The sequence below is a fragment of the Bacteroidota bacterium genome (genome assembly GCA_039821555.1).
Classification (GTDB): Bacteria; Bacteroidota; Rhodothermia; order Rhodothermales; family Rubricoccaceae; genus JBCBEX01.
Genome location: JBCBNX010000014.1, coordinates 1 through 88,800, shown reverse-complemented (window position 1 = coordinate 88,800; position 88,800 = coordinate 1). Strand labels below are relative to the sequence as shown.

The window sequence follows — 88,800 nt, the reverse complement described above, 5'->3', positions numbered from 1 at the left end:
CACTGGCATGTCTCAAGCACTGGCATGTCTCAAGCACTGGCATGTCTCAAGCACTGGCATGTCTCAAGCACTGGCATGTCTCAAGCACTGGCATGCTGTCGCCGGGCAGCTTAGCCTCGGTCGGCTGCGCAGATTTAGCGCAGGAGTGCCCTGCCGTCATCGTACTTTGCCCCTGTTTCCCTCGTATGTCAAGCTCGACTAACCCGCCCGCCATGGGTGACGGCCAGAACAGTGTAGCGCCCACGCCAAGCACGCCTGCAGGCGACGCTGCCGTGCCTCAGCACGCCCCACCGCCCCCGGCCAGCGAAGGCAGCCAGAATATCGACCGTATCCGCGATATCCTGTTCGGCAACCAGATGGAGGCCTACGAGGCGCGCTTCCTCCGCTTAGAGGAACGCCTGGCTGGCGAGATGGACACGCTGCGGGCCGAACTGCGGCGCCGCTTCGACAGCCTGGAGACGTTCGTGAAGGACGAGGTCACGAGCCTCGGCCAACGCCTCACCGAGGAGCACGGCGCTCGCTCCGAAGGCGACGAGGCCCTCGCCGAGCTGCTGCGCAGCAAGAACGACGCACTCACGAAGCGCGTCGCGGAGTACCGCGAGGCCGCCGCCGCCGCCGAACGCGACCTCCGGCAGCAGTTGCTGGAGCAGGCCACCCGTGCCGCCGACGACCTGCGCGATCAGACGGAGCAAACGCAGCGCGCGCTCCAGCAGCACGTCACGGATCTCAGCAGCCGCAAGACCGACCGTGCCGCGCTGGCCACCCTCTTCTCGGAGTTGGCCTTCCGCATCAGCGGCACCGACGAATAGACGCGCCCCGACTTCGTAAAGGACATACCCGGCTGGCCTGCGTTTCGCACGCCTGATGCGGAGCCGGAGGTGCTCCTCAGGGCAGCCCCGGTTTCGTTTATTGAGGCTCCCGCGCTCATTGAGGCCTCCGCGCTCTGCACACCTCCGCTATGCCCTCGGACGTCGCGCCCACTGACGTACCCTCGCCTGCGCAGGCGGCCTCGGCTGCCGCGCCGCCCGCGGGTGCGTCTCCCCGAGCGCGCGCGCCGCTGCCTGCCGACCGTGCGCGGCTACGCGAGCTTCGGCAGCTGCTGCTCGGCGAGGACCAGGCGGCCTTCCTCGACCGCTGGCGCCAGTTCGCTGAGGAGAAGGTAGACGCAGACCTCCTCTCCAACGTGCTGCCCGACGCCGTGCGCCTCCGCAGCCGCCTCGATGCCGAGCGGGGCGACTCCGCCCTCGGCGACGCGCTCGCACCGGCCATCGAGGAGGGCATCCAAGCCTCGGTGGCACGCAACCCGCAGCCGCTCGTCGACGCCATCTTTCCGATCATCGGCCCGGCGATCCGACGCGCGATCCAGCAGGCGCTGGCCTCGTCGCTGCAGTCGGTCAACCAAGCCGTCGAGTACGGGCTGACGTGGCGCGGGCTGCGCTGGCGCCTTGAAGCGTGGCGCAGCGGGCTGTCCATCGGCGAGGTGGCGCTGCGGGACACGCTCCGCTACCGCGTCGAGCAGGTGTTCTTGATCCACACCGAGACGAGCCTGCTGCTCCGCCACGCTGCCCTGCCCGGCCTCGCCGACGCCGGGGACAATGCCGACCTCGTGTCGGGCATGCTCTCGGCGGTGCAGACCTTCGTGCGCGACTCGTTCCACGTGGACGACACCGAGGCCCTCGACGCGCTCCAGATGGGCGACCTCACGGTGTGGCTCGTGCCCGGACCGGAGGCCGTCCTCGCCGCCGTGATCCGGGGCACGCCGCCGCAGGAGCTGCGCCTGCTCCTCGCCGAGGGCATCGAGACGCTGCACCGCCGCCACGCGCGCGACCTCGCCGCGTTCAATGGCAACGTGGACCCGTTCGAGGCCGCCGATCCGGTGCTCTATGACCTGCTCGTGGAGCAACGCAAGCAGGCCGCGAGCGTCTCGCCGATGGCGTGGGTCCTGCTCGCCCTGCTCGCCCTCCTGCTCGGCTGGTGGGGGTGGACGACGTTCGACCGCATGCAGCGGTGGCAGACCACCCTCGCTGACCTCGACGCACTCGCGGGGCTCGACGTGATCACCGAGGAGCGCACGTGGGGCGCCTACCGACTCGTCGGCCTCCGCGATCCGGACGCGCCGCTCCCCGACTCCATCCTCGCCCTTCACGGCTTCGCCGACGAGGGGCGCGCCGACAGCCTCGATGCCAACGCCGTGCGGATGCGCTGGCTGCCCTACCAGTCCGACGCGCCGTCCATCGTGGCCGCGCGTGCTGCTCGCATGCTCGACGCGCCGTCGTCCGTCGCGTTTACCATGCGAGGCGACACGCTCGTCGGCGCAGGAACCGCCGCACGTCCCTGGATCGCCAGCCTTCCCGAGGCGCTCCGTTTCGTCCCCAACGTGCGCGCGCTCGACGTGGGCGGCGTGCAGACCCGCACGGCCGCCGCCGCTCTTCCCGTCGAGGCCACCTCGCTCCGCTTCGCCACCGACGACGCCTTGGCCCCCGGGCAGGACGCTGCCCTCGATGCCCTCGTCGCCGACGTGCGAGCGCTCGCTGAGGCCACCGTGGACGACGCGCAACCCATCGTGCTCTCGATCATCGGGCACACCGACGGGACGGGCAGCGCGGCGCGCAACCAGCGCCTCAGCATCCGCCGCGCCGCCGTCGTCCGCGACGCCCTTGCGCCAGTCCTCTCGGAAGCAGGCTTGAGCGACCGGGTCGCCCTGCGCCTCGTCGCCGCCCGCGATGCGTTCCGGCTGGAGGAGGGCGCGTCGCTGCCGAGCCGCCGCGTCACGTTCGAGGTGGAGACGGCACCCGTGACCGAGACCTAGGAACCTCTGAGGGATCCCGCCCACGCCTCCCGCGTGTGACCGCCCTGCGCCCGCTTAACACTGTACACCTCCCCCCATGTCTACTGCGACCCCTACCCTCAACGGCACCGGCCACGCCGCGACCATCCCCGGCTCCGACGCCGACTTCTACGCCCTCGAACTGCTCCTCAGCGACGAGGAGCGCGCCGTCGTGGACCGCGTACGGGCGTTCATGGAAGCGCAGGTCGTCCCCGTCATCAACGACCACTGGATGCGAGCGTCGTTCCCACACGACCTGCTCCCGGCGTTCGCCGAGACGGGCATCTTCGGGCTGCCCTACCAGGGCTACGGCTGCCTGGGCGGCTCCAAGATTCTGAACGGGCTGGTCGAGCGGACGATCTCGGAGTACGACCCCTCGATGGGCACCTTCTTCGGCGTCCAGAGCGGCCTCGCGATGGGCTCGATCTACCTCCTCGGCTCCGACGCCCAGAAGGAGCGCTGGCTGCCCGCGATGCAGCGGCTGGAGAAGATCGGCTCGTTCGGGCTGACCGAGCCCGAGGTCGGCAGTGCGATCTCGCGCGAGATGGGCACGACCGCCCGCCGCGACGGCAACACGTGGGTCCTCAACGGCCAGAAGAAGTGGATCGGCAACGGCACCTTCGCCGACGTGAACATCGTCTGGGCGCGCGACGAGGCCGACAACCAGATCAAGGGCTTCCTCGTCGGGGGCGACGCGCCGGGCTTTTCGGCGGAGAAGATGGAAAACAAGATGGCGCTGCGCGTCGTCCAGAACGCCGTCCTCACGATGGACGACTGCCGCATCCCGGCGGACGCGAAGCTCGAAGGCGCGAACAGCTTCCGCGACACCGCGCGCGTGCTCAAGATGACGCGCGTGGGCGTCGCCTGGCAGGCCGTCGGCTGCGCGGCCGGGGCCTACAAGCTGGCGCTCGACTACGCGAAGCAGCGCCACCAGTTTGGCCGCCCCATCGCCGGCTTCCAGCTCGTCCAGGACCTCCTCGTGCGGATGCTCGGCAACGTGACTGCCGCAGGCTGCCTCGCGATGCGTCTGACGGAGCTTCAAGAGGCGGGGCTGATGAGCAACGAGCAGGCGTCGCTCGCGAAGGCGTTCTGCACCGTCAAGTGCCGCGAGACGGTCGGCTGGGCGCGCGAACTCCTCGGCGGCAACGGCATCCTGCTGGAGCACCACGTCGGCCGCTTCGTCGCCGACTGCGAGGCGATCTACTCCTACGAGGGCACGCGCGAGATCAACAGCCTCATCGTCGGCCGCGCCATCACCGGCGAGAGTGCGTTTGTTTAGGGGACGTGGAAGGTGGAAGGTTCAAGGTGCGCCCTCGCCGACCTTTTCACCTTCAACATTCCACCTTGCACGTCACGCGGCCGGGTTCATCCGCCAGAGGGCGAGGTTGAGCGCGGCGGCGTAGGTCACCCAGAGCAGATACGGAACGAGGAGCGCGCCCGCAAGCGGCTTCATCGCCCAGAACAGCCCCATCGTGAGCGCGATGGCGAGCCACAGCCCGACGATGTCGAGGAAGGCGAGGCCCATGTCGTGCCGTCCGAAGAAGAGCCACGACCACGCCGCGTTGAGCACGAGTTGCAGGCCGTAGACCGTGAACGCCTTGCTGGCGCTGCCGAAGCCGACCTCGCGCCAGACAAGCCAGCCCGACACGGCGATCAGCAGATAGAGAATCGACCAGGCGACCGGGAAGAGCCAGTTCGGCGGCGTCCACGCGGGCTTGTCGAGCGCCGCATACCACGCGCCGGGCTCGAAGCGGGAGCCGGTCGCGGCTACCACCGCAACGGCGGCGATGAAGCCAAGGAGGACGAGGAGGTCGCGCATGGGAGCTAGGGGTTGTCGCGGGACGTGCGCTCGCTGACGAGCATGATCACTTCGTAGGTGTACCAGACCATGTTCAGTGCGGCACCGAGAACAACGAGGGGTGGTGTCTTCAACATCGTCCACCAACAAAGCGCGGTGGACGTTACCAAGATCACGGCCCCCACCGCTCCGCGCCCGCGCCGCACTCGGGAAATCTGTGCAATCAGCAGGCGCGAGCACAGCACGGAGCCCGCCGCTGCAAGCGTGGCAAGGTAGAGCATGGCAGCTCAGTCGAGCAGCGCGTCCAGGCGGTCGCCGCGGAGCGCCACGCCATCGACGAGCGCCTCGGTGAGCGTGCCGTCGTCGGCGAAGCGGCAGGCGGCGGTCCCCTCCTGCGGCTGGTTGCGCGTGTTGATGACTTCGTAGCCGAAGACCACGCTGCCGTCCTCAATCTGCAGGGTCCCGTCGAGGACGGAGACGGCGTTGGGCAGGCCGTGGTAGTGCTGCGCCACGTCGGCACAGGTCGCCACGAGCGGATCTGTCGGGGCTTGGCAGCCAAGCCACAGGAGCGGAAGGAGCGCGAACGAGAACAGAAGCCGTGTCCGGCTCCCCCTATTTGACACGCCTGAACGGCGGTCAAACTGTCCCCCTCGCGAGCGAGGGGGACAGCTTCGGGACCCTTCACGGGGAGCGGAGCGGGGGGAGCCGTCCCAATAGAAGGCGTGAGGGTAGTGCATAACAGTCAGAGCGAGCGGAGGAGATCGACGAGTGCCTGCACGGCGGGGCGGTCGTCCGGGAGCGCATCGCGCCAGGCCAGCGCGGGGCCGCCCGGCGGATTGAGCGCGAGGCGGTGCGTCAAGCTACCACCAGCCTCGGGCAACGCCGCCTTCCAATCGACCGCCGCGACGGCGTCGGCGAGCGCCGTGCGTTCGGCATCGGTGAAGACACGGCGGGCGGCTCCGTGTGTGACGTAGCTGCCGCGAAACACCTCCACCGTGCCATCGACGAAGACCTCGGCGGACGCGCTGTAGTCGTACTCGCCCTGCACAACATAGCGGAGATGCATGGCCCTCAAGCCACCACGCGGTTGGCGATTTCGACCAGGTTGCCGTCGGGGTCGCGCACGTAGACCGAGCGGATCGGCCCCGTCGCGCCCGTCCGATGCACCGGCCCCTCGATCACGGCGATGCTGAGACGCGCCAGCCGCTCGGCCACCGTCTCGACCGGCACGCTCGTCAGAAAGCACAGGTCGGCCGAGCCGGGCGTCGGCGCGGCGGCTTTCGGCTCGAACTCGTGCCCGGCACGATGGAGGTTGATCTTCTGCGACCCGAAGTGCAACGCCTTTCGGCCCTCCCCAAACGTGACGACCTCCATGCCGAGCGCCTCCGCGTAGAAGGCGATCGCCGCGTCGAGATCGCGTACGGTGAGGACGAGGTGATCGAAGCTATCGATCATGGATAGTGGATCAGATCAGGCGCCCACACGCTCGGCAGGCCGCACGACTACCGTGCCGGTCGCGGTGCGGCCATTGACTTCGGGCTCGTACATCAACTCGGCCTGCGCGGGCGGGTGAACGAACGTGCCGGGCGTGGTCGCGCGGGCGAGGTAGGTGTAGGTGTGCTCGCCGCGCCGGAGGTAGTCGGCGAAGAGCAGCACGCGGTCGTCGCGCAGTTCGGTGTGGTTGAACGAGCCCCACCACTGCCCCGAGCCGGTCTGCTGCTGCGCGAGCACGCCCGACGTTTGGAACGCGGGGTTGAGCGCTTCGAGGCCCGCCGGGAGCGCGTCGTCCACGACGACGTAGTTGCGCGTCGCCGGGCTCGTGAGCCGCAGCGTCACGCGGACGAGTTGGCCCGCGTCGAGCGTAAGCGTGCCGCTGCTCGTGGTCACGGCATTGCCGACCGCGTTACCGGAGCCGTCGAGGCGCTGGATGGTGCGCTGGACGGCGAGGCCCCGATTGGCGGCCTCGACGGGCGCGCTGGTGTAGGTCTCGGCGAGGAGCGAGTAGTACGCCCGCCCGGTCCCATCCACGGTCACCTCGATGGGCAACGCCTCGCCCGACGGCATCGCGGTCGGATCGACGGTGGCCTCCTCGGCCGTGAGCGAGCGGCCCCGGAACGAAGCATTCAGCACCTCGCGCCCGGCAAGCTGGACGGTGGCAGTGAAGTTCGGATCGGTCGTCTCGAAGGCGGCCTGGTAGGCGCGCAGCGCGTCGAGGACGGCAGCGTTCTCCTGCGTGCTCGCCCAGTGGCCGGTCGTGCGCGAGCGGATGAGATACTGCACCATCCGCTCGGTCAGCTGCCGCACATCGCTCGACGGGCCCCCAACCGATGTGGGTGCCTCGATGAGCGCGGTCATGCCGAAGGCGGTCGAGCGGACGTCGGACGAGAAGATCCAGCCCCACGCGTCGCCGGTCTGGGCGGCAAGGTAGGCGGTCGTACCCTCGGTCGTCGTGCGGCCCCGCAGCCCGTCCGCGAGCGGCTGGGCGTAGCCGTTGAGCGAGCCACGACCCGCGAGCGCGATGGTGCGGAGGAGGTGACTCTGAAGTTCCGCGCTCGGCGTGGCGGTCGGCTGCGTGTACCGCTCGGCCAAGGCTTGCACCTCCGCTTCGAGGACGCGGTCGTGGCGGGCGAGCGCGTAGAGCATCAGCGCGCGCGACGTGTCCCAGACATCGCGGGTGTAGTAGTCGGGCTGCAGGCTGCTGTCTTTGACGAGCGTGGCGAGCGCGTCTACGGCCTCGCGGGTGAGCGGCTGCGGCACGTCGAAGCCTGCTGCCTCGGCCTCGGCGAGGGCGAGCACGGCGTAGGCGGTGGCGTACGGGCTCACGAAGCGCCCGCCCTTCCAGAGCGCGAACCCGCGTCCCATCCAGTAGGCATCGAGGCTGCCGAGCCACTCGTTCACGACACTCGCCCTATCGCCGTCGAGCGCGTCGAGGTCAAACAAGTCGAGCAGGTCGTCGGCGACGAGGAGCGGGCGGATGCGGCTGGTGCGCTGTTCGAGGCAGCCGTAGGGGTACTGGAAGAGGTAGCGCGTCGCACCGTCCAGGCCCACCATCGCCGTGGAGGCCACGCGGACCTCGACCTGCCCGACGCCGGGCACGCGGTCCGACGGCAGCACGAGCGCTTCACGCGCCGCGTCTGCTGTCGAGGCGAAGGTCGCGGAGGCCTCCTTCGTCACGGGCAGCGCGATGTCGAGCGGTACTTCCAGGCCATCGCGCTCGCTGCCGAGTTCGGCGGTGAAGCGGAGGTTTGCGGTCCCGAGTTGTTCGATGTCCCAGGCGAAGCGCACCTCGCGCGTCTCGCCCTTCGCGAGCGTCACCGTGCGCCGGGCCTCGCCGTCGAGCGCGATGCCGTCGGCGCGGGCGGTCACGACGGCCGGACCGGCCTGCCCCGTGCGGTTCGTGACGAGGACGCCCGCCTCGAACGTGTCACCCAAGCGCGCGAACCGCGGCAGCGCCGGTTGCAGCACGAGCGGCTTCGTCACCACGATGTCGGTCTGGCCCTGGCCGAAGCGGTGGTCGCGCGTCAGCCCGACGGCCATCAGCCGGAACGTGGTCAGGTTCTCGGGCAACTCGAACGTCACCGTCGCGCGGCCACTCCCGTCGGTACGGATCGCGGGGGCCCAGTGGGCGAGCGGGCGGAAGTCGGAGCGCAGCAGCCGGTCGGCATCCTCGCCGCCGCCGCCGCCCTCGTCCTCTTCCTTCTCGCCAAAGTCGCGCTGCTCGACGAGGTTGGCGAGCGTCTCGCTCGTCGTCACGCCGAGCGCGCGCGGGCCGTAGAACGTCTGGAACGGGTCTGGCATCGCGTAGCCGATGAGGTTGAGCACGCCCGCGTCGGCGGCAGCGAACGCGATCTCGCCCTCGACGCCGCGCCCGCCGTCGTCCGTGAGCCGGAGATCGACGGTGACGGATCCGCCCGGCTCGTACGTCTCGCTGCCCGGCTCGACTTCAACGGTGAGGTGACGGCCCTGCGCGCTGACGGGGAGGTTGACGTAGCCAATCTTGAAGCTCGGCGCGCCGAGGTCCTCGCCCGCCGATGGCTGCGCGGTGCGGCCCGAGAGCAGGATCACGCTCACGAAGGCGTTCGGGAGGTGCTGCTCGCCGAGCGGCACCTCGATCTGCGGCGCACTGCCCTCGACTTCGACCACGCGGCTCGAAATGATGCCTTCGCGCTCGACCGTCACGAGAGCGGTTGCCTGCTCATACGGCGACGGCACTAGGATGCGCGCCGTCTCGCCCGGCGCGTAGCTCTTCTTATCGGCGACGAGTTCGAGGTGGTCATCGTCGGAGCGCTCCCAGGCGACATAGCCCGCGCCGGTGGCATAGAAGTAGGCCTCCGTCTTGATGACGTTGCCGCGCACGTCGTAGCCGGTCGCCCGGACGATGTAGCTGCCGCCGAGGCGTACCGGCATCCGCAGCCGCACGGCCCGTCCGGCCTCCGTCTCGACGGTCCGGCTGCCGACGACCTCCTCGGTGCGCTCGGAGCGCCAGCGCAGCCGCCCGTCGCCGCCGACCTCGCGGACGGAGTTCCACTGCTGCCGGATGAGTTCAACGGTGAGGTTCTCCGCGCCCACAGGCGCGCCGTTCGGATCGACGGTCGCGACATCGAGCGCCATCACCTGATCGCGGCTCAGGTCGAGGAACGTCGTCTCGGGCTTGAGGCCGATGTAGAAGAGGCCCGGGTGCAACGTGACGGTCGTCTGGTCGGACTGCTCCTGGCGGCTCGGGTCAGTGACGGTCGCCGAGAACTGGAGCGAGGCGGGCGCGCCGCGCTCGTTGCCGGGGAGCGGGACGCGGAGTTGCTTCGTGCCGTCGGCGGTGAGGACGGTGTCGCCCTGGGCGAGCGTCTCGTAGAGGCTGTAATAGCCGCGCGCGATGCCGAAGCGGTAGGCGTCGTAGCCGGGCGGGGTGTAGCGGCCGTTCTGCTGGACGAGGCGGTAGCGGAGCGCCTGCCCGCCCATCGCCGCGCCGAAGAGGTAGCGGCCCGTGACGGTGCCTTCGAAGAAGTCGCCCGCGACGAAGGCACGCGCGGCGGGGACGGCGTCCACGGCGAAGGTAGCCGCGCGGAAGGCGTCGACGCGAAAGGTGCCCTGGGCGAGGTCGCCCGTCTGCCATGACTCGCGCTCCTCGGCCTCGTCGTCGTCGGCGCGGACGACGCGCACCTGGTAGACGCCGAGGCTGGCGTCGGTCGGCGCGAGGTAGGTGAGGTCGAAGCTGCCGTAGGCGCTCGGCTGCAGGCGGCGGTCCACCACGACCTCGTCGCGCGAATCGGTGACGAGCACGCGCACGCTGTCGGTGTAGGTCACCCAGTCGCCGTCGGTGCGGCCGCGCAGGATGCCCTTGAGGTGCGCTGTCTCGCCCGCGCGGTAGAGCCCACGGTCGGAGAACACCGTCCCAGCGTAGGTCAGCGGCTCGGGGCTCCAGTCCAGGTCGATGTCGAAGCGGTAGGGCTCGATGCCGTCGTCGAAGCGGCTTGACGTGAAGGCGACCTGCCCCTCGTGCTCGACGAAGGCATACTGCACGGGCGTCTCCCAGCGCTCGCGCTTCTCCAGCCCGAGCGCGGCCCACCCTGGCGACTCCGCGATGCCGCGCGCGTTCGAGGTGCCCTGCCAGAGCTCGGTGCCCGCGTCGTCGTAGACCGTGACAGCCGCGCCCTCGACAGGCTGCGCGTCGGCGAGCGTGGTGACGAAGAAGAGGTTTTGGTGCGGCGAGAACTTCGCCGTCAGCCCGAGGGTGGTCACCTGTGCGAGCGCGACGCGGACGCGCTCGTTGCCCTCCTGCTGATAGCGGAGGTGGACACCGACCAAGCCGCCGTTCTCCCCGTCCAGCAGCGAATCGAGGGCGAGCGGGACGTAGGTCGGGCGGTTGCGGTCAATGGCGAGCGGCACGCGGCGGCTCGCGGCGACGGGCTCGGGGGCCTCGTAGTCCTCGGGGAAAGGGCCGTACCAGTGGCGGTCGTCGTAGGCGGGCAGCTTGCGGATCAGGTCGGCGGGCGTGAAGCGCTCGAAGCCCACGTTCACGGCGTCGATGTTGGTCACGCGCAGCGGCACCGCGCGCTCGCGGTCGGCCTCGATGACGAGGAGGCCGGTCGGCATGCGTAGCGTCGGCGTGAGCGCAGCCGTGCGGAAGGCGGTGGTGCGGGTCGTGATCGTCTGGCCGAACACGTCGGTTAGCCCCTCGCCGAGCGTGAGGGTGTAGCGCGTCTCCGGGTCGAGCGGGAGGCGCAGGCTGTGCTCGGTGCTCTCGACCGCGTCGCGCGCCTCGATGCCCGCTGGCAGCTCGATGGCGGGGCTGAACGACAGCGCCTGCCGCAGCGCCTCAAAGCGGACGGGCGTGGAGAACGAGAGCCGGATCGCGCGGTCAGGCGCGACCGGTCCTGTGCTGCGACCATACCCCTGCCGCACTCTCTCCAGTTCGAAATCGCCATACGTGCGGAAGCCAAACTCGGTGGCCTCTGCGGTGCCGAGCGTACCGACAGCAGCGGGCATCTCGGGCGAGGTTCGCACGCGGTAGGCGGCCCCCTTCGCCAAGTCCGAGTTCGGCGAAACGACCACCGACGAGTCGCCCGCCTGCTCGACGCGCACGTTGAGGGAGGTGCTGCCCTCGCGCCGCAGTTCGATGAAGCGCCGCACGCGGTCGGCCTCGACGGGGAGGCTGAAGAACAAACGGATCGGCGCGCCCGGGTCCGCGAACTGCGCGCCGCGCGACGGCTCGGAGGCCACGAGCACCGGGCGCGGCGTCTCGAACGTCCAGGTGTACGGGTTCGCGAGCGCGTCCTCCTCCACGCTTGTGAGCCCTGCAGCGAGTGTCGCGGTGTAGTTCGTCGCCGGGACGAGGCTGTCGGGCTGGAAGACGAGCGTCTGCGTGCCCTGCCAGCGGAGCGCGCCCGCCACCGGCCCGTCCGGCCCGCGCAGCGTGAGCGCATCGGCCGCAGGCTCCGGCGTGCGCCCGAGTGGTACCATCGGGCGGCTGAACGTGACCGAGATCGCTTGGTTGGGCGCCTGCCCCGCCATCGCGCCGAAGGGCGATGCGCTCAGCACGCGCAGCGGTCCCTCCAGCGTCGGCACGAAGCCCGTCACCCCCGCGGGCGTCTCCAGCGCGACCAACTCTGAGGCGAACGAGACGGGCGCGTCGGGGTCGTCTGCCGAGCCGTCGCCGCACCCTGCCAGCAGCGCAGCAAGCACGAGGGTCGTCAGGAGGGCGAGCGGGGGAGCAAAGCGCAGCATGGCACGGCGGGGCTAGTGGGGCGTCGCCTGCAAGAAACGATAGCGCCCCCTATGCCCAACAGTCTCACGCCGGTTTTGCTGCATTGCCACGCGCTACCGCGCAACGTGGGAGGAGCGGGCCTATGCCCAGGTCGACCAATTTCGCCTAGAGCACGAGCGCATCGTGGAGCACAGGGACAACGCCGAGCCCGTGCCTTCGCTCGAGGAGACCGTCAACAGCGGGTAGTTTTAGGGCACGAGTGCTTCAAGCGGGCTGCGGACGCCCAGGTGGTGCTGGTTGAGGACGTGGGTATAGATCTGCGTCGTGCGGACGCTCTTGTGGCCGAGCAACTCTTGGACAGTGCGGAGGTCGTAGCCTGCCTCGATGAGGTGCGTCGCAAACGAGTGACGGAAGGTGTGGCTCGTGACGCGTTTGGAGAGCGCCGCCGCGTGCGTAGCGAGGGCGATCGCCTTTTGCACCGACGAGGGCGAGCGGTAGTGCCGGTGGGTTCGGCGTGCCTCGGGCGAACGAGCGCGCCGGGCTGAGGGAAAGACGTACTGCCACCGCCAGTCGAGTGGAGCGTTGGGGTATTTCCGGGCGAGCGCCGTGGGCAGTTCGACGGCCCCATAGCCTTCGGCGAGGTCGCGATTGTGGCGAGCGCGGACGCGCCGCAGGTGGCGTTGGAGAGGGAGGGCAACAGGGGGTGGAAGCAGGGTCACGCGGTCCTTCGCTCCCTTGCCGTCCCGAACAAGGAGCTGGTGCTGGCCGAAGTCGAGGTCTTTGACCCGGAGGCGGAGCGCTTCGTGGAGCCGAAGGCCGGACCCGTAGAGGAGCGATACGATGAGGTGGTCGACCCCGGAGAGGGCGCCGAGCACGGACCGCACCTCGGCGCGGGTCAGCACGACCGGGAGACGTTTGGGGCGCTTGGCCCGCTGAAACGGGCCGATGTCACCGAGTGGCTGGTTTAAGACTCGGCGGTAGAGAAACACGAGGGCGTTGAGCGCCTGGTTCTGCGTGCTGGCGGCAACCTGCCTGTTAGTGGCGAGGTGTTCGAGATACTGCCGTACGTGGGCGCCGGTGAGCGAACGCGGGTGGCAAGTGCCGTGGAAGAGGACGTACCGCTTAATCCATCCGACGTAGGCCTTCTCGGTGGCGCGGCTCAGGTGGCGGGTGCGGCAGACTAGGCGAACTTGCTGAAGGAGTTTCGGCTTTTGCGCAGACACGGTGGTGCGTATTATCGAGAATAGAACGATAACCTAGGGGCCGTCATGGAGCGTTTAAGCGCTAGAAACGGCGGTGTCCCCTAGACACCATTCCACCTTTGCGCATAACCCCTGTGCGCGCTATGCCGAATGCGCTCGGCATAGTGAGATGTTAGGCAGCGCTTGAGGCTTGCTTGCCCAAGTGCTTTAGAACTATGAACTTACATCAAGAATTCAACGAGGAAATCCTGGCATGGGTCGAGTCAGTCGGTGGTGGATACATCTGGGAACCCGAAGTATTCGCCGTTACGTTGCTAGGGGTCGACCTCTCGGAATACGGTCACTCCAAACTTCTGGGGCTCGAGGGTGTCCGGCAGATTGCGGTAGATGTTGGGTCGCTTCCGGTTTCCGCTTTGAATAGCCTGTCAAGGATTCCAGGGCTCAGCTCTCTAGTTTTGCGCGGGGGCTCGCTCAGCGTTGAAGACGTTGAATCGCTTGGTGCCGGTGGAGCAAAGATTGAGCTTATTGATAGGTGAAATCAGCCTAGGACTCTTAGAGTGTCGGGCAGCATTCAGGGCGCGGCCTAACAGTTGGATGCAGCTGACCGTCAAGCATAAAGTGCCAGTTGCTCGGCGTGCCCGCGCGGCAGCTGATCCAAGTTGTTACGGCGTAGGTGCTACCTCCCATCTGGTCGAAAGCCGCATCGTAGAGCACAGGGACAACGCCGAGCCCATGGCACTACCTGAGGAGATGTTCAACCGTGGAACGTTGTGAGTAGACCGCTGCCGTGTGCTCGGGGTGGCTTCGGACGCTTCGGTCTACAGCCGTGTCCTCCTCGCCGGTGGGGGACAGCCCGAGTGCTCTCGGCTCCCTATGTCGCCAACGCTTCGAAGGCGTCGGCCGCGAAGCCCGCGCCAGCCTCGGTGTAGAAGTTGTAGATGTGATCGACGCCGGCGGCCTGGAGGGCGTCGCGGTCTTCGCCGTACTTCACGATGGCGGCGATCCGGCCTCCGTAGCCCAGGCTGCTCAGCTTCTCCGCCGCAAAGAGGTTCTCCTCCAACTGCGGCATCGCCAGCATTACCAGGTGGACCGCGCTTTGGTCGAGCTGCAGGCGGTCCCAGAAGTCGGAGTCGAGGGCGCTGGCCTGAATGGCGGCGCGGCCGTGCTCCTGCTGCTGAGCCACGGTGCTGCCGTCCATGTCGAGGCCCAGCACGCGCTCCTGGCTGTGCCCCTGCAGGTAGTCGTAGGCCCCGCTCCCGACGCGTCCCATTCCGAACACCAGCACCGTGGCGTCGCCGATGACGACCTCTTCCTCTTCAGGCAGCCGCGTGGGGCGCTGGAAGCGGTTGAGCCATGCGTGGATCCGGTCGTAGAGGGCGTGGGCCGTCAGATTGATAGGCGCCGCCAGTACAAACGACAGCGCCAGCGCCAGCGCTATCGTGAGCAGCCACGCCTCGGCGACCCACCCCGCCGACACCGCCACCACAGCGATGATGAGCCCGAACTCGCTGTAGTTCGACAGGCTCAGCGTGGCGAGGAACGAACTCCGGCTCCGCAGGCGAAACCGCGTAAACAGATCGAAGAACAGCAGCGACTTCACGGGCACCAACACGACCAGCAGCACGGCGACCAAGACGGCCTCGGCCGTGGGGATGCCGTTGAGTCCGATGCTGATAAAGAAGCCGACGAGGAAGAAGTCCTTGAAGCCCAACAGCCTCTCCGCTAGCTCGCGGGCCTTGGCGTCGCCAGCCAACATCGCGCCTACGATCAGCGCCCCCAGATCGCCCTTGATGCCGACCAGTTCGAAGCCTTCGTAGCTCCCCACCGCGAGGGCTAGCCCAAACAGGATGAGCAGTTCCTCGTGGCCGGTCCGGTGCAGAATGCGGAGCAGCACCCAGCGCAGCGGCACCAGCGCCCCCAGCAACAGCAGCGCCCAGAGCGTCGGGGTCTTGCCGGCAGACACCGCCAGAAACACCACCGCTATGAGGTCCTGGATGATCAGGATGCCGATGGCGGCCTGCCCATAGATGGTGCCCATCTCGCCCTTGTCCTCCAGTACCTTGACCGCGAACACGGTGCTCGAATAGCTCAGCGCAAAGCCGAGCAGAAGCGCCGTACTGATGGTGAAGTCACCCAGCAGCGAGAGCCCCGGCAGCACCACCGAGAGCCCAAAGAGCGCCAGCCCGATCAAGACGGTCACCAGCCCCATATGGACAACGCCCACGCCCCACACGTGCGGGCGCAGCAACCCCCGGATGCGCAGCTTCAGCCCGATGGTGAACAGCAGCAGCGTCACCCCGAGGTCGGCAAACTGCTGGATGATGGGTCCGTTGGCAACGCCCACCGTGTACAGCAGAAAGCCCGTCACCAGGTAGCCGATCAGCGGGGGGAGGTGCATCAGGCGGGCCACGAAGCCCAACCCGAACGCCGCGCAGATCCATAGGAGTTCGATCATAGGCGGAGCAGCGAGCAGACGAGGCGGGGCATGGCACGGCGACGTTGTTGGGCGTCGCCCGCAAGAAACGCCAGCGCCCCCATGCCCAACAGTCTCGCCCTGGTTTTACTGCGGTGCCGCCGAGTACCACGACGTAGGTTCATCGAGAAGACGGGCTCTGCCCTGTTCGCTAAGCTGCTCACCCATGCCCATGCGGTTGATCTCCCTCCTGCTCGCTCTGCTCACCTTCTCCGGTGCCTTTGCCCAAGACGCAGAGCCCCAGACGGCAGAGCCCCAGACGGCAGAGCCCCAGACGGCAGAGCCCCAGACGGCAGAGCCCCAGACGGCAGCGCGTCCAACGGTCGGGCTCGTGCTCTCGGGCGGCTCGGCGAAGGGCATCGCCCACATCGGCGCGATCCGTGTGCTCGAAGACGCGGGCATCCCCGTGGACGTGGTGGCGGGCACCAGCATGGGCGCTGTCGTGGGCAGCCTCTATGCGATTGGCTACACACCGGATGTGATGGAGGCCATCGTGACCTCGCGCGACTGGACGGGGCTCTTCACCGACGCCGTCGACCGCCGTGATACGGGGCTCGGCCGCCGCCTTAGCGAGGGGCGTACGGTGCTCGCGCTGCCCATCGAGGACGGCGCCGTGGCGCTGCCGACGGGGCTGGTCGCGGGCCAGCGCATCCTGGCGCTGCTGCAGCGGCTCACGTGGCCCGTCGCCACCGAGCGCGACTTCCGGGCGTTCCCGCGCCCCTTCGCCACGGTGGTCGTGGATGCTGAAACGGGCGATGGTGTTCGGCTGGATGCGGGCTCGCTGCCGCTAGCCGTGCGCGGCTCGATGTCGCTGCCCACGCTCTTCGAGCCTGTCGAGATCGGCCGGCAGCGCTACATCGACGGCGGCTTCGCGCGCAACCTCCCCGCCGAGGACGCCGAGGCGCTCGGGGCCGACGTGCTCGTTTGCGTGGACGTCTCCGCCGCCGACACGACCGCTGCCGCGGAGACGACGTTCCTCGACATCCTCGTGGACGCCGCGTTCTACGCCGCCGACCGCGAGCTCGTCGCCCAGCGCGCGCGCTGCGACCTCACCATCGATCCGGACGTGAACGGGCTCTCGTCGTTCGACTTCGACGCTGGGGCGGAGTGGATCGCGCGTGGCGCCGCCGCCGCCGAGGCGCAGCGTCCGGTGCTGGAGGCCCTCGCGGCGCGGCTCGGCAACCCAGAGCCTCGACGGCCGCCGCCGCCCGAGGTGGCGCCGCGCCGCATCGAGGAGGTCGTCGTGCAAGGCGTCACCGGCGTGGAGGCGCGGGTGCTGCGCCGGGGCCTGGAGGAGACGCTCGGCCGCAGCCTCGTCGGCCCCGACGACCTCGACCAAGCCATCGCGCAGCTCTACGCCACCGGGTTCTTCCAACTCATCACCTACCAGCTCGACGAGTACCAGCTCGACGAGGCCGCGAACGGCGGCGTGGTGCTCACCATCGACGCGCGGCCGAAGAACCGCGACCGGCTGGGCTTTGGCTTCCGCTTCGACACCGAGTACGGGGCCGCGCTGCTCTTCGAGCTGACGCTGCGCAACCGGCTCTTCTTTGGCAGCGTGACCCAGATGGAAGTACGCCTCGGCGAGCAGACGCAGCTCCAGGCGCGCTACCTCGCTGGCTTCGGCAGCCGCGTACCGTGGACGGTGACTGGACTGGGCAGCTACCTCCGGCTCCCCCTCAACTTCTTCGCGGGCAGCGACCGGGCCATTGCGGCGGGCACAGGACAGTTGCTCAGCGCGGGCGTGTACACGGGCCCCACGCTGTTCGGGGACGTGCTGACGGGCGTGGGTCCGACGCTGACCTACGTGCGCAGTTCGCCGAGCATCGGCGTGGATTCGCTGGAGGCGACGGCGGAGGCCTACCTGTCGCTCTCGGGCTTCGCGCTCACCGACACGCGCGACCGCCCCGACTATGCCCGGCGCGGCGCGCTCGCGTTCGCCACCGCGGACTGGGCGCCGGGCGTCGGGGCCACCTTCCGGCGCGTCGCGGTGAGCGGCGAGGCTGCGGTGGCGCTCTCGCCACAGGTGTCGCTGGTGGGGCGCGGGGCGGTCGTGCAAGCCTGGGGCACGCCGACGGACGACCAGCGCGTCTACCTCGGCGGCATCGAGGTAACGAGTCTGCTGCCTGGGCGCTTCTACCCGCTCTACGGGGCACAGGACCAGGAATTAGCGGGCGAGGACGCTGTGATCGGCGCCGTGGGCGTGCAGGTGGAGGTCCCGCGCGGCGTGCTCCTGCGGGGGCTCTTCGACGCAGGCTGGACCGGCGACCGGATCGTCATCGGGGGGAACGACTACCGCCTCGGCTACGCGGTGTCGGCCGGGGTGCTCACGCTCGCCGGGCCCGCCGAACTCGTGCTCGCTGGCGAGGCGTTCGAAGGCCGCCCTCGCCTCTTCTTCCGCTTCGGGCGCGTGTTCTGACGTTGGGGACTCGGTATGCACGCGAGAGGCAATCTGTTGCCCCCACGTGCACACCGTCTTGCGTCTGTGCTTCGCCTATTCACCGGGCGTGAGCACGCGGATGTCGTAGGCGCCGACCTCCTCGGTGCCATAGGTCGTCACGTCGATCTGCCACTGGCCGCCGTCGCCGCTGAGCGGGCCGACGCGGGAGAGCCGGTAGCCGCCGCCATCGCCGTAGTCGTCGTTGCGCCACATCTCGCCGCTCGGGCCGACGACGCGGAGGTAGCCGTCGAAGCCGAGCGCGCGGAGCTCGACGTAGAACTGCCCCGAGGCGGGCGCGGTGACGGTCATCGAGTCGAAGTACTCGCCCTTGATCGACTGCTTGTCGGCGGGGTCGAGGCGGCCGCTGATCTCCTCGGCGACCACGAAGGCCGTCGTCGTGACATCGACCGTGTAGTCGCCCGTGGACTCGGCGGCGTACGACGTAGCCCAGATGGTATAGGTGCCCGTCATCGGCGCGGCGAACTCGATCTGGGAGACCGACGTGCCCTCGAAGTCGTCGTTGTAGTACTCCTCGTCGGTCGGGCCGTAGACGATCAGGTAGGTGTCGAAGGCCGAGGATTCCATGCGAACGCGGACCTCGTCGTCGGCCTCGGCCTCGAAGGTGTACGTCTCGTAGTAGGCGTCGTTTTCGCGGGTGTCGTCGGTGTCGTCGAGGGAGCCGGAGAAGTCCTGCGCGGCGGCCGGGAGGGCCAGCGCGAGCGCGAGGAGGAAGAGCAGGAAGCGATGCATCACAGGCGGGTCGTTGGTTGGTTGGGGAGCTCGAAAGCTACGCGCGGCGTCGGGGGGAACGCGTGGAGCCGCCCTTATCGCGCATGTCGCTGGGAGAACGGCTCACCGACGCCGCTCAGAGCCCGGCGGCTTCCACCGGCGTCGGGGCATCGACCACGGTGAACGCGACAGGGCGGCTGCGCAGGCGCTGCCCGTCGGCCGTGACGGCGCGCAGTTCGAGCGTGTGGCGCCCCGGCACGAGCGGCCATTCTGCTCCAGTGCGTCCTGAACCATGCTGGGGGCCGGGTACGGCCTCACCGTTGAGCCACCACGTCACGTCGAGCAGGCCTTCCGCGACGGCGGCGCGGAGCGCGAGGCGCTGGTAGTCCCGCCGCAGCACCGGGTCGAGGGCGAACACGGCGCCGTCCTCGGGAAACTGCACGCGGAGGCGGTCCGAGAAGCGTAGCGTGTCGGGTGCGGCGGCTACGTCGGCGCGGCTCACGGACGGCGGTAGCGGCAGGTCGTGCGCCGCCATCCAGGCGTGGTACTCCGGCGGGTGGACAACGAACAGGCGCGCCTCAACGGCGTCGGCTGGCGTCTCGGCATCTGCCAAGAGTCCGGTCCGCGCATCGATTTGGAGTTGGCGATGGACGGTACAGGTGTCGGTGGGCACCGTACCCTCCAGGAACACCTCACGGCGGGCAGCCGGGCAGAACGGCCCGGGGAGGAGGCCGCTCGTCGGGCAGATCATGGCCTCGGCGAGGCCATCGGGCCGCACGAAGTCGCCGCCCCCCCTTCCGTGAGCGCCGAGCGCTTCGAACGCGGCGCTCAGAAGCGGGGCCGCGCCCGAGACGCCGCTCACCCAGCGCATCGGCGTGCCGTCGAAGTTGCCCGCCCACACCGCGACGGTGTGTGTGGGCGAGTAGCCGACCGCCCAGTTGTCGCGGTAGTCCTTCGACGTGCCCGTCTTGACCGCGACCGGGAACGCCACCTCCAGCGCCGAGCCGCGCCCGAAGCCGGGTGCCCGCGCCGCTGGATCGCGGAGGATGTCGGTGACGAGGTAGGCCACGTCGGCCGAGATAGGCCCGGGCTCGAACGACGGAGCCGAGGCATGCAGCGTGTCGCCGTCCGCGGTGACCGCGTAGGCAACCGGCCGCACTGTGGGGCGCGGGCCGCCGTTCGCCAGCCCGGCGTAGGCCTGCGCGAGTTCGAGCAGCGACACCTCGCCGTTGCCGAGCGTGAGCCCGACGCCGTAGTGGCTCGCGTCGCGCGTGAGCGAGGTCAGCCCCGCGCGGCGGTAGGTCGTGAGTACGCTCGCGGGCCCGAGTTCGTGCGCGAGCCGGACGGCGGGCACGTTGTAGGACGACGCCAGCGCCTCGCGCAGCGGGACCGGGCCGTGGTACTGCCGGTCGTAGTTCTCCGGCACGAACGCCCCGCCTGCCTCCGCGATCTCCAGTTCGATGTCGGCGAGGATCGAGGCCGGGGTGTAGCGCCGCGTGGCGAGCGCCTGCGCATACGTGAACGGCTTGACGGCGCTGCCCGGCTGGCGGCGCATCCGCACGCCGTCGTTCTGCCCGAGCGCGGCGTCGTTCCAGAAGTCGGCGCTCCCGAGGTAGGCGAGCACGCGCCCCGTCCGGTTCTCTAGCACGACGAGCGCCGCGTTACCCACCTGGAAGTCGGCGAGCCGGTCCACGTGCGCCCGTGCGACGGCTTCGAGGTGCACCTGGAGGTCGGCGTCTAGGGTGGTGCGGATTTCAGCCATGCTCGGCTCCCCCCGTTCGACGCGCCTGGACGGCGGTCGAACTGTCCCCTTCACGCGTGAGGGGGACAGCCCCGCGACTCCTCGCAGAGGAGCGGGGCGGGGGGCGGCGACAGCGCGTACAAAGTGCGGCGCCAGGAACGCGGCACGTTGGGGGGCGAGGTCGAGCGCAACGGCCTCGGCGCGGGTGCGTTCTTCTGGGGTGATCGCGCCGGTGGCTTCCATCGCGGCGAGGACGCGCTGCTGGCGGGCGCGGGCCGCGTCGGGGTAGCGGAACGGGTCATAGCCGCTCGGGCGTTGCGGCAGGCCGACGAGCAGCGCTGCCTCGGGCAGCGTGAGGGACGGGGCAGGCTTGCCGAGGTAGGTCTGCGATGCCGCCTCGATCCCGAAGGCGTTACGGCCGAAAGGCGCGCGCTCCAACCACAGCGCCAAGACCTCGTCCTTGCTGAGGTGTGCATCAAGGCGCAGCGCGAGGTGCGCCTCGGCGAGCTTGCCGAAAAAGCCCGTCGACGTTGGCCCGCCATCGGCGCGGAGGAAGCTCGCGACCTGCATCGGGATCGTCGAGGCTCCGCTCACCACGTGGCCCGCGCGGAGGTTGTCCCGGACGGCCCGCGCGACGGCCCGGAGGTCGATGCCCAGGTGGTCGTAGAAGCGCCGGTCCTCCGTCGCCACGAGCGCCGCGATGACAAAAGGTGGCAGCGCACCTGGCTGAGTCGGATCGAGCGTCACGGGCTGCCCGCGTCCGTCAGGCCGGATCTCCTGCAGCAGCGTCCCCGCGCGGTCGGTCACGCGCACGCTCACCACCTCGCCCCGCGCCAGCAGCCCCCTTGAAGGCGGCACGGCCAGCGACGCTGCGAAGAGCAGCGCAGCGACGGCAAGAACGAGAATGAGACGACGACGGCGCACCAGCGGGTGTGGGTGTGTGGGTGTGTGGGAAAGTAGGGCACGTATTCCCTCGATCTCGCCCCCTTGTCATCCAGAGCGAGCACCGCGAGCCGAGGGATCTGCGGGCCAGCTTCCAGGCTGTGCTTGCAACGCCGAGGTAGACAGAGATCCCCCGCCCCCCGACTGCGCGGGGACATGCTTCGCGAGGGCAAGCTCTTCGACTTCGGTCCTACGGACCTCCGCTCAGGATGACAAACCAGACTAATCCCACCGGTTGAAAATGACGTCTCCGAGCCTGTCGGGCTTCCAGTACCGGAATTCCTGCAACTCGGCTTTGCCCAGGTGTACCAGATGCTCCGCCGAGGGACGAGTGTTTAGCAGTTCGGCGGACAGGATGGTATACGGGTGGTAGCGCGTTAACGCGGCTGCAAGTTCAGGGCAGTCCAGGAATTCTGGGGGGCCGCCTAGCGGGTAGCGATCAGAGTAGGGGGCGAATCCGACGAAGGAGGCTTGGACGTTGCAAAGCACAGACAGACGACGGTCTCTGTCGAGTTCAACGAGACCTACGTGGAAGTTGTGGACGCCACCTTCGTACGCGTTGACGCTTCGTAACACGCGTCCGCCGAGTTCGCGTAGGGCGATGTGACAGGCTTGGCGGAACACCTTCACACCTTCGGGTCTGCCCAAGCTGCATCACTCGGGTCTACCGGGGGTGGGTCACGGTAGAACCAAAACCCCGTCACGCCTTTGGGAAGCTGGAAGTCAGTCATCGTGCTTCAATCCTATGGTCCCCGAAGCTACCTTCTCGACGCTCGTAGCTTCACCCACCCACGCGTCGTCCCATGTCTCAAGCCTCCGCGCAGCGCTTCACCACCCGCTGGGGGCTGCTGCTGAGCGTCCTCGGCATCGCCGTCGGGACGGGCAACATCTGGCGGTTTCCGCGCATCGCGGCGGCCAACGGCGGCGAGACGGGCGCGGGCGCGTTCCTCGTGGCGTGGGTGTCGTTCCTACTGCTGTGGAGCATCCCGCTCATCATCGCGGAGTACGCCCTCGGCCAGACGGGGCGCAAGGGCGTGATCGGAAGCTTCGCGAAGGTCGCTGGACCGAAGTTCGCCTGGATGGGCGCGTTCGTGAGCTTCGTCGCGACGGCGATCATGTTCTACTACGCCGTCGTGGCGGGGTGGTGCGTCTACTACACCGGTGCAATGCTGACGTCCGACCTGCCGCTCTCGCTCGAATCGGCGCAGGCGTCGTGGGACGGCTTCCAGACGTCGGGCCTGCCGGTGCTCTTCCACGGCGTCGCGGTGCTCATCGGCGCGGCGGCGTGCTGGTGGGGCGTCTCGTCGATCGAGCGGGCCAACAAGGTGCTCGTCCCGACGCTGCTCGTGATCGTGGTGATCGCCGTCGTCCGCGCGCTCACGCTCGACGGCGCAGGGGCGGGGCTCGCCTACCTCTTCACGTTCGACCCGAGTGACCTCGCCAACCCGACCCTGTGGCTCGAAGCGCTCACGCAGAACGCCTGGGACACGGGCGCGGGCTGGGGGCTGATCCTGACCTACGCCGCCTATATGAAGAAGGAGCACGGCGTCGTCCGCAACGCCGTCCTCACGGGCGTTGGCAACAACACCGTCTCGCTCCTCGCCGCGACGATGATCTTCGGGACCGTCTTCGCCGTCCTCGGCGGGCAGGGCATGAACAACGGCGAGATCCTCGACGTGATGCGCACGAGCGGCCCGGCGGGCACGGGCCTGACCTTCATCTGGATGCCGCAGCTCTTCGCCGCGATGCCAGCGGGCAAACTGTTCGCCGTCGGCTTCTTCCTAGCGCTCGCCTTCGCGGCGACGAGTTCGCTGATCTCGATGATCGAGCTCGCCGTGCGCAACTGCGTGGACCTCGGGCTGCCGCGCCCGAAGGCCGTCCTCGGCGTGGCGGGCGTGGGCTTCGTGCTGGGCGTGCCGAGCGCGCTCAACCTGACGTTCTTCGCCAACCAGGACTTCGTGTGGGGCGTCGCGCTGATGCTCTCGGGCGCGTTCGTGGCGTTCGCCGCGGTGCGCTACGGCCCCGACCGCCTGCGCTCCGAACTGGCGGTCCCGTCCGACTGGCGCATCCCCGGCGTGTGGAGCTTGATGATGCGTTATGTCGTGCCCCTGCAGGCCGTCGTGCTGCTCGGCTGGTGGCTCTGGCAAGCCGCAACGGCCTACTCGGACAACTGGCTCAACCCGCTCGAACCCTACAGCGCGATGACGTGCCTGCTCCAGTGGGGCGTCGTGCTCGCGGTGTTCATCGCCGCCAACCGCTGGCTCGCGCGGCGGAGCCTGGGGGTAGGCACCGGGGGTTGACCCTCGTGCTGGTGGCGGCTCCCCCCGTTTTTGGCGACGGTCGCTGCGCTCCCAATCACCAAAAACTGTCCCCCTCACGCGTGAGGGGGACAGCTTGACCGCCGTCCAGGCGTGTCAAGCGCGGGGAGTCGTCTCGGCACCGCAGCCTGAGAGTCTGGCGGACGCGAGGCGGCCTCGTGCCGTTATCATGGCAGGCTGCTCACACCTCCCCTCCTGCCATGTCCGACGCGTCCACGCCCTCCATCGACCTCGACGACTTCTTGAGCGCGGCCAAAGCGTCGGGCGGGGCCGAGCGCGCCAACGCGCAGACGTTCCTCGGCGACCTCGCCGTGGTGCTCGGCGTGGAGCGGCCCCACCTCGCCACGGGCGACGTGCGCGCGGACGCCTACGTCTTCGAGCGGCCGGTGACGTTCCGCGACGGGAAGCAGTCGAAGGGCTTCATCGACCTCTACAAGCGCGGCAGCTTCGTCCTGGAGACGAAGCAGGGCGCGGACCAGAAGCGCTCGGCGTCGGGGCGCAAGCTGCGCCAGGGGCACGGCAAGCGCGGGACGCGGGCGTGGGAGCAGACGATGTACGCCGCGCGCAACCAGGCCGAGGGCTACGCCCGCAACCTCGAAGCCGCCGAGCCGCCGCCGCCCTTCGTCGTCGTGTGCGACGTGGGCTTCTGCATCGACCTCTACGCCGACTTCTCGGGCACGGGCCGCCTCTACCGCCCCTTCCCCGACGCGGCCTCGAATCGCATCCCACTCGACCGGCTCCGCGACGAGGCCACGCGCACGCTCCTCGCGACTGTATTCGAGGACCCGCTGGCGCTCGACCCGGCGCGACGGCAGGCGCGGGTGACGGTGGCGCTCGCCGACCAACTCGCGGCGTTGGCGACCTCGCTCCGCGACACAACCGACGCCGACGGCAACGCAATGGACGCCGAGGCGGTGGCAGGCTTCCTGAGCCGCTGCCTCTTCGCCATGTTCGCCGAAGACGCGGGGCTGATCCCCGCGGGCACGTTCACGCGCCTCCTCGACGCCTACGCGGGCGACCTCGACCACCTCCCGCACGCCCTCGCCGACTTCTTTTCGAAGATGGACGCGGGCGGCTACGTCGGCGAGGTGCGCGAGCGGGTCCGGCAGTTCAACGGCAGCCTCTTCAAGGACACCCGCGCGCCACGCCTCGACGCGGCGCAGCGGGCCGCCCTCCTCGACGCCGCGCGCTCGGACTGGTCGGACGTGGAGCCGTCGATCTTCGGGACGCTCTTGGAGCGGGCGCTCGACCCGGCGGAGCGGCACAAGCTGGGCGCGCACTTCACGCCGCGCGCCTATGTCGAACGCCTCGTAGGCCCGACGATTCTGGAGCCGCTGCGGGCGGAGTGGGACGGCGCGCGGGCGGCAGCCACGCGGCTCATCGAGCAGGCGGAGGCGGCGACGAACGCGAGCACCCGCACCAAACGCCGCAACGAGGCGCGGGCCGTGCTGGCGGGCTTCCTGAGCCGCCTCGCGACGGTGCGCGTCCTCGACCCGGCGTGCGGCAGCGGCAACTTCCTCTACGTGACGTTCGCCGGGCTGAAGGCGCTCGAAGACGAGGCCCGCCGCGCCGCCGAGCAACTCGTGGGCGAGGCCGCAGGCGAGGGCTTTGGCGTGACGCCCCGCCAGATGCGCGGCCTGGAGGTGAACGCCCGCGCCGCCGCCATCGCCGACCTCGTGCTCTGGATCGGCTACCTCCAGTGGCACCGCGCCCGCTACGGCGCCAGCCAGCCGCTCCCGGAGCCCGTCCTGGAAGGCTACGGCCAGGTCGAGCACCGCGACGCGGTGTTGACCGAGGACGGCACCCCCGCGCCCAAACAAGCTGCATGGCCCGACGCCGACTTCATCGTCGGCAACCCGCCGTTTCTCGGGGCCAGCCGCATGCGCGAGGCGCTGGGCGACGCCTACACCGAACGCCTCCGCGCGGCCTACCCCGCCGTGCCCGACTCGGCGGACTTCGTGATGTTCTGGTGGCACCGCGCCGCCGAGGCCGTCCGGCGCGGCGAGGCGCAGCGCTTCGGCCTGGTGACGACGAACTCGCTTCCGCAGACCTTCAACCGCCGCGTCGTGGAGCGGCACCTCGCGGGCGCGGACGTGGGGGCGAATCCCGGCGCGGACGGGCTGTTCGACGGCGCGTGCGAGGCCCCTGCGCTGGCGCTAGCGTTCGCGGTGCCGGACCACCCGTGGGTGGACTCCGCTGACGCCGCCGACGTGCGCGTGGCGATGACGACGGGCGCGCGGGCCGACGCCTTCGACGCCGAGGCCGGACGGCTGGCCGTAGTGACGGACGAGCGCGACGAGGACGGCGACGGTATCGCAGACATTGACATTTTCGAGTACCTCGGTGCGCTCAATGCCGATTTGACTGTTGGAGCAGACGTATCGAAAGCAGAGCCTTTGAACTCGAAAAGCGGACTGTGTAGTCGCGGCTTAGAGCTAGGCGGATCGGGATTTATCGTCACTCGCGAGGAGGCCAAGCAACTCGGATATGGAACCGTACCCGAAGTCGAGACCGTCATCCGACCCTATCGCAATGGGCGCGATCTGACTCAGACTGCGCGTGGCGTGTTCGTCATTGATCTATTTGGTTTGACCGATAGCGAGGCCCGCGAACGCTTCCCGACGGTCTATGAGCACGTATTGCGCGAAGTCAAGCCTGTGCGTGAAACCAATCGCAGCAAGACTCTGCGTGAAAACTGGTGGTTGCATCGTCGGCTTAGAGAAGACCTACGAGTTACGATGAGTGATCTCGACAGGTTTATCGTCACCCCGGAGACTGCAAAGCATCGCTTTTTCGTATTTCTGGAAGGCGACGTCGCACCCGACAACGCATTGCTAGCGATTGCTCTGGACGACGGCTTTCACCTCGGTATCCTGTCGAGCGCCGTCCATGTCGAGTGGGCGCTCGCAGCAGGCGGCAAGCTCGGGATTGGAAACGATCCACGGTATTTCAAGAGAAAGTGCTTTGAGCCGTTTCCCTTCCCCACGGCGACGGACGAGCAAAAGAAAAGAATCAGGCACCTCGGCGAGGCCATCGACGCGCACCGCAAGCGTCAACAGGAAACGCACCCGGACCTCGGCCTGACGGACCTCTACAACGCCGTCGAGGCGCTGCGCGCGGGCCGCAACCTCACCCCCAAGGAGCAAACCGCCGCCGACCACGGCCTCGCCCACACGCTCCTCGACCTCCACCGCCAGCTCGACCGCGCCGTGCTCGCCGCCTACGGCTGGAGCGACCTCGCTGGAGGACAGGGTGCCGAGGCCCCGTCGTTCCGCGCCGCCGTGCTGGACCGCCTCGTGGCGCTCAACGCCGCCCGCCGCGCCGAGGAGGCCGCCGGGACCGTGCGCTACCTCCGCCCCGCGTTCCAGGCCCCCGACGCCGCGCAGACCGGCCTCGCCCTCGAAACCCCGCCCGCGCCCGCCGAGGACGCCGCGCCCGCCGTCCGCCCGTGGCCCGACGCGCTCGCCGCGCAGATGGTGGCCGTGCGCCAGGCTGTCGCCGCCGGGGCCAGCACGCCCGCCGCCGTCGCCGCGCGGTTCGCGAGCCTCACACCCCGCCCCGCCGCCGAGGTGCTGGACGCGCTGGCCGAGTTGGGCCTCGTGCAGCACGCCGACGGGGCGTACGCGGTCTGAGGTGCTGGGGCGGCTCCCCCCGCTTGACGCGCGCGCTGTTGAGAGTCAGGGGCGGCGGTCAAGCTGTCCCCCTCACGTGTGAGGGGGACAGTCTGAGGAGCGGAGCGAACGAACGTGAGCGGAGGCGACGCAAGACGGGGGGAGCCGTGCAGGACGGCGGGAGCCGGACTGCCGCGAACGCTACGTGTCAGCCTCGAACGCTGCTCGGATATGCTCCCGTCCCCGGAGGCACGCCCGCCCGGGCCAGCCCTGGCACCTGAGCCGCTCCCGCAATTTGCTGGGTCGGCTCCCCCCGTTTTGGCTGACAGTCGCTTCGCTCCTGCGTCATCCCAAACTGTCCCCCTCACCCGTGAGGGGGACAGTCCGAGGAGCGCAGCGAACGAACGTGAGCGGAGGCGACGCAGGACGGGGGGAGCCGGACCGCCGCGATCCTAGACGGCGCGCGCAGAGCCCAACCCGATGCCTTACACCGATGGGGCATACGCGGCGTGAGGTCGGGAGTCGGCCAGGCTTCGTGCTGGGGCGGCTCCCCCCGTTTCGCTCCCCCTGAAGGGTCGCGAAACTGTCCCCCTCAAACGTGAGGGGGACCGTCCGAGGAGCGCAGCGAACGAACGTGAGCGGAGACGACGCAGGACGGGGGGAGCCGCACCGCTGAGAATGCTACGTCTCCTCCCGAAACGCCGCGTGGATCGCGTCCAGCACCGCGTCTGGGTTCTCGAACACCGTGCGGTTCTCGAAGCGAAGCACGCGCACGCCAGCCATTGCCAGAGCGTGGTCGCGGAGCGCGTCGCGTGCTTGGCCTTCCGACGTGAAGTGCGGGGCCCCGTCGAGTTCGATGGCGAGGCGTTCGGCGGGGCAGTAGAAGTCCACGACGTACGCGCCGAGGCCGTGCTGCCGTCGGAAGCGCCGCCTGGCGAGTTGGCGGTTCTTGAGCGCGCCCCACAGCGTTGCCTCGGCGGTGGTGCCGTGGGTGCGGAGGTGGCGGCGGACTGGAGTTTGGGCGGAGCGGCGACGCATGGGGGGCGTCAGACACCGGCGCGGCGCGGACGTAACCTCGGGGCGGGCTGGCTCCCCCTGTTTTGGTTGACGGTCGCTGCGCTCCCAACTCAACCAAAACTGTCCCCCTCACCCGTGAGGGGGACAGCTTGACCGCCGTCCAGGCGTGTCAAGCAGGGGGAGCCGCACCGGCACGATAGCAGCGCTCACGGCACGTACTTGTACCCCACGCCGTGCACGGTCAGCAGATGCCGAGGGCGCGCGGGGTCGGGTTCGAGCTTCTGGCGGAGCTTCAGGATGAAGTTGTCCACGGTGCGCGTCGTCGGGAGGTCGTCGCCGTCGTAGCCCCAGACGTCAGTGAGGAGTTGGTCGCGCGAGATCGGCTCGGAGGGGCGCGTGTGGAAGTAGCGCAGCACCTCGAACTCCAGGTGCGTGAGCGTGGCGGGCTCGTCGTCGAGCGTGGCCTCGTAGGTGTGGAAGTCGACGTGCAGCCGCCCGACCGTAGCCTGGTCGCTGGCCTCGGCGGGCGCGCCGCGGCGGAGGACGGCCTTCACGCGGGCGAGCAGTTCGCGGAGGCTGAACGGCTTCACCACGTAGTCGTCGGCACCGTACTCCAGCCCGCGCACCTTGTCGAGCTCTTGGCCCTTGGCGGTGAGCATGATGATGGGCGTCGTGACCCCTTCGGCGCGGGCGGTGCGGCACACGTCGAAGCCCGAGCGGACGGGCATCATCACGTCGAGGAGGCAGAGATCGTAGCGCTTCTCGCGAAGGGCCGCGAGGCCGCCCTCGCCGTCGTTGGCGGTGTCCACGTCGTAGCCCTCGAACTCGAGGTTGTCGCGCAGCCCGTCGCGCATGGCCGGCTCGTCTTCGACGATGAGGATGTGGGGCATGAGGGTCAGAAGTCGATTCCTCAGGTCTAGCTCAGCTCCTCGTCTGTGTCATGCTGGACTCGGTTCAGCATCTCAACGAGCGTGGCTAGATCCTGAATCAAGTTCAGGATGACAGGAAAGCAGGAAGGGAGATGGATCAGGCAGGTTGAGCACTCGCCACCGGCAGCAGTAACCGGAAGCGGGCGCCGTCGCCAGGGGCGCTGTGGAGGTCGATGCGGCCGCCGTGCGCCTCGGCGATGCGAGCCACGAGCGCGAGGCCGAGGCCCGTGCCCTTCGTCTCGTGGACGAGGTCGTCGCGGGCGTCGTCGCCCACGCGGAAGAACGGCTCGAAGACCTGGCGCTGGTGCGTAGCGGCGATGCCGGGGCCCTCGTCCTCGACCTCCACGTAGGCCTGCGCCTTCCGGGTACCGTTGCGGTGAATGCCCGTGCGGACGGCGACGCGACGCGCGTCGGGGTGCGGCCGAGAGTATTTCAACGCGTTATCCACAAGGTTGACAAGCGCTTCGGTCAGCGCCTCCGCGTCGGCCTCCACGGTGGGCAGGTTGTTGACAAAGGTCGTTTCGATGGTGAAGCCGTCGCGCTCGGCGGGCAGCGCGAACCGCGCCACCACGTCGCGGGCGAGGCCGTTGAGGTCCGTCGGCGCGAGGTCGAAGCGCTCGCGGCCCGCCTCGATGCGGGAAAAGTTGAGCAGCGTGTCGATGAGCCGGCTCAGGCGCTCGCTCTCGCGGGCGATCACGCCGAGGTACTCCGGCCGCCGCCTGTCCGGCACGCGGCCCGCTTCGAGCGTCTCGGCATACATCCGGATGAGCGCCAGCGGCGTGCGCAGCTCGTGCGACACGTTCGAAACCAAGCGGGCACGCACACGGGCGAGTTCGATCTCCTGCTCGACGCTCCGGTAGGCAAACACGGCCGCGCCGAGCAGCAGCACGCCGAGCAGCCCGATCACGATGAGGTTGCGCCGGAACCGCCGCTGCAGCGAATCGCCGATGCTCTCGCCGGGCACGCCGATGCCGAGCGTGTGCGCCGGGAGGATCCACAGCGCCTTCCGGGCGAGGTCAGGGACGGCACTCGCGTCGGCCTCGATGGCGGGGGGCGCGTCGGGGCGCGGGTCGGGCGCCGCCTCGGTGCGGTAGACGACGGCGCCGCTGGTGTCGGCCACGCTGAGCGCGAACGCGCCGCGGCTCACCGTGGCCATCTTACGGCCGAGTACTTCCTGGATGAACGTCGGCACGTCGAGGACGAACCCGGCGATGTGGGGGGGCGCCCCCCAGGCCGCCGCCTCGTCCGTGGCCGCGCCGTCGAGCGGCGTGTCGGTGACGAAGGTGAGCGCGATGCGGTCCATCCGCGCCGTGCCCGCGTCCGTCCAGAGCGTCTGCGGCGCGAGTTGCCGATAGCCGACGCGGTAGCGCCCGAGGAGCTGGCGCACGAAGGCGGCGTCCAGCGGCGGCGGCGGGGCCACGGCCGTGTCGCTCTCGACCACCGAGAGGGTGCGCCGCAGCGTCGTGTCCGCGACAAACGCACCAACGATGGCGTTCTCCCGGGCGAGCGCGCTGTCGAGCGCGGCCTGGATCGGCTGGCCGTCGCGGCGCGCCTGCTGGAACCCGTCCGCGAGGTCGCGCGCCCAGCCGTCGGTGTTGTCGAAGGCGTACTGGTTCACCGAGAACAGCAGCGCGTCGAGCTGCTGCGTGTAGATCGACTCCAGGAGCTCCTCGTTGGCGCTGAGCGCGTTGGCCTCATAGGCCACGTAGCCGAGCGTCGGCACGAGCACCAGCGCCAGCAGGATCAGCCCGATGCGGTGATGCGCACGCACGCTTCCGAGGGACGAACAACAAGGGGAGAAGGACGAACGGGCCGCGCGTCGGCGTACCGTGAATGCAACGCGGCAGTATACGCGGCGCTAGCTTTCGGGGTGTCACCGCGCGTCACGAGCGGCGTCAACGTTTGTCAACGATGCGTGCGGCGGTGTTGCCGTGCTCTCACTGCCTCCTTTGCGTCTCCGCTCGCCCCTCGCCTTTTTCCATCGCCACTCTCTATGTCTCCGCTGCTGCGCCGCCTGTTTCTCTTCAGCCTGTTCCTTGCGTTCGGGTCACTGGCGCTGATAATCGTCGACCTAGCGCTCGGCGTGCAGGTGCCGGTGGTGCGGCGGTATCTGCCCTATGGCCTCGCCGTCGGCATGCTCGTCATGCTCACCGTCTACGTCGGCCACTTCGGCAAGCCCGACGACCCCCGCAAGCGCGGCGAGGCGACCGATGACGATACAACCCGGGACGAGGACGGGGCGACGCCCGACGACGCGACCCGAGACGCATGATGAGGGCGAAACCACAGCGGACTTCTCACTTCCCACTTCGCCCTTCTGACCTTTCCCATGCGCCTCGCTGACCGCGTCCGCTACCTGATGGAGCGCCTGCTCGTGCGCGGCGTGCCCTACCGGCTGCTGCTGGTGGCTGGCATCCTCGTTGGGATCGCCGTGGGGGGCGGCGTGCTCGCGTTCGCCATCGGCGCGTTCGACTCGCTCGGCGAGGCCGTCTGGTGGGCGTTCCTCCACCTCTCCGACCCCGGCTACCTCGGCGACGACGAGGGCGCGGCCCTCCGCACCATCGCGACCGTGGTGACGCTGCTGGGCTACGTGTTCTTCGTGGGCGCACTCGTGGCCGTGATGACGCAGTGGCTCAACGAGACGATCCGCGACCTGGAACGCGGCCTCACGCCCATCGCCGACGAGGACCACCTGCTGGTGCTCGGCTGGACGAGCCGCACGCCGGTGATCGTGGAGGAGCTGCTGCGCGCCGAGGAGCGGGTGAAGCGGTTCCTCGCCCGCCGCGGCGCACGGCGCTTCCGCATCGTGGTGCTGGCCGAGCAGGTCGACATGGGGCTGCTCGACACGCTGCGAACGCGCGCAGGCGAGCACTGGGACGAGCACCGGGTCATCCTACGCGCGGGCTCGCCGCTGGTCTACGACCACCTTGAACGCGCCGCCTTCCGCCGGGCCTCGGCGGTGATCCTGCCGGGGGCTGCCTACCCCACGGCCTCGGACGACGACACCGACGAGCGCATCGTGAAAACGCTCGCGCTCATCGGGCACTACCTCCACGCCGCGCCTGGCCGGTCCGAGCCCCCGGCGCTCATCGCCGAGGTGTTCGACAAGCGCAGCCTCGGCCTCGCCGCCCGCGTCTACACCGGCGACCGCCGGATGGTCGTCAGCGACGCCGTGAGCGGGCAACTCGTGGCCCAGGCCCTCCTGCAGCCCGGCCTCGCGCAGGTGTTCAGCTGCTCACGTTCGGGGCCACGAGCGAGGTCTACATCGTCGAGCACGCCGAGGCTGTGGGGATGCGCTTCGGCGAGGTGCAGGCGCGCTTCCCGAAGGCCGCCGTGCTGGGCCTCGTGCGCCCCAACGCAGCGACGGCGAACGCAGCAATGGCAAACGTCGTGACGGCAGCGGAGGGGTTCACGCCGCTACTCGCGCCGCCCACCGAGACGCGTGTGGAGCCCGGCGACCGGATCGCCGTGGTGGCGGCGCAGCTGAGCCACACCGACCTCGCTGCCGCCCCGCCCACCCCTGCAACGATGCCGCCTGCCCGCCCCAAGGGCGCAACGCGAGCAGCGCTCCCCGTCGAGCGCCGCGTGCTGATGCTCGGGTGGAGCCACCGCGCCCCCGCCATCCTCGAAGCGCTCGCCGCGATGCACTCCGCGTCGATCCGGGTGGACGTGGTCGCACCCAATTCCGTCGAGGACCGCGAGCGCTCCGTCACGCGGTCCGGCTACGACCTCTCCGGCCTCGACCTCCGCTACCTGCACGGCGACCCGACCGTGGCCGCCGACCTCGCCCCGCTCGACCTCGGTGCCTACACCAATGTGCTCCTCGTCGCGACCACGCAGGCCTCAGGGGCGACCTCAGACGCGCGCACGATCTACGCCTACGTCCTCCTCCGCGACCTCCTCGACGAGGCCGGGCTGACCGGGGACGCCGCGCCGGACGTGCTCATCGAGCTGACCGACGAGGACAACGCCGTGCTCTACGACGAAGACCCGGCGGAGATCATCCTGAGCCCGCTGATGGTGAGCCACATGCTCGCGCACGTCGCGCTCCGGCGGGAACTGCTGCCGGTCTATGAAGCGCTCTTCCAGGCGGCTGGGCCACAGCTTCGCTTTCGCCCCGCCTCGCGCTATGGCCTGACCGGGCGCCCCCTCGGCGTGGACGCGCTCCGGCACGCCGCTGCCCAACGCGGCGAGGTGTTTCTCGGCGTACGCCTCCACGCCGAGCGCAGCCGCCGGAGCGGCGTCCGGCTGCACCCGCCGCGCTCGTTCTCGGCCACGCTCACGGTAGACGACGACCTACTGGTGCTGGGGCATGCATGAGGCGCTAGCGCGGTGAGGCGGTGTTGCGGTGAGGCAGGGCTTCGGAGTCCAGCCGTTTGACTTGGGCTACCTTCCCTTCCCCGTCGCTCCGTTCTCCTGTTTTCCGCCTCGTCCTGTGTCTGACCTCGCTGCTGCCGTTGCCGCCGTCCGTGCCCACACCGACGCAACGCCGTCGATGGCGCTCGTGCTCGGATCGGGACTGGGTGCGCTCGCCGAGAGTGCAGAGAACACCACGGTGATCCCGACGACCGAGATCCCCGGCTACCCGCATTCGACGGTGAAGGGCCACGCGGGGCGGCTCGTCTTTGGGACGCTCGAAGGGCAGTCCGTGCTCTTCGTGCAGGGGCGCGTTCACGCCTACGAGGGGCACCCGTCCTCGACGCTAGCCTTTCCGGTGCGGCTCGCGCATGCGCTCGGCGCGCGCGACCTCGTGCTCACCAACGCAGCAGGCGGCATCGACCCGCGCTTCGTGCCGGGGACGCTCATGCTCATCACGGACCACATCAACCTCGCCTTCACCAGCCCGACGGCGGGGCCCGTCCGCGAAGGCGAACCGCGCTGGCCCGACCTCGTGGAGCCGTTCGACGCTGCGTGGACGGACCGCGCCGAGGCGCTCGCACTCCAGCAAGGGCTCACCGTGCGGCGGGGCGTCTACCTCTGGACGCTCGGCCCGAGCTACGAGACGCCCGCCGAGATCCGCGCCTTCCGCCACCTCGGCGCCGACGCCGTCGGCATGAGCACCGTCCCCGAGGCCATCCAGGCCACGGCCCTCGGCATGCGCACCCTCGGCATCTCGACGATCACGAACCTCGCCGCCGGGCTGCACGCGACGCCGCTCAACCACGAGGAGGTGATGGAGGTGGGGCAGCAGGTCCGGGCGCGGCTGACCGCGTGGCTGCGCGCCATCGTGCGGGACGAAGGCACCGCCTAGGCCGGGCGTTTCTCCCGATTGCAGGCCGGATCCCTCCCGCTGCTGGCAAACCCATTGGGGGATTCCAGACGGGATAGCTCTGGGCGGCCACCCATGTTATCTTAGTGTTACCAACCATCCCCAACCGGCCTGTGCTCTCACGAAACGGGCGCGGTCTTTGTCAAGTAGACACGAAGACCCTGATCGTTGGGCGGTAGCGTCGACGCGCGAGGCCGCCCTCAGCTATGAGGTTCGCCATGACCACCCTGGCTCGCGCAACCGTACTCGACCTCGTCGGCGCCTGGCTGCCGATGGCGCTCCTGGGCGTCCTGTTCCTGGGCGTCCTGTTCCTAGGCGCGACGGTGCCTGAGGTGCTCGCACAGGACAGCCGCGTGCACGACGTGCGCTCACCTGACGTGCGCTCGTCTGGAGCCTCGGACGATGCGCAGGCCACGCCCCAGGCGGTGCCCCTGCTCTTCATGTCGGCCTCGCAGCCCGTCGTCCAGTGGCGCTCGCCGTTTACCGTGACGGCTGACCTGCTCACGACTGCGTCCACGGAGGCCGAGCGCGTTGCCTGGGAGGACGCCTTCGCCGCGCTGAACCCGTTCGATGACCCCTGGGAGGTCCTCCGCGTCGACGAGGTAGAAACCCGGACGACCGAGGTCGGCACCTACGCGGTACTCGAACTGCGGCGGTCGTTCACGGTCCGCCTCACCGCAACTGGCCCGGCCTCCACGTCCGAGCCTCTGCTGGGCGTGGGTGCCCGCCAGGCGACGGCCCCGCCTGTCTCCGTGACCGCCTACGCGCTCGACCAGGCGATCTACACGGCGCGCCAGCAAGTCCTTCCCCTCGTGGCCTCCAACCGGGCCGACGACGTGCAGCGCATCGGGTCCGGCTTTCTCATCGCGCCAGATGCGCTCGTCACCGCCTATCACGTCGTCGTCGGCATGAACCGGGTACGTGCCACCCTGCCCAATGGCAAGACCGTGACGACACGCCGCGTGTGGGTGCTCGACCCCGCCCGCGACATCGCCATCCTGCACGTCGATCCTGAGCGCATGGCGCGTGCGGGCGTCGTGCCGCTGCCGCTGAGCGACGCTGCTGAGCGCCGCATCGCCGCACCGGACGACATCCAACTCGGGGGCATCACGCTCACAGCTGGCTGGCCCAGCGGTCAGCAGAGCATCACCGAGGCGCGGCGCTACGCCGACCTGCACATTGGGCACCGCCTCCTCGTAAGTGCCAATGCCGTCGGCCCCGGCGACAGTGGCGGACCGCTCCTCGACACGCAGGGGGGCGTGCTGGGTGTCGTGGTCTCGGGGCGCAACACGCGGGGCGAGACAGACCTGCTCCGGGAAGACCTGTGCATGGCGACGGACCTCCAACCGGCTCTCGCCACCCTGGCGCACCGCGAAGCGCCGCAGCCGTTGCGGGCCCGCCTCTCCATGCTGGAGGCCGCGGCGCCACACGCGCAGCTGCTGCGGGCCGTCGCCGACCTTCGGACGATGCGCAGCCAGCGGGCGCGCTCGACGTCGCCGCCGCGCCCACACCTCGCCGACCTCCTCGACGCGGCCGCACACGCGCCAAGCGACCCGGCGCTGCTCTTTCTGGTCGGCACCACGCTGGAGGGTATCGGCGACCGGGCCGCTGCGGCTCAGGCGTATGCCCAAGCGCTGGAACACGCGGATGGGTTTTTCCCAGCGGCCTATGCGCTGGGCCACCACCACCTCCGGCGCGGCGACTTCGCCGAAGCGGCGGCGCGTTTTGAGCACACGGCAGAACACACGGCCTACCAGCACCTAGCGGCTTTGGGCCTCGCCCGCACCTACACCAAGCGCTATGCCTACCGCGCCGCCATCGGAGCGCTGCGCAAGGCACTTCAGGCCGATCCCACCTACGCGCCTGCGCTCTACCTGCTGGCCTACAGCCACCTCGGCCTGGGCGACGAAGCCACCGCGCGGATGCTGCACGTCCGCCTCCAGCGTCTCGACACTCGCTGGGCCGAGCGTACCGCCCTCCACCTACGCGCAGAACCCCTGCGCCCGATCGCGCTCACCGACGTAGCGGCTGGCCCCTAGCTACACCACATACGTTCTTACTAAGTTCTCACACGCCAAGCATAAGACATCCATAAGTCTTGCGGAAGGAAAGACATATGTTCTAATGTGCACATCTAGTCTGACAATCCTGTAGGACTGTTTCTTACATAGGTAGTTGCTTTAAGCCGAGCCTAGGCCGATATTCGCGGCCCCACGGGTACCGTCGGGTCCCGTCTTACCCTACAGCTGCTCTTCATCCCATGGAACCCAACGAGCACCGTCGTGCAAGCCGCCGCGACGACCGCGACGAGGTCTACTCGGTCCGTGTGCCTGCAGGCAAGCGCACCTACTTCTTCGACGTGAAGGCCACCCGGTCCGGCGAGGATTTCTTCCTCAACATCACTGAGAGCAAGCGACGCGGTGACGGTGAGGGCTACCAGAAGCACAAGCTGTTTCTCTACAAGGAGGACTTCGGCAAGTTCGTGCTGGCCCTGCATGAAGCCATGGCCTACGTCCGGGACGAGCTCCTGCCTGACTACGAGTTCGAGGACCTTCCAGAACTCGAGCTCCCTGAAGATTCCTATTGGGACGACGAGTAGGGCCCGGCGGGCAGGCGGACCCGGCTGCCTATGAGTTTTCCAGGAGGGCGGACCCAAGCAGTCGGCATCGCGTAACGTTGCCCCTTTTCCCGACTGCGTCGTCCGTCTCCTCCTCATGTCCTTCGCCACGTATTTGCTTCCGGTTGTTCGCCTCGCCCGTGGCACGGCCGACCCGGCTGAGAGGACTGAAGCACTACCGGCGCCGCTCCCGCGCATTCTCGCCAGGACGGCCGCCTTCTCAGACGAGGTGACGCAGGCAGCCCGCGACCTCGTTGCCGACGTGCAGGCCCGCGGCGACGCCGCGCTCCGCGACGCCACAACTCGCTTCGACGGCGTCGAGGTAGACCGCCTCCGCGTTCCAACCGACGCCCTGAGCGCAGCTTACGGAGACCTCGACCAAGACCTCCGCGATGCGCTGCACCAGGCAGCCGACAACATCCGGCGCTTCCACGAGCGGCAGCGGCGCACGGCTTGGTTCACCGAGGACGGCGACGGCGTCGTGCTCGGCCAGCGCTACGTGCCCGTGGACCGTGCCGGCCTCTACGCCCCCGGCGGCACCGCTGCCTACCCGTCGAGCGTGTTCATGAACGCGATCCCGGCCCAGGTGGCGGGTGTCCGCGAGGTGCACCTCGTCAGCCCGCCCGGCGCCGACGGGCTCCCCCATCCCCTTGTGCGCGCGGCGGCTCATCTGCTCGGCATTGAGCACGTCTACGCGGTGGGCGGGGCGCAGGCCATCGGCGCGCTTGCCTACGGCACCGAGACCATCCCGGCGGTAGACGTGATTGTGGGCCCTGGCAACGCCTATGTGGCCGCGGCCAAGCGCGAGGTCTTCGGCCAGGTCGCCATCGACAGCCTCGCGGGGCCGAGTGAGATCGTTGTCCTGGCCGATGCCAGCGCCGACGCCCGCTACGTCGCAGCGGACCTCCTCTCGCAGGCCGAGCACGACGTCCGCGCCTCGGCGATCCTTGTCACCACCAGCGCCACCCTCGCCGAAGCCGTGCAGGATGCGATCGAAGAGATGGTGCCCACCCTCAGCCGCCAGTCCATCCTCGAAGCCGCCCTCACAGACTACAGCGCAGCGGTCGTCTGCGAGACGACGGACGACGCCGTCGCGCTTGTGAACCACCTGGCCCCGGAACACCTGGAGATCATCACGCACGACCCCTGGTCGGTGATGGGGCGCATCCGGCATGCGGGCGCTGTCTTTCTCGGGCCGTACAGCTCCGAGCCTGTCGGAGACTACTTCGCAGGTCCCAACCACGTGCTCCCGACCGGCGGCACAGCGCGCTATGCCTCGGCGCTCGGCGTGGACACGTTCCTGCGCCGCCAGTCGGTGATCGCTTACACGCGGGAGCGTTTGGCCCAGAGCGGGCCCGCCATCGTCCGCCTCGCCAACGCCGAGGGCCTCGACGCCCACGCACGCGCCATCCAGGAACGCCTCGACACCCTCGGCGAGGTGTCTGGCAACGGCACCGACCCGACCTAGCCTATCGCGGCGGCTCCGGCACGATGGCTACGCCTCATCGGCGTGTCCTCGGACCTCGAACCGCCTTCTTTTTCACCTAGACCCTGCTGCTCGTCGTCGGCGATGTCCCTTATGGGGCACATCACGTACGCGCAGTGCTCCTCGCTGACCGCATGGAATTCCCCGCAGACCCGACGACGCCTTCCGGCGCGCTGCTGGCGCGCATCCGGCCCGAGATTCGCGCGCAGAAAGCCTACACCGTCGCCACGGACACCGACGGCCTCGCCAAGCTCGACCAGAACGAGAGCCCTTATGATCTCCCCGCCGCCCTGAAGCGCGAGATCGTAGACGCGGCGCTGGAGCACGCCTGGAACCGCTACCCGCAGGACCGTCCGAGGCAGCTCACCGCAACCCTCGCTGCCCACCTGGGATTGACGCCCGAGCACCTCATCGTCGGGCACGGCTCCAACGAGCTCACGCACACGCTCGGCCTCTGCTTCCTTCGCGAGGGCACGCCCGTCGTGCTGCCCCATCCGATGTTCTCGCTGTACGAGGCCGTCGCGCGGATGCACGGAGCGGACATCGTCTCCGTGGACCCGCAGCCGGACCTGACGCACGCGCCGGACACGATCATCAGCGCCGCGCAGCGCGCCGACGCCGCGCTCACCGTTGTGACGACGCCCAGCAACCCGACCGGCAAAGCCCTGGCCTATGCGGACCTCGCGCGCATCGCGCGGAGCGTGCCCGGCATGCTCGTCGTCGACGAGGCCTACCACGAATTCGTGGACGGCCAGACGGCCATCGACCTGCTGGAGGCACATCCGAACGTGCTGGTGATGCGGACCTTCTCCAAGGCGATGGGGCTTGCCGGGTTGCGACTGGGCTACCTCGCCGGGCACCCGCGCTTGGTCCACGAACTTCAGAAGTCGCGGCTCCCGTTTGTCGTGGACCACCTGGCTGAGGCCGCTGGACTAGCTGTGCTGGCGCGTCCCGACTTGATCGCTGAGCGCGTGACCGCGCTCAAAGAAGGGTACGCCGAACTCCTTGCGGGCGTCCGTGCGCTCGGGCTGACAGCTCACGAGAGCGCAGCCAACTTCTTTCTCGTGAAGTCCCCCATAGCCCCGGCTGACCTTCGGCAACAGATGGCGAAGCGAGGCGTCCGGATCCGTGACGTGAGCGGCTACCGTGCATTGCCCGGCTATGTCCGACTCTCCGTCGGGATGCCCGAGGAAAACCGCGCCTGCCTCGACGCTCTCGCTGCCGTACTTGCGGCCACAGGCCAAGCCAACAACCAAGCCGACGGCAACGGCACTGCCAGCGAAACCGTTGCGGTGTCGGCTGGTTCGTAGCGATTCGGCATGAACCGCTGTGCCCAGCGCACATCCTGCCCGTAGTTTCCCCCGCCCCTTCCGACTAGAGCCCCCCGCCCCGCCACGATGGAGTACATCCAGGTTGACATCATCGGACTCTCCACCAGCCCGTCGAGCGGTGGAGCCTACGCGCTGGTGCTCGGCGAGGTCAACGGCAACCGCCGCCTGCCCATCATCATCGGAGCGTTCGAGGCGCAAGCCATCGCCCTCGAACTGGAGAAGATCCAGCCGCCCCGTCCGATGACCCACGACCTCCTACGCGACCTCTTCGACGCGCTCGACGCCGAGGTCACGGATGTCATCGTGGACGACCTGCGCGAGGGCACGTTCTTCGCCAAGATCCGCTACGAGTTCGACGGCGAGGAAAACCAACTCGATGCGCGCCCGTCGGACGCCGTCGCGCTCGCCGTACGCACCGACGCGCCGATCTTCGTGATGGCGTCGGTCCTTGACGAGGCTGGTATCCCGGCTGAAGACGAGGGCGTCTCGGCCTTTGCCGCGACCGAGGAAGCGGCCGAGGAACCCGCCAAGCGCTCCGGCTCGAAGCTGGACCGCATGCAGGCTGACCTCGAAAAGGCCATCGCCGAGGAGGACTACGAGACTGCCGCCCAACTTCGCGACGAGATCGAGCGGCTCAAGAGCGAGAACTGATCCGAGGGTGTGCTAGCGCGGCTACGCGCCGCGCCGCGCCTCCTGCATCACGCTGCGGCCCTCCCGCTTCGCGCGGAGCGCAGCCACAACTGGTTCAGGCACGAAGCTCGACACGTCGCCCTCCCAGCGGTGGATCTCGCGGACGATGCTGGCTGCGGTGAACGTGTGCTCCTCGCTCGGCATCAGGAAGACCGTCTCCAAGTTCGGCGCGAGGCGGCGGTTGGCGAGCGCCATCCGAAACTCGTAGTCGAAGTCGGACACCTGCCGCAGCCCGCGGATGAGCGCGACAGCCCCGGCTTTCTTCGCGTGGTCGACGAGCAGACCTTCGAAGGCGACCACGTTCACGCGCTCGAGGAGGTCGTGCGGGAGCGTCTCGATGCTCGCGAGGGCAAGGTGCACCCGCTCGTCGAGCGTGAAGAGCGTCTTCTTGAGCCGGTTTACCGCGACCGTCACCTCCACGTGGTCGAAGACCTGGAGCGCCCGCTGGAGCACGTCGAGGTGCCCGCGCGTGATCGGGTCGAAGGTGCCGGGGTAGAGGGCGAGTTTCACAGGGCTGTGTCGTGGGTCATGGGTCTAGGATCGTGAGTCGAGCACGTCCACACAGTGGAAACGTACGAAGGGCCCCTCGACTCACGACTCAGGCCCCTCGACCTCGTCGCGGAACACGCTCACGACGGTGCGGCCGTAGCGGCGGCTCGTCACGAGGCGGGGGTGGTCGTCGAAGGTGTGGGCCTTGCTGTGCTCCAGGACGAACAGACCACCGGGCGCGAGGTGCGGCTGCGCGAGCTCGGGCATGCGGTCCATTGCCTCTAACTCGTACGGCGGGTCGGCGAAGACGAGGCCGTAGCGCGGCCCTGGCGTGCGTTCGAGGAACGCGACCGCATCGCCGCGCAGGAACGAGCCCTGATCGGCGATACCCAGCGCCTCAGCGTTCTCGCGGGCGATCTTGACCACCTTGGAGTTCTGCTCCACGAACGTGACGAAGCTCGCGCCGCGACTGATCGCCTCGAAGCCGAGCGCACCGGTGCCAGCGAAGAGGTCGAGCACCTGGAGGCCGTGGAAGTCGATGCGCGCTTCGAGCACGTTGAAGATCGACTCGCGCACGCGGTCCGTCGTGGGGCGCGTGCTGAGGTCGTCGGGAGCCTTGAAGGTGCGCCGCCGGAGACGGCCCGCGATGATGCGCATGGGAGAAGTGGCAGGTGTCAGGTGGCAAGCGACAAGGAGAGCACAAGGTTCCGTTCCTGCCTGTCCTTGCCCCTTGCTTCTTGTTGCTTGCCACTACTAGACGAGCGCGGCGCCGACGCACGGGACGTAGGCCGCCATCTGGACGGGGCTGCCGGACTGCGCGGGGAGGCCGAAGGCGCGGAGCGGGTTGAGGCGCTGCGGCTCCAGCTTGAGGAGCGTCGCCATGAGGTCGTAGGCGCGGAGGTCGGTGCCTTCGCCGTAGAGCCACCACTGCGTGAGCGCGTCGGTGGCGAGGCCGAGGTCGGAGAGCAGGCGAAACACGAAGTAGGCCGCGTCCTCTGGCGTGCGCGCGGGTGCATGGTGGCCGGCGTACCACTGCCCCGCCTGGCACACGACGACCTCGACGTGCGCGGAGTAGACACCGAGTCCCAGTTGGAAGCTGTCGGGATCGGTCCCGAGCGTCGTCAGGGTGCTCACCAGCGCGGCGGCGGCCTGCGTCGTGTCGGCGAGTTCGTAGCGGGCGGTGCGGCCGAGTTGCTGGGCGAGGAGCTTCAGGCGCGCGTGTACGGCCTCCGGCACGTGGATGACGTGGTGCCAGGTCTGTGGGCCAGACGCCAGGCGCTGCGATCGGACCGGCACCGCGCGGACCCGGCCGGGGCGGTCCGGCTCAGCGTCGGCCATGAGCGCAGCCTCGCGGCGCAGGCGGTCGAAGCGGACTTCCGGCTCCAGGCCATCGGGGACCGGCGTGAAGAAGCCCACGCAGTGCGTCGGGTGCAGGGCCACGTGCAACGCGTCGGCGCTGGTGCCCTCGAAGAGGTCGCGTACGGCCGACATGAGCGCGTCGAGCTGGTTCGGCTCGGGCCGCCCGAAGACGGCGCGATCCACCTCGAAGTCAAAATCGCACGTTCCGAGGCGACGCAGCGTCTGCGTGGCGCTGTCCTCGTTGTCGGTGTGCTCCACCTCGGTGTAGCGCAGCCGTGACCCGATCAGTTCGACTGCGACCTGCGCGCGCGGCCCAGCAGGCTGGTCCCACTCCTCGGTGAAGACGGCATACTCGTGGAGGTCGCTCATGCGAGGACTACGGGGGGACAGACGAGACGAAACATGAAGCTACAAAAAGGGGCAAGCGACCGTGGGACTTGCCCTGGGTCGCTTGCCCGTCGGTCAAGGCGGGCTGGACTCACTCCCAGTTCGCCGCGTTGCGCATGCTGGCGATCGGCTCGGCCGACCCGATCTGGTCGTCGGAGTCCGGGTCCTGAAGGAGGTAGATGTCTACGTCCGAGGTGTCGTTGACCGACAGCTGGAAGCGTGTGCCTGTGCGCGGCGAGAACGGAAGCGAGTCCACCATGATCGTCTGTCCAGGCTCCAACTGGAAGACGCTATCGCGCCGCGCCATGATCAGCGAGTCGGCCTTCACGAAGACGACGAGCGAGTCCAGGTCGCGCGTGTAGTAGTCGTTCTCGCGCTCGAAAGCGATCATAGCCGTGCGGAGGTGGTTCATCCGCTCGCGGGTGAGATCGGTCAGCTCGAGCTGCCGCTCGTACTGCTTGCCGGGCTCGGTGATGCGAAAGTACAGGTAGTACCCAAGCGCGACGATGGCGACAGCGAGGACGAGTTGGATGGCGATACGCATGGGGAGGAGTCGGGAGAGCAGCTGGGGCGAGTGCGCGCGCGGAGCATGCGGCGACGTAGGCCGTTCAGTATACCGGCCCCCGCGACGCATTATCAAGAGAGCCGAGACGGTTTGACCTGTGCTACAGACCGCTTGACCTGTGCTATGGACCGCGCCAGGGTCTCCACGTTGCCCCCATCCATTCGCCTGCCTCTCCCCTGCACCCCTTGCCTGCCTCACCCCCTACCATGACCCGCCTCCTGATCAACGTCGACCACGTCGCCACGCTGCGCAACGCGCGCCGCGAGCGCTTCCCAGACCCCGTGCACGCCGCCGCGCTCTGCGAGATGGCGGGGGCCGACGGCATCGTGTTCCACCTCCGCGAAGACCGCCGTCACATCACCGAGCGCGACGTGCGCCTCCTCAAAGAGACGGTGCTCGGGCGCCTCGACTTCGAGCTCTCCACCAACGAGGACGTCGTCGGGATCTGCTGCGACGTGCGGCCCGACCTCGCCACGCTCGTTCCGGAGCGTCGCGAGGAGATCACCACCGAGGGCGGCCTCGACGTGCTCGGGCAGCGGCTCCGCCTCGGCGCCGTGATGCCCCGCCTCAAGGCCGCCGACATGGAGGTGAGCCTCTTCGTCGACCCCGACCCCGACCAGCTTCGCGCCGCCGCCGACCTCGGGGCCGACGCGGTCGAGCTGCACACCGGCGACTTTGCCAACGCGCCCACGCTCGCCGCGCAGACGCGCGAGGCCGAACGCCTGGGGCGCGGCGCGGCCCTCGCCGCCGACCTCGGCATGAAGGTGCACGCCGGGCACGGGCTCGACTACACCAACTACGCGCTCTTCGCTCGCCACGTCCCGCAAGTCGAGGAGGTCTCGATCGGCTTCGCTGTGATCGCGCGGGCGGTGCTCGTAGGGATGCCGGAGGCCGTGCGCGCCATGCGGCAAGTGATCACCGACGCATCCGCGCGCTGAGTCCGGCTGCTTCGCTTCACGCCACCGCTGTGTCACGGCTGAACCTGCTGTTTCACAACGCTACATCTTCGGGGAACACCTTGTCCCTCATCACCCTGGGGACCTATACTTCTGGCCCTACTCTCATCCCCCGTTCACGTACACGTTTTACCACTATGAGCAAGTTCGACGATGCGCTGGCCACCTACAAGGCCGCCATGGACAAGATCGGCGCGTCCTACGACGAGGCCCTCCTCAAAGCCGTCGCCAAGGGCCTCGGCCCCGCGATCTACAACAACGACTCGAAGCTCGTCTCCTGCTCGGACCCCGAGGAGCTCAAGCGCGTCAAGGACAACTTCCTCGTCAAGAAGCTCGGCATGGCTGACAGCCCCGACCTGATGGACGCCGTCAACGCGACCTGCGAGACCACGAAGGGGCTCAAGTCGAACAAGTACCGCGCGGTGTTCTACTACCTCCTCGTCAAGCACTACGGCAAGGAGGACGCGTACGCCAGCTAGGCGCCGCGTCTCACCGCTCTGACTGCGCGCTCGGTGGCTCCCGCTGCCGGGCGCGTTTTTCGTGGACCCGCCCGCCGCAGAAACGGATGAGGCGAGCGTTCGTTGACGGCTCTTCTCTGCCCTAGAGAGAGCGGGGCACAGGATATTCCTGGTCGCCCTCTCACGCTGTCACCCTGAGCGAGCATCGCGAGCCGAAGGGGCTCCGCTCCATCTCTGCGCCCCAAACGAGGCCTGACAGGCAGTCCAGAGATCCTTCGACTTGGGTCTTGCAGACCTTCGCTCAGGATGACAATAGCGCGGGCGTTTTCTCTTTGCTCCCAACTCTCCCATTCGCATGGAATCGCCGCTCTTCGACCTCTCCGCCGTGCCCGACGGCTTCCGCAGCGGCTACGTGGCGCTCGTCGGCGCGCCGAACGCGGGCAAGAGCACGCTCATGAACGCGCTGCTCGGCACGAAGCTGTCCATCGTCACGGACAAGCCGAGCACGACCCGCCACCGCGTCCTCGGCATCCTCACGGGCGACACGCACCAGGTCATCTTCCTCGACACGCCGGGCGTCGTGAAGCCACGCTACAAGCTCCACGAGCACATGATGCACGACGTCGAGCGCGCCCTCGCGGACGCTGACCTCGTGCTTTTCCTCTCGGACGCTGAGAAGCGCTCCGTCGCCGACCGGGCGCTCGCACGCCTCTCGGACCAGATCGCGGACACGCCCTGTCTGCTCGTCCTCACGAAGATGGACCTCATCTCGCACGAGGAGGCGCTGCCGCTCGTGGAGGAATACGTCGCCCTGCGCGCGTTCGACGCCGTGATCCCGACCTCGGCCGTGAGTGGCTTCAACCTCGACGCACTGCGCGACGCCATCGTGGAGCGGCTGCCCGAAGGCCCCCCGTTCTACCCGCCGGACCAACTCTCGGAGCACCCGGAGCGCTTCTTCATCGCGGAGATCGTACGCGAGCAGATCTTCAAGCAGTTTCGCGACGAGGTGCCTTACTCGGCACTGGTGAACGTCACCGTCTATGAGGAGCGCGAGGGCCAGAAAGACTTCTGCGACTGCGAGATCGTGGTCGAGCGCGACGCGCAGAAGGGCATCCTGATCGGCAAGCGCGGCGCGGCGCTGAAGCGGCTCGGGGCCGCCGCCCGCCACGAGATCGAGGCGTTCACCGGCCGCCCGCTCTACCTCCAACTCCACGTCAAGACCCGCGCCGACTGGCGCAACCGCGACGGCTTCCTCCGGAGCTACGGCTATGGGTTGTGAGTCGAGGGTCAGCGCTGCGCGATCTTGAAGCCCAGGCCCTTCGTCACAGCATCGCGGAGGTGCTCTGGCACCTTGCCAACGACGGTGAAGCGGTCGAAGTGGCGACGCTGCGGATAGGTCTTGCGAAGCTCGCGGAAGCGGGCCGCGTGCTCGGCGGTCGGTAGGTCGAGGAGGTTGCGGAAGCGCGCGTCGTCAGCGCGGAGGTCGTAGGCCTGCAGGACGAGGGCACCGAGCCACGCATCGTCGTCTGTCGCGTGCTCCGTTGCGTTGATCCTGAGCGGCTCGCTGGGGACGAGCGCCTCTTCGGCGTCCCATTTCGCTGGAACACCTTCAGAAACGCGTGCGACCTCGCCTGATTGGGCCCGCAGCCAGGCGTCGAGCGCCTGCTCAAGCATAGCAGTCCCGGCGACTTTTCCGTCGTAGGCATAGCCTGCGATGTGCGGCGTGCCGATGTCTACGAGTCGGACGAGGTCGGGATCGGGCGTCGGCTCGTTCTCCCACACGTCGAGGACGGCGCCGCCGAGCGTCTCGCATTCGAGAGCGTCGAGGAGCGCCCTGTTATCTACAACGGCCCCGCGTGCGGCGTTGACGAGCAGCACGTTGCGTCCGGCCAGGCGCTCCAGCTCGCGCTCGCCAATGAGGTGATACGTCGGATGTGGCCCCGTACGCGTCAGCGGCGTGTGCAGCGTGACGATGTCGGCCTCGTCGAGAACGCGGTCGAGCGGGACGAAGTCGTGCGGCTCGCGGCTCGCCTCCGCAGCCTGGGCGAGCGGTGGGTCGCAGGCGAGGACATGGCAACCGAGATGGGGCAACCGCTCCATCAATCGCCCGCCGACCTGTCCACAGCCAATCACGCCGACGGTCTTGCCCGACAACGTGCCGACTAGACTGCTCCCCCTATGCATCATGAGCAGCGCAGCGAGGACGTACTCCACCACCGACTGCGCGTTGGAGCCAGGCGCCGAGGCGAACGCGATGCCCTGCGACGCGAGCCAGCCGGTGTCTATGTGGTCCGTCCCGGCCGTGGCGGTGCCCACAAAGCGAACAGGCGTTCCCGCGATGAGTCCCGCATCGACACGCGTGACGCTGCGCACGAGCAGGATATCGGTTTCAGCGAGCGTGCCCGGTAAAATTTCTGACCCGGGCCGCACCTCGACGGCACCGTAGCGATCGAACGCCCTGTGAAGAAACGGGATGTTGGCATCGGCGAGAAGGCGGAGGGGACGGGTGGTCATGGCCAGTGTGCAATCGAGCGGTCAAGGGGGCGCAGGGCTGTGCACTTGGGGAGACACCCGGGCGAAGGCCTGGTTTGCCGGAAGCGCTTCGTCCATGGTATGTGCACATCGAGATGGTGTGAAAGCGTCCCGGAATCGCTTCACTAAAGCTCCCCATGCCGCAACGTGCGGTTTCGCCGCCTTGTGAACCGCTCAGAAACGCCAGCTATGTGCATCCGCACACGTTGTTGACCGTAGCGCCATGTGGTCTTCACCCATGCCGTTTCAAAATCAGACCTATGTCTTTCAATTTGGTAAGGTCTTGGCACAGCACGTGGACCATCCTGATGACGCCTCTGTTGGACCGGCCCTCGCCCTGACGCGCCCCCCCGCGTGAGGTGCCGAGCGCGCCTCCCGACAACCTCCCCCGAGGCGTTGTTTGTTGAACGAGCACTCCTTCGTATGAAGATCTTCACCCGTAAGCCGCGCCTGGGCTTCTACTCGCTGGCCGCGATCGGCATCCTGCCGCTCCTCGCCACAATCATGACGCCGGCGGCTGACGAACCGGGGACCTCCATCCCCATCCCGACCGAGCTTTCGGCCCCCATGGTCGAGCGCGTGCCGGACTTCTCCCTCGATGCAATCTCGGACGACGTCCTCTGGCTCGCTCGCTGCATCTACTCCGAAACCAAGCGAACCAACGAGCAGGAGCTCGTCGCCTGGGTTGTTCGCAACCGCGTGGACACGCGCTATCGCGGCCAAGACAGCTACCGCGAGGTCGTCCTCGACCCGTTCCAGTTCTCGGCCTTCAACGCCCACTCGGGCAAGCGCCGCTTCTACTCCTCGCTGACGCCCCAGAGCCGCTGGCGCGGCTGGCAGAACGCGCTCCGCATCGCCCACAAGATCTACTGGGCCGACGAGGCCGAGCGTCCCTTCTCGAAGCGCACCCGCCACTTCTACAGCGAGCGCTCCATGAAGGACTTCGCCAAGCCGTACTGGGTCGAGGGCTACAGCCCCATTGAACTCGCTGACCACAACATCGACCCCTGGCGCTTCCGGTTCTACAAGAACGTGCGCTAGCGGTCCACCAATACCACCAAGGCCAGACCCACGAGGCGGTCCTCTTCGGAGGGCCGCCTTTTTTCGTGCCTACGGCCCCTCGTGCCCATGGAGGCTGTGGCGATGGACGATCTTCGACGCCTACGCCTTGCCTCCGCTATGTCGATCCCGCCGCCCCCTCTCGCCCATCGTTCCGTGGCGTTTGCCTACGTGGGCGACGTCACAGGGTCGTCGCGGGCACTGCGGCAGTTGGCGGCGCTGACCGGCGCAGGCGCGCAGGTCGAGGTCCTGGCGTTCGACACGGACCGAGCGGCCGTGCTGCCAGACGGCGTCACGCTCCATGCCGTGCCGCGTCCATCGGGCGGCGGGCCGCGCTTCTTCTGGCAGGCGCACCGGCAGTTCGTTCGTGCCGCTCGACGCCTCGCCGCGGCCCGTTCCATCGACCTGTGGCACGCGAGCGACCTCTACGTGCTCCCGGCGATGGCGCGCTCGGCCCGCCGCTCGGCCCGTCCCCTCGTCTTCGACAGCCGCGAACTCTACGCCCACCTCGACGCCACTGAGGACGCCCCGCTCAAGCGCTGGCTCTGGCGCACCGTCGAGGCGCGGCACATCCAACGCGCCGACCTCGTGCTGACCGTGAACGGCGCGATCGCCGACCGGCTCGCCGCCGCATATGGCATCGTCCGGCCGATGGTGCAGCACAACCTGCCCCGCGTCACCGCAGTCCCGCGCACGACGACGCTCCGCGACACCTTGGGCATCCCCGGCGCCGTGCCGATTTTGCTCTACCAGGGCCTTCTGCGCGTCGGGCGCGGGCTCCCGCAGACGCTCGACGCCCTGCGCGATGTGCCGGAGGTGACGCTCGTCGTGATCGGCGAGGGGCCGTTCGAGGCGGAGGCACGGCGCCTCGCCGAGCCGATGCAGGACCGCGTCCACTTCGTCCCGTTCACGCCGCCCGACGAGCTTCCCCTTCTCACTGCGTCGGCCGATGTAGGACTCGTCCTGATCGAGCCGCGCACGGAGAGCCTACGGCTAAGCCTGCCCAACAAGCTCTTCGAGTACCTCGCCGCGGGGCTGCCCGTCGTTGCGTCCGATCTCCCCGAGTTGGGCCGCGTCGTGCGCGCGCACGGCGTGGGGCTAGCCGTGGATGTGGATAACCGACCTGCGCTCGTAGACGCGCTGCGCCGTGTTGCCCACGATGCCACGCTCCGGGGTGCTGCCCAGCGCTCAATTCCCCTGGTGTTCGACGAATTCGACACGGAACGCGAGAACGCCGCGTTCGTGGATGCGTACGCCGCGCTGATGTCTTAGACCCAATGCGGCACGCGATATGTACTCGGTTTCGCGTTCACGATCTCGGATCTTAGCCGCACCGTCCCGCTCCCCCCTTACCGCCTTCACGATGTCGTTTCTCCGCTTCGGCCTCCTCGCCGCGCTCCTGCTCTTGACGATGCCCGCCCAGGCACAGGACGCCGGTCCAAGCGCGCCCATCGCCACGGACCCGGCTGGAGCGCCAGCCGGCATCAACTGGGTCACCTTCAGCGAAGCCTCGCAAACCGCGCCCCAGGAGGGCGACTTCATCCTCCTCGCTGGCTACGCCACGTGGTGCGGCTGGTGCGACAAGATCGACCAGGACGTCTACGGCGACGAGACCGTGCAGGCCTACATGAACGAGCACTTCCAGTCGGTGCGCGTCAACACCGAGAGCCGCGCCGTCCTCGAGTTTGCCGACGCTACGGTGATGGAGGCGCAGCTTGCCGCCGACCTCGGCATGCGCGGCACCCCGACGACCGTCTTCATGAAGTCCGACGGCTCGCAGCACTGGGTACTACCGGGCTACCGTGAAGCCCCGGAGTTCATGCTCGCTCTCCGCTACTTCGCCGAGGGCGCCTACGAGAACGAGTCGTTCGGCGACTTCGTCACGCGCGAGCAGGGCGAGGGTGGCTGAGCGTTCCGTCGACCTCAACGCATCCGGCCGCGCCAGGGCGCCTCGTCCCCAGCGCGGCCGTTTATGTTTCGCCGCGGTTGCCCGAAGACTGACACTCAGAAGCGAAGCCGGTACGGCCCGGCATGGTTGGAGCGGTTGCCGCCGCTGACGGCGTAGGTGCCGACCTCGATCACGTGCGCCCCCGTTTCTTGCGCTGTCGCGGCGAACGACGTGCCTAACCGTGTGGCCGTTGTCGTTTGCGTCGAAGTTAGGACGGAGCGCTGGTAGAAAGGCTGACTACCCGGACGCCGCACGAATGTCTGCGCCACCAGCCCGCCGCTCGGGTGGTCGAGGGTGACCTGGACCGTCTCCCCGACCGTGCGCTCGTAGCGGAAGAACTGCCGGTCGCCGAGCACGCTGACGTTGGCAGTAATGGGAGTGCCAGCCGTCACCAGCGTCGGCTCACCGATCTCGGAGAAGCCCAGCCGGTACGCTCCCGCCGCGTCCGTCGCCCCGTCCACCACCACCTGGTACGTCCCGTCCGACGGCAGCGCGAACACCCGCGTCTCCGAGAACAGCGACGTCTGCCCCGACTGCCGCACGAACTGCCCGCCCGCCGACTCCACCCGCGCGAAGATGCCGCCACTGAGCGACGTCCCGAGGTGGGCAAGGTTGACGAGATCGCCGGCCTGCCCCTCGAAGGCGAAGAGGCGCGGCACCCCGGCCAAGAGCGTACGTGTCACCTCCTGATCGACCTGGATGCCCTCGTAGCAGCCGAAGCGGACGGTGTAGGCACCAGGCTCGTTGCGGGTGCCGTCGACGGTCACGCGATAGGTGCCCGAGGCGGCAAGCTGAAAGAAGCCGGGCGCTGCGGTGCTCGGCCCAAAGGCGCTGTTCACGACCTCAGCCCCACTCGGGTCCAAGACTCACACGGTGCCCTCCAGGGTGGACGCCTGCCCGGCCTCGACCTCCAGTTCGACGTAGTCGCCCGCCTGGCCGGTGAAGGTCCACACGTCCACCTCGCCGATGGGGTCGATGGTGCCGAGCGGGGCCGTGTCGCAGGCAAGCAGCCCGCCCCCGATGCGTCCCACGGGCGTCATGGGGATGAGGACGGTGCGCGACTGGCCCGCCGGGATGGTCGTGGTGCGGCTCCCGCGCGCCGTTCCGTTGTTGGCGATGGCCCCGTAGTTCATCGGGACACCGGGCGGCGATGGGAGACCGCCGGGGACGCCCCCGGACGGGACGGAGGTGTTGCGCGGGCCTCCCACGGGCGGCGTGCCCCCGGGGCCGGACTGTGGCGTGCCGGTGATGGTGCCGCCGGTGCACGAATCGGCGATGCTGTCGCAGAAGTCGTCGCAGAAGGGGTTGTCCTCGCAGAAGGTGTCCCAGTCGTCATCGTCCCAAGGATCGCCGTCGCCGTCGAAATCGCCGTAGGGCGGCTCGGGGTTACCGTCAGGGTCTGTGTTGGGGTCGGGCGGCGGCGGGGGCGGGAAGCCCATGTCGGTGCAGATACCGCGCATCCCAGCCGCGCAGAGGTCCACGTTGATGCCCGTAGCGCCGCCGGAGGCACACCAGCCCTCGGGGTTCTCGCACGGCTCTGGCGTGTCGTCGGGATCGTTGGGGTCTTCGGGCGGGCTGACCGGGATGGGGTTGGGGAAGGCCGGGCTGGGGGCCACGTCGATGTTCCACCACGAGAAGTGCGTCACCTCGCCGCGCAGCGCGAAGCCTGTCGGCGAGGCCTCGGCCACCACGACCGTCCCCATTGCCTCCATCACCCACTGCGCCGACTGCTCGTTGAACGACCACAGCGGCCGTTCGTCGCCGAGCGCGACCTCGGTGCCGTCGAGGTTGCGTCCGACGTAGACGGGGATCTCGATGACGGCGCTCATGCCCGGCGCAAGGTCGAGTTCCTCGCCGCCCTGCGAGAAGACGTACTCGGCCGTGCCGTAGCTCACGATCAGCTCGGCAGGCCCCTCTGGTGTGACGCCCGCGAAGGGACCGGGGAAGCCGCCGACCTCCATGGCGTCGGTGACGTCCACGGGCGTGATCTGCACGTCCACGGGGCCCGTGGCGGGCGTGCCGTCAGCGTGGACGAGGCCGTCCACGGGCAGCATCACCATCGCGCCTTCGTTGCCGTCGGCCCGGCCTCCGAGTTCGGCGGCGGGCAGCCGCACCGCTTCGCCACGCCGCACGAGCGTCGCCTCGATGGCCGGCACGTCGCCGCTGGCGAGGATCGTCACGGCGAGTTGCTGGCTGGCGTAGCCGCCGAGACGCACGTCGACGGTGAGCGGGACGCCAACGGGGAGGCTCGTGAGCGTGAACGCTCCCAGGAAGTCGGTCGTAGTGACGCTCTCGGTGCGGAGCACGCGTACGGTAGCGTCCGGCAACGGTAAGCCGTCGGGCCCAGTCACGAGGCCGGTCACCGCGCCGTCCATCGCGGCAGGCGGCGGGGGCTCGGCGATGGTGACCGCGCGGGTGGCCGAGGCCATCGCCCCAAACTCCGTCGCGACGGTCAGGGTGACGGTGTAGGTCCCCGGCTCGGTGAAAAGGTGAGCAGCCTCCGCGCCGCCGCCGCGCTGTCCGTCGCCAAAGGCCCAAGCGTAGGTCGCCAGCGTCCCCCCCTCGGGCGGCGCCGAGGAGCCCGCGTCGAACTGCATGACCGCGCCTGCCTCTAACGTCCCTCCCACCTCGAAGGCCGCGGTCGGGACTGGAGCCACAGCCAGCGCCGCATCTGCCGTCACCACGTCGCCGTCGTTCAGATCGAGCGTGCGGGCGTCCGTCACGAAGCCCGCCTTTTCGATCACGAGGTCCGCCAACACCGCGGCCCTCGACGCAGCGCGCGGACTCGGTGCCGCCGTCGGGTCGCCGAGGCGTTGGCTCGCTTCGAACCGCAGCCGCGCCGGCCCCGCCAGCACGAACGACCGTCCCGGCGTCACATAGCCTTGTTCGAACTGGAGGCGATAGACATACAGCCCCGCCGACAGCGTCCGGTCGGTGCTCACCCGGCGTCCCAGCACGTCGAAGACCTCGACGGTGGCCGCTTCCGGGCGGTTCTGCGGCACCGTAAACGGGACCACGACCGTGCGATTGCTCGCGGGCAGCGGGTTCGGGGCTACGGGGCCGACCCAATAGCTCGTCGGAACGGGCAGATCGGGCTCGTTCGACACCGAGGACACGAGCAGGTCGTAGCGCCCTTCGGCGTCGGAGAAAGCCACGCTCAGCGTCAAGCCGTCTAGGTCCACGAGGGCGATGCGGGCACGTTCGAGTGGACCGCCGCTGTCGTCGGTGACAACCCCCTGCACCTGGAAGGGCTGGGCGTGCACCGACTTAACGGCGAGGATCGCGAAGAGGAGGCAGACGGAAGCAATACGCATGACGCTGGTCGAGTCAAAGGGGGCTAGTGGCTCACGACGTGTGTGCTCATAGGCAGTAGCACTGCCCTTCCAGCATCTCGCCGCCTGCAGCTTCGCACTCGGACGCGGTGGCGGATACGAACTGGTTGCTGCGCCCCTCGCACGCGGAGGCGGAGGCCTGCTCGCGTGCGGAAGGCTCTTCCGTGAGGAAGAAGCAACCGGTCAGGCTCAACGTGGCGAGGGCGGCGAACAGAAGTAGGGCATGCTTGAAAGCGTTCATGGCGATGATGGGTTGTGTGAGCGAAAGACGTAGGAATGCGGTTCAGTTCGAGTAGCTGGTGTAGCCCCCGCCGAAGTCGCGGAAGGAGATGACCACGCCGCCGTTGCCGTCGGTGGTGACCCAGGAGCCGTCGCTGGCGTAGGCGCTGCCGCCTTGCCCGCCGCCCCTGTTCAGCGCACCTCGCTGCTGCGCGATGGCGACCACGTTGCCGAGCGCACCCTGGCCTTCAGGGCCGAAGTTGCCCCAAGCATCCATCCAGAAGCGCCCGGTGTGTACCTCACCCAACAGGTGCCGGAGCGAGGTCACGTCCTGCGGGTGGAGTTCGCGGCCGTTGATGAACGTGCCCGTGCCCGAAGCCGAGATGTTTGCTGGCATCGGACCAGGAAGCGGTAGGCCTGGCACCGTAAAGCCCGCAACGGGCCCGTTCTCGTGTCCCCACGCGCCGGACAGCGCATCGTAGAAGTAGCGGCCCTCAGGGATGCGCGTCTGCGCCTGGGCCTCGAGCGCCTGCAGGGTAGCCGTGGGTATCGGCTGCCCGTTGATGGCGATGACCCGCTTGGACTGCGCTGCGACCGGCGGGGCAACGAGGAGCACGGCGGCGATGGTAGCCGCGAGCACAAAGGAGAAAGCGCGTGCATGGGTCATGATCGAGAGAGGGTTGGTGCGGATCAACTTGGAAGTCCCCATCGTGCCTTGCTGCGATGCGATGGAGGGCGTCACCTTGCCAAGCAGGGTTGCTGCTCCAAGTGGACCATCCCCTGCGCTCTTTTTTTCAGCCGCCGCGCCTATAGGGCACCGCTGCACCCCAGGCCCCTGCGCACCGCGCCGCTCATGTCCGACGCCCTGCCTCCCTTCGATGACCTCACCGGCAGTTTCGACGACCTGCCGGACGACCTCGACGCGCTGCTCCCGGCGGTCTATAGCGAACTGCGGCGGCTCGCGCACCACCAGCTGCGTCGCGAGCGGGCCGACCACACGCTCTCGACCACCGCGCTCGTCCACGAAGCCTATCTCCGGCTGGCCGACGTGCCCGACCTCCGCCTCGAGAGCCGGGGCCGCTTCTTTGCGCTGGCCGCGCGCGTGATGCGGCACGTCCTCGTCAACTACGCGCACAAGCATCGCGCGCAGAAACGTGGCGGCGGCGAGCGCGCCCTCCCGCTCGACGAGGCACTCGTGGTAGGCATCGCCCAGTCTGAATCGCTGCTGGCGCTCGACGAGGCGCTGCAACGCCTGCATGCGTTCAGCCCGCGCCAGAGCCAGGTGGTCGAGTGCCGCTTCTTCGGCGGCCTATCCATCGAGGAGACGGCCGAGGCGCTCGACGTGTCGCCCATGACCGTCAAGCGCGAGTGGCGCGTGGCCCGCGCGTGGCTCAACCAGGCCCTAGCCGAGTGACGCCCCTACTACCATGACGCCCGAACGCTGGACCGAAATCCAGACCCTCTTCGAGGCTGCGTTGGAGCACAGCCCGGAGGAGCGCACCACGTTCCTAGCCGCAGCAGCCCCGGACCCTACGCTGCGCCGCGAGGTGGAGGCGCTGCTCGCCGCCGATGAGCAGGCTGGACCGCTCGACGCCCTGCAGGACGACCTCGAACCGCTGGCCTCGGGGTGGCGGGCCGCCCTGAGCGAAGAGCGGGTGGGGCCGTATCGCCTCGTGCGCGAACTGGGGCGCGGCGGCATGGGCACCGTCTGGCTCGCCGAGCGCGCTGTAGACGACGCGAACGCGCAGTTCGAGCAGCAGGTGGCGCTGAAGCTGCTGCCGGGCCCGCCGTCCAGCGAGCAAATCCGGCGGTTCCTCGCCGAGCGCCAGGTGCTCGCCCGCCTCCAGCACCGCCACATCGCACGCCTACTCGACGGCGGCGTGACTGAGCGGGGCCGCCCCTACTTCGCGCTCGAAGTCGTGAACGGCCAGCCGATCACGACCTACTGCGACCAGCACGACCTCGGCATCGAGGCCAGGCTCCGGCTCTTTCTTCAGGTGTGCGACGCGGTCCAGTATGCGCACCAGAACCTCGTGGTCCACCGCGACCTCAAGCCGTCGAACATCCTCGTCACGACCAACGCCGAGGGCCAGCCCTCAGCGAAGCTGCTCGACTTCGGCATCGCCAAGCTGCTCGACGGTCCGCGCCCCTCGCTCGGCGCGGTCACGCAGACAGGGCAGCGGATGATGACGCCAGCCTACGCGGCCCCGGAGCAGGTTCGCGGCGAGGCCGTGACGACGGCGACGGATGTCTACGCGCTCGGTGTGGTGCTCTACGAACTCCTCGCCGGCCAGCGGCCCTACGAGGTGGCCGACCTGCTTCCGAGCCAGGTCGAGCGCCTGATCTGCGAGACGATGCCCGCCAGGCCCAGCACGGTGGTGCTCGACGCTGGTACGGAAACCCCGCGCGCCGCATCCCGACCGGGACGACTCACGGGCGACCTGGACGTGATCGTGATGAAGGCCCTGCGTAAGGAGCCCGCGGCGCGCTACGACTCGGCGGCGCAACTTCGGGACGACCTCGCACGCCACCTCGCCGCCCTACCGATCTCGGCGCGCCCGAGCACCGTCGGCTACCGCGTCCGGTCGTTCGTGCGCCGCCACCGACTCGGCGTGGGTGCAGTAGCCCTCGTGGTGCTCGCGCTCGTGCTCGGACTCGCGACCACGCTCTGGCAGGCGCAGCGCGCCGCCAACGAGGCGGAGGCGGCACAGGCCGCCCGGCTCGTCGCGGAGCGCGAGGCACGCAAGGCTCAGCAGACCACGGACTTCCTTCTCGATGTCTTCCGCGTCGCCGACCCGACGGCCTCGCTCGGCGACACGATCACGGCGCGCGAGATCCTCGACGCGGGAGCCGCCCGGGCGCACGACGAACTCCGTAGCCAACCCGACCTCCAGGCGTCCGTGCTCGCCGTCGTAGGCGATGTCTACGCCAACCTCGGCCTCTTCGACCGCGCGCAGCCGCTGCTCCAGGACGTGGTCCGGCTCCGCACCGACACGCTCGGTAGGCACCACCCCGATGTCGCGGACGCCCTCGGCGCGCTCGCCGAACTGGAGCGCCAGCGCAGTCGGCTCGATGCTGCCGACTCGCTCTATGCCACGGCGCTGCGTACGCCCGGGCTGCCGGGGCCCCTGCGTGCTCGGCTCCTCGACCAGCGCGGCGTCGCGACGATGGACCTGGGGCGCTACGACGAGGCCGACTCGCTCTTTCGCCAAGCGCTCACCCTCTGGGAAGCCACCACGCCACCTGACCCACTCGCTCGCGCGACGACGGCGCTGCACCATGCCGCTCTCCACAACGCCACGGGCGCATTCGGCCCCGCCGACTCGCTCTACCAGGTCGCGCTGCGCACCCGGGAGGCCCAGCTCGGTCCGGACCACCCGGACGTGGCCACCGCGCGCAATGGCTACGCGACGTTCCTCTACAACACAGGCGACTATGCCTCGGCCGACTCGCTCTACCGGCAGGTGCTCGACCGGCGGTTTGCCGTCTTCGGCCCCGACCATCCTGACGTAGCCAACGCGATGACGAACCTCGCCACGACGCTCGTGAGCCTTGGCCGCTACGGCGAAGCGGACTCGCTCTATCAGCGCGCGCTTGAATCGCAGATCGACCGCCTCGGCCCCGAGCACATCGAGGTCAGCTACACGCTGGGCAACCTCGCCGTCCTCAATTACCACCGCGGTGACCTGGAGGCCGCTCAGGCGCGCTTCCGCGACGTGCTCCGTGTCCAGCGCACCCTCTTCGGCGAGACGCACGTGGACGTGGCGTTCACCCGCAACAACATCGCAGGCGTCGCACGGGCCGCGGGCGACGTGGCCACGGCCGAACGGGAATACCGCGCCGCGATTCGTCTCTTCGAGGCTACGGTCGGCGATGCCCACCCCTACACAGCGACCGCGCTCAGCAGTCTCGCTTCGGTGCTGCACGACGAGGAGCGCTGGGCCGAGGCCACCCGCGCGTATCGGACCGCGCTCGATGCCATGGACGCCGCCTGGCCCGACGGCCATCCGAGCCGTGCCGTCGTGCAGTCCCGCTTCGGCGACCTACTCACGGTTCGTCAGCAGGCCGTCGAGGCCGAGCCGCTGCTCCGGGAGGCCCTCGCGTCGCAGCGCGCGCAGTTCCCCGAGCACGACGCCCGAACCCTCACGACGCAACGCCGCCTCGCCGACGCCCTCATTGCGCTCGCCCTCGGCGACGGCGACCGTACCCTGCTCCTCGCTGAGGCCGATTCGCTGCTTGAACCCGTCCGCACCGCCGACCTCGACGACCTGCGCGCGGAGGCGACACGGAGCACGGCGGCACTCCAGCAAGCACGCATACAGGGACGCTAGCGCCCGCTCCCGTCCAGGCCTACCTTCCGCCTGCACCTTCGTCTTTCACCACCCCATATGACGCTTACCGTCGATCCGCACCCGCTGCTTCACCTCGCCGCGTTCGAGACGATGCTGCCTGCGTCGCTCGGCGGTACGCCGCCGCCCGACTGGCTGACGGCGCTGTTTGCTCTGGAGGCAGAGGCTCCCGTCCAGCGCTCGGAGATGATTCGCGCTACGTCGCGGAATCTGCTGCGCCACGGTGGCTACAAACCCACCGGGCGCGGTAAGCCCGCGTCGGAATACCTCGTCCGCGCCGCCGAAAACGGCAAGCTCGGCTCGATCAACGCCGTCGTGGACGCCTGCAACGTCGCCTCGCTGCACAGCGGCCTGCCGATCAGCGTCGTCGACCTCGACCGGGCGACAGCGCCGTTCCGCGTCGGCCTCGCCGAGAAAGACGCAACGTACGTCTTCAACGCAAGCGGGCAGACCATCGACCTCGGCGGCCTGCTCTGCCTCTTCGACGCCGAAGGCCCGTGCGCGAATGGCGTCAAGGACAGCCAGCGCACGAAGACCCACGACGGCACGCGGCGCACCCTCTCGCTGGTCTGGGGCCATCACGACCTCGCCCCCCACGTCGATGCGGCAACGGCGTGGTATCGGAGCCTGCTGGAACGGCTGGGCGCGGCGACCGAGGCGGTCACACAGAGCTAGATCGCCGTGCCGCGCGTCTCTGTCATCATCGTGACTTGGAACGGGCGGGCGCTGCTGGAGCAGTGTCTGCCCTCAGTCCTCGCCACCGACTTCGAGTCGTTTGAGGTCGTCGTTGCGGACAACGCTTCCACGGACGACACCGTCGCGTGGCTGGCGGCGACGCACCCCGAGGTACGCGTTATCCAGCACCCGGAGAACTGGCTCTTCGCGCGCGGCAACAACGAGGCAATCCGGCACACCGAGAGCGACTACGTCTGCCTGCTCAACAACGACGTGGAGGTACCACCTGGCTGGCTCGCGCCGCTCGTGCGCGTGCTCGACACGTTGCCGGAGGTGGCCGCCGTCCAGCCGAAGCTGCTCCAGCACGGCGACCGGTCGCAGTTCGAGTACGCCGGCGCCAGCGGCGGCTTCCTCGACGCCGTCGGCTACCCGTTCACGCGCGGGCGGCTTTTCGACACGCTGGAGCCGGACGCTGGGCAGTACGACGACGCTCGCGATGTCTTCTGGGCGTCGGGCGCGGCGCTGCTGCTGCGACGGTCTGCGCTGGACGACGTAGGGCTCCTCGATGAGGCGTTCGGCATGCACATGGAGGAGATCGACCTGTGCTGGCGGCTATGGCGGGCTGGGTGGCGCGTGCGTGTGGAGCCGAGCGCCGAGGTCTACCACATCGGCGGTGCCTCGCTGCGGCAGGGCGATCCGCGCAAGACGTACCTCAACTTCCGGAACAGCCTGCTGATGCTGTTCAAGAACCTGCCGCCCCGCGCCTGGCTGGCCACGTTCCCGCGCCGCCTCGCCCTCGACACGCTTGCGGCTGCCCGCGCCCTCGTCGCTGGCCGCCCGCGCGAGACCGCCGCCATCGCCCGCGCCTACCTCGACGCGCACCGAATGCGCGGGAGCTACCTCGACCAGCGCCCTGCGTCGTCGCCCTTCGCCCTGCCCTACCGTCGCTCGATCGCACTCGACTATTTCCTGCGCAAGCACCGTCGATTCTCGGACCTCCCCTCGGAGCGCTTCGTCTCGCTGCCCGACTGACGCAGCTACGAACCACTCTGCTACGAACCACTCTGCTACGGACGTCGGCGCACGATGACGACGGCGAGCGAGACGAGGACGACGACCATCCCAACCAGAGCGAGGCCGCCTGGGACTTCTTGGAAGAACACGTAGGCGAGCAGCGAAGCGATGGCTGGCTCGGTGAGCGTGAGCAGGCCCAGCATTGCCGCTGAGATGTAGCGCACGGCGTAGTTGAACGAGCCGTGGCCGAGGATCTGCGGGAAGAGCGCCATCACGAAGGTCCAACCGACTACGTTGAGCGGGGCCGACAGCGAAGCGCCGGTCACCAGCGTGCCGACGAGCGCCGTGAGCATGGCCGCAACGTTGAGCGGGAAGAGGTAGGCGAGAAAAGACACGCGCTGCCGCACCGCACGTCCGATCACGATGTATACCGAGAATAGTGCCGCAGCCGTGAGCGCGAGCCCGTTACCCAGCCAGGCGCGCGGGAAAACACCGGCCCCTGCATCGCCCAGGCCGATGAGCACCGCGCCGACCAGCCCCACGGCGATCGCGACCCACGTCCGCAGAGACGGTCGCTCACGCAGCGCCACCACGCCCAGCACAGCGATGAAGAGCGGGCTCATCGTCACGAGGACCGTCGCGCTTGCCACGGACGTGTGGTAAAGCGACGTGATCCACAGGATGAAGTGCAACCCGAGGAAGAGGCCAGCGGCCCCGACCAGCGTCCAATCGCGGTGGGTGAATTCCTTCCAGTCGGAGCGCGCGCGTGGCACGACGGGCAGCAACAACGTCACCGCCCACATCGTCCGCCAGAGCGCCACCGTCAGTCCCTCTGCGTCGGAGGCGTACCGGATCAGGATGCCCGCCGACGAGATCGAGACGAGCCCCGCGGTCAGCGCGAGCCAGACGTGCTGCGGCACCGACGCTTCGGTCGTCACGTTAGGCGTCGTCGCGGCGTCGGGTGAGGCCATGCTCGGTAGGGTCAGCTAGCGGAGAGCGCAGCTAGCGGAGCCGGTCCATCGACTTCACGAGGGCGATATCGGCGGCGATGCCGCGCTTGGCGAGCCAGATGAAGACGTAGGCGACCATGGGCAGCGTCAGGCTCCAGTAGGTGAGCAGCCACTCGGCAGGCGGACCGGCGTCACTGTCCTGGAAGGTCAGCCCGAGCGCCACGACCACGACCGCGATGAGCGCCAGATCGAGCCACTGCGCAACCGTGGCGACGCGCTGCTGCTGGGCGCGCTGCTTGTAGAGCAAGATGCTCGCAAAGGCGACCACGGCCGTCATGCCGCCCAGGATGTACGCGGTCGTCGAGAACCACGAGAGCGCTGTGATGGGGCCGACGGTCCAGGCCGCGCTGAGCGTGAGAAACGCAGCCAGGCACACCCCAGCCAGGAGCAGAAAGATCGATTGTTTACGCTGGATCATCGGTAGACGACGGACGCGAAAGGGACGAAACGCAGAGAGCCTGACCGAAGCCAGGCTCTCTGGGTACGAAAACTACGAGGCTGATGCGCGCCGCTGCGCTGAGGGCGCGTGAAAGGCGCCGCGCTAGTTGGGCAGTTCGCGCCGCGTCGAGTAGTTGATGCGAAGTGCCTGCGCCACGCGTAGCTCCTGCTGCACATCGTAGAGGAGACCCGTCTCCGAGTCGGAATCCACCTTCAGCGAGACGATCATGCGGGGCTCCTCCTGGAGCTTGCGGTACATCGTGTCGCGGATCGTGTTGATGTCCTCCACGAGCGCGTCGTCGATCTGGACCGCAGGCTCGCCCCGGAGGTCGCCCTCCTTGGCTTCGCCAATGTAGATATACGAGACGAGCCGCTTCTGCTCGATCTTCTCGATGGCTTCGGCCTGCGGGAGCGCGTTCTGCACGAGCAGCGTCACCTCGCGGAGGACCGTCGTGACCATAAAGAAGATGAGCAGCATGAAGATGATGTCCGGCAGCGACGCGGTCGGAATCTCCTGCTTGGTGCTGGCCTTCTTAGTAAAGTGAGCCATGTCGTTGGGATAGAGGTAGAGTCAAAGCCAGAGGAGCAAGCGCCCGCATGGAGCAAGCGCCGGGGCGGTCAGCCACCCGTGCCAGCGTCTGGCTCCGCGAGCGAGATCTTGATCGGGAACGCATCGGCGACCTGGTCCTCCTGGTCGGCTGGGAGACGCTCCTTATAGGTGGCGTAGTCCGGGGCCCCGAAGTTGCTGCGGGCATAGCCGTCGCGGATGTCGACGTAGGCGCTACGCAGTTCGTCGAGCACATCGACATACATCTCGTAGCTCGCTTGGCGCTCCGTCTTGAACGAGACGATGGCCTTCGAGGGCGTGTCCGCGTAGTTCGGGTCCGCGCCGTTGTTGGTGACGTGGCGGATGACCTCCTGGCGGATGTCGCCGAGCGTCATGAACTCGCCCTCCACGAGCACGTCGCCGTCGCGGTTGACAAGCACCGTGAGCAGGTTACGGTCGCTGATCTCCGGCGGCTCGGTGTCTTCGAGCGGCGGCGGCAGTTCCATGTAGATGCCCGTGTCCACGTCGATGGTGGTGGTCACGAGGAAGAAGATCAGCAGCAGGAACGCGATGTCGGCCATGGACGACGTCGGGATCTCGGCCTCGCGGGTCGTGCGGCGTTTGAGAAGAGGCATGGGGAGTGCAGGTTAGCGCAGGCAGTCGCAGGGGCGGCCCGCTCTGGGGCCGAACGCAGGGCTTACTTGAAGAAGCCGCGGGCGGTCGTGACGAGCAGGCTGACGGCACCGAGGCCAAGCATCGTGAGCGCAGTCATCATCACGGCGTAGCCGCCTGCGCCGACCGAGTAGCTACCGTCGGGCTTCACGAGCGTGGCGAGGAAGTCGGCCGGGGCCAGCGCGTACCAGACCGCGAAGACGATGAGCGGCACGGCGATGATGCCCAGCGTGATCGGGCTGGACTTGCCGCGCGTCAGGTTCATGACGCCGAAGCCCATGATGAGCAGCGCGCCGATGCCAATGAGGCCGAGGCAGACGTAGATGAGGATAGGAGCGAAGTCCATAAGAGCAGAGGTTGGGGGCGAGCAGATCCGGTGGTGCTAGAGAGAGGCCCTCCGGCCGGATGAGCCGGAGGGCCCGGGGTCTCTCTGGAGTGCGGACTTAGGAGCCAGACTCGATCTGGCCCTGCTCCGAGGTGGCGATGCTGTCGCGCAGCGGGCGGCCCATCTGCATCATGGCCAGCGCGTCGATCAGTTCGACGGAGGCTTCCTCCATCTCGACCACGATGCGGTCGATCTTCGAGACGCAGTAGTTGTAGAACACCTGCAGGATGATGGCCACGATCAGGCCGCCGACCGTCGTCAGGAGGGCGACCTTGATGCCACCGGCCACGAGGCTCGGCGAGATGTCACCCGCCTGCTCGATGGCGTCGAACGCCTCGACCATCCCGACGACCGTCCCGAGGAAGCCGAACATCGGGGCGAGCGAGATGAAGAGCGAGAGCCACACGAGGCCGCGCTCCAGGAAGCTCATCTCGATGGAGCCGTAGGAGACGACCGCCTTCTCGACAGCGTCGATACCCTCGTCGTAGCGCAGCAGGCCCGCCTGCACGACCGAGGCCACGGGGCCGCGCTGGTTGGCGCAGACTTCCTCGGCTGCGGAGATGCCGCCGCTCTCCAGCGCGTCCTTGACGCTGCGGATGAACTTGCGGGTGTTGATGTCGGCGCGGTTGAGCGTGATGATGCGTTCGAACGCGATGGCGAGGCCGATCACGAGCGAGATAAGCACCGGCCACATCCATTGGCCGCCTTCGTTGAAGCGCTTGACGAGTTCGTTGGCGAACGTGTCATTCGCGGCGGCTTCCTGTAGCAACAGCAGCGCGTAGTATTTCATGCGTCTACCTCAAGGGGGAATCGGGTCCAGAGAGTGGGTGAACGAGATGGAAGAACCGGGTGCTCCGACGCTAGATGGGGAGACTAGGTGGGTGGCAGCACGCCGGGCGTGAGATCCATTCACCAATATGACGAATAGCGTTCACATTGTCAACGCGACTCCAGAGCCCCCACCCCATTCTCTCTGACGGATTGCCCGGGGATTGGAGGGCGGTCGACACGTGCAAGACACGAAGCGGGCGGCAGAGTTGCCCCTACCGCCCGCCCTGTCTATTCAGGCGCCTCAGCGCCCCGAATGCACCTAGTCCACAGACGCTCGCAAGTCGGCGAGGTCGCCCACAGCGGGCCACAGCAGGAGCGCCTCCTGGAAGGTGCGGTCCACGTTCTGGATCACCGGGTAGAACGCGTCCACGCCATAGAGCCGCCGCGCTAGAAACGCCTTGATGCGCGCCTCCACGTCGCCGCGCTCGCGGGCTAGCTGGTCTTCCACGAACACGGACTCTTCGGTGTCTTCGGTAGCCTCGTCCACGACCGGCACGCCTTGGGCGTCGGCGTAGGCCAGGAATTCGGTCCAGAGGTCGTCGCTGAGGCGGTACTCACGGATGAACTCGCGCTCGCGGTCACCCCAGCTTCCGCGGAAGGCCGGCGTCCCGTCGAGGAAGTCGCGGGCGAACTGGCTGTCAAGGCTCTGGCGAATCACCGTCCGGAGCGTCGGGCCTGCCGAGTCGGGCACGACGACGTAGTCGGGCAGGATGCCGCCGCCGCCGAAGACGTCGCGCCCGGCGTCGGTTTCGAAGCGGAGGCTGTCGGGGTAGGCCGCCGCCAGTTCGGTCGAGGGCAGCACGGAGCGGCCGGACTCCTCGACGGCTTCGATCTCGCCCTCGCGGACGGCAAGCTTGCCCTCGTAGTAGTCTTCAGCGCCAGCGCCGCGCTCGTAGGCGGTCTGGATGAGGCGGCCGCTCGGCGTGAAGTAGCGCGAGATAGTCATCTGGAGCACAGCGCCGTCGTTGAGTTGGAACTGCTGCTGCACGAGGCCCTTGCCGAAGGTGCGCCGCCCGACGATCACGGCGCGGTCGTGGTCCTGCACGGCGCCCGCCACGATCTCGCTCGCCGAGGCCGAGTTCTCGTCCACGAGCACGATGAGCGGCTTGCCCTCGAACGAGCCGCCTGGGGTGGCGGTGTACTCCCGGTTGTACGCCACGTGGCGGCTGTCCGTGTAGACGATCATCTCGTCGTTCGGGAGGAACTCGTCGACGATCTTGACGGCCTGGTCCATGTAGCCGCCGACGTTGCCGCGTAGGTCAAGCACGAGGCGCTCCATGCCCTCGTCGCTGAGGTCGTTCATGGCCGTCATGAACTCGTCGTAGGTCGAGCGCGCGAAGCGCTGGAGCTTGATGTAGCCCGTCTCGTCGTCCACCATGTGCGCGGCCACGAGCGTGTTGAGCGGGATGTCGTCGCGGGTGATGGTGAAGGCGAGCGGGTCGCGGAAGCCGCGGCGGCGCACCGTCACGTCAACCCGCGTGCCCTTTGGCCCCTTGAGGTAGCGCTGGACCTCCTCAGTGGAAAAGCCGAGCGCGGTCGTGTCATCGATGGTGAGGATGCGGTCGCCCGGTTCGAGGCCCGCCTCCTCGCTCGGCCCGCCGACGATAGGCCGCAGCACGGCGAGCGTGTCCTGGTCGTCCTCGCCGTCGATGAACTCGTAGTAGATGCCGATGCCCTGGAACGAGGCGTCGAAGTTCTCGCGGACGCTGCGCATCTCCTCGGCGTCGATGTAGACTGAGTGCGGGTCGAGGCCCTCGATCATGCCGAGGATGGCGTCTTCGGCGAGGTCGGCCGAGTCCACGCGGTCGACGTAGTTGCGCGTGACGTAGCTGTAGGCCTCTTCGAGCTTCTTGAGGTTCTGGTAGGGGTCGTCGCTGGAGGCGGCGTCGCGGACCTGCATGCCGAGCAGGAGACCGACGAGGAGGATGCAGCAGCCAGCGAGGACGAGGGTTCGGGTGTTTCGCATCAAGCGGGAGGTTGGCGCTGGGCGCATCACGTGAGAGGGAAGACGCAGCCGGGACCGGCGCGGCGTGGGAGGATCGTTATAGCGCAGGACGGTGCGCAAGTTCTACCCTCTACAACCCCAACGTGACCGCGTTTCGCGCCCTGTCCCGCCCTACATGCGACGAACGGCCCAGCTGCGGCGGTGAACCGCCCCTCGGCACGCTGGGCGGCGCGCCCACGTGGACGAAAAAGCAGCATCGCCCAACCCGATCCAGGCTGACCCGCGCCGCGCTCAGTCGAACAGCGCCGAGATGCGCTGCCGCTCGATGGCACGGACCGCCGTCTCGCCGCACGCGCGCACAGCGTGGATGAGGTGCTCGAAGCGCGCGTCGGTCGCCACGCCGGCTTGCCAGCGCGCGTAGATCTGCTGCGCAATCACGGCGAGCTTGACGAGGCCGTAGACGTAGTAGAACACCACATGCTCAACAGGGCGCCCGGTCGCAGCCTCGTAGTGCGCCACGAACTCCTCGCGTGTCGGCGTGCCCGGCCAGGTCGTCGGGCTGACGTTGAGGCTCTGGAGCACCGGGTGGTCACTGGGCTCGATCCAGTAGCCGAGCGTGCTGCCGAGGTCCATGAGCGGATCGCCGACGGTCGCCAGCTCCCAGTCGAGGATGGCGCGGATCTGCGTGAGGTCGTCTGGGTCGAGGATGAGGTTGTCGTGCTTGAAGTCGTTGTGGATGAGCGACGCTACGGAGGCGCTGGTGTACGACTCGCCCGGCTGGTGCTCGTCGAGCCAGGCACACGCGCGGTCGATGTCAGGCACCGGGTCGGTCTGCGCCCGCTGCCAGCGCTGCGTCCAGCCCTCGACTTGGCGGCGGACGTAGCCCTCGGGCTTGCCGAACTCCGCCAGCCCGATCGTCTCCAGATCGAGGCCGTGCAGCATCGCGAAGGTGTCCACAAACGTCTCCGCGATGCCCGCGACCGTCGTCGCGTCGGGGATGTCGGCCGTCGTTCCGCGCAGGATGACGCCGTGGACGCGCTCCATCACGTAGAACGGGGCACCGATCACATACCCAAAGCCCTCGTAGGCGAGCGGCTTGGGGACCGGGAGATGCCCGTGCAGCTTATCGAGCATCATCCACTCCCGCGTCATGTTGTGCCCGCCCTGCACGTCCGCGCCGACGGGCGGACGCCGCACCACGAGTTGGAGGGGCCCCTGCTTCTCGTCGTCCAGGATGACGCGGTAGGTCAGGTTGGAGAAGCCATGGGGGAACTGGCCGATCGTCGCCGGGCCTCGCAGACCAAGAGTGCTCTGGAGATAGGCGTGGAGCTTCTCGACGTTGAACGGGAAGGGCGACGCCGCAGGCTGCTCAGGAGGCATGGTGGGTGTTCGACGTTGGATGTTCGATCAGGCACGCGATTGTGCATCGAACATAGCCCCTCAACAATCGAACAGCTCAAATCACAATGTCGCCACCATACCATGTACCATACCATGTCCGAAGAACACCTGCGCAAACTCATTCCGGAGTCCTTGCCGCGAACGCGGAAAGCGAAGCTTCACGCAGTAAATCCATCCGATGCACCCTATAGATCCCGGATCAAGTCCGGGATGACAAAGGTGGGAGAAGCGGGCAATGCACACGGCTTACTCGCCTCTGGTATCATAAATCGACCTTTGTCTTCGCGAGCCAGCCGTAGCGCGCCTGGAAGAGCTGCTGGGCGAAGAAGTAGAGCTCGTAGTCGAGGTCGTGGCACTCGCGGAGCTTCGGGAGGATCTTCGGGTTGAGGTCGTCGATGTCCTGGAGGGTACGGCGCTTGGTGGCGGCGGCCCAGCGCTTCTCCTGCGGCGCGTAGGTCCAGCCGAGCGTGTGCTCGAAGGCGCGGACGGTGTCCTGGAAGCGATCCTGCACGCCGAAGACGGCGCACGACTCCAAGTTGCGCTTCGCCGCGTCGAGGAGGCGCTGACGGAAGAGCGTGCTGCGGCGGAGCGTCGGGTAGAGCCGGTCGTAGTGCAGGCCTGCCATGAAGCGCGCCTGGCGGTTCTCGAAGCGCTCGTCGCGGTAGAACTGCACGAGTGTGACTCGGTCGGCGAAGTTGCGCAGCGGGTGGCGCTCCCAGAGGTCGATGTCGTCCTGGCCGCGGATGTAGTAGTACCAACTCACCGCGCGTTCCAGCGGCTCGCGGATCACGGTCGCGTAGCGGACGGGGCGGCGCGTGAAGCGGTGCAGCCCGTGCGGGATGTGGCCGATGAAGGCCGGGGCCTTCCAGCCGTGGCGCGCGTAGCGGGTGACGCTCGCCGAGCGCATGTAGCCCGGCGCGTTCGGCTCGATGAGCGCCTTGATGAGCGCCGTCCCCGCCGTCTTCTCAACGTGAACGACGACAAGCTGAGGGGCCTGGGTCGTGGGGCGCAGGTCCTGGGTCATGGATCGGAGGCGGTGTGCGGAGAGGTGGGGTCAAGCTACGTGCGGCCTTGGTCGGCCGCGTTCTCCCAATTTTGTCATGCTGAACTCGTTTCAGCATCTCAACGAGTCCACCGAGATCCTGAATCAAGTTCAGGATGACAAGTAGGCAACTGGGGTGGGTGGACAGCATCACACCACGCGCCGACTTGGTGCGCGTCGCATTACTGTCGCATGGCGTCACGATTCTGTGACGGTGAACGTCAGGTATCCGGTGCGCCCTCGCTATAGCTCCCGGTCACCACGAAGTCGAAGAGACCACCGCCAGCGATTAACTGCAGGCCGCGAGGCTTCTTCAGCCCGATCAAGCCGAGGTATTCACGCGTCGTCGCTATGGGCTTGTCGAGGTACTCGTTTAGAATCTCGAACCTGCGCCCGAAGACTTCTTTCCCAGGGTGCGGATACCACGCTGTTTCCCAGACGGCGAGGTCCGTTGAGACGGTTCCGTCTGTCCAATTTTTGGACCGGTACAGTAGAAAAAGCCCGGCTAGCATGTAGCGTCGTAGCTGTGCTTCGTCAGGCTCGTTGACCAATAACCACGCTTCTATTTGGTGGACATACTCGTCGATGTAGTCAAACATCTGGCGCTCCTGGTCAGAGTACCGGAACAGTTCGATGATCTGCTGACGATCCACACCTCATAGCCCCCCGCTCATCTCGGCGCAGACGGCCTCGACTTCGGCGACGGTCTTTGGGATGGCGGGGCCGAGCACACGCATGCCGTCGTCGGTGACGAGGACGTCGTCTTCGATGCGGACGCCGCCGAAGCCCCGGCCCTCGTTCATCGTGAGGAAGCGCTCGATCTCGGTGTAGTCGAGGAACGCGGCGTGCTTGCCTTCGGCCTTCCATGCTTGGACGAGCGCCGGGATGAAGTAGCATCCCGGCTCGACGGTCACGACGAAGCCGGGCTGGAGCCGCCGCCCGAGGCGCAGCGCGGAGAGCCCAAACTGGGTGCTGCGCGTGACCTCGGCGTCGTAGCCGACGTGGTCCTCGCCGAGCGCCTCCATGTCGTGCACGTCGAGGCCCATGATGTGACCGAGGCCGTGCGGAAAGAAGAGCGCATGGGCCCCCGCGGCGACCGCCTGCTCCGGGTCGCCGCGCATCAGCCCGAGCGCCGTGAGCGCCTGCGCCAGCCGCCGCGCCGCCACGAGGTGCACGTCACGGAACGGCACGCCCGGCGCGATGGCGGCGAGCGCGGCGGTCTGCGCGTCGAGGACGGCCTGGTAGACCATCCGCTGCGGCTCGGAGAAGGTGCCGTTGGCGGGGAACGTCCGCGTGATGTCGGCGGCATAGCCCGAGGGCGCGACGGCCCCCGCATCGGCCAAGACGAGGTCGCCGCGCTTGAGGGGCGTGCCCGTCGGGTGGTTGTGGAGCGTCTCGCCGCGCGCGGTGAGGATGATCGGAAACGACACGTCGCCGCCGCCTGCGAGGGCCGCGCCGCGCATCCAGCCCGCCGTCTCCCACTCCGCCGTGCCGGGCTTCGCGTGGCGCATGGCGAGCCGGTGCATCGCGTTCGTGACGGCCAGCGCGCGCTCGATCTCGGCGACCTCCGCGTCGGACTTGACCGAACGCTGAGCAACAATCGCATGGATGAGCGGCTCCGAGACGTGGCCGCCGAGCGTATCCGGGAGCGTCCCGAGCAGCCCAGCGAGGTGCTGCTTTGTCGCCGCGCGGTAGGGCGGGACGATGTGCACCGGCCGGCCCGCGTCGATGGCGGCGAGCACGGCGGGGCCGAGGTCGGCGAGCGGCTTGGCGGCCTGCGCCCCGATCGCCTGCGCGCGTTCGGCCAGCGACGGCTGCGGTCCCTCCCACACCACATCGTCCAGCGACGCCTCCGGGCCGTAGAGCGTCGCCGTCCCTGCATCGAGATCCACGACGCCGACGTGGCCGGGCTGATTGAGGCCGAAGAAGTAGCGGAAGGTGCCGTCCTGCCGGAAGCCGTAGTGGTTGCCGGCGTAGTTCATCGGCGCCGACGGGTTCCCGGGGATGAGTGCGAGGCCCGACTCGCCCGCAGCCACGAGGTCGGCGGCGAGGCGCACCCGGCGCGGGGCGTAGACGCGGGGCGAGAACGGCACGAGCGGAGACGACATAGCAGGACGGGATGACAGACGTGGGAAGCCGACCGTCCCATCGCGGACGCCCGGTGTTCGATGATACGCGACGAGGCCCTGCGGGCGTGGCTGGACGGCGCCTGTTTCGGTATCGAAGCGGGCGCGAGGCTGCTGCTGCGTATCCCGTCTCGTTTTGGGGACTGTGCCGGACCTGCTGTCTCATCGTTCGACCTGCCAACGTTCAGTGGGCGCGGTGCGACTGCGAGCGTGCCCGCGTCGCATGCTGAACCCTGATTTGAGACGACGGCACGGCGCTTGGGACGCTCCTGCCTGCACACACCGTCCGCTGTGGCATACACACCCGGCCATCGCAGGCATTCCCGCTCAGGCGGGCCTCCCGCTCAGGCGGGCTCCTACTCTTTCGGACCAGCCGTACCGAATTCCATGCCTCGCCTCGCTGTCGCCGCCTGCCTTGTTCTCGCGCTCGTGGCCGCTTCCGCCATGATGCGCCCCACAGACGCCACGGTCGCCGCCGAAACCTCCGCGCTCAGCACTGAAGCGCACGCGCTCGTCGCCGACCTTCAGGCCGCTGCTGCCACCCAGGCTGACCACCCACTTGCTCTCCTCGACGCCCCGGAAGCGTTCCAGGCTCTGACGATCTACCGCGACCACGGCAGCTTCCGCCTCACGGCCCCTGCTGCTGGCGAGGGCCTCCTCACCTTCACCGACAGCCACGGCACCGAGCGGCTGCATGTCCGCTTCGACCGCACCGGCGTCCTCGCCACCCAAGCTCTGAGCTAAGCTTCCTCTCTCGCATTCACCCGAGGCACCTCCCGGCCTTCACCCCGGCCGGCCCTCTCGGTACGCGCGGCGCGCCCCCAACCACCGGGGCGCGCCGCGCTTTGCGTTCGCACCATGCCGGGGAGCCCCGTCAGGCTTCGCCGCGAGGGACGCGCTCCGCGAGGTAGCGCAGCAGCTTGCGCTTGGCGACGGGCATGAGCGTGGCGTCCGTCGGCACGGCGACATCGGCGTGGACGCAGTAGGTCGCCGGGTTGGGAAGGTCGCGGTGCTGCTCAGCGAGCGCGCGCTTGCAGGCCCCGGGCTCCGCGGCCCCCTCGGGGAGGGGCACTTCGGAGGTGCGGAGGCTGCGGTAGCGCGCGTCGCCTTCGCCGGGGGCCACGAGCACGCTCACGACATAGCGGACCGCGCGCCAGCCGGTTTCCTCTGGGATGAGGAGGTAGCCTTCGTCCTGGTAGCGTGGCACGAGGCCGACGGCCTCGACCGCCGTGTGCGACTCCACGAACTCGTAGATCGCCTGCCCTTCCTCAATGGCCTGCGTCAGGCGCGGCAGCGTCCAGTCGACAAGGCCGTCCACCGGCAGCGCGTCGAGGCCGGGCACGTTGGGGCGAACATAGACGACCTCGCGCTTCTTCCAGTCGATGCCCTGGATACGGCCAGGCTGTGCTCTGCGGAGCGTTGCCGATTGGTCACGCAACGCGACGAGGTCGCGGCGCAGCCGGATGAGGTCGGCGAGGTGCGGGTAGACGCGCGTCTGGTCGAAGGCGCGGCGGGCGCGCTGCAGGCCCGCCAAGAGGCGGTACCGGACGAGTTCGGCGTCGTCGGAGGCGAAAAGGTCGAGCGTCAGTGGGTGATGAGTCGCCATGACAAGTGGTGCTGCACGGTGGAGTCGGTGATGGAATCGGGGCGGGCGAAATCCCCGAAACGGCCCATGAATACGGGCGACTCCTCACAAACGCAAACCATTTGCCAATCACTACTAAGATGTTTAGCACCAATAGTATATAGCACTCACTTTATAGGAGTGCTAGCACTTATCGCTCGCAACTGCTCTACCCTTCGTCCATCGCTATGCTTGGTCGACGAGCAACCGCCCTGCCCAGTTAGCCGGACCGCGAGGAAGGCGGAGGGCGAGGGACCGTGCATTGCGCGAGGCGGGAGCGCGCCTCCTATCAATCTGCCGACTAGCACTGCGGCTAGCGTTCGAAACGGTACGTCTCCATCACCTCGGGATCCGTAGCCACCTCGACGACGCCCTTGCACTTCTTGCAACGGAAGGTGACAGAACTCGGCCGCGGGTGGGTGCCGAGGACGAACCGGAGGCTCGAAATCGGGCTGTACGTCCGCTCCGCTACGACGTGCGGGTCGTTCCGGTCGTAGCCATGAACACAGGGCGGTGCCTCGGGCTCCTCGGAGCGACGCGGGGCCATTGCGCGCTCCGCGGCGAGCCGACGGCTGCGCTCGCGATCCCGCTCCCGGATCTCCCGGAGTCGGCTCTCGACGATCTGGGCCTCCTTCTTCGCGTTCGCAGCATTCCAACGCGTGATCGCTCGGTCCAGAGACCAACGGCCGCCGCCCCAGACCGCGTAGACGCAGAGCAACGCGAGGACCAGCGCCGAGAACGCGAACGACTGGTTCGCTGCCAGGAATGACTCGGGGAAGTGGACGAAGAATGCCGCGCCGAAGAGCACCGGAATCTGGAGGAGCGCCGCGACGCGCGTGATCATGCCGACGGCGAGCAAGAGCCCTCCGCCGAGGTGGGCTAGGCCGACGTAGTGGGCGAGCGCCACGGACGAGAGCTCGCCCCCATCGGCCCCCGCCAGTTCGACGACGGCACCGGAATCGTTGAGAAAGACGATGCCGCGTGCGAACAGGCCAACGCCGAGGTAGATGCGGATGAGGTCCAGGGCGATGTCGCGGTGGGCGTCGGCCCAGGCGGTGAGGCGAGCAGGCATAAGCGCAGGGGTCAAGGGACGAGCTTTCAGTCCGAATTGAAAGTTCACAGTTCCTCTTTGAGTTCGACGAGGCCCCCGGGGTTCCGCGCGCGGCCGAGATTCACTGGCGCGGCCGTGCGCGCCCCGCCTCCACGTTGATCTCCGCAACGTATGTCGGAGCCGAGTTGCGTGACTTCGCGCGCAGAGCCTCCAGGGACGCGCACGTCGAGCCCTCTTCTCGTGGGTCAACCAGCTTCCGTTTTCTACTTAGCGCCCGAGCCAGTAGGTCACCTTGACGAGGAAGATGTTCTCCGAGGGCAGGTCGAACACCGCGCCGAGGTCGCGCCCGAGGTCGAAGTTGCTCACGAGCTCGTCGCCCACGCGCTCGTGCTGCCAGACGAGGAAGACCGCCGAGCCGGGGCGATACTCCCACCGCAGCACCGCCGTGCCCTGCAGCACCCGCTCGTTGAAGTCGACGCGGCGGCGGATGCTGAACGTGTCGGCGGTGCCCGGATCCCCATCGGCGTCGATGGTGAGCGTGCCGTCGGCCTCGCTGATCTGCGCGTCGCTGAAGAGGTCGAAGTCGTACGTGCGCGGACGGGCGAGCCCTTTGAGTTGGCCGTAGTCCACCACGAAGACCGACGGGCGGAGGAACAGCTCGAACGACAGCTCGGGCGTGAACGTCCAGTCGAGGCGTGCGCCAAAGACAAACTCAGTCGTGCGGGTGTCGGAGAAGACGTAGCGCCGGCCGAACGTGGCCGCAGCGTTGCGGTCGTCGGTGCTGCGATAGAACTGAAGCGGGTTGGTCTGCCAGTAGATCTCCGGCTCCAGTTCGAGGCGCACCGAGGGCGACGGTCGCCAGCCCAACTCTGTCTGGATGCTGGCCGAGGAGCCATCGAGCCCGGTGAGTTCGCCATCGACCTGGACTTCGGCGTAAACGGTGCGGCTCCGGTCGGTGTAGCCCGTGAGGATGCCGCCGACTTCGCCTGGCTTGCGCATCAGCGGGCCGCCGCGCGTGAGGCGGATGTCGAACACCTCGGGCCGCACCACGGCGCTCGCGAAGATGCCCCACCGGTTTTCGAAGAAGAGGTCGGCGAAGCCACGCACATAGGCCGTGACGAGGTCACCGCCGTAGCTCCAGGTGAGGCCCTGGTTGGACGACAGTTCCCAGTAGCGCAGCAGCGGACTGCTGGGACGCGGCTGCCGGTAGGCGACGTTGCCCGCGAGCGAGAGCCCATCGGCGCGGGTCTGGAAGCCGAGGTCGTTGAGTTCGAAGCCGGGCGTGGCCGTGGTGGCGGTGAGCGAGCCGAGCCAGCGGCCTGAGAACTTGCCGAACGACACCTGGCTGTAGAGCCCCGAGAGGCTCGTGGCGGCCGTGTCGACGGAGACGTAGCCCGCGTCAGGGCGCTGGTAGTAGCGGATCGAGCGCCGCTGGAGCCGGGTGATGAAGTCGGTGCTCCCGCGCACGTGTGACAGCGCGCCGATACCGCTGAGCACCCAGGTTCGCCCGCCGCCGAAGGCGTGCTCGAAGTCGAGGCCGACCGTGTAGGCGCCCGAGGCGAGGTTGTCATTCAGGAGCGCGCCATCGCCGAGCGCGCGGTTGGTCGCGGTGACGAGGCCGCCGAACACCGAGCGCCCGCCGCGGAAGCCGCGCCGCGCCCGCACCACGCCGTAGTTGACCCACGGCTGAACGGTCGTCTCGCCGCGCACGAGGTTGCCCTCGTCGTCGACGTTGGCGAAGCGCGCCGTCTCGCTGGTGGTGACGGCTTCGAGGACGCCGAGGTCCCAGTCGCCGATGCGCCCCGTGAACTTGGCAGCACCGGCGATGGTCGTCTCCGTCGGGGACTCCACGAACGTGCCGCCGACGCCGACGCGCGGGCTGGCCCCGATGCGGCGCGTGTAGAAGAAGTCGCGGGGGGCGAAGTCGCTATTGAAGGTGCGCGTGCGACCAAAGTCGAAGATCTCGGTGCCCTCAACGAAGAAGGGCCGCTGCTCGCGGAAGAAGTCCTCGAAGATGGTCAGGTTGAGCACGGCCGGGTCAGCCTCGACCTGCCCGAAGTCGGGATTGAACGTGGCGTTGAGCGTGAGGTCGCTCCCGATGCCGAGTTCGAGGTCGGCCCCGGCGGCGAAGCGAAGCGCGTTGGCGTCGAAGAACGGGTCGGCCTCGTCGCCGGGGAGGCGTTCCAGGCGGAGGGCGGAGTAGGGCAGCACCTCGGCGCGGGCGCGCGGCTGCAGGCTCCCGACGCCGCGCAGCGTGCCGAAGCGCGACACGTAGCCGAGCACGTCGGGGAGAATCGGGGCCCAGAACGAAGCTTCGTCGCGGTGGGCGATGTCGCGCTGGAGCTGCAGCCCCCATGCCGGCGTGCCCGCATCGAAGCGCAGTTGGGAGAGCGGGATGCGAAACTCGGCGCTCCAGCCGTAGTCGGTGCGCGCCGTGCGGACCGCGTAGACGCCGTCCCAGCTGTCGTCGGCGTCGGTGTCGTTGAAGAGCACGCCGTCCTGCTGCGTACCGCCCGCGGTGACGGCGAAATAGTAGCCCGTGCGCCCATCGCCCCGCCCGTCGATGTCCACGGAGACGCGGTCGCTCTCCGGGTAGGTGTCGCGGCGCGAGACGCGGGCGAGGTAGGTGCTCGGGTCGGCGACGTAGTTGCGGAAGGCGACGTAGAGGGCGTCGTCGTCGAAGAGCACGAGGGCCTCGGTGCGCTCGCTGCTCGGCTGGCCCGCATCCGGCTCGCGCTGGACGAAGTCGGTCGCGACGGACGCCGCCTCCCACGCGGCCTCGTCGATGCGTCCGTCGATGGCAATGCGCCCGCTGCGGCGCTCCGCCTCAAGCGTGGGCAGCGCGGGTTGAGCGGACTGAGCGAGGAGGGGCGCCGCTAAGCCCGACACGAGGACGAGGAGGACAAGCGCGGTGGTGGCGAGCGCGGAGGTCCACATAGAACAGACAGAAGGGTGGGAAGATCGGCGGCCAAGATACCGCCGCGTTGCTCACCTCCCAACCGTCATGCCAGGCTCCAGGATTCCACCCATGTGGCTTGCTCGCGCACGTTCCTCAGGAGCCGATCCAATACGTCGCCTTGAGCAGGAACACGTTTTCGACCTCGTCGCGGAACGCGTCGCCGAGGTCGCGGCCGAAGTTGAACGTCCCGGCGTCGAGTTGGTCGCTGCCGATCGAGCCGGCGCGCTGCTGCTGCCAGACGAGGAAGATCGCCGAGGCGGGACGGTATTCCCACCGCAGCACCGCGTTGCCGCGCAGCGAGCGGAACGTGAAGTCCTGCCGGTCGATGCGGAATGTCTCGCCGCCGTCGCCGGGGTTCACCTCGAAGGTGTCGCCCTCGGCATTGGGGACGAAGATGCCGTCCTCGACCTGGCCGCGCGTGATGGTGCCGGTATCGTCACCGAACACGTCGAAGGTGTAGGTGCCGGGCTCGGCGAACTGCTTGTAGTCCTTGTAGCGGTAGGCCGCGATAAACGGCCGCGCGAAGAGCTGCAGCGTGAGCGTCGGCGAGAACGTCCAGTTGAGGCGCATCCCGAGCGAGACGTTCTGGCTCGTCACGTCGGCGAAGAGGTAGCGCGTGCCGCCGGTCGCGGTCATTGCCGCGGCGTCTTCGGTGCCGACATACTGGTCCGTGTCCTTCTCCCAGCCGAGTTCGGGGTTGACCTCGACGGACACGGTCGTGTTGGGGCGCCAGACGAAGGTGCTGAAGGCGTAGCGATCGTACTCGCCGGAGGTGTCGAACCGCTGGTTGAAGCCGCCCTCGACGGCGAACGGCTTGCGGAAGTCGGAGAACGAACCCAGCAGCGTCCGGAGGCCCGCGGGGTAGGTCGAGCGCGGGCCGCCGCGTGTCAGCCGGTCGTTGGTGCCGGGCGGGATGTAGATCGCGTTGCCGAAGAAGCCCCAGCGGCTGCTGAACTGCACGTTGCTGAAGGTGCCCATGTAGCCGTTGATGCGGTTGCCGTCGCGGTTCCACCCAGCGCCGCCAAAGAAATTGACGCGCCAGCGGTTGAGCAAGTCAGACGCGGGGTTGTTGTCCTGGTAGCTGGTGGCATAGGAGAGCGCCCGGACGCCTGCGCGGAACTGGAAGCCGAGGTCGTTGACGTCGAAGCCGGGCGCGATGTCGGTGTAGGTGAGCGAGCCCGTGACGTGCTCGCCGCGGATCTTGGCGATGGAGAGTTGCCCGTAGTAGCCGCTGAGCGAGGTCGCGCTGGAGTCGACGGAGGCCGAGGCGTCGTCGGGGCGCTGGTAGTAGCGCTGCGGGGCGCGCTGGAGGTCGGTGATGACCGACGTGCTGCCGTTGACGCGGCTGAACGCGCCGACGCCCGAGACGGCGTAGGTCTGGTCGCCGAACTGGTGCTCGAAGTCGAGGCCACCAACGTAGGCGCTGGATGGCATCAGGTCTTCGAAGACCGGGTCGTCCGCGAGGCGACGGTTGGCGGCGGTGACGAGGCCGCCCACAACGGTCTGGCCGCCGCGGAAGTCGCGCTTGACGCGCCCGACGGCATAGTTGGCCCACGGCTCAACGATGGCCCGTTCGATCGGCCCGTCACCGACGACGTGCTGGCCGTACTCCCGCGTGGTGACCGCTTCGAGGACGCCGACGGACCAGCCGCCGACCTTGCCCGAGACCTTGGCGGCACCTGCGATGGTCGTCTCGTTGGGGCTGTCCACGAAGTCGGCATCCCCAAAGTCGTCGCTGAGGTTGCGGCGCGGGCTGCGGCCGATGCGGCGGCTGTAGAAGAAGGTCGGCCGGAAATCGACGTTGAACGTGCGCGTGTTGCCGAACTGGAAGATGTCCACGCCCTCGACGAAGAACGGGCGGCGCTCCTCGAAGAAGTTCTCGAACTGCGAGAGGTTGACGACGGCCGGGTCGGCCTCGACCTGGCCGAAGTCGGGGTTGAGCGTGGCGGTGAGCGTGAGGTCGCTCGTGAGGCCATAGCGGAGGTCGGCGCCGACGTTCGCGCCGAGGTCGTTCTCGCTGTAGAACGGATCGGCAGCGTCGCCAGGGAAGCGTTCGAGCTTGCTGGCGACGTAGGGCGTGACTTCGAGGCGGCGCGGCGCGCGGAGCCCGCGTAGGTCGAGCAGGCGTCCGAAGCTGGAGACGGTACCGCTGGCCTCGGGCGGGAACGGCGCCCAGAAGTCGCTCTCGCCGTTGTGAACGATCTCGCGGCCGAACTGGATGCCCCAGTCCTGCGCGCCCTCGTCGGCGCGGAAGCGGAGCTGCGAGAGCGGGATGCGGAACTCGGCGGTCCAGCTGGTCTCCTCCACGGAGGTCGCCACGTCCCACACGGCGTCCCAGCTGGTGTCTTCCTCGACGTCGTTGTAGATCAGGAAGTCGCGCGGGCTGCCCGCGGGCGTGACGGCGAAGACGAACGCGGTGCGCCCATCGTCATAGCTGTCGAAGGCGACGAGGGCGAGGTCGCTCTGGATGAAGTCGTCGCGGCGGGCCATGCGCGAGATGAGCGTACTCGGGTCGCGGAGGTAGCAGCGGAAGCCGACGTAGATGGCGTTGGCGTCGTAGAGGACGCGGACCTCGGTGCGCTCGGTAGCCGGGTCGCCCGGTACGGGCTCGCGCTGCGTGAAGCCGCTCGCGACGGGTGCGCTGGCCCAGGCCTCCTCATCCAGGCGTCCGTCGATGGCGAGGCTGGCCGTGGTAGCCTCGGCGAGGCTGACCGCGCTTAACTCGGGCGGGCCCTCGCCCTGCTTGCTGCCAGGCGGGTCGGACGATTGCTCACCCGCGAGGGCTATCGGCGCCAGGGCCATCGGGCCGACGAGCGCGAGAAGGAGGACGAGGTAGCGCGTAGCGAACAGCATCAGACGAGCGGGGGGCGGCTCGGAAACATGAAAATGAGAGGCCTACGAGGGCGGCGGGGCAAAAGTGACGAGGCGCGGCCGTCTGTCACAGGCAGAAGGCGACCCGGCGCGCACAGGACACACCAGGTGGGCACACGTTGCCCAGGGAGCGAGGAGCGGTTGGCTGGCCGCGGAGCGAGCCTAGTTGGATCAGCAGGGGCCGTGGGCCTGCTCGTAGACGAACGGACGGTCCAAGGTGGCTGCGCTCTGAAACGCCTGCCCAATCTTCAGGTGGACATCGACGTTCATGTCGTCGAACGCGGCTTCGAGGTCGTCGGCGATGCCGTCCCAATCCACGCGCTCGACGGCCTCCTCAACGATGTCTTCCATCTCGTCGGCGAGGTCATCCCAGTCGAGATCGACCTCCACCTCGCCGTTGACGACGAGCCGGAAGCCGTGCTCGTCCACGCGGACATCGAGGTCGTCGTCCGCGTCGGAGTAGGAGAAGGACGAGGCCTGGGCGAGCCGGTGCGCGGCGCGGAGCGTGTCGGCCACGGCCGCGCGCAGACGCGCGTCGCGGATCTGGTGGACGCCACGCAGAGCGGCGCGGTCGTCATCGCGAGCGGTGCGACGGTCGATGCGGGAATCCTGGCGGTCACTGCGCTCGCGAAGGTGGGCGCCCGAGCGACGCAGCTGGATGCTGCCGTTCTGGGTGGTGAGCTTCATGCGCCGTCCGCCGTTGCCCACGGTGCCGGAGGCAGACACGCCAACGTGGCGCCCGCGCCGGATCTCCAGCGGGAAGTCGGAGCGGATGTCGCCGTTCATCGTCTTGGCCTCGACCTCGGCGGAGAAGTCGGAGGGCAGCGTGAGGATGATGGCGCCGTTGACGGAGGAGTACTCGGCGGTGCCCTCCCAATCGGCGCGGCCCATATCAGCGCGGATGGCGCCGTTGACGCTCGACGCGCGGACGGTGCCGCTGGCGGAGGCCTCCACGGCTCCGTTGACGCTCGTGGCCTCGATGTCGCCGTTGGAGGTCGTTGCTTTCACGGCGCCATTGACGCTCGTGGCCTTCACGTCACCCGAGAGGCCCATCGCCTCGACGGCCCCGTTGACGGAGGTGCCCTCGAAGTGAACGCCGCGCGGGACGCGCACCTCGAAGTTGATCGTGACGCCGTTGTTCACGTTGCCGCTGGGGCTCTCGGACGGGGAGCAGTCGCCACGCTGGTCCTCGTAGCGCACGCACACCACGACGCCGCCGTCGAACTCGACGACCTCGACCTCGGCAGGCGTCGGGCGGCGTCCTCGGTAGCGATCCTCTGTGGCCTCGATGGAGACCGCGTTGTCATTGCCGCCGCGCGCTTTCACCTCGCCGTTGAGGTTCTTGACGATGAGCCGCTTGCCGGGCGCGAGCGTGCCGGTCCAGCTGAAGTCGTCCGCCGCATAGGTCGTCGCACCCAGGCCGATCACGCGCGGCTGCGGGCTAGGCTGCGGATTGGGGCGCGGCGCGGCCACGGCGTCTATCCCGCTCGGCGGGGCGTCGCTCGCCGCCTCCACGAAGCTGAACGGCGCGACGTCGCCGACGGCGGCCTGCGCTACCGGGCGTACACTCGCGAGCGATGCGGCCAGCAGCAGCGTCACCGCCCCCAGGATGGTCAGCAGGACACGCGAGAGCGCCCGCCGGTCGAGGGAGGGATCGAGAATGGAGAGGAGGCGGCCTTCGAGTTGCGAGCGGCGCGCCATCGGAGCCATCGCGAGGGCCGCCACCGGCTCGCGGCGCTGCACGGAGCGCGCCACGTTGAGGAGCACGTCAGCATAGGCGGTAGGCCGCGTCCCGGCGCGCAGCACCGAGTCGTCGCAGGCATGCTCGCGCTCGGCGAGCAGGCGGCGGTAGGCGAGCCACGCAAGGGGCTGGTACCAGTGCAGCGCGCAGGCCAGCTGGGCGACCCACTGCCACAGCACGTCGCGCCGGCCCACGTGGGCGAGCTCGTGGGCGAGGACCGCGCGGCGGCGGTCGGCGTCCCAGCTCTCCGCCTCGGCAGGCAGGATGAGGACGGGCCCCACGGCGCCCCACGTCACAGGTACGCTGAGGCGGTCGCTGGTGAGCAGACGCACGGGCGTACGCAGGTCGAGGCCGTCGGCCACGTCGGCGAGGAGCGCGAGCCAGGCGCCGTCTTTCACGGGCGCGGCCCGAGCAGCCAGCCGCCACGCCGCGAGCGCACTCACGAACCACCACGCGCCGACGACGAACGCGCCCAGGGCCCACACGAACACCAGTGCCGCCCACGGCTGCGCCAGCGCGAGCGCCCAGGGCGTCGTAGCTGCTGGCGCTGCGGACTCTTCAGCGGCATTGAGTCCTGCGAAGGCGCCCGCCTCAAACGCGCCCGCCTCGGTAGCGGCCAGCGTAGGCGCCGCCGCGTCGTCGGTGAGCGCCGGCGCCTCGCTGAGCGTTGCGGCTTCAGCGGGCAGACCAGGCACGGCGACCTCCCAGGCAGGCAGGGCGAGCGGAAGCAGCGTCACCGCCAGCACGGCTGCGAGCGTCCCCGCCCAGACGGCGTGGCGCCATGCCGCCGAAGCGCCGCGCATGAGGCGCGCGACCACCCATCCGAGCGCGAACACGACCGTAGCTTTCACCATGAGCGGGAGCGCCACAGGCAGGACCGCCGAGGTCATTTCGAGGAGCATGGAGAGATCAAACGTTGGCATGGCTGCGGTCGGCTGGGGCAGGGAAGCGCGGACGAAGGCGGAGGCTACTGGTCTTCGTTCTTGGCCTCGTCGATGAGGCGCGTGAGGCGGTCGAGGTCGTCGTCGGAGAGCTGATCGCTCTTCAAATCGAGGAGGGCGGCGACGGCGCGCTCGGCAGAGTTGTCAAAGAAGGTGTTTAGCAAATGCCGGAGCGCCGAGCGCTGCGCCTTCTCTGGCGCGACGGTCGGACGGTAGACGTAGCGCGGGCCGTCTTGGGTGTGGGCGAGATGGCCTTTCTCCTCCAGGATGCGGAGGAGGGCCCGCACCGCGGAGTAGGACGGCGCGTCGGAGAGGGCGGCGCGCACCTCGGCGGCGGTAACCTCACCGGTGCGGTAGACGATGTCCATGATCTGCCGCTCGCGACGGCTGAGGCTGGGCTGTGTCATGTCGAATTGATGCAGTGCTAATATTTTAACACCGCCAGAATAGGGCGGCGCGACCTCCCAAGTCAAGACTTTATGCTAACTTTTTAGCATACCCTATTCCCCCTCGTTCCTCTGCCTTTGCTCTGGCGCGCTACGGGTGCGTTGGTGTCGGGTTGCACCTTGAGCCTCGCTCGCGTGGGGACGGGAGCGCCCCTTGATCGTCCCTACCCGCTCCCCGGTGTTTACCTGATTTTCCGCACAGGAACCCCCTTATGGGTGATCGGTGGTAGGGTGGCCCATCCCGCTCCGACCTCCGCGTCTAGAGGTCCTCACCCTGAGGTCTGCATGTCTACCCTCGACTCTCACGTGCACGAGCAAGAAGACCGCTCGCCCGAGCTTCCGCGCCCGGCGAGTGCGCCGCTTCCTGCCGACATCTTCAAGCAGGCGCTCCACACAGCCAGCAACCTCGTCGTCCTCACCGATGCGAACATCCCCGACAATCCCATTGTCTGGGTAAACGACTACTTTTGCACGTTCACGGGCTACGACCGCGACGAGGTAATCGGGCGCAACTGCCGCTTTTTGCAAGGCGATGACCGGCAGCAGTTCGCCCGGCAAGTACTTCGAGAGCACGTCGACGCGGGAGAGGCGGCCAACGTCGTGCTACGCAACTATAAGAAGGACGGCACGCTCTTCTACAACGACTTGCACGTCAGTCCGGTCTACGATGCGGACGGGCGCCTCATCTACTTCTTGGGCGTGCAGAACGACGCGACGGACCGCGAGCAAGCCCTCGCCACAGTGCGCGAGCGCGACCAGCAGTTGCACGACCTCACGGAGACTGAGCGTGAGCGCTTCGGCATGGAGTTGCACGAGGGGTTGGGGCAGGTGCTCACAGGCGCGGCCCTCTCGGCACAAGCTCACCTACGCGAACTGGAGCGCATCGCGCCTGAACTGGCGGCTAGCGCTCGCACTGTGGGCGAGTTGATTGCGCACGCGCTCGTAGAGGCCCGGCAGATTGCGGCGGGGCTCCACCCCGTCCTAGACAAAACGAACGGCCTCCAGACGGCCTTGCTCGACCTCGCCGCGTCCATGAACGAGGCTGCGGAGGGCACGCACATCACCGCCGAGATCGACGATGTTGCGGTGGCTAACCGGCGAACGACGCGCCACCTCTACCGCATCGCGCAGGAAGCGGTGGCAAACGCCCTCAAGCACGCTGAGGCTCGGCACATCGTCCTACGGCTCTACGAACCCTCGAGCGCAGACACGCGCACCGTCGTGCTGGAGGTGGAAGACGACGGACGGGGGATCCTGACGGAGATCCTGATGGGCGACTCCACCACGCCGCCGGGCATGCGCGTCTCGGAAGTAGCGGGGCTGGCCCAACACGGGCGGGGCCTCTACAGCATGCGCTTCCGCGCCGACCAGATGAGCGCAACGCTGGCCGTGACGCCCGGCGAGGACGGCGGCACAGTCGTACGCTGTGTCGCGCCGCTGAGCTAGGTATCCCGCGAGGGTAGAACGGAATGGGTGTGCGAGCGTATGTTGCGCCGCCCTTCTTTGCTTTGCACTTCTCCGCTGCTTCCCATGCTGGGTCGGCTGTTGCCTCTCGACTCCGGGTCCCCTACGGACCGGCTCTTCCGCGTCTCGTTCTACGTGTTTGCGGCCTCCATCGCGTTCTCCATCGCGGGGACGCTCGTGCTGAAGGTGATTCCGCCCGCGGCGGCGTTTTTTCAGCCGTTTATGGAAAGCCTCATCAAAGCACCGACGTGGACCTTCATGGCGCTGCTTCCAGTGCTGACGTTCTTGCTCTACCTCCCCGTCCTCGGCTGGGGGCGATCTGTTGGCTTCCTGGTGGTCGGCTGCCTGATCGGCGCGGCGGCCGAACTGGCGGGGACCCAGTCTGGCCTTCCGTTCGGCCCCTACATGTACACGAGCTGGCTGGGCGCGAAGATCGGGGGGCATGTGCCGTGGTTCATCCCACCCTCGTGGTATGCCGTCTCCGTGGTGTGCTATGACCTTGCTCAGCGTATGCGCTTCGGCACCCTCGGCACGATCGTGGGCGGCTCCCTTCTAATGGTGATCTGGGACGTGGCCCTCGACCCCGCGATGAGCCGGGCGTTCCCCTTCTGGATCTACCCCACGACGGTTCCGCCTGCACTCGCGGGCTCTTGGGTCGCGGAGACGTTCGACTGGCTCTTCGTGGGCGCCTTCTTCGGGATGCCGCTGATGAACTGGGTGGGGTGGTTTGTCACCTCGCTGCTGATCATGGTGGCCTATCGCTTCCTGTTTGGCGGCATCCCCGAGGAAAACAGTGACACGCGCTATCCCTGGGCGGCGGCGTTCTTCGCGCTCAACATGATTTTCCCCATATTCGTATCGCTCCTGTACGGCCTCCCGCTGGCTGCGCTGATCGGTACGGTGGCGCTCGCCGTTCCGTTTGCCGTGCTCCGGCTGCGCCGTGCTGCGCCCGCGCTCACGCCGGCCCCGGTCGCGGGCTGACGCGCCTGTTTTCTCCTCCGTCGCCCCTGAGCCCCTCTACGGGCCCTGCTCCTCTGCACTGTCATGGCCGACCTCACACTCCACCCGGCCTCGTCACTCGGACCGACTACTGCGGCAGACGCGCTCGCGCTGGACGAGGCGGGCGCTGGGTCGCGTGCGGATCAGGACCGCGCGCTGTGGCGCTCCTTCCGTCACCACTCGAAGACGTTTTCGCTTGCGGCTCGGCTGCTGCGCCGTGAGGTGCGCCTCCCCGTCGCCACGCTCTACGCCTACTGCCGTGCCGTCGACTCCGTCGCGGATCAGCGGGTGCAAGAGATTGGCACGCAAGCCGCGCAGGCCGAAGTCGAGCAGATGCGCGCTGCGCTCACCGCCACGCTCGACGGTGCCCCTCCCGACGGCCTTCTGTGGCAGCGCCTCGCCGATGTCCACACGCGCTTCGGATTGCTTCCCGGCCCGCTCTTCGAACTGCTCGACGGGGCCGCCTGGGACCTCGACGGGCGCCTAGTGGAGACGATGGCTGACCTGGTTGCCTACTCCGAGTTCGTCGCGGGCAGCGTCGGCGCGATGATGCTGCCGTTCCTGGTGGATGACCGCAGCCGGATCCCGACGCTCACGCCGTCCGCGCGGGCGCTAGGCAACGCCATGCAGCTCACCAACATCCTCCGCGACGTGGGCGAGGACTGGCACAGCTTGCGGCGCGTCTACCTCCCGGCGGACCTGATGGCCGAGCACGGCGTCACGACGGCGACGCTGGAAGCCAGTGTCCCGACCGCAGCCTACCGCGCGCTGCTGGAGCACGTCATGGCGGAGGCCGAGCGCCTCTACACCGCAGCCGAAGCCGGCATCGCAGCGCTGCCTGGGCGGGCGGGCACGGGCATCCGCGCCGCCGCCCGGTGGTACCGCGAGATCCTCAACGAGGTGCGTGCCTCGGGCTACGACAACCTCCAGCGGCGCAACCACGTCCCACTCGGGCGCAAGGCCCGCCGCCTCGTCCACGACGGCTACGCCCGCCGCAAACGACGCCTGACCGCGTTCGGCACGCGGCACGCAGCCACGCGCTGATCCCCCTGCCCCTCCCCCATGCTTCAGATCTTTACCACGGGCGGGACCATCGACAAGGTCTATTTCGACGCCAAGAGCGACTTCCAGGTCGGCGACCCGCAGATTGTCGAGATCCTGAAGCAAGTCGGCGCCACCGTGGACTATCAGGCGGAGACGCTGCTCCGCAAGGACAGCCTGGAGATCACCGACGACGACCGCGCCCGCATCGTCCAGCGCGTGCTCGACTGCGAGGCTACGCAGGTGATCATCACGCACGGCACCGACACGATGGCGCAGACGGGCCGCGCCATCGAAGCCGCCCTGCGCTTCCAGCCTGACGCCGCGAAGACCGTCGTGCTCGTCGGGTCGCTCACGCCAGCGCGCTTCCGCCACACCGACGCCGAGTTCAACATCGGCTTTGCGGTCGGGGCGGTCCAGAGCCTCGCGCCCGGCGTCTACGTGGCGATGAATGGGAAGATCTTCTCAGCGGGCGCCGTCCGCAAGAACCGCGCGGCCAACCGCTTCGAAGTCGAGGCCGGGTAGGCTCGCTTCCAGGTCCAAGGGTATGTCCCTCGTCTCACCGGGGTTCGGCGTCCCACCGGGGCTCGGCGTCCCGCCAGGACGCGGCGTCCCTCCGTCCTCGGGGTAGTTCGCAGGAAGTGCCATGACTCCCGGCGGCCGACACCGTAGCTTGCCCCCTTGCATGTTGCCCTCTGCACGTCCATACCCACCACGCCGATGCGCCTTGCTTCTCGACTTTCCAGCCTCCTCGTCGCCTGCGCCCTGTTCGCTGCGCCTACGCACCTTTCGGCACAGACTCCGTGCGAAAACGGCACCGCCGACGGCTACGAATGTGACCGGGTGACCCTGCTGGCCCACCTCGACTTCGACGCGCTCACGTTCGGCTACGACTACAGCATCGGGCGGCGCGGCAACGACCTCTGGGGCTGGACCGACCCAGAAACGGGCACCGAGTACGCGCTCGTCGGGCACTACGACGGCGTCGCGTTCGTGGACCTCAGCGACCCGACGGCACCGCTCCTAGTCGGGGTCTTGCCCACGGAGATCCCAGGCGCCTTCGGTAACCGCTGGCGCGACATCAAGACCCGCGGCTCCTATGCCTTCATCGTCAGCGAGGCGACCCAGCATGGCATGCAGGTCTTCGACCTGACGCGGCTACGCAACGTGACGAGCCCCCCTGCCACCTTCGATGCCGACGCGATCTACGATGGCATCGGTGGGGCGCACAACGTCATCGCAGGCGATGACCTGGACGTGGCGATCATTGTCGGATCTGCCGACTTCACCAGCCGCTCCTGCAATACCGGCGGGCTCATTCTCGTGAACGTGCGCAACCCGCTCGCCCCCGCGTTGTCGGGCTGCTTTGACGCGGACGGCTACACCCACGACGCGCAGTGCCTGGTCTACGATGGCCCCGATCCCGACTACCAAGGCCGCACTGTGTGCCTCTCGTCCAACACGTCGTTCCTCTCCATCAGCGATATCACCACCGCGACCTCGCCCAGGGGCATCAGCACGGCGGCCTATCCTGACCCGGGGTACACGCACCAGGGCTGGCTCACCGACGACAAGCGCTTCTTCCTCATGAACGACGAGTTGGACGAGGCGCGGGGCCTCGCGGCGTCCACCCGCACCATCGTGATGAACGTGGAGGACCTGGACAATCCGTTCTATGTCGGGGCGTACTCGTCGGGCGTGACGTCGTCGGACCACAACCTCTACGTGCGCGACAACGTGATCTATCAGGCGAATTACGAGAGCGGCCTGCGCGTTTTCCGCTTCGACCCTGCCAATCCCACCGACTTCGAGCTCCTCGGCTTCTTCGACTCCTTCCCGGGGACCAACATCTCGTTCGACGGGGCGTGGAGCGTCTACCCCTTCTTTGAGAGCGGCGTTGTGCTTCTCAACGACCGGGAGAGCGGGCTCTTCGTGCTGCGTCCGGAAGACGTTGGCGTGGCCACGGAAGCCCCGCTTCCTGACGCCACCGAGCGGCTGAGCGCGGCATATCCGAACCCGTTTGGTGATCGCACCACGCTCGCGCTCACCCTCGACAGCCCCGAACGCGTTCGCGCCGAGGCCTACGATCTGCTCGGCCGCAGCGTCGCGACGCTGCTCGATGGCACGGTCGATGCGGCGATGCTTACCCTTGACGGATCTGCCCTCCCGAGCGGCGCCTACGTGGTGCGCGTGGTGGGCGAAACCTTTACCGAGACGCGCCGCGTGACCCTCGCGCGCTAACCCTCGCGCGCTAATAGCCTGTCGAGGTTGCTCCACTAGCATGCGTGTCCCCGATCTCTCCCGTTCCACTTTTCTCCCCCACATGCGTACGCTTCTGCTCCTGAGCCTCTTGATCCTCCCTGGCTCCCTCGCCGCTCAAGAGGCTGTCACGGCTTCCTGTTCTGGCGGGACCGCGCTGAGCTTCCCCTGCTCAGACGTGGATCTGGTTGGGCGGCTGACCACCTCCCAGCTCAACATCCGCGCCTTCTCGGGGACCCCGCGCGGCAATGACATCTGGGGCTGGACCGACCCGGAGACGGGCGTCGAATACGCGCTCGTGGGTACCACCGAGGGCACCGTGTTCGTCAGCCTCGCGGACCCTGTTTCGCCCAGGGTCGTCGGCACGCTGGCCAGCGCCACAGGCACGTCCACCTGGCGCGACCTCAAGACGCATGGCAACTACGTCTACATCGTCAGCGAAGCCGACGGGCATGGCATGCAGGTCTTCGACCTGAGGCAGCTACGCGACGTCACCGGTGCCCCGGTCGAGTTCGAAGCGACGGGCCGCTACACCGGCATCGGCAGCGCGCACAACATCGTCATTGACGAGGACCTCCCCTATGCCTTCGTCGTGGGGTCCACGCAAAGCAACTTCAACTGCAACGGGGGCGGCCTCCACATCGTCGACCTCGGCCGTCCCACCCTGCCGCGCCTCGCGGGCTGCTTCGATAGCGACGGCTACACACACGACGCCCAGTGCGTCCGCTACGACGGCCCCGACACCGACTACACCGGCGACGCCGTCTGCTTCTCCTCCAACGGCGCCTTCGGCAACAACGACGTCCTCTCGATCAGCAACGTCACGAACCCGCGCGAGGCCGTGAGCATCAGCCGCACGACGTATCCCTTCCCGGGCTACGCGCACCAAGGCTGGCTCACGGAAGACAAGCGCTACTTCCTCATGAACGACGAGTTCGACGAGAGCAACGGCGACTATGGGAGCAACCGCACGCGCACGCTCATCTTCGACGTGAGCGACCTCGACGACCCCGTCTACGTCGGCGCCTACCTCAGCGTGCTCTC

General features: G+C 68.4%; 72 protein-coding genes. 33 read left to right on the top strand and 39 right to left on the bottom strand.

Translation table 11 applies throughout. The features are described from left to right. Positions 1 to 185: 185 nt before the first annotated feature. From AAFU51_14555 to AAFU51_14545, 3 genes are all read left to right on the top strand, one after another. Positions 186 to 809, top strand: coding sequence for a hypothetical protein (locus AAFU51_14555; GenBank protein ID MEO1572473.1), 624 nt, complete (start codon positions 186 to 188; stop codon positions 807 to 809). A gap of 149 nt (positions 810 to 958) precedes the next feature. Then, positions 959 to 2,809: a hypothetical protein gene (locus AAFU51_14550; GenBank protein ID MEO1572472.1), complete on the top strand. Its 1,851-nt coding sequence runs from the start codon at positions 959 to 961 to the stop codon at positions 2,807 to 2,809. 76 nt (positions 2,810 to 2,885) lie between these two features. Further along, entirely contained in the window at positions 2,886 to 4,106 is a 1,221-nt protein-coding gene (locus AAFU51_14545) for an acyl-CoA dehydrogenase family protein (GenBank protein MEO1572471.1), read from the top strand. 72 nt (positions 4,107 to 4,178) lie between these two features. Here the strand turns inward: AAFU51_14545 and AAFU51_14540 are convergent, their stop codons facing one another. The 7 genes from AAFU51_14540 to AAFU51_14510 form a co-directional block, all read right to left on the bottom strand. Continuing rightward, positions 4,179 to 4,646, bottom strand: coding sequence for a TspO/MBR family protein (locus tag AAFU51_14540; protein MEO1572470.1), 468 nt, complete (start codon positions 4,644 to 4,646; stop codon positions 4,179 to 4,181). Positions 4,647 to 4,651: 5 nt separating this feature from the next. Continuing rightward, positions 4,652 to 4,906 (bottom strand): hypothetical protein, encoded by a 255-nt coding sequence (locus AAFU51_14535; protein ID MEO1572469.1) that lies wholly within the window; start codon positions 4,904 to 4,906, stop codon positions 4,652 to 4,654. A 6-nt stretch (positions 4,907 to 4,912) separates the two neighbouring features. Next, positions 4,913 to 5,155 carry a hypothetical protein gene (locus tag AAFU51_14530; protein ID MEO1572468.1) on the bottom strand — a complete coding sequence of 81 codons (243 nt, stop codon included), beginning with the start codon at positions 5,153 to 5,155 and terminating at the stop codon, positions 4,913 to 4,915. Positions 5,156 to 5,367: 212 nt separating this feature from the next. Further along, on the bottom strand, positions 5,368 to 5,691 hold the full coding sequence (locus AAFU51_14525; protein ID MEO1572467.1) for a hypothetical protein: 324 nt from the start codon (positions 5,689 to 5,691) through the stop codon (positions 5,368 to 5,370). 5 nt (positions 5,692 to 5,696) lie between these two features. Then, positions 5,697 to 6,080 (bottom strand): VOC family protein, encoded by a 384-nt coding sequence (locus tag AAFU51_14520; protein ID MEO1572466.1) that lies wholly within the window; start codon positions 6,078 to 6,080, stop codon positions 5,697 to 5,699. Positions 6,081 to 6,095: 15 nt separating this feature from the next. Then, complete coding sequence (locus AAFU51_14515) at positions 6,096 to 11,846, bottom strand: Ig-like domain-containing protein (protein MEO1572465.1); 5,751 nt, start codon at positions 11,844 to 11,846, stop codon at positions 6,096 to 6,098. A gap of 228 nt (positions 11,847 to 12,074) precedes the next feature. Next, positions 12,075 to 13,049: an integron integrase gene (locus AAFU51_14510; protein ID MEO1572464.1), complete on the bottom strand. Its 975-nt coding sequence runs from the start codon at positions 13,047 to 13,049 to the stop codon at positions 12,075 to 12,077. A gap of 194 nt (positions 13,050 to 13,243) precedes the next feature. On the opposite strand from AAFU51_14510, the gene AAFU51_14505 reads away from it, so the two are divergent. Continuing rightward, a complete protein-coding gene (locus AAFU51_14505) occupies positions 13,244 to 13,564 on the top strand; it encodes a hypothetical protein (protein ID MEO1572463.1) in 321 nt (106 codons plus the stop codon). Between the two features lie 335 nt (positions 13,565 to 13,899). On the opposite strand, the gene AAFU51_14500 is transcribed toward AAFU51_14505, so the two are convergent. Then, complete coding sequence (locus tag AAFU51_14500) at positions 13,900 to 15,483, bottom strand: cation:proton antiporter (GenBank protein MEO1572462.1); 1,584 nt, start codon at positions 15,481 to 15,483, stop codon at positions 13,900 to 13,902. Between the two features lie 190 nt (positions 15,484 to 15,673). Between AAFU51_14500 and AAFU51_14495 the strand changes: the two genes are divergently transcribed. Beyond that, complete coding sequence (locus tag AAFU51_14495; GenBank protein MEO1572461.1) at positions 15,674 to 17,920, top strand: patatin-like phospholipase family protein; 2,247 nt, start codon at positions 15,674 to 15,676, stop codon at positions 17,918 to 17,920. 75 nt (positions 17,921 to 17,995) lie between these two features. Here AAFU51_14495 and AAFU51_14490 read toward each other — a convergent pair whose 3' ends face one another. Next, positions 17,996 to 18,691 carry a PPC domain-containing protein gene (locus AAFU51_14490; GenBank protein ID MEO1572460.1) on the bottom strand — a complete coding sequence of 232 codons (696 nt, stop codon included), beginning with the start codon at positions 18,689 to 18,691 and terminating at the stop codon, positions 17,996 to 17,998. Between the two features lie 115 nt (positions 18,692 to 18,806). Then, the gene (locus AAFU51_14485; GenBank protein MEO1572459.1) at positions 18,807 to 21,335 is read right to left on the bottom strand and encodes a transglycosylase domain-containing protein; all 2,529 of its coding nucleotides are present in this window, start codon (positions 21,333 to 21,335) and stop codon (positions 18,807 to 18,809) included. An 821-nt stretch (positions 21,336 to 22,156) separates the two neighbouring features. Between AAFU51_14485 and AAFU51_14480 the strand changes: the two genes are divergently transcribed. Continuing rightward, entirely contained in the window at positions 22,157 to 23,653 is a 1,497-nt protein-coding gene (locus AAFU51_14480; GenBank protein MEO1572458.1) for a sodium-dependent transporter, read from the top strand. 218 nt (positions 23,654 to 23,871) lie between these two features. Continuing rightward, entirely contained in the window at positions 23,872 to 27,303 is a 3,432-nt protein-coding gene (locus AAFU51_14475) for a DNA methyltransferase (protein ID MEO1572457.1), read from the top strand. A gap of 660 nt (positions 27,304 to 27,963) precedes the next feature. Here the strand turns inward: AAFU51_14475 and AAFU51_14470 are convergent. From AAFU51_14470 to AAFU51_14460, 3 genes are all read right to left on the bottom strand, one after another. Beyond that, positions 27,964 to 28,320 (bottom strand): endonuclease domain-containing protein, encoded by a 357-nt coding sequence (locus AAFU51_14470; protein ID MEO1572456.1) that lies wholly within the window; start codon positions 28,318 to 28,320, stop codon positions 27,964 to 27,966. Positions 28,321 to 28,505: 185 nt separating this feature from the next. Continuing rightward, on the bottom strand, positions 28,506 to 29,189 hold the full coding sequence (locus tag AAFU51_14465; protein MEO1572455.1) for a response regulator transcription factor: 684 nt from the start codon (positions 29,187 to 29,189) through the stop codon (positions 28,506 to 28,508). Positions 29,190 to 29,325: 136 nt separating this feature from the next. Further along, complete coding sequence (locus AAFU51_14460) at positions 29,326 to 30,999, bottom strand: HAMP domain-containing sensor histidine kinase (protein ID MEO1572454.1); 1,674 nt, start codon at positions 30,997 to 30,999, stop codon at positions 29,326 to 29,328. A gap of 222 nt (positions 31,000 to 31,221) precedes the next feature. Here AAFU51_14460 and AAFU51_14455 point away from each other — a divergent pair, with 222 nt between their 5' ends. The 9 genes from AAFU51_14455 to AAFU51_14415 all read left to right on the top strand — a co-directional run bounded on the left by AAFU51_14455 (position 31,222) and on the right by AAFU51_14415 (position 40,582). Next, a complete protein-coding gene (locus tag AAFU51_14455) occupies positions 31,222 to 31,500 on the top strand; it encodes a hypothetical protein (protein ID MEO1572453.1) in 279 nt (92 codons plus the stop codon). A gap of 57 nt (positions 31,501 to 31,557) precedes the next feature. Next, positions 31,558 to 32,622 carry a hypothetical protein gene (locus AAFU51_14450; GenBank protein MEO1572452.1) on the top strand — a complete coding sequence of 355 codons (1,065 nt, stop codon included), beginning with the start codon at positions 31,558 to 31,560 and terminating at the stop codon, positions 32,620 to 32,622. Continuing rightward, on the top strand, positions 32,520 to 33,548 hold the full coding sequence (locus tag AAFU51_14445; GenBank protein ID MEO1572451.1) for a hypothetical protein: 1,029 nt from the start codon (positions 32,520 to 32,522) through the stop codon (positions 33,546 to 33,548). Before AAFU51_14450 ends, AAFU51_14445 begins: the two co-directional genes overlap by 103 nt. Positions 33,549 to 33,663: 115 nt before the next feature. Continuing rightward, entirely contained in the window at positions 33,664 to 34,479 is an 816-nt protein-coding gene (locus AAFU51_14440) for a purine-nucleoside phosphorylase (GenBank protein MEO1572450.1), read from the top strand. Positions 34,480 to 34,715: 236 nt separating this feature from the next. Further along, positions 34,716 to 36,536: a trypsin-like peptidase domain-containing protein gene (locus AAFU51_14435; GenBank protein MEO1572449.1), complete on the top strand. Its 1,821-nt coding sequence runs from the start codon at positions 34,716 to 34,718 to the stop codon at positions 36,534 to 36,536. Between the two features lie 221 nt (positions 36,537 to 36,757). Further along, entirely contained in the window at positions 36,758 to 37,096 is a 339-nt protein-coding gene (locus AAFU51_14430) for a DUF3276 family protein (protein ID MEO1572448.1), read from the top strand. A 115-nt stretch (positions 37,097 to 37,211) separates the two neighbouring features. After that, positions 37,212 to 38,582, top strand: coding sequence for a histidinol dehydrogenase (hisD, locus tag AAFU51_14425; GenBank protein MEO1572447.1), 1,371 nt, complete (start codon positions 37,212 to 37,214; stop codon positions 38,580 to 38,582). A 152-nt stretch (positions 38,583 to 38,734) separates the two neighbouring features. Then, positions 38,735 to 39,910, top strand: coding sequence for a histidinol-phosphate transaminase (locus AAFU51_14420; GenBank protein MEO1572446.1), 1,176 nt, complete (start codon positions 38,735 to 38,737; stop codon positions 39,908 to 39,910). Positions 39,911 to 39,997: 87 nt separating this feature from the next. Beyond that, positions 39,998 to 40,582 carry a bifunctional nuclease domain-containing protein gene (locus AAFU51_14415; GenBank protein ID MEO1572445.1) on the top strand — a complete coding sequence of 195 codons (585 nt, stop codon included), beginning with the start codon at positions 39,998 to 40,000 and terminating at the stop codon, positions 40,580 to 40,582. 21 nt (positions 40,583 to 40,603) lie between these two features. Here AAFU51_14415 and coaD read toward each other — a convergent pair whose 3' ends face one another. The 4 genes from coaD to AAFU51_14395 form a co-directional block, all read right to left on the bottom strand. Continuing rightward, positions 40,604 to 41,131, bottom strand: coding sequence for a pantetheine-phosphate adenylyltransferase (gene coaD / locus AAFU51_14410; GenBank protein MEO1572444.1), 528 nt, complete (start codon positions 41,129 to 41,131; stop codon positions 40,604 to 40,606). 81 nt (positions 41,132 to 41,212) lie between these two features. Next, the gene (gene rsmD, locus AAFU51_14405; protein MEO1572443.1) at positions 41,213 to 41,767 is read right to left on the bottom strand and encodes a 16S rRNA (guanine(966)-N(2))-methyltransferase RsmD; all 555 of its coding nucleotides are present in this window, start codon (positions 41,765 to 41,767) and stop codon (positions 41,213 to 41,215) included. A gap of 96 nt (positions 41,768 to 41,863) precedes the next feature. Further along, entirely contained in the window at positions 41,864 to 42,838 is a 975-nt protein-coding gene (locus AAFU51_14400) for a hypothetical protein (protein MEO1572442.1), read from the bottom strand. Positions 42,839 to 42,947: 109 nt separating this feature from the next. Continuing rightward, entirely contained in the window at positions 42,948 to 43,400 is a 453-nt protein-coding gene (locus tag AAFU51_14395) for a hypothetical protein (protein ID MEO1572441.1), read from the bottom strand. A 227-nt stretch (positions 43,401 to 43,627) separates the two neighbouring features. On the opposite strand from AAFU51_14395, the gene AAFU51_14390 reads away from it, so the two are divergent. The 3 genes from AAFU51_14390 to era all read left to right on the top strand — a co-directional run bounded on the left by AAFU51_14390 (position 43,628) and on the right by era (position 46,114). Continuing rightward, positions 43,628 to 44,359: a pyridoxine 5'-phosphate synthase gene (locus tag AAFU51_14390; protein MEO1572440.1), complete on the top strand. Its 732-nt coding sequence runs from the start codon at positions 43,628 to 43,630 to the stop codon at positions 44,357 to 44,359. A 155-nt stretch (positions 44,360 to 44,514) separates the two neighbouring features. Beyond that, positions 44,515 to 44,856, top strand: coding sequence for a DUF2853 family protein (locus AAFU51_14385; GenBank protein MEO1572439.1), 342 nt, complete (start codon positions 44,515 to 44,517; stop codon positions 44,854 to 44,856). A gap of 334 nt (positions 44,857 to 45,190) precedes the next feature. Then, positions 45,191 to 46,114 carry a GTPase Era gene (gene era, locus AAFU51_14380; GenBank protein MEO1572438.1) on the top strand — a complete coding sequence of 308 codons (924 nt, stop codon included), beginning with the start codon at positions 45,191 to 45,193 and terminating at the stop codon, positions 46,112 to 46,114. A gap of 8 nt (positions 46,115 to 46,122) precedes the next feature. On the opposite strand, the gene AAFU51_14375 is transcribed toward era, so the two are convergent. Beyond that, a complete protein-coding gene (locus AAFU51_14375; GenBank protein ID MEO1572437.1) occupies positions 46,123 to 47,349 on the bottom strand; it encodes a 4-phosphoerythronate dehydrogenase in 1,227 nt (408 codons plus the stop codon). 441 nt (positions 47,350 to 47,790) lie between these two features. Here AAFU51_14375 and AAFU51_14370 point away from each other — a divergent pair, with 441 nt between their 5' ends. From AAFU51_14370 to AAFU51_14360, 3 genes are all read left to right on the top strand, one after another. Next, entirely contained in the window at positions 47,791 to 48,408 is a 618-nt protein-coding gene (locus AAFU51_14370) for a hypothetical protein (protein ID MEO1572436.1), read from the top strand. Between the two features lie 138 nt (positions 48,409 to 48,546). After that, positions 48,547 to 49,698 carry a glycosyltransferase family 4 protein gene (locus AAFU51_14365; GenBank protein MEO1572435.1) on the top strand — a complete coding sequence of 384 codons (1,152 nt, stop codon included), beginning with the start codon at positions 48,547 to 48,549 and terminating at the stop codon, positions 49,696 to 49,698. A gap of 91 nt (positions 49,699 to 49,789) precedes the next feature. Next, positions 49,790 to 50,335: a DUF255 domain-containing protein gene (locus AAFU51_14360; GenBank protein MEO1572434.1), complete on the top strand. Its 546-nt coding sequence runs from the start codon at positions 49,790 to 49,792 to the stop codon at positions 50,333 to 50,335. A gap of 95 nt (positions 50,336 to 50,430) precedes the next feature. On the opposite strand, the gene AAFU51_14355 is transcribed toward AAFU51_14360, so the two are convergent. The 4 genes from AAFU51_14355 to AAFU51_14340 are packed head-to-tail and all read right to left on the bottom strand — an operon-like array spanning position 50,431 to position 54,592. Further along, positions 50,431 to 51,213: a hypothetical protein gene (locus tag AAFU51_14355; protein ID MEO1572433.1), complete on the bottom strand. Its 783-nt coding sequence runs from the start codon at positions 51,211 to 51,213 to the stop codon at positions 50,431 to 50,433. Positions 51,214 to 51,240: 27 nt separating this feature from the next. Continuing rightward, positions 51,241 to 53,688 (bottom strand): PKD domain-containing protein, encoded by a 2,448-nt coding sequence (locus tag AAFU51_14350; protein MEO1572432.1) that lies wholly within the window; start codon positions 53,686 to 53,688, stop codon positions 51,241 to 51,243. 46 nt (positions 53,689 to 53,734) lie between these two features. Continuing rightward, on the bottom strand, positions 53,735 to 53,947 hold the full coding sequence (locus tag AAFU51_14345; GenBank protein ID MEO1572431.1) for a hypothetical protein: 213 nt from the start codon (positions 53,945 to 53,947) through the stop codon (positions 53,735 to 53,737). A 42-nt stretch (positions 53,948 to 53,989) separates the two neighbouring features. Beyond that, positions 53,990 to 54,592, bottom strand: a complete 603-nt coding sequence (locus AAFU51_14340; GenBank protein MEO1572430.1) for a hypothetical protein — start codon at positions 54,590 to 54,592, stop codon at positions 53,990 to 53,992. Positions 54,593 to 54,778: 186 nt separating this feature from the next. Between AAFU51_14340 and AAFU51_14335 the strand changes: the two genes are divergently transcribed. From AAFU51_14335 to AAFU51_14320, 4 genes are read left to right on the top strand one after another with little or no spacing between them, the layout of a single operon-like run. Next, positions 54,779 to 55,339: an ECF-type sigma factor gene (locus AAFU51_14335; protein ID MEO1572429.1), complete on the top strand. Its 561-nt coding sequence runs from the start codon at positions 54,779 to 54,781 to the stop codon at positions 55,337 to 55,339. A 13-nt stretch (positions 55,340 to 55,352) separates the two neighbouring features. Beyond that, positions 55,353 to 58,256, top strand: coding sequence for a serine/threonine-protein kinase (locus tag AAFU51_14330; protein MEO1572428.1), 2,904 nt, complete (start codon positions 55,353 to 55,355; stop codon positions 58,254 to 58,256). Between the two features lie 57 nt (positions 58,257 to 58,313). After that, positions 58,314 to 58,949, top strand: a complete 636-nt coding sequence (locus AAFU51_14325; protein MEO1572427.1) for a phenylalanine--tRNA ligase beta subunit-related protein — start codon at positions 58,314 to 58,316, stop codon at positions 58,947 to 58,949. A 6-nt stretch (positions 58,950 to 58,955) separates the two neighbouring features. Beyond that, positions 58,956 to 59,981, top strand: coding sequence for a glycosyltransferase family 2 protein (locus tag AAFU51_14320; protein ID MEO1572426.1), 1,026 nt, complete (start codon positions 58,956 to 58,958; stop codon positions 59,979 to 59,981). A gap of 35 nt (positions 59,982 to 60,016) precedes the next feature. Here the strand turns inward: AAFU51_14320 and AAFU51_14315 are convergent, their stop codons facing one another. The 11 genes from AAFU51_14315 to AAFU51_14265 form a co-directional block, all read right to left on the bottom strand. Further along, complete coding sequence (locus AAFU51_14315) at positions 60,017 to 60,934, bottom strand: DMT family transporter (protein ID MEO1572425.1); 918 nt, start codon at positions 60,932 to 60,934, stop codon at positions 60,017 to 60,019. A gap of 31 nt (positions 60,935 to 60,965) precedes the next feature. Then, on the bottom strand, positions 60,966 to 61,391 hold the full coding sequence (locus AAFU51_14310; protein MEO1572424.1) for a DUF4293 domain-containing protein: 426 nt from the start codon (positions 61,389 to 61,391) through the stop codon (positions 60,966 to 60,968). A gap of 123 nt (positions 61,392 to 61,514) precedes the next feature. Continuing rightward, positions 61,515 to 61,961, bottom strand: a complete 447-nt coding sequence (locus AAFU51_14305; protein ID MEO1572423.1) for a biopolymer transporter ExbD — start codon at positions 61,959 to 61,961, stop codon at positions 61,515 to 61,517. Positions 61,962 to 62,029: 68 nt separating this feature from the next. Next, positions 62,030 to 62,593 (bottom strand): biopolymer transporter ExbD, encoded by a 564-nt coding sequence (locus AAFU51_14300; GenBank protein ID MEO1572422.1) that lies wholly within the window; start codon positions 62,591 to 62,593, stop codon positions 62,030 to 62,032. Positions 62,594 to 62,655: 62 nt separating this feature from the next. After that, on the bottom strand, positions 62,656 to 62,976 hold the full coding sequence (locus AAFU51_14295; protein MEO1572421.1) for a hypothetical protein: 321 nt from the start codon (positions 62,974 to 62,976) through the stop codon (positions 62,656 to 62,658). A gap of 97 nt (positions 62,977 to 63,073) precedes the next feature. Then, positions 63,074 to 63,805: a MotA/TolQ/ExbB proton channel family protein gene (locus AAFU51_14290; protein ID MEO1572420.1), complete on the bottom strand. Its 732-nt coding sequence runs from the start codon at positions 63,803 to 63,805 to the stop codon at positions 63,074 to 63,076. Positions 63,806 to 64,105: 300 nt separating this feature from the next. After that, positions 64,106 to 65,812: a S41 family peptidase gene (locus AAFU51_14285; protein ID MEO1572419.1), complete on the bottom strand. Its 1,707-nt coding sequence runs from the start codon at positions 65,810 to 65,812 to the stop codon at positions 64,106 to 64,108. Positions 65,813 to 66,082: 270 nt separating this feature from the next. Then, positions 66,083 to 67,171 carry a phosphotransferase family protein gene (locus AAFU51_14280; protein ID MEO1572418.1) on the bottom strand — a complete coding sequence of 363 codons (1,089 nt, stop codon included), beginning with the start codon at positions 67,169 to 67,171 and terminating at the stop codon, positions 66,083 to 66,085. Between the two features lie 283 nt (positions 67,172 to 67,454). After that, positions 67,455 to 68,216, bottom strand: a complete 762-nt coding sequence (locus AAFU51_14275) for a sulfotransferase family 2 domain-containing protein (protein MEO1572417.1) — start codon at positions 68,214 to 68,216, stop codon at positions 67,455 to 67,457. Between the two features lie 239 nt (positions 68,217 to 68,455). Then, complete coding sequence (locus AAFU51_14270; GenBank protein ID MEO1572416.1) at positions 68,456 to 68,833, bottom strand: hypothetical protein; 378 nt, start codon at positions 68,831 to 68,833, stop codon at positions 68,456 to 68,458. A gap of 57 nt (positions 68,834 to 68,890) precedes the next feature. Next, positions 68,891 to 70,342, bottom strand: coding sequence for an aminopeptidase P family protein (locus AAFU51_14265; GenBank protein ID MEO1572415.1), 1,452 nt, complete (start codon positions 70,340 to 70,342; stop codon positions 68,891 to 68,893). A 405-nt stretch (positions 70,343 to 70,747) separates the two neighbouring features. On the opposite strand from AAFU51_14265, the gene AAFU51_14260 reads away from it, so the two are divergent. Next, positions 70,748 to 71,104 carry a hypothetical protein gene (locus tag AAFU51_14260; GenBank protein ID MEO1572414.1) on the top strand — a complete coding sequence of 119 codons (357 nt, stop codon included), beginning with the start codon at positions 70,748 to 70,750 and terminating at the stop codon, positions 71,102 to 71,104. A 130-nt stretch (positions 71,105 to 71,234) separates the two neighbouring features. Here AAFU51_14260 and AAFU51_14255 read toward each other — a convergent pair whose 3' ends face one another. From AAFU51_14255 to AAFU51_14230, 6 genes are all read right to left on the bottom strand, one after another. Next, a complete protein-coding gene (locus AAFU51_14255; GenBank protein MEO1572413.1) occupies positions 71,235 to 71,966 on the bottom strand; it encodes a hypothetical protein in 732 nt (243 codons plus the stop codon). Positions 71,967 to 72,297: 331 nt separating this feature from the next. Further along, positions 72,298 to 73,056: a DoxX family protein gene (locus AAFU51_14250; GenBank protein ID MEO1572412.1), complete on the bottom strand. Its 759-nt coding sequence runs from the start codon at positions 73,054 to 73,056 to the stop codon at positions 72,298 to 72,300. Positions 73,057 to 73,302: 246 nt separating this feature from the next. Further along, a complete protein-coding gene (locus AAFU51_14245; protein ID MEO1572411.1) occupies positions 73,303 to 75,972 on the bottom strand; it encodes a DUF5916 domain-containing protein in 2,670 nt (889 codons plus the stop codon). Between the two features lie 115 nt (positions 75,973 to 76,087). Then, positions 76,088 to 78,847 (bottom strand): DUF5916 domain-containing protein, encoded by a 2,760-nt coding sequence (locus AAFU51_14240; GenBank protein ID MEO1572410.1) that lies wholly within the window; start codon positions 78,845 to 78,847, stop codon positions 76,088 to 76,090. Positions 78,848 to 79,036: 189 nt separating this feature from the next. After that, the gene (locus AAFU51_14235) at positions 79,037 to 81,529 is read right to left on the bottom strand and encodes a M56 family metallopeptidase (GenBank protein ID MEO1572409.1); all 2,493 of its coding nucleotides are present in this window, start codon (positions 81,527 to 81,529) and stop codon (positions 79,037 to 79,039) included. 44 nt (positions 81,530 to 81,573) lie between these two features. Beyond that, positions 81,574 to 81,954, bottom strand: coding sequence for a BlaI/MecI/CopY family transcriptional regulator (locus AAFU51_14230; protein ID MEO1572408.1), 381 nt, complete (start codon positions 81,952 to 81,954; stop codon positions 81,574 to 81,576). Positions 81,955 to 82,278: 324 nt separating this feature from the next. On the opposite strand from AAFU51_14230, the gene AAFU51_14225 reads away from it, so the two are divergent. The 6 genes from AAFU51_14225 to AAFU51_14200 form a co-directional block, all read left to right on the top strand. Next, on the top strand, positions 82,279 to 83,439 hold the full coding sequence (locus AAFU51_14225) for a PAS domain-containing protein (protein ID MEO1572407.1): 1,161 nt from the start codon (positions 82,279 to 82,281) through the stop codon (positions 83,437 to 83,439). A 99-nt stretch (positions 83,440 to 83,538) separates the two neighbouring features. Then, positions 83,539 to 84,438 (top strand): bisanhydrobacterioruberin hydratase CruF, encoded by a 900-nt coding sequence (gene cruF / locus AAFU51_14220; protein ID MEO1572406.1) that lies wholly within the window; start codon positions 83,539 to 83,541, stop codon positions 84,436 to 84,438. A gap of 63 nt (positions 84,439 to 84,501) precedes the next feature. After that, positions 84,502 to 85,500 carry a phytoene/squalene synthase family protein gene (locus AAFU51_14215; GenBank protein MEO1572405.1) on the top strand — a complete coding sequence of 333 codons (999 nt, stop codon included), beginning with the start codon at positions 84,502 to 84,504 and terminating at the stop codon, positions 85,498 to 85,500. A gap of 18 nt (positions 85,501 to 85,518) precedes the next feature. Beyond that, the gene (locus AAFU51_14210) at positions 85,519 to 86,022 is read left to right on the top strand and encodes an asparaginase domain-containing protein (protein MEO1572404.1); all 504 of its coding nucleotides are present in this window, start codon (positions 85,519 to 85,521) and stop codon (positions 86,020 to 86,022) included. A 195-nt stretch (positions 86,023 to 86,217) separates the two neighbouring features. Then, positions 86,218 to 87,738, top strand: coding sequence for a choice-of-anchor B family protein (locus AAFU51_14205; protein ID MEO1572403.1), 1,521 nt, complete (start codon positions 86,218 to 86,220; stop codon positions 87,736 to 87,738). An 82-nt stretch (positions 87,739 to 87,820) separates the two neighbouring features. Beyond that, positions 87,821 to 88,800 (top strand): choice-of-anchor B family protein (locus AAFU51_14200; protein MEO1572402.1); only part of this gene is annotated, 980 nt, incomplete at its 3' end.

Bases quoted from the DNA above. Each gene is read 5' to 3' on its own strand.
- AAFU51_14515 (MEO1572465.1), bottom strand. From the start codon at position 11,846: ATGCTGCGCTTTGCTCCCCCGCTCGCCCTCCTGACGACCCTCGTGCTT.
- AAFU51_14495 (MEO1572461.1), top strand. From the start codon at position 15,674: ATGCGGTTGATCTCCCTCCTGCTCGCTCTGCTCACCTTCTCCGGTGCC.
- AAFU51_14205 (MEO1572403.1), top strand. From the start codon at position 86,218: ATGCGCCTTGCTTCTCGACTTTCCAGCCTCCTCGTCGCCTGCGCCCTG.
- AAFU51_14275 (MEO1572417.1), bottom strand. From the start codon at position 68,216: ATGACCCAGGACCTGCGCCCCACGACCCAGGCCCCTCAGCTTGTCGTC.
- AAFU51_14520 (MEO1572466.1), bottom strand. From the start codon at position 6,080: ATGATCGATAGCTTCGATCACCTCGTCCTCACCGTACGCGATCTCGAC.
- AAFU51_14335 (MEO1572429.1), top strand. From the start codon at position 54,779: ATGTCCGACGCCCTGCCTCCCTTCGATGACCTCACCGGCAGTTTCGAC.
- AAFU51_14535 (MEO1572469.1), bottom strand. From the start codon at position 4,906: ATGCTCTACCTTGCCACGCTTGCAGCGGCGGGCTCCGTGCTGTGCTCG.
- AAFU51_14210 (MEO1572404.1), top strand. From the start codon at position 85,519: ATGCTTCAGATCTTTACCACGGGCGGGACCATCGACAAGGTCTATTTC.
- AAFU51_14315 (MEO1572425.1), bottom strand. From the start codon at position 60,934: ATGGCCTCACCCGACGCCGCGACGACGCCTAACGTGACGACCGAAGCG.
- AAFU51_14475 (MEO1572457.1), top strand. From the start codon at position 23,872: ATGTCCGACGCGTCCACGCCCTCCATCGACCTCGACGACTTCTTGAGC.
- AAFU51_14400 (MEO1572442.1), bottom strand. From the start codon at position 42,838: ATGAGCGACCTCCACGAGTATGCCGTCTTCACCGAGGAGTGGGACCAG.
- era (MEO1572438.1), top strand. From the start codon at position 45,191: ATGGAATCGCCGCTCTTCGACCTCTCCGCCGTGCCCGACGGCTTCCGC.
- AAFU51_14265 (MEO1572415.1), bottom strand. From the start codon at position 70,342: ATGTCGTCTCCGCTCGTGCCGTTCTCGCCCCGCGTCTACGCCCCGCGC.
- AAFU51_14545 (MEO1572471.1), top strand. From the start codon at position 2,886: ATGTCTACTGCGACCCCTACCCTCAACGGCACCGGCCACGCCGCGACC.
- AAFU51_14395 (MEO1572441.1), bottom strand. From the start codon at position 43,400: ATGCGTATCGCCATCCAACTCGTCCTCGCTGTCGCCATCGTCGCGCTT.
- AAFU51_14470 (MEO1572456.1), bottom strand. From the start codon at position 28,320: ATGCGTCGCCGCTCCGCCCAAACTCCAGTCCGCCGCCACCTCCGCACC.
- AAFU51_14300 (MEO1572422.1), bottom strand. From the start codon at position 62,593: ATGCCTCTTCTCAAACGCCGCACGACCCGCGAGGCCGAGATCCCGACG.
- AAFU51_14415 (MEO1572445.1), top strand. From the start codon at position 39,998: ATGGAGTACATCCAGGTTGACATCATCGGACTCTCCACCAGCCCGTCG.
- AAFU51_14245 (MEO1572411.1), bottom strand. From the start codon at position 75,972: ATGTGGACCTCCGCGCTCGCCACCACCGCGCTTGTCCTCCTCGTCCTC.
- AAFU51_14295 (MEO1572421.1), bottom strand. From the start codon at position 62,976: ATGGACTTCGCTCCTATCCTCATCTACGTCTGCCTCGGCCTCATTGGC.
- AAFU51_14370 (MEO1572436.1), top strand. From the start codon at position 47,791: ATGAAGATCTTCACCCGTAAGCCGCGCCTGGGCTTCTACTCGCTGGCC.
- AAFU51_14385 (MEO1572439.1), top strand. From the start codon at position 44,515: ATGAGCAAGTTCGACGATGCGCTGGCCACCTACAAGGCCGCCATGGAC.
- AAFU51_14500 (MEO1572462.1), bottom strand. From the start codon at position 15,483: ATGATCGAACTCCTATGGATCTGCGCGGCGTTCGGGTTGGGCTTCGTG.
- AAFU51_14540 (MEO1572470.1), bottom strand. From the start codon at position 4,646: ATGCGCGACCTCCTCGTCCTCCTTGGCTTCATCGCCGCCGTTGCGGTG.
- AAFU51_14465 (MEO1572455.1), bottom strand. From the start codon at position 29,189: ATGCCCCACATCCTCATCGTCGAAGACGAGCCGGCCATGCGCGACGGG.
- AAFU51_14480 (MEO1572458.1), top strand. From the start codon at position 22,157: ATGTCTCAAGCCTCCGCGCAGCGCTTCACCACCCGCTGGGGGCTGCTG.
- AAFU51_14215 (MEO1572405.1), top strand. From the start codon at position 84,502: ATGGCCGACCTCACACTCCACCCGGCCTCGTCACTCGGACCGACTACT.
- AAFU51_14490 (MEO1572460.1), bottom strand. From the start codon at position 18,691: ATGCATCGCTTCCTGCTCTTCCTCCTCGCGCTCGCGCTGGCCCTCCCG.
- AAFU51_14420 (MEO1572446.1), top strand. From the start codon at position 38,735: ATGGAATTCCCCGCAGACCCGACGACGCCTTCCGGCGCGCTGCTGGCG.
- AAFU51_14550 (MEO1572472.1), top strand. From the start codon at position 959: ATGCCCTCGGACGTCGCGCCCACTGACGTACCCTCGCCTGCGCAGGCG.
- AAFU51_14350 (MEO1572432.1), bottom strand. From the start codon at position 53,688: ATGCGTATTGCTTCCGTCTGCCTCCTCTTCGCGATCCTCGCCGTTAAG.
- AAFU51_14525 (MEO1572467.1), bottom strand. From the start codon at position 5,691: ATGCATCTCCGCTATGTTGTGCAGGGCGAGTACGACTACAGCGCGTCC.
- AAFU51_14235 (MEO1572409.1), bottom strand. From the start codon at position 81,529: ATGCCAACGTTTGATCTCTCCATGCTCCTCGAAATGACCTCGGCGGTC.
- AAFU51_14285 (MEO1572419.1), bottom strand. From the start codon at position 65,812: ATGCGAAACACCCGAACCCTCGTCCTCGCTGGCTGCTGCATCCTCCTC.
- AAFU51_14325 (MEO1572427.1), top strand. From the start codon at position 58,314: ATGACGCTTACCGTCGATCCGCACCCGCTGCTTCACCTCGCCGCGTTC.
- AAFU51_14240 (MEO1572410.1), bottom strand. From the start codon at position 78,847: ATGCTGTTCGCTACGCGCTACCTCGTCCTCCTTCTCGCGCTCGTCGGC.
- AAFU51_14430 (MEO1572448.1), top strand. From the start codon at position 36,758: ATGGAACCCAACGAGCACCGTCGTGCAAGCCGCCGCGACGACCGCGAC.
- AAFU51_14270 (MEO1572416.1), bottom strand. From the start codon at position 68,833: ATGTTTGACTACATCGACGAGTATGTCCACCAAATAGAAGCGTGGTTA.
- hisD (MEO1572447.1), top strand. From the start codon at position 37,212: ATGTCCTTCGCCACGTATTTGCTTCCGGTTGTTCGCCTCGCCCGTGGC.
- AAFU51_14230 (MEO1572408.1), bottom strand. From the start codon at position 81,954: ATGACACAGCCCAGCCTCAGCCGTCGCGAGCGGCAGATCATGGACATC.
- AAFU51_14445 (MEO1572451.1), top strand. From the start codon at position 32,520: ATGCGCTTCGGCGAGGTGCAGGCGCGCTTCCCGAAGGCCGCCGTGCTG.
- AAFU51_14365 (MEO1572435.1), top strand. From the start codon at position 48,547: ATGTCGATCCCGCCGCCCCCTCTCGCCCATCGTTCCGTGGCGTTTGCC.
- rsmD (MEO1572443.1), bottom strand. From the start codon at position 41,767: ATGCGCATCATCGCGGGCCGTCTCCGGCGGCGCACCTTCAAGGCTCCC.
- AAFU51_14225 (MEO1572407.1), top strand. From the start codon at position 82,279: ATGTCTACCCTCGACTCTCACGTGCACGAGCAAGAAGACCGCTCGCCC.
- AAFU51_14360 (MEO1572434.1), top strand. From the start codon at position 49,790: ATGTCGTTTCTCCGCTTCGGCCTCCTCGCCGCGCTCCTGCTCTTGACG.
- AAFU51_14555 (MEO1572473.1), top strand. From the start codon at position 186: ATGTCAAGCTCGACTAACCCGCCCGCCATGGGTGACGGCCAGAACAGT.
- AAFU51_14260 (MEO1572414.1), top strand. From the start codon at position 70,748: ATGCCTCGCCTCGCTGTCGCCGCCTGCCTTGTTCTCGCGCTCGTGGCC.
- AAFU51_14345 (MEO1572431.1), bottom strand. From the start codon at position 53,947: ATGAACGCTTTCAAGCATGCCCTACTTCTGTTCGCCGCCCTCGCCACG.
- AAFU51_14280 (MEO1572418.1), bottom strand. From the start codon at position 67,171: ATGCCTCCTGAGCAGCCTGCGGCGTCGCCCTTCCCGTTCAACGTCGAG.
- AAFU51_14305 (MEO1572423.1), bottom strand. From the start codon at position 61,961: ATGGCTCACTTTACTAAGAAGGCCAGCACCAAGCAGGAGATTCCGACC.
- AAFU51_14250 (MEO1572412.1), bottom strand. From the start codon at position 73,056: ATGCCTGCTCGCCTCACCGCCTGGGCCGACGCCCACCGCGACATCGCC.
- AAFU51_14290 (MEO1572420.1), bottom strand. From the start codon at position 63,805: ATGAAATACTACGCGCTGCTGTTGCTACAGGAAGCCGCCGCGAATGAC.
- AAFU51_14450 (MEO1572452.1), top strand. From the start codon at position 31,558: ATGCGCCTCGCTGACCGCGTCCGCTACCTGATGGAGCGCCTGCTCGTG.
- AAFU51_14505 (MEO1572463.1), top strand. From the start codon at position 13,244: ATGAACTTACATCAAGAATTCAACGAGGAAATCCTGGCATGGGTCGAG.
- AAFU51_14340 (MEO1572430.1), bottom strand. From the start codon at position 54,592: ATGACCCATGCACGCGCTTTCTCCTTTGTGCTCGCGGCTACCATCGCC.
- AAFU51_14330 (MEO1572428.1), top strand. From the start codon at position 55,353: ATGACGCCCGAACGCTGGACCGAAATCCAGACCCTCTTCGAGGCTGCG.
- AAFU51_14390 (MEO1572440.1), top strand. From the start codon at position 43,628: ATGACCCGCCTCCTGATCAACGTCGACCACGTCGCCACGCTGCGCAAC.
- AAFU51_14375 (MEO1572437.1), bottom strand. From the start codon at position 47,349: ATGACCACCCGTCCCCTCCGCCTTCTCGCCGATGCCAACATCCCGTTT.
- AAFU51_14310 (MEO1572424.1), bottom strand. From the start codon at position 61,391: ATGATCCAGCGTAAACAATCGATCTTTCTGCTCCTGGCTGGGGTGTGC.
- AAFU51_14455 (MEO1572453.1), top strand. From the start codon at position 31,222: ATGTCTCCGCTGCTGCGCCGCCTGTTTCTCTTCAGCCTGTTCCTTGCG.
- AAFU51_14255 (MEO1572413.1), bottom strand. From the start codon at position 71,966: ATGGCGACTCATCACCCACTGACGCTCGACCTTTTCGCCTCCGACGAC.
- AAFU51_14435 (MEO1572449.1), top strand. From the start codon at position 34,716: ATGACCACCCTGGCTCGCGCAACCGTACTCGACCTCGTCGGCGCCTGG.